The sequence below is a fragment of the Bartonella queenslandensis genome (genome assembly GCF_018155095.1).
In the GTDB taxonomy this organism is placed as follows: domain Bacteria; phylum Pseudomonadota; class Alphaproteobacteria; order Rhizobiales; family Rhizobiaceae; genus Bartonella; species Bartonella queenslandensis_B.
Map to the genome: position 1 here is coordinate 1 of NZ_NAAI01000004.1, position 115,343 is coordinate 115,343.

Consider the following 115,343-nt stretch of genomic DNA (forward strand, 5'->3'; position numbering starts at 1 on the left):
ACGACCCGTAACAACCGTTCCACGACCTGAAATCGAAAAAACATCTTCGATCGGCATCAAAAATGGCTGATCAACAGGACGCTCAGGTGTGGGAATATAATTATCAACCTCACTCATTAAAAGACGAACCGCATCTTCTCCAATGCTTTTATCCTTGTCCTCAAGAGCAGCTAATGCAGAACCCTTAACAATTGGAACATCATCACCTGGAAAATCATATTTGGATAAAAGTTCCCGAACCTCAAGCTCCACAAGATCCAAAAGTTCTGTATCATCAACCTGATCAACTTTATTAAGAAAAACGACAATCGCAGGAACACCAACCTGGCGGGCAAGCAAAATATGCTCACGTGTTTGAGGCATGGGACCATCAGCCGCTGAAACAACCAGAATAGCACCATCCATCTGCGCCGCTCCAGTGATCATGTTTTTCACATAATCGGCGTGTCCTGGGCAGTCAACGTGGGCATAGTGACGTTTTTCCGTTTCATACTCAACGTGAGCCGTGGAAATGGTAATACCACGTGCGCGCTCTTCCGGTGCTGCATCAATTTGATCATATGCTTTAAACTCACCAAAAAATTTCGTAATTGCTGCTGTCAACGAAGTCTTCCCATGATCAACGTGACCAATCGTACCTATATTAACATGCGGTTTTGTACGTTCAAATTTGCTCTTCGCCATTTGAGCTCTCCATTTTCCGTCCAAGCCAAGGACTAAGTTAAAAGTTAATTTACCAACCTGAAATTACGCGTATTTCTTTTGAATCTCCAAAGCAACAGCCGAAGGAACAGGCTCATAGTGATCAAACTGCATTGTATACTGCGCACGCCCTTGACTCATAGAGCGAAGGGTATTTACATAACCAAACATATTCGCCAATGGAACCATTGCATTGACAACCGTTGCAATACCACGCGCCTCAGTTCCTGAAATCTGTCCTCGACGAGAATTAAGGTCACCAATAACATCACCAACATAATCATCTGGCGTAACAACTTCCACCTTCATGATCGGTTCAAGAAGCTGTGCACCAGCTTTTTTTGCTCCATCACGAAAAGCTGCACGAGCAGCAATTTCAAAAGCTAACACAGAAGAATCGACATCATGATAACCACCATCAATGAGCGTTGCTTTTACACCAAGCATAGGAAATCCTGCAAGAGGCCCTGACCCCATAACACTTTCAATCCCCTTTTGGACACCTGGAATATATTCTTTAGGAACAGCACCACCAACAATCTTCGACTCAAAAATAAAATCATCACCTTCGTGAGGCTCAAAAACAATTTTTACACGAGCAAATTGACCAGCACCACCCGATTGTTTCTTGTGGGTGTAATCAATTTCCGCCGTTTTAGTAATTGACTCACGATAAGCAACCTGAGGCTGCCCAACATTTGCCTCAACCTTAAATTCACGCCGCATACGATCAACAATAATATCAAGATGAAGCTCGCCCATTCCCGCTATAATAGTCTGACCCGATTCCTCATCCGACTTAACACGAAATGAAGGATCTTCCGCTGCCAAACGATTAAGAGCAATACCCATTTTTTCCTGATCTGCTTTTGTTTTCGGTTCAATTGCAATCTCAATAACAGGTTCTGGAAATTCCATACGCTCCAAAATAACAGGCTTTAAAGGATCACAAAGCGTGTCACCTGTTGTTGTCTCCTTAAGACCAGCAAGCGCTACAATATCACCAGCAAAGGCTTCTTCAATATCCTCACGAGAATTTGAATGCATTTGAAGCATCCGCCCTAAACGCTCCTTCTTCTTCTTCACCGTATTCTCAAGAGAAATACCTTTATGAACTTTACCGGAGTAAATACGACAGAAAGTCAACGAACCAACAAAAGGATCATTCATAATTTTAAAAGCAAGCATAGACAACGGAGCATCATCAGAAGATTCGCGTGTCGTCTCAGCTTCAGTCTTCACATCAACACCCTTAATCGCCGGAATATCAACCGGAGAAGGAAGATAAGAAACGACAGCATCCAAAAGCGGCTGCACACCCTTGTTTTTAAAAGCCGTACCACAAAGAACAGGATGAAACTGAACCTCTACGGTTCCCTTACGAATGAGAGAAACAAGCTGCTCGTTGGTTGGCATAACACCTTCCAAATAAGCCTCCATAGCAGACTCATCAACTTCCACAGCCATCTCAATGAGTTTCTCGCGATACTCCTCAGCCTTTTCTTTTAAATCAGAAGGAATTTCACTTATTACCGCTGAGGCACCAATAGAACCATCCCATTTTAAAGCCTTCATCTCAACAAGATCAACAACACCTTCAAAATCGTTTTCAGCACCAATTGGCAACTGCAAAACAAGCGCTTTAGCCCCCAAACGAGAACCAACCATTTCCACACTACGATAGAAATCAGCACCTATTTTATCCATCTTATTAACAAAAACCATGCGAGGGACACGGTATTTCTCAGCCTGCCGCCAAACAGTTTCTGTCTGAGGCTCAACACCAGCATTAGCATCTAACAACGCTATAGCCCCATCAAGAACGCGCAAAGAGCGTTCAACCTCAATTGTAAAATCAACGTGCCCTGGTGTATCAATAATATTGAATCGACGCTTCCGACCGTCACGCCCTTCCCAAAAAGTTGTTGTTGCAGCAGATGTAATCGTAATACCGCGCTCTTGCTCCTGTTCCATCCAATCCATCGTAGAAGCACCATCATGCGTCTCACCGATTTTATGATTCTTACCCGTATAGAACAGAATACGTTCAGTCATCGTAGTCTTACCGGCATCAATATGCGCCATAATACCGAAATTACGATAATCTTCAATTTTATATTCGCGAGCCATTATATTTGCCTTAGTTTAAAACTTCTACCAGCGATAATGCGAGAATGCACGGTTAGCCTCAGCCATACGATGAACATCCTCACGCTTCTTCACGGCAGAACCGCGATTATTAGCTGCATCCATCAATTCACCAGATAGACGCTCAATCATTGTTGTCTCATTCCGCCCACGTGCCGCCGAAATCAACCAACGAATAGCAAGAGCCTGACGACGATCAGGACGAACATCAATCGGAACTTGATAAGTAGCACCACCAACACGACGTGAACGAACCTCAATATGAGGAGCAACATTCTCTAAAGCCCGATGAAAGAGATCCACTGGATCTGTTTTTACTTTTTTCTCAACAGAATCAAGCGCACCATAAACAATACGCTCTGCAACTGACTTTTTACCATCAAACATAATGGCATTCATAAATTTTGTAATGACCAAATCACCAAACTTAGGATCTGGATTAATTTCACGCTTTTCTGCTCTATGACGACGGGACATCGGCTTTGTCTCTCAATATTATTTTGGACGCTTTGCGCCATATTTTGAACGACGCTGTTTACGATTTTTGACACCTTGTGTATCAAGCAAACCACGAATAATGTGATAACGAACCCCCGGCAAATCTTTCACACGACCGCCACGGATCATCACAACAGAGTGCTCTTGAAGATTATGTCCCTCTCCAGGAATATAACCAATCACTTCAAATCCATTCGTCAAGCGAATTTTAGCAACTTTACGAAGAGCAGAATTAGGCTTCTTCGGCGTTGTTGTATAAACACGTGTACAAACACCACGCTTCTGTGGATTCGACTGCAAAGCAGGAACCTTATTACGTTTAACTGGCGCTACACGCGGCTTGCGAATCAACTGGTTTACGGTAGGCATGCAACCTTCCTCTTTTCAATCTATATTCGTCTCACCCAATTGGGCTTTTTCTATTTTTATCTCATCCACTCCAATAAAACTGGCATAGATGACTGACTCTAAACGCAAAATCGGGCACACCTGCAAAAAAACAGTTTACCCGACCACAAGCAGAGAAGGCAATAGCCTTTTGCACTAGCATTTGCTTTTAATCTTTTTAACACCCGTTTGAATGATCCTCTGGTATCATATCCAAAACAACTGATCACTTCCACATCGGTTATATTTGTGTCTAATAGCGAGAACACAGACATTCGTCAAGAACTAATACAGCAGAAAGTTTTCAAAAATCAAAATAAATTAAATTTAAAAACTTTAAATTTGCTTTTATCGGGACTCTTGATAAATCAATCAACCACTGTAATATCATCCTATAAACAAAAAAAGCAACGATGTGACTACAGTAAAACATTAATGCAGCAAATTAAATTGCATATTTGATATCTAATGATGAACACTATGAAAATAGCAACGTGGAATATTGCCGGAATAAAAGCACGACATGAAACATTATGTCAATGGCTACAGCAAAGTCAGCCAGATATAGTCTGTCTACAGGAAATTAAAAGCATTGATGAAAGTTTTCCACGTGATGCAATTGAAAATCTAGGTTACCATATAGAAACACACGGACAAAAAAGTTTTAATGGCGTTGCAATTCTTTCTAAAAAAACACCAGATGAAGTGATCCGTCGATTACCAGGCAACGATAATGATGAACAAGCACGCTACATTGAAGCCGTTTATTCAACCAACAAAGGTGTTGTACGTATTGCATCTCTCTATTTGCCAAATGGAAACCCTATTGAGAGTGAAAAATATTCCTATAAGATAGAATGGATGGAAAGATTATATGCCCACACAAAGTCATTGCTTGCATATGAAGAGCCTCTTGTTCTAGCCGGCGATTACAATGTCATCCCTACCCCATTAGATGCAAAAAAACCTCAAGAATGGAATCAAGATGCCTTGTTTCTTCAAAAAACAAGAAAAGCATTCCAACGTATCCTTTATTTAGGTCTCTACGATGCTATCCGGAATGTCACCGATACACCCTCCTTCAGTTTTTGGGATTTCCAAGCTGGAGCATGGACTAAAAATAATGGGATTCGCATTGACCATTTACTCTTATCACCAGAAGCAGTTGATCACCTTATTTGCGCTCATAGTCAAACAGAAGTAAGGGGGTATCCAAAACCATCCGACCATGTTCCTGTTTGGATTCATCTTAATATCAATTAGGAAAGTATAACCCTCATCTTATAAGACAACAAAAAAATTCCACTTAGGAGAATAACTATGCTACACCGTACAAACAGTATATCTTAAGTAAGTAAAATAAAAAATAAATGAATGGAGGACATAAATGAAGAAATCATTGTTAATGTTTATTGCAGCAGCAGCCATCGGGCTCACAAGTGTCGCGTATGCTGAAAATGATACGCTTGAAAAAATAAGACAAACAGGAGAAATCACTTTAGGCGTCCGTGAATCATCTGGTTTAGCCTACGCCCTTGGTAATAATAAATATGTAGGTTTTCATACAGAAATGGCAGAACGTATCATTGATGATCTCTCAAAAAAGATTGGTAAACCGATTAAAATTCATTATCTTCCTATTACTTCTCAAAATAGAATTCCTCTCTTAAAAAACAAGACCTATGATTTTGAGTGCGGATCAACAACAAATGATATTGCCCGCAGTAAAGAAGCAGCATTTGCGTATACGACATACGTTGAAGAGGTTCGAATTGCTGTAAAGAAAAATTCTAATATTAAATCTCTTGATGATTTAAATGGCAAAACAGTTGCAACGACCACCGGTACAACATCTGTTCAACTTATTCGTAAAAATAAACGTGCAAAAAATATTCACTTTAAGGTCGTCAAAGGAAAAGATCACGGAGATAGTTTCTTATTACTCGAATCTGGTCGTGCCGATGCATTTGTTATGGATGCCTCAATTCTTGCTGGACATATTGCAAAATCAAAAAATCCATCTGATTATGTCATTCTTGACACCGTACTTTCAGTCGAACCCATCGCCTGCATGCTTAGATTACATGACAAAAACTTTGAACAAGCCATTAACGATAGTATCCTACGTCAGATTAAAGATGAATCACTTGAAAAGCTTTATAATAAATGGTTTATGAAACCGATTCCGCCTGCTAATACTGTTATGAACCTTCCCTTATCACAACAAACAAGATATGCTTGGGATCACCCAAACAATAAGCCACGGGAAAGCTACACAGAAAAAGATTTATAGAATTTGAAAAGGAGAACCACACTCTTTAAAAATTGAGTGTGGTTTATATTTTAGTTCACTTTTTAATAAATTCTGCCTATGTAGATGCACTTGATTTACTGTCATATTTATGAATGACTCATTTGAGGGAATATCAATTGATGGACTTTTCTTTTCTTTGTAGAGATGACCTTACTCAAACACTGGTGACAGGATGCCTGGGCACTCCCGGCGTAAGTCATACCTATTTAGACACACTTCTTGATGGCTTTAAAAATACGATTATATTGTCCATCACTTCACTTATATTAGCTATATTTTGTGGTGTTATTATAGGAACACTGCGCACTTTACCCAAAACGTTCATCATCAATTGTGTATTTCGCACCCTTGGTGCTATTTGGGTAGAAATTATGCGTAACATTCCCCTTCTTGTGCAGGTGTTTTTATGGTATTTTGTTGTTCCCAAGATTTATCCACCAGCAATGAAATTTTCCCCCATTCTCTTAATAACATGCGCGTTGGGATTCTTTACATCGGCACGTATCGCAGAACAGGTTCGTTCAGGTATTGAAGCGATTCCTTCAGGACAACGCTACGCTGCTATGGCAATGGGGTTTACAACTTATCAAAGTTATCGCTACATCATATTACCGCGCGCTATCCGTGCAATTATGCCGCCGCTTACTTCAGAAGCAATGGGCATTGTGAAAAATTCGTCTATAGCATTCGCCGTTTCAATAAATGAGCTTATGCAATTTCAATACCAAGCAATTGAAGAGATAAGCCATGTTTACGAAAACTATTTGCTTGTTACAATCCTTTATATTCTTATCGCCTTATTAGTATTCATTGTGATGACAGTCATTGAACAAATGCTCAAAATTCCTAATTTTCAAACAAAGGGAAATTGAATATGATAAATTTCATAAGCTCTCAGTTTGGACTTTATTTCCCTTTCAATTTTTCTGACTTTGATTTTTCCTTTTTTACCTTTGATGTATTTTGTTCTTACATTTTATCAGGTTTGCTCTTTAGCGTTTTTCTAACGCTTTTTGCAACAGTATTGGGATTTGTTTTCGGCACGCTTTTAGCAATGATGCGCCTTTCTTCCATAAAAATTCTTTCTTGGTTTGCAATCGTTTACATAACAGCTATGCGTTCAATACCACTTGTGATGGTTATCTTATGGTTTTTCGTGCTTCTACCTTTTTTAACAGGGACATCTATCGGTGCCAATAAATCAGCACTTATTACCTTTACCGCATTTGAAACGGCTTACTTTGCTGAAATTATGCGTGCTGGTATCAATTCAATTCCGCAAGGGCAAAAATATGCGGGGCAAGCTCTTGGGATGACATACTGGCAAAGTATGTATATTATCATTCTTCCTCAAGCCTTTAGAGATATGCTTCCAGTCTTTTTAACACAAGTTATTATCCTTTTTCAGGATACAACCCTTGTTTATGCAATCAGCGGTCATAGCCTTTTGAATGGATTTGATATTGCTGCTAATAATTTTGGTGTAAAACAAGAAGCTTATATCTTAGCGGCTATTTTCTATTTTATTATCTGTTTTACACTATCACAAATCGTTTTATATTTACAAAAAAAAGTATCTATTATTCGCTAACGGGGAAAAAAATGTCCACTCATATGATCGAAATAAAAAATGTTTCTAATTGGTATGGCGAAGTTCAAGTCCTTAAGAGTTGTACAACCAATATTAATAAAGGAGAAGTTGTTGTCATTTGTGGACCATCAGGATCTGGAAAGTCAACACTCATTAAAACTATTAACGCTCTCGTCCCTTTTCAAAAAGGTGAAATTTGGATTAATGGAATACCAGTTCATTCAAAACAAACGAATCTGCCTAAGTTGCGGAGTCAAGTGGGAATGGTATTTCAACACTTCGAGCTTTTTCCCCATTTATCTATCACCGAAAATTTGACAATTGCACAAATAAAAGTCCTAAAACGAAGCAAAAAAGAAGCACTTGAACGTGGTTTGTTGTATCTTGAACGCGTTGGACTCATTGAACATAAAGATAAATATCCTGGTCAACTTTCTGGAGGACAACAACAGCGTGTTGCTATTGCACGTGCCTTAACTATGGATCCACTTGTTATGCTTTTTGATGAACCAACCTCTGCTCTAGATCCTGAAATGGTAGGTGAAGTGCTCGATGTCATGATCAGTTTAGCAGAAGAAGGTATGACGATGATTTGTGTAACCCATGAAATGGGATTTGCACGAAAAGTCTCGGAGCGTATTATTTTCATAGATCAAGGAGCAATTCTTGAAGACTGTTCATCTAAAGAGTTCTTTTCTCATCCGCATGCGAGAACACCAAGAACGCAAGAATTTTTGTCTAAAATCCTAAGTCATTAGCCATTATATCATCGCAAAAAACTATCTCTACTGTAAATTTGAACACAAGAAAGTAGAGTTTAATAACAAATGAGAGAATGTAAAAAAATATTACAATCAGGTCGTTAAAAGTTCTTATTTTTTAGAATATCAGCAACCAGTGAAATTGCTGTACGTCTCTCGAATTCATTACAAATAGAAAAAGCCTGCTCTTGTAAAGGACGAATCCAATTTTTGTCTTTTACGTTAGCTTTTTCGTAGGCTGCAGTTAACATTGCCGTACCGCGAATGATTTTTCCTTCTTGAAGCAGTATATTTCCAAGCATCGCTTGGGCGGAAGGATTTCCTTTTTTTGCTGAAAGTTGAAACCATCGCGCTGCTTGTATAAGATTTTTCTCCCTTCCCTCTCCCTTTAAAAATATTTTTCCTAAATAATACTGAGCTTTAGGGTTTCCATAGTTCACCGCAGCCTGCATATAAAGACGAGCGGCATAAGAAGGATTCGGTTTCACAGGTGATTGAGGAATGCCTTTTTTTATATATCCAGCAAGATTAACCAATGCATCAGAAACAAAACTTTCATCCTCTGAGCCAAGATCAGCACCTTTTTTAATGATATATGCAAAAAAATGATAGGCCTTGTAATCATCTCTCGGGACACCATCACCCTCTGCATAGATACGTCCAAGCTTCCAATTTGCACCAATATTTCCCATATTAGCTGCACAACGTAACGCTGCAAGTGACTGATTTATCTGTCCATTTTTATAAGCAGTCATACCACGTTTCAAAAAATAAAACGAACCATCATTGGCTCCCTGCAAGCTATTGCCATCTACTGTATAAGCTATTGAAAAAAATCCCCCTAAGGTCACAACAATCGTAGCTTTTTTCCATATCTGAAATCTCTTGACCATTTTCCCCCCTCTCAATGTTAATTGTCCTATCTGTTACAAATTTCTTTGTAGATCTGTAAACTCTTATCTTTTGTAAGAAATAGCAGAGATTTTAAAGTAAAATTTTAAAAAGAAAAGACAAATAAATGAAAACGATCAAAACTGTTCAATAAAATTAAGCGCTCATTTTTATATGCAACAAATTGATTTTTAAATACAAATTTTCATCCTATATTTTGTAACATATTCTTTAACATTATAAGATTGTGTTATTTTTAAATTTATATGAATGAGTAAAAATCATTCAATAAAATAACCTGCGCATTGAACATAATTTTGAAAAAGGAGGAAATTTAGTTTTTCAGTAGATTCTAACTGCTAAATACTTCCTATATTTAATAGATAACATATTGATGTATAAGTATGAATATTTATTTTTCATTTACCCCCAATAGAGGAGAATTTCTTCCATCTCTCCTATTGAAGCAATTAAAATCACTTACGAATAAGCGATGAGCGGGGTTTTCGGGTGAGCTTAAAAGAGGATTTAAAACGCCTCTAATAAATATACTCAAATATAAGCAGTGATCACAACATTGGAGGCTAAAAAATATAACGACCTTACCCGCTTGCAGCTTTCTAAGCTCTACAAATAAGACTTCCCCTAAATATTCACCGCGATATATAACAAAAATACCACATATGAAAATTTTATATGCTTTATTGCCCTGAATGATAGTGTTTTACAGTAACAAGTCAACGTATTGATTTATAATGATAGTTTTCTGTTTTTCTGATTGAACGAAGCCCTCGAATATCGTAAAATTTCCTTATTTCAGACCTGTTCCACGTTGAATCAATCAAAACCATCCACTTTCACGTTACAAGCAGAGAGAACCCCGTGTGGAGTAAAGGCTGTGTAAGAAAGGACTAAAAATACCTATTATGAATTGCCTTAAATACCAATGTCCGCGCAATATTAGGTGCTGATAAAGTGTGTAATGGCGCTGACTCGTTACTTAACAAGTGTAAAGATGGGGAGACACAATGGATTGACCATTATACTAATTCATAAGCGCCAGCGCGAAATGAGAGTTGAGTGCCTTAAGAGCTGCCCCTTTAATGATGAAGATAAAAACGCTGGCTCACCCATGGAGGTTTCATAACCGTGTTGAAGAAAGACGAACAAAAGAAAAAATTTTCTTTTTTTAATCGATATCAACTGTAATGCTGTAAAATCAGCCATCGTAAAAATAAGAAGTTAGAATCAACCCAACCGCTCTAAAGCGATAGATATCTTTTTTTGCGCAGAACGCAGTTCTACAACCCTATTTTGTTCACTTTCAACAATTTCTGCTTTTGCATTTGCTATAAATTTCGGATTATTCAACTTAAGCGATATTTTTTCAATATCTTGTTCAATTTTACGGACCTCCTTCTTCAAACGAACACGTTCAGCTTCCAAATCAATTAACTGTCCCAATGGCAAACAAAAAACAGCCTCTCCTAAAATCATTTGTGCCGATATTTCTGGAACTTTATCAGAGAAATGAATGACTTCAATACGTGCTAACTTTTTAAGAAGTGCATCATAACGCTGTAGACGCTCTCGCGTTATTTTCCCTCCTTCGACAACGACAAGAGGCGCTCGTGTAGCTGCTGGAACATTCATTTCAAAACGTACAGACCGGATCCCTGTGACCACATCAATAAGCCAATTAATATCAGCAGCAGCCTCTTCATCTATCAACGTTTCTTCTGGCCATTTTGTCAATGCAAGCAAATCCTCACGCTTGATCTCTTGCGTTTCTGTAAGAGACCACAACTCTTCTGTCATGTGAGGCATAAAGGGATGAAGAAGTTTATAAACTTCATCTAAAACCCAAGCAGTACAAGCTTGAGCCTCACTTTTAGCATCTTCATTTTCACCCTGAAAAAGTGGTTTGAGAAGCTCCAAATACCAATCACAGAATGTATTCCAAATGAAACGATAAAGTGTGGCTGCAGACTCATTAAACTTATAATGCTCAATACCGGCCGTCACTGCTGAAATCGTTTTAGAGAGCTCTGTTAAAATCCAACGATTAAGTGCCAGCTTTGCTTTTCCTGGCTTAAAAGTCGGATCATGCTTCACACCATTCATCTGTGCAAAGCGAGTAGCATTCCACAATTTTGTAGCAAAATTACGATAACCAGCAATGCGAGAAGTATCAAGTTTTACATCACGACCTTGCGCTGCCATAATAGCCAAAGTAAAACGAAGAGCATCAGCGCTATATTGATCAATAAGCTCTAAGGGATCAATAATATTTCCCTTTGATTTTGACATCTTTGCACCCTTTTGATCTCGCACAAGAGCGTGCACATAGACCGTTGGGAAAGGAACTTCACCCATAAAATGAAGTCCCATCATCATCATACGAGCAACCCAGAAAAAAATAATATCAAATCCTGTCACGGATAAAGATGTTGGATAAAAAGTAGATAATTCAGTTGTTTTATCTGGCCATCCTAATGTTGAGAAAGGCCAAAGAGCTGATGAAAACCAAGTATCTAAGACATCCGGATCACGGATTAATTCAACCACCTCACCATAATGAGCAAAAGCCGAAGCTAAAGCCTCTTTTTCACTTTTTTCAACAAAAACTGTTCCGTCAGGACCATACCAAGCAGGAATCTGATGTCCCCACCATAATTGGCGAGAAATACACCAAGGCTGAATATTTTGCATCCAATTGAAGTAAGTCTTTTTCCAGTTATCAGGAACAAACTGCATTTTTCCTTGTTGAACAGCTTCTATCGCTGGCTTTGCTAATTCAGCAGCATGAACATACCACTGATCTGTCAAAAAAGGTTCAATAGGCACACCACTGCGATCACCATGAGGAACCATGTGAGCATGATCATCAACAGAAGCTAGATACCCTTGTTCTTCCATCAAAGAAATAATCTTCTGGCGCGCAACAAAACGATCCGCTTTATCAAGATTTTCTACTAACATTTTTAATTCATCTGATAAAACCAAACCATCAAAAAACGCTTCATTTTCACAGAGATAGATCTCGGCTTTTGAAGTAAAAATATTGATTAAGCGTAAACCATTACGCTGCCCTACTTCAAAATCATTAAAGTCATGGGCTGGTGTGATTTTTACAGCACCACTTCCAGCTTCAGGATCAGCATGCGTATCACCAACAATCAACAACCGACGACCAACAAGGGGTAAAAGAGCATTTTTACCTATAAGATGTTTATAACGTTCATCTTCAGGATTAACAGCAATTCCTGTATCTCCAAGCATTGTTTCTGGTCGTGTTGTCGCCACTGTTATAAAAGTTGTTGCATCATTTGGGTCAAAAATTTTACCCTCAAGTGGATACCTAAAGTGCCACAAATGTCCTTGAACTTCTTTTTGCTCAACTTCAAGATCCGAAATAGCCGTCAACAATTTAGGATCCCAATTGACGAGACGCTTATCTCTATATATCAATCCTTGTTTATAAAGCGTAACAAAGACTTCACGGACAGCCTGCGACAAGCCCTCATCCATTGTAAACCGCTCGCGCGACCAATCACATGAAACGCCAAGGCGACGCAACTGGTTCGCAATAATGCCTCCCGTTTCATGACGCCATTCCCAAATACGCTCAATAAACTTTTCTCTCCCCATTTCTTGACGTGTTGGCTCTTGGCGTTCTGCAAGTTGACGCTCTACAACCATTTGTGTAGCAATCCCAGCATGATCCATACCAGGCTGCCACAACACATTTTTGCCACGCATCCGCTGAAATCTAACCATTATATCTTGAATGGTCGTATTGAGCGCATGCCCCATATGAAGTGAGCCTGTAACATTAGGAGGTGGAAGCATGACACAAAAAGGTTCTGCACCACTTTTAGAACCCGCTCCCATTTTAAAAGCCCCACGAGTCTCCCATTTCTTTGCAATTCGTTGCTCTATGGAAGCAGCATCATAGTTTTTTTCTAACATTCTATCCATCCATAACGCCGCTGAAAAACACAATAACAATATATAACCAAAACACGATCAGAATCCCGCAAACCTCATCTACTCATTCGAGAGACCGCAAAACCTCAAATAAACTTCTCAAAAATGAAAAATATGAAAATAATTAAGATGATTTTTTAATCGCCTTCACAATCTCTTCACGTAAAATATCTTCCAGCAAACCAGGCAATTTAGACTGCAGCCATTCTGCTATAGCTGGACGCAACACATCCTTTGCAATCTTTTCTGCGGAAGCAACGCAATATGCAGACAACTCCACAGGACCAGTTCCTCCAGCTTCTGACTGTGATTTCCTGCTCTCATCTTCATATTCTCTCACTTTATAAACAGAATTCCGTTCTTCAGAAGAAAACTTCATCTTTTGCACATCCACACCAACTGTATCATTTTCTACCTGTGCATTCTCTTTTTCTTGCGCATTCCTTCCCCCTTGATTTTCAGTAGAAAGCCCAATACGATCAGCTAAAGCCTTCATAGCATCATCAACCGATAGGGTTGTATCATAAACACCTTCTGACGCAGCTTCTGAGCGATCTTCTGAAGCATTTACTGTGATATCTTCATTTAAAAAGTGATCAGGTTGGACTGCATTTTCTTCGATTATCTCACGAATAGATGTCAAAATCTCATCCATACTTGGCTCACGTAACACGCTTGAACTCTGTACCATACTTTACAACCTCTCAAAGACGCAACAACAAATAGAATCATATTTTCAGTGTATGCAAAAGAATCATAAGATCAACATGACTCTCATGATATTTTCAAATATGCTTGTTACAAAGAGGGCGCTACGCACAACTTTCTGTACTTAAAAAGAACATCACCACTTTGTTTTTCAACATATCCAACAACTGATTAACTAATTTTGAAAAAACTAAAATGATTTGAGATCAAAGAGCTACTTTTATGCATTATCGAATATATTGAATTGTTTTTAAGCCTAGATAATTTGCAGTCAATTTACCAATAGAAGATTGAACGCTATAGCTTGCCACAACAGCATTACGCTCTGCCATTGCAAGCGCAATTTGAGCATTAATCAACTGAGTACGAGAATTTAAAACATCTAATGTTGTTGCTTGCCCTACACGATTTTCTTGAACACGACCTTTAAGAGCGATTTCAGCAGCACGCACACTTTCACGATAAGCAAGAACAGACGCGCGTGCACCTTCCAACTGAAACCAAGCAGAAGTAAGTGCTTGTCTCGTATTACTATGTGCCAAATCGAGTTGAAGTTGTGCCTGTCCAAACTGTTCCTTCGACTGACGAATCTGCGCAGACGCACGCCCCCCTTCAAAGATTGGAACACTCACGGACAATCCGATTGATTTAGAAACGCCATCCTCTCCCGCACCACTGTAAATTCGGTTATAAGATGCTGTTGCAGAAAAATCAACTTTAGGGAGCAATGCTCCTTCTTTGGCCTTTACATTGTAACCACTCGCATTGACTAAATATTGAGCATAAAGGATTGCTGGATGCATCACAACACTCATTTGGTAAGCCGTATCAAGGTTGATGGGAAGATCTGTAGCAACGGGAGGGCGTTTTAACTTTTCAGGATCAGAGCCAATAACTTGACGATATGCTGCTTCTGCTGCTTTTACATCAGCACGAGCAAGACTCAGCTCTGAAACGGCCACGGAACGTGCAGCTTGAGCTTGAGCAAGGTCAACACGCCCTCCCTCACCCACATCAAATTTTGCTTTATTGGAACGAACTTGCTCTTCAAGAGCTGCTAAATTTTCTCTCCGAAGATCAGCAACACGACGTGCCTGATAGACATTAGCATAAGCCGTCACGGTCTCCAGAAACGTATTTTGTTCAGCATTACGAAGATACTCACGTTGCGCCTGCAGCTTAACTTGAGCTGAAGAAAATATATTTTGCGTGATAAAACCGTCAAACAATCTTTGATTTAATCTGATACCGATAGATCCAGAAGTGACATAAGGACCTGTAAAAGATTTACTCCGCCCATAACTCCCAATCCCTTCAACTTGTGGTAATAACCCTGATCGCGCAATGACAACGTCATCACTGGCTATACGAACAGCCGCCCGTTCACTATTTAACTTAGCATTGTGTTGATAAGCTTTAGAAAAAGCATCCATCAATGTTTCAGCACAAACAGCCCCTGATAAGAAAAGACTCAACACCAGCAAAAAGCACGCCTGAAACCTCTTGTTTATTTTAAACGCAACATACACAATAACAAACCCTAAATGAATAATAGAATTATCTTCTATTGATAAAACGAACAAACACTAAAATACAAAATCAGCTTTTTTTAAAAAACAAGAAAGAGGCTTTACAGCAAGATTAAAAGCACGACGTGCTGAAATGATTCCATCTTCTTTGATGTAGATTCGTGCTACAGCTGCATTTCCATACCCTTCAACGACAACAAGACGTCCACTATCCTTCATTTGATCAAAGATGCCTTGTGGAATAAAATCAACAGATCCCTCAATAAAAATCACATCATAAGGTCCCTCAACGGCATATCCCTCTTCTAATGGACCATGAATAACAACCACATTATCACATTGATTACGCTCTAAAGCGTCAAGAGCGTGTTCAAAAAGAGACTTATTACTTTCCAACGCAATCACAGACCCCGCAAGCTTTGAAAGCAAGGCAGCACAATAACCGCTATTCGCACCAATATCTAAAACAACATCTGATGATTTTACAGCAGCAAGCTGTAATAATTTTGCAAGAGATGCAGGCTTCATCAAATAGCGTGCAGAAACCTCATCTTGCACTGGAGATAAAACAATATCGGTATCAAGATAGCTTAGTGTTTTCATATCTTCCGATACAAAATCTTCACGAGATATCGTTAAAAAAGCTTCAAGCACTGATAAATCCGTTACATCGACTGTACGAATTTGATTGTCAACCATTTTGCGACGAAGCTCAGCAAAATCTGCAACCATAACGACTATTTTCTCCTAACCTACAAAAAACAAACAAAATAGCAACAATGAAGGACTAAGATCTCTTAAACTATGGGTGTTACAAACAATACGACAGTCAGCAACTCAATTCTAACAGTACAGTCTCTCACACAAAATCGTCTTTACAAGCGTTAGAGGGGAATAATTTCTTTTCTTACACCTCCCCTAAAAGCCGTTTTGTTTAAAATCGGCTGGAGGCCTCGCCCGGAATCGAACCGGGATACAAGGATTTGCAGTCCTCTGCGTAACCATTCCGCCACAAGGCCTCATCAACAAATATAAAGGTTTCAATAAGGGAAGGTAAAGCATCCGTCAAGGTGTAGAAACCTTCTCTTGCCTTTTTTCTTCTTATTATTATATTTTTTTTAAAAAAAGTAATTTTATCCTTTGCAAATCAGTATTGCTTTGCTATAGCCTCTTCAGCTAAGTTATTGAGCACCGTTCCCCGGTAGCTCAGCGGTAGAGCAACCGGCTGTTAACCGGTTGGTCGCTGGTTCGAATCCGGCCCGGGGAGCCACTTCTTTTTTTATTGAGCATAACTTATTAATTTTAAATATCTTTTTTAAGGTACGGGGTGTGTAGATAAAAGTACGGGAATAGGGTTTTCTAATATTCTTCTACAAAGCGCCTCTTTTTTTGCCAACTTTCTCAAGAAGGTCTTTTAATTCTGCTACATCTTGTTGTGAAAAATTCTCTAAGTTTCTAACGAACATGCCAATAATTTCACAACGAAATGGGTCTGAAGATTTGATTGTAAAACTCTTGCGACATGCATAGGCTTCTTTTCTTAAGAGAGAAGCCTTCTCTTGATCTAAACCGTACAGCTCTATAATCTTGTCTTCCATACCAATGGGTACGGATTTTTTGCCAATCTCAACTGAAGATAAAAATGCTACAGATATACCTAATTTATCAGCCATATCTAAGAGTCGTTCAAAATGATCGACGCGAATTTTGCGTAAAATTTTACCAAAAGATGTAAGCATCTAGAAAGTCCTGTTAGAAGAAGAAATATTTCCTCTGATTCTAACAAATCTTTTTCAAACTTTCCTCAATTATTGCTAATGCGAATCAGAATTTTTTTGAGAATTCACTATCAATTTCTTACTTAAATAAATCTGAATGCGTACCTGTCCTATCAAAATGGACTCGCTCTTCATCAACTATATAAATTAATAACCAATCTGCCTCTATATGAAGATCTCGACGAGGCTTCCAATTGCCTTGTAATGCGTGATCATTTAAAATAGCAGGCAATTGCTGCTTATGAATTAGAAGTTGCATAACTTCTGTAAGCTTTCGCATATCTTTCCCACGTTTTTTTGCCCGTTTTACATCTCTTTTAAACTTTCCTGAATAACTCACTGAACGCATAATTAGATGTCCAGTTGCTTCATCAAATCAGCAATATTTTTAGCATAAAAAACATCTTCATTTCTGTCGGTTTTATGAAAAGTTTCAAGCGTTTCCTTATTAGGTATTTTATTATTTTCAACGTAAATACGAATAAGATCACGTAAAATTTGAGATGCTGGACGGTGTTTTCTTTCAGCTATAGCCATAAATGCGTTTTTTAGATTTATATCTACTTTAGCTGCTATAAGTTCACTTTTTATACTCATAATATTTCCTCTTTAAAATTTTAATGATTATACATTGTATAACATAGTTAAACATAGTTTAACTTATAATTAATATCAATCTCTTTTTTACAGAAGAAATATCTAACTTTTCGTCATCCATTTTTTAAAGTGTGAGAAGCTATTCTCTAGCGCGTCTATAAAACGAAAGAAATCGATAACAAACATAAAGACAAAGAAGGCAATCCACTTCATGATGCGTGACATCATCTTTAAGCCTTGGTAGGTTTCTATCATCTCATGAAGAAGCCGTTGTTCTGTCTCTGAGAGTTCTTGTTTCTTCTTATTTCCCTTGCTACTCATTTTGCCAACCACATAAGCGTGCTCCCTGTTGATTATGTTTCAATATATCTCTTGCTAGGTTGGAACTGATGGTATTGACATCTTGCTTGTCTAAATAAATGGGCAACCAACCAACACAAGAAACTGTCCTATTTGCCCCGCATCCAACGAGACAAAGCAGAGCGCACACCAGCATCAGTTTTTTGATTAACTTCATTTTCCACCTCAAAACGGGTTGTTGCTGTCTTTAAAGCGCGCTCTGTTTGCTTTTGCTGCTCGCTTTTCTTGCCAAGATGAAAGGCTTTGGCTAATGCCATTAAAAAAACGGCTAAAGCCGCTAACAGAAGAGACAGATTTCTTTTGAACCCAAAAATCATAAGCGCTGTTCCCGAAAACGCTTGGCGACAATCACCAGACCTGTACAAGCGGCTAAAACCATAATCCCTGCTAAAGCCCACTGAATCGGTCCATTGCCGACCAATAATCCTCCAAATCCTGAACAAGACCCTATAATCGGCGCAAGTGCTTCTACCTTGAAAAGACCTCTCGCCTCTTTCGTTTCCACTCGTTGATAGTTTGAAGAAATATAAGACCCCTTTGCCCACAAACCAGCTTCTGCTGCTCGACGATTGGCTAAACCTTGAAGAGTCTTCCCACCAACCTTATTCCATTTCTGTAACTCTGTTGGAACCGCTTCATAATCCCCTTGATTAAGTTTTTTCAAAAGGCTCGACTTACAAAAGGCTGTTGTTCCTACATTATAACAAAACGACACCAATGCCGCGAATTGGCAATCTGTTAATGAAACCGTCACCGCCTCCTCGACGGTTTTCTCAAATTGCTTTAAGTCCTCACAAAGGATTTCTTCTGCTCGCTCTTTCGTAATACGCATACCTTTTTTGACAAGCCGGTTACCAGCATTGCTGGTGTGACCATAACCAATGGTCCAGATACATGCCGTATCTTTATACGCTTCTAAACGTAATCCTTCCCATTGTTTGATAAGCTCTAAACCTTCTTGGCATATCTTTCTCATTTCGTCCTCCATAAAAAAAGCCCCACATCAGTGGGGCTGAATAAAATGATCTTCTAACCAGTCTAGCGTTAATATGATAAATAAAGTGGATCACTACATCCACGGGCGCCTATTTTTTCATCTTCATCATAACGAGAATGCGCAAAATTCCGCGCAAATTCACCATTACTAGCATCACCAGACCAATCGCCTCCTCCCAACATAACATTTACGTCTACACGTAAACTGCTTACTTGTTCCCCTGTATGCCATTTAGTCACTGGATAACAACCAGACAAAAATTGCCACACATAACCGCAACCATCCTCACAACCAATATGCGAAATCATACGATGATTTTCTGTATCAACGTGTCCTCCAGACGTTTTGGGAGAAGGCGCTTGATTGCCTATAATACTGGTTCCAGAATTGATGCCATACATACAAGACACAAACTCATCACTCGTCAAAAATCTCTTATTAACAGACGAAAAATCCACGAGATGGTCAGAATAGCTACGATTGGTTGTAATCGGAACACCATAAGCAGACTTCGTATTTTCATCTGTCCCTGATTGAAGATAAATATCAACCCAAATATTATGCCACGGATTGTAAACCATTCCCTCTGGATCACTTCTGGGACGGTGATTTAAACTCCAAACAGAATCAGGGAGAATATCCCCCGCTTGATAACCCGATAACGGATGATCTTCAATCTCACCAACATCTGCACAAAGCGTATGAAAGCCACCGATTTTTTCAGAATTATGCTCTGTATAGCCATCAGGAGCCGTCGGATTTTGCGAAATCTCAAAGGATAGCTCATTCGTCTGATCTTTTAAGATGAGATATATATAATAATCCTTTCCTGCTTCAAAATCTTTGTCAAAAGTCATCCTTCCACGCCCTGGAACGCGGTAAAAGAGGTACCTACCCCCATTTTCACCACCATGATAAAAGCGAAAACATGCCCCGTCATTGATCACAAGACCTTTTCTATTTTCCGGATTAGCTTCCAGAATTTTGTGGGGCTGCGCAAAATGTACACTCTCTAAAAAATAAGTAGAAAGAGAATTTACACTACCTTGAAGAGAAGAAATACTATCACTGTTACTCTCTGCCTTCTCTTGCACTTGTGTCAATGCATTTTTCGCTTCTTCCGCAGCTGTCTTCGCAAGACTTGCCTCTTGTTTGGCTGCTTCTGATAAATTTTTAGAGCTAGAGGCGGTTTGGCTTGCTTGTTCACTCGTGGATTTTGCTTCAGTCGCAACTGTCTCTAAACTGTCCGCTTTAGATTTCGCATCATTAGCTTCTTTTAGCGCTTGCTCTACTTTCTCTGTTACACTATCTGCTGCACTTTTCGCAGATTCCGCCAAACCCTTCGCTTCTGAAGCTGTTTGCAAGGCTTGTTCCACTCCTGTTTGCGCCGATTCGGCAACTATCTTAACAGTTGCAACAGATGCCTTGACTTCAGCACAAGCATTCTTGGATTGTTCTGAAAGAGCTTTTGCCTCTTCTGACCTGCTTACCGCTGTCTCTGATTGTGATTTGGCATCTTTCGACGCTGTCAATGCATCAGCGGCTGTCTGTTTAGCTTCTTCTGCTGTCTGCTTGGCGTCTTTTAAATCCGTTAATGCTTTCTCTACTGCCGTTTGTACTTGAGACGTTGTTTTTGTAAGTTCTGTAATAGAAGATGTCGCCCGTTCCGATAAACCTTTTGCTTCTTCGGCAATATCCTTCGCATCAGCGGCTGTCTGTTTAGCTCCATCTGCCTTCATACTTGCTTGTGTCGCTACTGTCTTAACTTCATGACATGTTGCTACCGCTTTTGCGGCTACTTGCGTCGTCTCTGTTGCTGTTTGAGAGGCATCTCTCGCTGTTTGTTCTGCACGGGTTGCAATGGTCTTCGATTCATCAGCTAACCTCTTGGCTTCGGTCGAGATATTAACGGCATTCTCACTTACCTGCTTAACCTCTTCAAAACTTTGCAATGCCGTAGCCAATGAACCTTTCGTACTATTGATTTCTCCTGAGGCTATATCGACTGCTGCTTTTGTCTCTTCTGCCATTTGCTTGGCGGCTTCAGAGGCACTCTTGGCTTCTTCTGCTAAGCCCTTGGCTGTATCCGCTGTATCTTTCGCAAGACTAGCCGTTGTCGTAGCTGCTGTAACCGCTTCACCCGTTTTCGTCACCTCTGTAAGCGCTTGCTCCGACACCCTCTTCGATTCTTCGGCAACCTGTTGCGCACCATTCGCACGCACCATGGCTTTTTCCGACTCTTGTCTTGCATTAACAACCTGTTCTAACGGCGCAAAGGTTTCATACGAATACAAAGAGGCCGTCCCTAAAATCTTCGGAACAACAACACTACTTTGCGAAGTGCCTTCTCTAATTTCCTCTTGTGTTGCTACCGGTATCAAATACTCATGACTATGATCAGGTATCTTCATCTGCTTTCTTCCTCCATTAACTTAAAATGAACACTCTTTCAAGTCTTCAAACTCTTCGCTTAAGACTTCTAAGCGCTTCTCTAAATCTTTTAACGAACCATCAAGCTCGGCTTTCAAAGCTGTTTTCAGTAAATCAAAAACACCATGAAGCGGCGCGTGAACAAAATGATCCCCCGAATACAAAACAACCCGTACTTGAGACGGGTCGCTAAGCTCTGATATGGCAAACGGTTTTAATGACATTTCAACTCCTCATGTCTTGATCCCATAAACGATACTCACATTAACGGGGCGCGTCTCAACGCCACCAACACTCTCTCCCATGAGATGATGCTCATGATGCGCTCGGTCATAGATGCCCTCTTTGATCGGCGTCGAATAATATAAAAAGCTTGCAAAAGGACTCCTGATAAACCAAGGCAAACGAGGCGGTTTATCTTTTTCTGTGAACCAAAAGGGAGCCTCTACCTGTGGACTTCCTGCTATCCGTTCAAATTCTTGATGACACCTTTCCCAAGCATCCCCGTCTAAGCCTAAACACTCTTCATCTATAAATCTTTTTCGCCTTCTCAAGGGCGCTTCAGTAGAAGAAACATCCCGTCTTTTTCGAGAAGAATGATCATTTGGAAATGCTGGACCGATAAAATGTTCATGTGCTTTCAAAGAGCAGCCTTGTTGACTTGCAAAAGAACGCCAAGGGTCTAAATTGCGTTCATAATCCATACCCCTTAAAAACATCCCTCGAAAATCAGGAACATTAAACGTCGTAGCACCATCCCCTTCACCCCACGTCGTTCCTATCGCATCAAACAAGGCTCTATACGTTCTTCGCGAATAAGCACGCCCATCACACAACAACCAACCATCCGGCAAGCGTTCCATGGCAAAAGGACCGATTAAACCAGACGGTAAACGTTTTAAGAAAGAAACTTTTCCCCTTGTGGGATTGAGTATTTGCCAACCGGTTATATCTTCATCGTAAATAACTCTATAAAGACAGCCATCTTGGATTTCGCCTCCCGTTAAAGCTAATAAACCAGTATCTGTTGCCTTATAAACGGGCTTGCCGGTTAAATTATTCAAAGCAATCGTGGTTGCCCCTACATTCTTACCCTTTGCTTTAAAACAAAGCGATATCCCATTCTTATACGCTAAAAATTGAGAGGGACTTTGAAGACGTATCGCACTCGTCTTTTGTTTATCATCAACAGTAACAATGCCTTCAATCACACCACCCGTATCCAATAAATACTCACGCACACGCTGCATCATAAAACGCGCACTGTTATTAACTGTGTTCGGATGTTGTCCTTCTGACCAATTAATCAGATTATCCGCACCACCATTCTCGGAGGCGCTTAAAGACCAATCATAAATCGTCGACATCTTGAACCTCACGTCTTGATCGCAAACACAACACTCATATTAATCGGACGTGTCTCACTGACACCGGAACTTGCCAACGCAACATCACGCATATGAAGGTGTGTATGAGGAAAAGCTAGCGAATGACGAACCCGTATATCCTCTGCTCTCACCCCCAAACGTTCGGCTAGCTTTAACCTTTGCTGGTCATTAAGTGTATAACCCCAGATGATCGTCATATCACCATACCAACTATCTTCCTCATTTTCATCATTAAAAATCGTAACGGTGTGACCCCCATGTTCATGCTTTCTCATGCTATCAGTCTGGAAAGTCCCCAAATAACGAAAACGGTCTATATCGCGGTCATCATCAACGCCACGCAAAAAAACACCACGCAAATCGGGAACATTAAAATGGGTAACACTATCACTGCCCCCCCACCTGATCCATATCGCTTTGTAAAGAGCACTATACTCACTGCGCAAATAAGCCTTACCATCACACAACAACCAGCCCTCCGGCAAAACTTGCATCCCAAAAATCCCTATCGTCCCTGTTGGATAAACGGGGATAATCGGCTCTGGTGGTAAAGAAACCGGCGTGGGATTTAAGACATGCCAAGCATCTGCCCTATAGACCAAGTGATAAATGCAACCCTTTTGAAATTCCCCTCCCGATAAAGGACTGATGCCTAATTCCGTCGCCTTGTAAACGGGCTTGGCGGATAAATCATTCAAAGCAATCGTGGTCGCCCCTACATTCTTGCTCTTCGCTTTAAAACAAAGCGATATCCCATTCTTATATTTCAAAAAACGCGATTGGCTTTGAAGTCTTATCAACGTTGTCTGCTGTTCAGCATCAACCGTAAACGTGCTTTCAATCACACCACTCGTATCCGATAAATACTCACGCACACGCTGCATCATCCCACGCGCACTATTATTCAAACTACTAGGGCGCTGTCCATCTGACCAATTAATCAAATCATCACAATACGCATTCTCAGAGGCTCTCAAAGACCAATCATAAATCGTTGACATCTTAAACCTCATGTCTTAATCGCAAACAAGACAGAAACATTCACGGGGCGCGTCTCTCCTTCCCCAGTGCTTTCCAAAATAACTTCTTGATTCTCATCAAAAGTATAGGGGGTTGAAACGTGACTCTTTAAATTCTCATGCTCTATACCCATAAAATTTGCTAGAGCCCCCCCTCCAAACAAGCCTAGACGATAACCCAATACCTCCGTCGTATTCCCATCCCAAAAGTTTTCGTTGCTGGTAAAATGCGGTATCGAAAGAGTTTGACCTTCATGTTGGTGAGACTGGATTAAATCTGTCTGAATACTTCCAAATCGACGATTGGGGTCTCGATGACTGCCACCATCAACACCCCGTAAAAACATCCCTCGTAAATCGGGTACATTAAATGTCGTAACGCCATCTCCTTCTCCCCAAACCGTTCCTATCGTCTCAAATAAATCACCATAATCACGACGCAAATAAGCCTTCCCATCGCAGATTAACCAATCTTTGGGAACATCACGCATACCAAACGTGCCTATAAATCCAGTAGGATAAAGACTGCTTTCTTCTTCTGAAGGGAGTGGTGTAGGATTAACAAGATGCCAACTATCTCCACTAAACACCAATGTATAAATACACCCTTCTTGGATTTCTCCTCCAATTAAAGGACTAACTCCTAATTCTGTTGCTTTATAAACCGGCTTGGTGGCTAAATCATTCAAGACAATCGTTGTCGCCCCAACATTCCTGCCCGTCGCCATAAAGCGCAAAACAATCCCATTCTTATACTCTAAAAATTGCGATTGGCTTTGAAGACGTATCGTGCTTGTTTGTTGAACATGATCATTGGTAACAACACCTTCAAGCGCACCACCCGTATCCGATAAGTATTCCTTTACGCGTTGCATCATCACACGGGCGCTCTTGTTTACACTGCTAGGATGCTGCCCTTCTGACCAATCAATCAAATCATCCGCGCGCGTATTATCCGCCGCTCTAAGCGACCAATCATAAATCGTCGACATCTCTCATCAATCCTAATTCCGGTAAAATGGTCCGTAAAATGCCCGCATGAAGGGCGTCATCAAAGGATTATCATCGACATCACTCTCTTCTTCTTCCGAAGACTCTTCTTGTGATGCTAATTGTGATGCTAATAATGCCCTTAAAACTTCGAGTAAGTTGTCTCTCTGTCTAAAGCCGCCTTGCACAATAGGGCTTGCTCGATAAGGCTGCCCCCCATACATCTGTAACACACGGTTGGTAAAATCACGTGCACGCATGTTATTATTCCCACCATTCAAACCAACCGCATTGCTGCCAACAATTTGTGCTGCATTGGCATGGGGATTTTGTAAAAGACGCGCGGCTCCACCTGCCCCTTGTTGGTGTGCTAAATACAATTCCGCATCAGTCGGCGCTCTTCCCAACACACGGCTTAAATGATTACGATTATCAAGGGTCAACCGCCCCATAGCATCTGCCGCTTGCATGGGGTCAAAACGGTCTTGCAAACCATATTGTTTGGCGGTGCTGTCTATAAATTGATACAACCCACCCGCAGAAGAACGGGGATTCCTTGCATTGGGATTGCCGCCACTTTCCACTTGCGCAACACGGTACAAATAGCTTTCTGGCAAGCCATAACGCGCCGCTGCTTGACGGATCGCTTGATCAACTGAAGGACTAGAACGGGTCATTTCGCATACTCTATTGAAGCACTAGGACCTAATCCTTTTGCTATAGCTCTAGAAATAAGCTTCAAACCCCCATCTGTTAACACCCCTCTGTGATGCCATTTTAAAGCACTTTGAATCAAGTTGGCAATTTCATTGCGCTCCATTCCTTTAATACCAAAAGTTGCTAACTTCGCTATTCCGCGCTCTAGCTCTTGTCTTGCCCGTAGCGCCTCTGGGGCATTCGGGTGGAAAAATATATTTCGTGCTAATTTTAAAGATTCAGTAGGCCAATGCCACATATTTGAAAAATTAAGTCCATCAAAAAGAGAAAATTCAGGAGTGCCTTCAAATTTGCTAAAACCTTCCTTTGCTGCATCAGAATAGAACTTTTCTTGATCTACTGCCTTTTTAAAAGTAGAGAACCGTTCAGGTCCTATGGTCCTTTCAAGATTCTCAGACGCAAGATTTTGTTTTAAAAGTTTAGAAAATTCATTAATAGGGTCATCATTTTTGGTGAGTAAATCATGTAATGCATCTCTCATACCCATCTTATAGGTATTGTTTTTATCTGTCCAATTGCCTTTAGAAAGATTTTCCTTAACTGCATCCCTCTCAACACTCTTTTCAAATTTCGTGCCAAGAGCTTGCCTACCTTTCTCAAAACTATCTGCAAAGTTTTTGAATTTTTCTGCACTACCGCGTGCTGCTTTATAAGTAGGAGAGATTTCATCCATTATTTTTACTAAATCTTGTTTGAGGATTTCGTATCCTAAAACCTTTTGATTATCACGAGATTTCTTACTTTTCTCTATCAAATCATCAAGAGACTTCTTGGTTTGATCTAATAACTCTATCGTAGGTTTATAGTTTATACTGCTAAACCTTCTATCATAAAATCGTCTAGGATTTATACTCAGGGGATGTTCTTCTAAAGTCTTAACAGCTTCTTTGAGAGCTCTTTGAAATCCTTTATTCTCGAAAAGTTTATCAAGAACTGGGTAATGTTCTTGTCCTATTGTAGTTTGCCTTGCTTGTTCATAGAGATGATCATGCGCTTCTTTCCCTTGCCGTTTAAGTGTTCTACTTAAAGTATCTCTATGCTGGTATGGCGCAATTGTCTGCTCCATCACATCATCAAGACGTTGAACAGAACCACCTAATCTTTTCTCATGCGCTTGTTTTAAGATATTATAGACATCTTCATTGGTTTTAGATGAATTCCACAAAGCCTGTCGTAGTTTTTCATTAATGTCTGTCAAAAATACCTTATGAGGTTCTGAGCTAAGGCGTTCAATGATGCTTTCCGTTTTATTATCGTAAAGATGTTTAGCAACTTCTCTCAAAGCTTTATTGGAAACCTCTTTACGAGATGGATTAAAAACTCTCCTTATAATGGGAGTATCCTTTACAAGATTTCCTGCACCACGAACTACCTTAGAAATTCCCATACCTCCTAAAGCAGCAGCCGGCGTCAAAACAGCGCCACCCGCAGCACCAGCTAACGCCGAATGTACCGTATCATTGTACCCCTCTCCTGCACCAGAACCATGCAAAGCACCAGAACCCGCCCCTACAAGTGCTCCCCTACCCAAACTTCCTAAAGTTGATCCTGCTCGCAAAAAATTTAATGCGGGGATACCAAAAGATGCTAATGTTGGTAAAATCGAACCAGCAATATAAGCACCAGAAGACAACCATGGGTGTTTTTCTTGCAACGCTTTTTGATAAGCACGTTCTTTGGCTACTCTTCTATTATAAATCTCTTCTGCTTTCTTATCCCCACGCCAATAATCTGTGAAACCTGCTTCATTCGCTGCTTGCATCTCATCACTGTACCCCGCCGTGAGACCAGACATGAACTTGCTCCAAAGCGCGCGCAATTCGGTCCAGTCTTTGCCTTCAAGTGGAGAATAATCTGTTGTAGATTTTGAATTAAATGAAGCCTTATCATCAGCAGCAAGAGGGGAATAAGGAATATAACTCGTTGTTTTTTTGCCTTGATTAGCACGCCCCTTCTTCACTGAAGAAGTGCCACTATTATTATCGGATACATCATCAACAATACGAGAATAAGGTACATATGCCATTTTAATCCCCTTTAACTCTTATCTTCCCATCTTCACCAACAAAGCGTGTTCCAGAAGGCAATTCATCTTCCTGTTCTTTGCTGGTAACAAGCGGCAAATCACTACGTTTTTGCTGTGGAGATGTAGAATGCGATTGGGATGTGACTTTATCAACTTTCTCTGCTGTCAATTCAATTTTACCATTTTGTAGCAACGACAATACATCTGTTTTCATCTTACCCAAAATATGATGAATTTTTTTCAATCTATACATCAGCTCTTTATGACCCAGTTTGTAATCTATCTCTCCTAAATAGCTCTTTAATATATCAAGCTCTCTTTCTGTGAGATTTCCAAAACCAGAAGCACCATTGCGTGAATACCGTCTCATGGTTTCTAATCTATCGATACCTATACGATTTTTAATCGAATCAAGGAGAGATTTCATATCACGGTGTTTAGGAACTTTGAAAAAAGCTAACCAATCTGCCAAATTGCCTGTAGACCAATCACCGTTCTCGTTCACATAATCCATAAAACGTTCGATATCCTCGAGCATATTACCGCTAATAGCTTCACTATTTTTAAGCTCTATCATTTCTCGTTGGCGGTCCAGTTCTTCTTTAGACCTAGCATCATAACCACCGTTCACTTTTTGTAATAGAAAAGCATTCAACGCATCTTTATTCCCAGCCATAAACCGCGCTTCTTCTTCACTATAGCCTTTGGACTTTAGATACTCGACGGTTTGATTAACCTGTCCTCTTTGTTTATCGCCTTCATTAAGACGCTTCACACCACTTGCAAGCGCATCCCATCCTGAACCGCCGGATGGTGCTGCCGACATACCTGCGAAAAGATCTTGAAGCTTTTTATAAAAATCCGACTCGACAAACTTTTCAAAACCAGTTCGAGTATCTACTGGAGAAGTTTGTGACTGTGATGTTGAAGATGCCTCTTCTATAGGCGTAAGTTGTTTAATCTCCTGTGCATTAGGGAGTGGTGGATGATTACCTACACCAAGTGGTATTTGCGCTTCTGCTTCAGGAACCGTATAGGGCTCTTTCTTCTCATGATAAATTCCATCAGGAATAATAGACCCTACGTTAAGAGAAGAAAGAGTACCTGTACTAAACGGTTGGTCAATAGAAATTGCACTAGGAACAACGGGACCTTGATGCTGCTGTATTACTTTCTGCAACATATTCATTTTTTCAAATGGTCTCTCACCAAGCTTCGGAATAACCCTTTCGAATGCCTTTCGACCATAGATCTCTTTACGCTTTTCGCGCTCTCTTGCCTCCATCATTTCACGCTCTTCGCGTTCTCTTTCTTGCAAAAATATAGACCATGTCCTTTTATTACGTTTTACTGTAGGTGGGAGATGTGCACTATGTTGTATTAAACCATCTGCTCCTATTCTAGACATTCTAACTAAAGGATGTTCACCTTGATCAGGAGGAATAAAAAAACGCGAAATGTTATTTAACCAAGAACCTTTTTCCATTTCTTTCTTTCCTATACACCAAATTTTTTATCTAAAAATTTTCCAAAAGGTTTAGAAATATCAGGGATACCCATAAAACTTGTCGCTAGATTTGCTACTGCCGCAAAATTCTTCCAAGGGTCGTTACCATGCATCATCGAAGCTGTACTATTATTCGTTGTCGTGCCGTAATTTCTTGCAAAACCATGACCGGCGTTCATAAGCATATTCAACCTATTCCACCCGCTATTGTCTTGTTCCAGCCAACGTTCACGATTGGCATCAACAACTCTCTGATTGTGGGCATCAAGTACACCTCCCCCCTGTATGGCATTGGAATAGGCATTCCCATAACCTTGTAAGAAGTTATTGGAGGCTCCCAATTGATTTTGATTGGCTTGGTCTATCATGGCATTGGCTTGCATCATATTCTGAACATCTTGATTATATTGGTTCGCTGTCGCACTTGTCGACAAAGCACCAAGTTCATTTGCCAATACCCCTGTATGTGCACCGGAGCCATAACGACCTGCACCGGCAAAAGAGCTGTTAATCGTATCTCTTACACGGTCTAAGCTATTTTGTAAGGCGGCATTAAAAGCGGGATTCTGTCCAACCATAGCACCCGAAGCCATGCTTCCAAGATTATTGGCTGCCGACGTTGGATTGTAGACCGTATTCATCAAAGAACGGTTTTGATAATGCTGAGGTATGCTGCCAAGACCACCAATTCCATAGCGCGTTTGATCACTTAATGGGGCTACACGAGGACCGCCATAAACATTACCACCCGCCCCTATATTATACAGATTATACGCATCCCTGCCACCACGCTTAAATACATCTGCCATCCAAGAAGGAGGAGCACTTGTCTGCACCTGCTTCTGTTCTGTCGTTGAGGGTGTTTGGCTCCCCATGTCACAATTCCTTCCTATAATAAAGCATCGTTATGCCATAACCTTGTTTGTTTAATGCACGTTTCCAACCCAAACGCCCTAAAATCTCTATCTCAAAAGCGCCATTTTCACGCGCCCAATCCTCTGCAACCTGCAAATTGTCAACTTGATCAAGAACACCCTTCCCACTACATTCACAAATCAGTGCGCGCTTCTTTCCTAAAACTGTCTGTTGTATCTGGGTTGTAACAGCTGCTAAAAAGCGCTCGTCATCATCCAAAACAAGCCATAACTGTTTTTTCCCCGTGCAAATGGCTTCAATAAGATCTTGCAACGTGATTTCATGTTTAAAACGTTCCACATATGCTCTAAAGGATGCAATGATGTCTTCCAGATAAGGCGCTATACGCTCCATATCCCAAGACGTGGTCAAATAGACTTTTGCCATTACCCTCTGCCTAAAGGACGTAAATCAACATCAAACCCCGTAATTGCCGTCCAAGGTTCATTTTTAGGAATGCGTAATTTAAAGCGGTGATAACGATTGCGCGAACGTCCGTGATAAGCACCCGTAGCATAGGAACATTCTCTCTCCTTGTGCCATGTGATCGGCGTCTGATGATTGCGAAGACGACGTTCTCCGATACTTAAAAGACCTTGCGTCGTATCAACTTCGGCAAACATTTTTGTGATAAAGTTAAAACTTCCATCCGGTGCCCCCATCTCTTGCGAAACAACCGTTGCCTCCATCGGTGCGCCCGTAAACATAACAAGACAATTGTTTTCATCAAAAGCACCAAGCATGGGTGCGCCACTTTGCCAACGGGGGCTGTCTAAAGAAGCAGGCAAGGACTCAAGATTGATCGAGATCTCATCTAACTGTTCTAAAGTATAACCTGTCGTAAATACGGGAAACAATGTGAAAGGCTTTCCCTGTATCGTCGACCATTTCTGCAAGCCCCAATCATAAACAAAGGTCGTTTGCTCGTTATTACCTCTCTTTAAAGACCAGTAAATCCGATTATCAACGGGGTCTATCACTCCTTGCATATTATCAAGAGCAAATTTATCAAAGGTTTTAAAAACCGTTCTATCAACTTTCTCAAAGCCTATTGGCAAAAGTTGACCATCAGCACTCATCTGATAAAAGCCACCATCACCAGCAAAAAAAGCATCACTGCCTCGACAAGCTATAGAAGCTGCACTGCGCGCTCCGCGCTTATCTTGGATCTTTTGAAAAGCAAATACAATTTTAGAACCCGGAACAAAAGTTCCTGCATAAATCGCAGAACGCATAAAAATGAGTGGATTGCTCGATTCCGTTGCCCCTTGAACGTATTCTCCATCTGGAAAATCTTGAAAATCACAATCTTTCTGCTTAACTGTCCAATGGGTTGCATCTTCCAAACCAGACCAATGAATGCGATTGGGATGATCTGTCAATTGCATCAAACAAACAAAAGGTCCCCAAACCTTCACCAATCCGGCTTTCGGTGGATTGCCTCCTAATTCTTCAAATCGTTCGGAACTATGGGTATGAAAGACTTGCGGTTTATCATTTTTATTGACCGCAATAACTCTCTGACCAAACAAGGCAAATGACCATTGATTATCCTCATTTGCCTGATAGGTCACACCGCTTTGGCTTATGTCTTTCCAACCCTGCGTTTGACTATCATAACTATAAAGCTTTTTGGCTCCTCCTACGATAATCTTAACCCCATTACCACTTCGAAACGCTATACACCCCAAAGGCTTTTCTCCCAAAGGAGCCGATACTACCATTGCGCTAGGCATAGGAATATAGCCTCCATCTGCCGGTAAAACATTCACAAGTGTATCCGTAAAGCTGCCATTGACGACCGAAACATCGGGGCGATAATCAGCGATTGGAAAATAAACCATTTTAGAAATCCGTTGGAATTATGCGTGTGACGTTATGACGTTTGGACGTCTCTGCACGCAATTCATGCAACTGCTCGGTAAAGTCATTATAAGCTGCCGTTGCACAATCGGGTTCTTTAAGGATATTCTTGTACAACTCATATTTTGCACGCGCCTTAATCAGATCAAACGCGTGCACAAACCATAGATGCTCTTCATCAACACGCTCTATCTCTGATAAACGCTGTGGAGAGAGAATGAGTTGAATCTGATAGGCTCTGTCCGGTGTGGGATAAAGATGCAATTTCCTATCAAAATAACTGTAACAAACCGGTGTTCCTTGCTGCCCTGATGACAACGAAGCCTCTAGAGCAAAAGGACTTCTCCGTTCTAGTTCAAGCTTATGATGTTGATCGGACTTAAGATAAACGCTTTTGATTTTGACAGCTGTTTCAATAGGGCGGGTATCGCTTGCATCATAAATCCCCTGCCCCGCCCGTGTTTGAAACGTAACATCACGGCTTTCGTTAAAGTAAAAACTTTCCCTCTCACAAAAACGAATAGCAGCAAAAATACTTTCTTGGATTTGTGCTACATACTCGTCCGTAATGTCATCAATCTCATCTTGGATAACAGACACCATGTGTGAAAGCGTTTTTCTATGACGATAAACATTTTGACTAGCCGGTATTGGTCCGCCTGTCCTAACCCGAATATAATGACGCGTCATCAGACTTCTCTTAACAATTTGTCACGAATTCAACGACGATACTTGCTTGACCAGCTTGGACTGTTTTATCGGCTTTGGCATAAAGCGTGACCTCTTTATCAGAGGGAACAAACTCCTTCTGATTAGAAATTGTCGCTGCTTTAATACCCGCTTGTTTGATCTCTAACTCACCAAATTCAGTCCCACCAGCAGTGCTGCCTATTTTGACCTTCGTGTCCGAAAACGCTGTCTTAATAAAAGCCTTGATTGAAGTAATCAAAGCACCTCGAGGCAAAGTGCCTATCTTCATCACCTTTTCTTTATCTTGGTAGCTAAAATTAAGACGCAAAAAGCTTACCTGCTGCGTATGAAGGTTTCTCCCCTGTAAGGGTTCTGGTAAATAATCTGCCATATCTTGTCCCCTTAATGATTTGCCACAAATTGCACGACCACAACACACTCACCAGCATCTGTGCTTTTATCGCGTGTTGCATAAAGGGTCATTTCTTTATCCTCTGGCGCAAAAACCTTTTGGTCTGTTGGGGTAAAATCTTGCGTATTTTGGGCTTTGATATCTTTTTCCCCAAACTCATTGCCCCCATAGGTACTGCCAATCTTCAATTTTGCTTCGGAAAACGCTGTCTTCACAAACGCTTTTATCGACGTGATCAAAGCGCCACGGGGCAATATTCCTATTTTTCGTGTAAGACGCTTCTCTTTATGCGAGATGTTCAAGCGAAAAAAACTCACTTGTTGCGTAACCAAGTTTCTCCCTTGTAGGGGCTGTGGTAATCCTTCTGCCATGTTTTATTTCCTTTCCCGAATTTAAGAAGGCTTTTCACCGGTATAAGTTGAAACAACAACTGTTCCAAAATCTTGCGCATGTTGTCCTCTTCCAGGCATTTGGAAACGGGTTTTCTTCATTCCTAGGATTGTTTTCGCTGCAACCCCATAGACCCGTTGATAATCATCAAGCTCTTCAACCAACTTATAGCGCGTATCTTGATTTTCTGCTCCAAAGGCAAGCATCGCACTTTGTGCACCAAGTAAAACAGCACGACGTACATTTTCTTCAACGGTGCCATCAGATTTTACACCATGCGTCACATGTTCTGATTCACGTAAAATCACACCGTTATACATGCCTAGTGAACCATCAAAGATCGGATTCTTCGCACGCGAACCTGAATAAGCAGCCTTTTGTATATCAAGCCACTGACCTGTATCTGTATTGGTACGCAATTGCATAACTTGTATGGGATGAAGATACATGACGTAAACATTGGAACCACCAACACGTACGGGTCTGATTTTGGGGTTAGCCAACTTGGCAACTTTAACAGCTTCATCAATCAGCTTAAGACTAAAACCGTGTTTTGCCAGCTCTTTTACTTCTTCATCTTTCGTTTTGGCTTCTGGTCGTACAATGCGCTTACTACTTGGTGCCAATGGTGTATTAAAACCATAATACAATTCATCTAGTTCAATCTCACGCCCTTCAAATTTCATTGTAGGAGCTGTATACCCACACACTTGCGTGAAAAACATCAAACTTAAACGGTCGGCGTACCAATCAACCAATGACTTGTGTGCTTCATCGCGTAAACTAAACAAAATACGTTGTTGATCAATTGTCCCTTTGTTCTTCGTCGAAACCGCATGATTAAGTTCATTGATATATAATTTGTCATGAAGAAACTGAAGCGCTTCTTCATTACCTTTAAGCGTTTCACCCTCGCTTACACCGCGCCCCATAATCTGTGCACGTAAGCTAAATGTAACACAATCACCACCTTCTTTCCTAAGTTCATTTTTGACTTGAATGATACTATTAGAGCCTTCTCCCATTAACGGTTCAATATCAAGCGCTTTAGACGCTTCATAATTTAATTTCTTTGACCAAGCTTTCACCGCTTGAGCATCATTAATAGGTATACGTGTTGTTGCCATTTATTTTGCCTTTCTTTGCTATAAAAAAACCGGCTTAAAGCCGGCAAAAAAACCCGCATCAAAGGCGGATTACGTTATGCGCCTAGACTATAATCAGCCATCGCGCCCCATTAACTTATCAAAAATGATTTGATTTTTAGGATTGCTATACCATTCTCCAAATTCTTTATCAGACATATTGCCAATAGCTTCTAAAGTCATTGGTCCAGTACTCCCCCCTCCACCAGATGCCGTTAAAGTCCTCGCAGAATTCTGACGGCTTTGAAGCGCCGCAACTTGATTATTCGCTTGCACTGCTTGGTTCTGATAGCCAAGATTTTGTGCTATCCTATAAAGCTCTTCTGCTGGATTAACCCCTTTTTGTGCGCAGGTCGCTACAATTGTACGCAGTTCATCCCCTATAATCGCATCTATCGTGCTCTTTTGTGCATAATCCGGATAAACAGAGGACCATGCATTCAACTGCTTTGCACGCTCTTCATAAAGAAAATTTGCTGCCGCATCAAAATCACTGTACTTCTTCTTCGCAGTTTCAGCAGAACTTTCTAAAAACTGGTTCAAATGTCCATTAAATTCTTGGTATTCAATGGCTTGTCTTTGTTCTTCTTGCTGTGCACGAATATACGCATCTTGCTTTTGAATCTTATCTAACATCCACGTTAATGCGAGAATTGGGTCCTCACGTAAGTCTGGGGGCGCACTTTCTCCTTCAACTTTCGGCGTTTGGGATTGTGCTTCGTAGAACCTTTTAAGCGCTTCACGCGCCTCATTAGCTTTTTGCTCCACACGCTGTTGCTGCTCTATACTAGGAACGATTTCTGAAGGCTTTTCAATGGGCTCTGCAACCGGTTCTGGAGGTATCGCATCATGGCTCTCAACTGTCTCGACCTCATGATCAACATCAAAAGAACTCTCATCTTCATCAAAAACTGGTGCACCAACCCTATAATCTTCATTCATAGCTTCGTTCATTTCTGCATTCATTCTCTAACCTCTCTCAAATGCTTCTTCCTCTGTACGTTGCCGCTCTTTCACGCATGATTTGATTTTGCGCTCGTTCATTAAGAATACGCTCCCGTTCAAGCTCATGGCGTTGCTTCATCAATTCCGCTTCCAATTTTGCTCTCTCTTGACGCATGAACAGATCAAGCTGCTTGCCTTGTAAATCCATCTGTTGCATCTGACTTTTAGCAGCAATATCCTGCTGCTTTTCTTGCAACTTCATCTCTTGTTCTGGATTCATTTGCTGTTGTTGGGCTTGTTGTGCCATTTGCTGCTGTTGCATCTTCTCGCTTACACGATTAAGCAGAGACGCAGGCAAGGGTGAGTAACGAAGCAAATCAAGCATGATATCCGGTGTAACCGCATTTTGAAGCAACGGTAACAGCTGCGTGATAATGCCAAAGGTCCGCTCTTTTTCGTTCGGGCTGGTGGGCGCATCATCCACCACAATATCATAATCAACACTCATCACCGCTTCACGGGTCAACGGAATATATTGCGCATTCTCCTCACCCGATATCCGGACCAAGCGACCATCTGACAGATAATTCTGTATCAAGTGCAAAATAATCTTGCCCTGCCTTTTGCGATACAAACGCAAGCCATCAAACAGACAAGCAAGCAGATTAAGACTGGATTGACGCCGTTGTGCCTCTAAAATCCCTGCTTGTGAAACTTCTCTCGTTCCAATAAACTCGGGCGATAAACCCGTAACTTGATTAATTGCTTCTTTCGCTTCATTAAACAGTTGAAAAAAACCGGTTGGAAATTGCGCTACGGGTTTGGGCTGTATTTTACCCCCTGCCAAAGCGCCATTTTTCAAAACCGTAATACTATCTACCCTGCTCCAACTCTTTACAGCTTCTCTCTCATCTTCAAATGCACCCCTCTCTGCCATTATCCCGCCCTTGGATTGGCTATTGAGAATATGCATAACTTGACTGAAATATTTATTTGCCCACCGTTGTGGGTCTTTTGTCGGTCTTACAACCCCATAAAATTGCCGTTCTATCTTATCAAAATACCCCGTGATACACTCCCAACCCAATTGACCCGCTGGAACCAAAGGTTGATCAGGGCATTCAAGCAATTTTCTGCCTAAAAAGGCGCGTTTTACAACCTTTTTATTGAAAGCCGCCCCTTGGATATCGGGCATCATGCATTGGAGCTGCTTAAACTCCTCTTCGCTGTAATCACGAAGTTCTCCCGTTTCTAAATCGGGCGCCTTATAATACCGCTCGCTTTCAAACCAACGGCATTCCACTAGTGTGACCATCCGTCGACCGTTTTCAACATCAATGCCCTTCTCATCATTATAAGCTTCAAGATCATTATGATGAACCCCTTCATAAGCAGCCCCATCACGCGCCCAATCCGCACTGAGTTCACTCCAATGGGCTTTGGGAAACATTTGCTTGGCTACGTCTAATGGCTTACGGTCGACATACCACATGCGTTGCGCATCCGTTAAATTCGGTTGCACTGCCGCGCTATCCCAAACCATCTTCAAGGGGTCTAAACGCGTAATGACCGGTTCACCATCAAGGCTGTTCTCATAATCAAGCCGTGTATCAGTCCACCCCATGCCACAGATGACAGCATCTTGGAAAGCATCAGAATCTGCATATTCCGCATGTGCCATATCGCGAAACCATTCCGCGGCTCCCGTAAGCAATTCACTTGGCAACGCCTTGCCTATCTGACGAGGGATAAATTGCACTTCGCGCTTATTATTGCGTTCTGAACCCACAACCGCATTAACCAGTGGTGCAATGCGATTAAAAGTCATAACGGGGCGGCGTTGCTCTTTTAAAGCCGCTAAATCTTGATCATTCCACTGATCACCATTGTAAAATTGAAAATCCTCCCTTGCATGCTCACGCCATTTGTTCACATGTTCAACATCTTCTTTGTACCAATGGACAAGCTTACGAAACAAGCCTTCTGTTGACAGATCTGAGATGTTGCTCTCTTGCTCTAAATGCTCTTCATCATGCATCATTCTGCCATCCATGACGTACTTTCATAAGTTTCTCTACCGCTATAAGCTGGTCTCTTCTGTCGCTGCATCGGCTGTTCATAGCCCACACACATTAACCCAAAGGCATCTGCCCCATGACTGGACCAATCATGTTCTGCTCCCAAACCAATATTACGCTTCTCATCCCATTTCTCATGATACCAATTCAGTGCCTTGCGCCCCGCTACGGTCGTCTCTTCATTGAACCAAACTGAAGGCAAAATCCGTCGCACTGCCTCGATACGCATTTTGACAGCACCAGCCCCTTGATTAGGGATGACTTGCGTTTCAAAACCCGCATCATTCAAAGCGCTCTCAAAACTCACATTGTGCACGCGGTCTCTTGTTGCACCATCATGGGGGAGAACCATTAATGCCTTCTCATAGCCATTGTGACGCAACCAACCGATATGTTCTGATAACGGCTGCCCCTGTGCTTCGTAATAATCAAGCACTCTGATCTCTCTGCCTACAAATTGCGCTATCCATATCGCTGTTGCATCTGCCTTGGCTCCTGTGCCCCCAATATCCCAAAATGCCCGTATCTGCATTAAAGGATCACGCGCAACACGCCCTATTCGCCCCTCTTGCTCGGCTGCCAACATTTCCTTTTGATAGTAAGCACCCTGAACCGCTGTAAGATAAGCCCCTTCCCAGATATGCTTATAGGTTTCTGGACGATTTCTAAGGTCATCAAGCCGCGCTTCATTCAAGATCTTGGGAAACTTCGGATTGTCTGACCAATTAATCTCCACACGCTTAATGGATTCATTGTCTGAAAAGCGAAACCGCCTTTCAACCGGTGCATTGTCTCGCAAAGGGTTCCATGTGACCCATAACTCTGCACGCCATCCCTCTCCCTCTTCACGCAACGTTGGAATGAGTGTCTGCCAAGCGGTTTCAGTCACGGGCTCTGCCTCATCAACCCAACAAAGCAAAATACGCCCCATGGATTTGATACTTGCAATATTACGGTCCAGTCCAGAAAACTGAAAAGCTATACGACCATCATTTGACTTAATCGAAGCCTCTCCAACCTTGTAATATTCGCTTAAAAAGTCATGGGCTTCAATCGCCCGCTTAATCTCCTCCAATGAACTTTCTGCTAGCGAATTTTGAAACTGACGTGCACAAAGAATAGTCCCCGATATCCCTTGCATACCAAATTGATAGCCTTTTAAAGCAGCCATCAAGGCAAATGATCTTGTTTTACCAGAGCCTCGTCCACCCCAAGCCGCACGTACCAAAGCATCCCCTGCAAAAAGTGGAATAAGTTTTGGTACAATCTTAATCTGTCTTGTCGTCATTCATTGTTAAAGGAGCAATTTCTACACGCCCTATGATCTTAATTGCCCCCCCATCTTCACCCGTCACTTGCAAAGGCAAGATCTTACCAAGCAACGCTAAATAAGCCGCGGGGCATCTTATTGCCTGCTTTTCGAGATAAGAGATTAACCCCTCTTTCCCATACTTATTGCCTGCCAATTCAGCGGCTTTAAGAATTGCTTCTTTCAAAAGACGTGTATTCTTATTGGGTACACCTTTGACACGCCCCATTCCTGCCTTAGGGGGTTTATATTTTTTCTTTGTTTGAGAAACCTGTTCTGTATTTTGTGATGTCATAAAATACACCCTCCAGATAATAAAAAACCCCGCAAATGCGGGGATTTTTGACTGTACATTTCCCTCTCTAGACACAATACGCCTAAGTACAGCAACGTCATTAAATACGATTTGCTACACTTTGTCAACATAAAAATAACACATATTGATAATTTCAAAGGAGATCAGTTATAAAAAGCTCGCAAAAAATAACTTTTGCTTTAGCCTTTATATATATTTTTTCTATGTCCAACAGCTAAAACTAACACAACAAGTTCCTTATCATAAAGATCGCAAAGTATTCTGTAATCTCCTACACGATATCTCCATAAACCCGATAATTGCCCTTTTAAGGGCTTACCTATTGCACGTACATCTTCAAGAGGGGCAACGTGTTGATCTAAAAAATCAACAATCCTCCGTGCTTCTTTTTTATCGCATTTTTTTAAAAAACTAAGAGCTTTTCTTTCATATCTAATCGTCCAAGCCAAGCTCTTTCCTCACCTCTTCAGAGCTATAAAAAGTAGCTTCTCCTCTTCGAACACGCTCTCTTACTTGTGAAGCTAAATAATAATCCTCAGCTTCCTCGATTCCACGTTCAATAATCTCACGTAAATAAAAAGACTTTGTACGACCTGTCTTAGTTGCTAAATTATTCAAACGTGTTTCAAGTTCGCTAGGCAATCGAATAGATATCGTCATAACGCAATCCTCATCTTTGTATTCACTGTAATACAAAGATAACGTCTTGTCCAGAAAAAGGTTTCACGTCATTCTGCAAAAGCACATAAAACAATTACCATTTACTTTTTTGATCAAAATAGTTCTGAAGCGCATTAAGAGCAATGCGCAATGAATTCACAAGATATGGTAGCATTTGATCTTCTATAACGAGATGATTTATCGCGGCATAAAGATTATACTGTCTATAGCGCTGTTGCGCTTCTTTTAGTGCCTCTTGCATGTTGATAAACTGCTCTGTTGCGAATGCTACCCACTTATCTCTTGCCTTATCATCAGATGATGACGGCATTTCGTCATAAATCGCATTAGGCAAGCCTTTTGCACATAGATAATCGTTTCTTATCTGTAAGTACTGTTGCGCGGCGTCATATTGCTCTTGTGTAAGCACACCTTGCAAACAAAGCCGCCCTATGTAAGACCCAGAAAGTGGATTTTTTGCCTCGTATAGGGTTAAACCGAAGCGTTTTGCACGCATTTCTATTGCCAATTGATCAACGGCTTCACGGGGTGCTTTTGCACGTGATATACGACCATTGGCTTCTCTTATTTGCCCTATGATTTTAGGGCGTCCCCTCTTGTTTCTTTTCACAACACCGCCTTCTATTTAAAAAGGAACATCATCATTCATAACGGTATGGGGTGTATCAAGAGGTCTATAAATGCTTCTGTCATAAGCAGATGATGACTGCTCTTGATTATCATCATTTTTGGCATCTAAGAGCTTTAAGTCGCCTTTGTACGGAGGCAATATGACTTCTGTTGTATATCGTTCAATACCGTTTTTATCTTGCCATTTACGGGTTTGTAAGCGCCCCTCGATATAAACTTTGCTACCCTTCTTAAGATACTGAAGCGCTATTTTTGCCAAATGCGGATTAAAGACCACAATGGAATGCCATTCAGTTTTGTCTACTTTCTTATTGGTTGCCTTGTCTGTGTAGCTTTCAGACGTTGCCATACGAAAATTGACTATTTCTACACCAGACGGCATTTTTTTACTTTCAGGATTTGCACCTAAATGACCAATTAACATCACTTTATTAAGCATTTGCTTTGCTATCCTTTTTATGGGAAATGGTACTTAGAAACGGAAATAACTGGTACATAACAATAATATAACACATTATGCTATATTATTACAAGCAAAAATAGTTTTAATAAACTGAATCTAAAGAATTAATCCTGTTTTTATTTTACTTATTTGCTTGTGTTTTGATACGTAATGTGCAATAAAAGAGGTGTTCGTAAACTTACGAATAACGATAACAGAAACACATCGCAAAACAGAAGCCGCGTTCATAAAGAGCGCGGCTTTATCATATGAACAATCATCATCAAATATTTGAAATAAACTTGTGTTTATACACAAAATATGTATTTTAGTAGTGAAAAGATTTTTTTAAACGCTTTTGTGTTTAATTTTCAATTCTATTTTGTTTGATTCATTAGTTATAAAAGCCGTATCAATTCATTTTGATGCGGTTTTTATGTATTAATGCTTGTGTTTTTACACGTTTTGTGTGATATGTGTTTAGTGTAAAATGTATATACTTCCTAAAATAAAAGCCGCGTCTTTAAAGGGCACGGCTTTCTTTATTCTATCTTTTAGACGCCACAGCCGCTTTAATCAATTCCTCTACAGTCTTTATCTATCTACAAAAGGATATTAAACCTGTAGAAATCTCTTTTCTTCCTGTAACCCATGCCCCCAAAATAAGTTGCGTATCTCCAAAAACACGCGCCCTGCCACCAATAATTGACTTTCCATAAGCACGTGCATTGCCATAAACCTTTGCAAACCCATTAACACACGCCTCATCACAAATTATTGCATTTTCAAAAACCTTCGCATGCCCCCAAACCATAGCAGCATTATAAACCTTAGCATCATCCCCAACCCAGCAATTACCCTCGTGACAAAGGTTGTATTCACTTTCAATAAAGCCCCCTAAAGCTCCTTTTTTAACACCCCCAAAACTTCTTAAAGCTTTAATGCGATAAAGTATTCTAACACTACCATAGAGATGGTCTTTAACTTCTGTAGTTTCATTAGTAAGTTCATATTTTTTGGATACATTTTTAGTGGTCATAGGTAGCTCCCTAAGTTCATATTTGAGTAAATTTTAATGAAATGTCTAAAGGAGGGGGCGCCCCCGCACCGCCGCTGCTGTTTTACGCTGCTTTTTCTAAAGTATTATTCGAGTTATATATGACTTTATTGCCACTATAAACCTCGCCTTCCTTACGAACAAAATCGCACTCTCTTAATTTTGCTTTTCCTGAAACTTTACCATAAATTTTTGAATAGCCTGAAATTTTTGCATTACCATCAATAATTCCGTGAATTTCAGCATGCCCTTCAATAACAGCATTCCCATAAACTTGCGCATTTTTATAAAGTTTTGAAAAGCCTAGAATCTTTGCATTGCCATAAATTTTTACATCAGAATAAATACAAGCATATCCTGAAAGTTTAGCATTGCCAAAAATATGGGTATCATTAAAAACCCAAGCATTATAATGAACATGAGCATTCCCATAAATTCTTGCACGTGGATAAATACGTGCAAAGCCATAGACCTCTGCATTGCCGTAAACAAAGCCACCCACAACAGCCTTGCCGTAAACACGAGCGTTACCATAAATACAAGCTTCTACATTAACATGAGCATACCCACTTACAACGGCATTATCGTAAACCCGCGCATTGCTATAAACCTTGGCTTTACCTCCAACCCAGCAATTGCCATGATGTGATAAATTGTATTCACTACCTATATACCCCCCAAGGTCACCTTTTTTCACATCACCAAAATCTCTTAAGGCTCTAATTCTATGAAGTGTATTAAAGCCAACCTCGATTGTTTCACCTGTAAATTCGTATTTTTTTGCAAACTCTCTATTTTTAAAAGAGCCATTATCATCTGTAATAAAAAAACAAGTTTCTTGATTTGTAACTGTAGCTTTCATGCTAATTATTCCTGTTTGTAATTTTTCCATTGACACCCTATAAGGGTGCCGGGCGCTGAAAAACACGGCAAACAGTCCGTCGTCACACTTTTCTCATAAAGAGTATTGTATGATGTGACCACACCCGACATAATCGTTATATGCCAATGATAGCACAAAAGAAAGTCAGTATTTTAAGAAATGGGAAAAACCTTTTCGTGGTCTATCCGCTGTTTGTTAAGTGTTTTTCAAGCACTTGCCAACCTTAATAAACGACCTTTTCTTTAAAGTCAATACGTATTTTTTATTTTTTTCACTTTTTTTCATTTTGATAATTACCTAATTGAATATCAAGCGCTTTTTCTAGCTCGCGATCCATCTCTTCACAAGACAAGGGATAACCCCATTCCCCATCATTCGTAATCTCACAAATCAACTGATCTTTCTCTGCACGTTTTTTGATTTTCGCATTCACCTCATCTATTAAAGGTTCATAACTCAATACGCTTTTTGGTAAATCACCCCCATATATCCATGCTTTCACTTGCGCTTTGGTACTATAATCAACTTTGTTAGGCATCTCATGATCATGATACTGCCCACCGTCAAATTCCTCGTATTCTCTCATACCATCTTCATATTCATAGAGATTGTAAAAATACTCAGCCACCCCTAATCCCCATGGTGCATATCCAACCGCCGTTGCAATAAATTTTTTTTGCTGTCTTGATTTACGTTTTTTTAAAAACATTTGATTTAATATCCCCTTGCTTAAATCCATAACTTTACCGATGGGTTTATTTGCCTCATATTGGACCGTGCAGTAGCGTTTTTAATTTCAATGTGGTTTTTATCATAAAAATCTAAAATCGCTCTGTACGGTACTTTTTTAGCTGTTTAAACCCATATCTATTCTCAAAACTATCAGCTCTTTTCACTAGTTTGCTGTTTTTTCAAATGCAACTAAATACGATTTCATTATGTTGCAAATGAACTGATAGGCTCTATATTTCTGATATATTTTGCCAAGCTCTCTGTTAGTGGTTTACAGCATGTGATTGTATATCTTTCTTTCATTTCTAATTCTGCGTGTCTCTTAGCTACCAATCCATATTTCGGGTGTGTAATCCAATTATCCCAAGCGCTTTGCCAATCGCGTTCATGAGCATTTCGATATGGGTTGGCTTTTGAAAAGCGTATAAATTTTTTAAACTCTGATAACGCTTCATCATGCGTTAATCCTAGATCAATTGCGTATTGAAAATCGGGGTTGAAATCTTCTAACATGCTTTCAACTTCTTGTTTTTCTCTCATTTTCTTGTCTTTCTCAAAAAAGTTTGCTTGCTCTGGAAAATAAGCAGGCATTATCTTGTCAACGATTTCTGAAAGTTGTTTGCCAACCTTTTTACCTTTTCGTGAAGGCAATTTCTCAATCATTGCTTCGTTACTTTGCCATCGATTATTAGCTTCGTTTGAAATGTTGTTATTTTGCTCGTGAATGATTAGTTGTTTAGTTTCTATCGTTTTGATTTCTTCTGATTGAACATCATCACACTCGATTGGCTCGTCAACCAAATCGTTTGTTTCTAAATTTTCAAATTCAATTTCTCTTTTTGATAAAATAATATTTTTATTTTTTTTGTTATTGTTAATGTTATTGTTAATGGCATCATTAAGCATTGCTTGTGCATTGCTTGTAGCATGTTTAGCATCATCATCACTGTTATCTTTATTTTTATCCCATCTTGCCTTCGCTGCCTTTTGTGCTCTTTCTGAAAACTTGCTTAAATTTTCATTTGAGTTATTGAGTTCCTCTTCAACTTGTAAACTCCACAAACGACCATCTTCTGAAAAAATAATGTGTCCAGTTTCTAATAAAAGATCTAATGCTTTCTGAAATCTTTTAACTGAGCAACCAGCCAATAAAGACAATACTCGAAAATTATTCTTAAGCGGTTCTCCAGTGCGAAGCATTTGAAATCGCAACTTCACATATATAAAACCTTCAAAAGCGGGCAAATGCGCAAGATCAAGAAGCCACTTGTCTGCAAAAAGCCTCGTCCATGGCAACTTAGTTGACATGTATTGCCTCCTCTCTTTTCTTACTCCACCTCATATGCGCTGCTTTTGAAGCTCTTTCTGAAAATTTACTGATGCTATAATCAAAAGCTAATGACCTATGCCATAAGTTCCCATTCTCTAAACGCGTGATGTAACCCATGCTTATTAAAGTCTCTAATGTCTTTTGAAACGTTCTTACTGAACACCCACACCAACTTGATAAATAAGACCCATTATTGATAAGAGGCGCTTTCTTATCATTCATAAGCAACACAAGGGTTGTATAAACTGCCTTCTCTGTTGCTTTTAAACCCATAAGCTCTTTTAAAAACTGATCTGAATTAAACTTTACACACTCTACTTTGTTACTGGGCATCGCTATAAGATCTCCCTCTCTTTAATTAAATGTAAAATTGCTAAAGCATCCGCTTCATTATCATCACAAGGCGCGTGTCCTTTTGCACGCATCGCCTTAATCATTTCTTCTTTTGACGCATTCCCCTTGCCCGTCGTCGCTTTCTTAATCGTACAAACCGGTATCCCCTCATACGGTATCTCATGATCTTCACACCACGCCGTTAACGTTGCTAACAAACCACCGTAAACATGTGCCGCATCAGTTCCAATATGACGCCTCACTTCTTCAAAATACACCGCGTCAATGCCACCTGCTGTATGCTTTATCCCATTAAGCCATCTTTTAAAGCGTAAATAACGCATCCCACCGCCTTCAAAGCGACGGGGTTGGAAACTCATCGTACCACTGAATATATGACCATTTCCCCCTCGTATCGCCCACCCCATCTTCGTACCTAGATCAAAACAAAGAATCGTGTTAATCACCGCACCACTCCATACAAAACGTGTTTTATAGGATTGTTTTTTCCTAAAAGCGGGTAAAGAAAGATGTTGAAGCGTGCAAACGTATATAAATACGGGAGTATATTCCTTACATTAATTGGAATAGTGATTATGTTCCTTAATTGGAAGGTATGCTTAAATTGGATAGAACAACACCCTACCCTTTTTTCTGCACTTTCTTCGGTTGGTGCTTTATTATCCGCAATTTTTTCTTTTCGTTCTATTAAACAGACATTGAATTTAAGAAATGAAGATCGAATAGAAGCTGCAAAATTGAGAAGAGAAGATCGAATAGAAGCTGCAAAGTTTAGAAGAGAAGACCGAGAAAAATTTGAAACAGAATTAGCCAATGCCGTGGACATAGCTAAATCAACTAAACAACAAGCAATATCAATGGAAAAGCTTGCCACAGTTCTGGAAAAACAATTAGAAATTTTAGAAGAAAAAAAGCTCCGTGTTATCCCACAAAATTCATGGATGTGTGATAATCCAAATGGTATTGGTCTATTAATTAATATATCTCTAAACATTACAAATCCTACAAAACAAACAATTAAAATTAACTCCATCAGTATAAATGATAACAGTCCTTTTATCTTTATATCTGCATGCTATCGTGAACTTGTCTATTTCCCACACTCGCTAGGAACACTACGTCACATCCATCCAAAACAGGCAAAATACTTATGCTTACAAAGACCTAAAGTCACACCTCCAATATATGGAAATATTGATCCATTTAGCCTTAAACCTTCTTGCACATTAGTATTAATTCTTACTGTTTTTCCCAAGGACAAAAACACAAAAATTCCTCTAATATTTACTATGGAACACACTGCCATAGATCCCTTAAATCCATCAGAAAAAGTGAATTTTTGCCCCGAGTATTTTTATGATTTTAAACCAGAGTCAAAATTATTACAGGCATTTAATTCATCCCTCTATGGTTTTCCCAGGTAAGAAATAACGCTGCTGTTCTTCAGGACTTTTTTTAGCAAGCTCTTCCCATGTCATTGGCTTTCGTCCTAATAAATTGCCTAATAAATTTTGTGCTCTTGGCCAGTAATAGCATTGTGCAAGTGTAACGGTATTTTGTGGTATAAACCATTCTTCAAAGGCTCTAACAACTTTAATTGCTTGAATCTTTGTCTGCTCATCCCTCATTAATTGTTGCAATAATTCCTGCGATCTATCTTCTTGTTCATCTGTAATGGGATTTAGTTCTATAAACTCTCTTACAAGCGCACAAACAACTTTAGAGGCTTGAAGATTTTCATAAATATTTTCATATGACGTCAAACATTCTTGCTCTTTAAAGTTCTGCTGTAAACGTTCTTGCACTTCTCCTTGTAATTCTTGCAATTCTTTAATTTTTTTATCATTTTCTGCTAATTGTCCCTCCATCAATGTTCGTTGGGACTCTATTAACTCATCTCTTAATTCTATCTCTTTTGCCAGTTTAGAAGCTTTGAAATAATAGTAGAAAGCCAAAGTTATTGCTAAAATCACTGCAACATTATCTAATATCGTTGTATCTTCCATCTCTCTCCTCACTTACTTTTCTTCTTATTTTTATGAGAATTTTCTTTTACAGATTCACCACGCTGCTTAAGCTCGTCTTTAAGCCTCTCAATTTGTTCATCACGGGATTGAACTTCTGCTATGAGTTTATCTATAGTTGCATTTTTTCGTTGTAATGTTTTTCTGTACTCTTCTATATTTTGTTTAAGTTCTTTAATTTCCTCTTCATATTTTTCTACATTCTCATCATATCCACTAATGATCTCTCTAATTTCTTCGCGTTCTTTTTCTAAAGCCCTAGCTGCAAATTCTTCATCTTCAATCTCCTTTTTAAGCGCCTTAACCTTTTCGCTATAATTCAAAGCACAAAGCAACGACATCCCACTAAAAAGCAAAGAACCAAGCGTCACACATACAACTATCAATACCACTTCACTTAATCCCATTTTGATCTCCTTAAGGCTGCAAAGTCTCGCCGGTGTGATCAACAACGCGGCTCTTGCAAATTTTCGACAATGGGGGGCGTTGCTCTTGCATTAATGACTGCAAACGCTCGGGATAAAAAAAATCTTCGGGGCGCAAATCTATCTCATGATCACGCGCATAGGTTAATAATTTTTGTTGGTGCTTTGCTGGTATAAAATCATGCCATCTAGAAACAGATGACACATCTCTTTGCACTATAGCTGCTACAGTTTTTAAGCCACCTAAATATTTTATAATTAATCTCGCAGGCATATGTAATCTCCATAACAGTGCAATAAATAATTGCACTTTTTACATATGTCAACAAAAAATGCACCTTTCACATTTTTTGCATTTTACGTATTTTTAGGGATAATATTTAGATTATGAGTAGCAATATTGAAAAAAGTATCCAACAATGGCTAGAAAAAAAATTATATGAGCGCGGACACGGCGCCCAAATAGAGCTAGCTGCCTACTTGGGAACCCATCAATCTACTATAAGCAGAATGATTAATCCTTACAAAAATGGAAAATCAAGAAGCATAAGTATTGGGGAATTAGTTAAAATAGCGGAGTTTTTTAACGAGCCCCCCCCAAATTTCTTCAATGATGTTGATCAAGAATTTATGAATTTTTATCGTGATCTTTCTGAAGAAAACAAGAAGTCTGTGATTTCATATATTGAGTTTTTAAGGCAATCAAAAGATAAGTAATAGTTTCTTTTTCTTTCTGAGAAAACCCTTTTAAAAGATTAAAATCTTGTTCCGCTATTTGCATTTTGTATCTCCATAAATTGTGGATAGTGCATTTTAAAAAAAAACATACCTAACATAAATATGCACTTTTTACATTTTTATGTTGACACTTGCACTTTTTACATATATTCACTCCATATCTTAGAAAATAACTTTTGCCAATAGGCTGTATGGAGGCGTTTATGGAAAAACCAGTGCTTATAAATTCTGATGAAATTTTACTAGTTTCCTGCGATGATGATCAAAACATTGCAGAGTCTGGACCGCTTGATGCGAGCCAAATTCTAAGCATTGTTGATGGGGTAGATGATGTTATACAAATCTTTCGTATAAATCCTTCTGAAAAGAGTTGTGAAGACATTTCTGAAGAGATTGCAGAAGCATATGTAGAAAAAAATATCGAACATCTCGATGAGAATAGTAATGTTCATGACTTTGTTCGCGAAAGTGTTTCTTACAATGACCTTTTAGATGATTTAGCAAAAGAAAAATATAATGATGAGGTCTATGGTACCTATGAAGAACAGAACCGTTATCCTTGAGATGTGCTTTAAAAACTATGAAGGGCGTTTTTAAGAGCGCCCCCTCTTTCCTCTTATTAAATATCGGACGGAGTAAACTTATGGATAATCCTATTGCTATTACAAATAACACGGTTAACGGAGAAGACGTTCAAACAGTCAATGCTCGTGATTTGCACGCATTCTTAGAAGCAAAACGAGACTTTTCCAATTGGATTAAGGACCGTATTAGCAGATACAATTTTATAGAAGGACAAGACTTTGTAAAAACACAAGATTTGCGGTCACCAAATTTGGCGAGCGCAAAATCTAGATCTGTTATTGCAATTAATTATCATCTCACCTTGGAAATGGCAAAAGAACTTTCCATGGTAGAGCGTAATGAAAAAGGAAAACAAGCTCGTTTATACTTTATCGAGTGCGAGCGGCGTGCAAAGCAGGCACTAACACTACAACAAATCGACTATTCAAGTCCAAAAGCTATGATGGGCTTTTTGAATTACCTACAAAGTCAAATAGATCAACAAGATACTATCATTGAATATTTAAAACCAAAAGCAATGGCTTTGGAAAGCTTGCAACGCGCTGATGGGCTCTTCGGTCTTACTGAAGCTGCTAAAATTCTCGAAATTCAACCAAAACAGTTCATTCAGTTCCTACAGAAAAAAGGATGGGTGTATCGACGCACTTTCGGGGCTCCTTTGTTACCTTATCAAGATAAAATCCAAAAAGGACTTATGGATTGTCCTACACACACCATTCAAACAACAGAAGGTACAGAAAAGGTCGTACCAGCTGCTAAAATTACAACAAAAGGCATGGGGCTGCTGTCTCAAGAATTTAAACGACAAAACATGCATTAAAGGCAATAAACCATGGAAAAGAAGTACGAACTTACTGATGAGAAAGCTGAGTTTAAAGGGGTAACTCTTCACCGTATCCGAGCTTTAAGAGACTTTGGAGTTATTAAAAAAGGTAATTTAGGCGGCTTTATAGAACATGAAAACAACCTATCGCATCATGGTAATTGCTGGGTAGGTGGTAATGCATTCGTCTTATCTTGTGCTTGCGTTTACGATAATGCTCAAGTTTATGATGATGCTGAAGTTTATGGTAGTGCACGAATTAAACATAATGCACATGTTTACGGTTTTGCCGAAATTTATGGAATGGCAACGGTTTCCGGTAATGCACGTATTTATGGTGACGCAAAAATTTATCGTGATGCGGATATTGATGGCGATAATATCATGTCCACTGGAGAAAAAGCATGGTGAAAAAATACGAACTGACTGATGAGACAATCGAAGTTAATAGACATACTCTACACCGCATACGTGCCTTAAAAGATTTTGGATATGTCAAAAAAGGTGACCTTGGCGGTTTTATTGAAAAGGAAGGCAATCTTAGTCATGGGGGCGATTGTTGGGTTGGAGATTATGCTAGGGTTTATGATAATGCTCGTGTTTATCAAAATGCACATATTTCCGGTTATGCCTATGTTTATGGTGATGCGCGGGTTTATGGGAATGCACAAGTTTCTGGTGAAGCATACGTTTACAATTATGCGGAAATTTACGGTGATGCATTAGTTTACGGTGACACTAAAGTTTTTGATCATGCACATGTTTATGGCAATTCTCATGTTTATGATGAAGCATGCATTTACGATAGGGCAAGCGTTTATGGAAATGCAAAAGTTGGTGGTAATACACACATTTACGGAAATGTAAAAATTTATGGTAATGCGGATTTACTTTGTGAAGATTGGATTGGCGGCAATAGCAGAATATCCACTGGAGCAAACTAATGAAAAAAAAATACGAACTGACTGATGAGACAATCGAAGTTGATAGACATACTCTACACCGCATACGTGCATTAAAAGACTTTGGTGATGTAAAAGAAGGTGATCTTGGAGGTTTCATAGAAAAAGAAAGCAACCTATCCCATGATGGTAATTGTTGGGTTGGTGGTGAGGCAAAAATTTATGGTTATGCCAAGATTTTTGGTGATGCCAAGGTTTATGGAAATGCTCGTGCTGGTGGTTTTGCAAGAGTTTATGATAAAGCCAATGTTTTTGGTGAAGCTTATATTGATGGCATTTCTGATATTTACGAAAACGCATGCGTTTTTGGTAGTGCATCTGTTACCGGAGAAGCCAATATTTTTGGTAATGCGCAGATCTTTGGACATGCTCGTGTTTTTGCCAGTGCACAAATCTACGGAAATGCAAGCGTTTATGATACGGCATTTATCAGTGGAAAAGCTAAAATTTATGGAAACGCTAAAATTTATGACTCCCCACTTATTTCTATCAGAGCAAAAGTTGGGGGAGATGCCGTCATATGTGGTGATGCATTTATTCAAGGAAACACAGAAATCATCAATGATGAAATTGTTTCAACCGGTGAGAGGAAATAAGCCATGGAAAAGAAGTACGAACTGACTGATGAAACAACTTGGATATACGGAAATAAGTTAACTTATCGCATTCGTGCATTGAGAGATTTTGGAGATGTAAAGGCTGGTGATTTAGGTGGTTTTGTAGAGCACGAAAGAAACCTCTCGCATAATGGAAATTGTTGGGTTCGTGGTTTGTCCGCTGTTTATGATGATGCTGTAGTTTGTGATAATGCGATAATTGATGTTGCATCGCAAGTTAGTAAAAATGCCAAGGTTTTTGGTAATTCGCAGGTTACCAATGGTGCTAAAGTTTCTGATAATGCACGTATCTACGACAACGCATGTGTTTCCGGTACAGTGATTTATGAAAATGCGCAGATTTATGGAAATGCAAAAGCTTGCTGCGGTGCATCTATCTACGGAAATACAAAAATTTACGACAAGGTATTGGTCTGTGGTTATGTAAATGTTTATGGAGACTTTGAACTTTCTGGACTAGCCATGATTGGCGATAACCGCAAACCTTCAACAGAGGATTACAATCCTTTCTAACAACCAAACCAAACAACTTTTAACACAAGCGTGATTCACGCCACGGGGGAATTGCGCGCAAATCAAGGAAACAATAATGACAAATTCTCCTTTAACAACAATGGCTAGCAAATATGGATTTTCTCATGATCAATTCCGTAAAACAATTATCAAAACTTGTATCAATCATAACTTCTCTGATGAAGAATTCGCTGCTTTTATATCGGTGGCAAATACTTATGGGCTTAACCCATTAACAAAAGAAATCTATGCGCTCCCTAAAAGAGGTGGCGGCATTATCCCTGTTGTCTCTATTGATGGCTGGATTAAGATCATTAAATCTAATCCTCAATTTGATGGTATGACCTTTCAAGATCAACTCGATAAAAACGGTAATATCATTGCCATTAAATGCGCTATTCGTCTCAAAGGTATTCAAGACCCTATCGAAGTCACCGAATATTTAAATGAATGCAAACAAAAAAGTGACACTTGGCAAAAATACCCCGCTCGTATGTTACGTCATAAAGCAACTATACAATGCGCTCGCTATGCTTTTGGCTTTTCTGGCATTTATGAAGAAGATGAAGCAGCGCGTATTAATGAAGCAAGCCGGAATACACAAGTACAATTTGTTTCTCATGCCATGCTCGAACAAATCAAACTGTTAATTAAAGAAACACAAACCAATGAAAATATTCTTCTCTCTTACGCAAATATCGAAAACCTAACAGATCTGTCTTGTGAAAAAGCACAAGAGATTTTAGAGCTATTGGAAAAAAAGCAAAATATTCAAAAAGAAAGAGCTCTACAATCTCACCCGCAACAAGAGCAAATAGACGCGCCTATACAAGATGCCGAATATATTCATATCCAAGATATCGAATATGCACCCACTCAACAACAAACGGCGGTGTGAGATGGAACAAAGAACAGCACAATGGTTTCAAGCACGGTTAGGCAAAGTCACCGCTTCAAACGTTTATAACGTCATTAGTAAAACAGCAAAGGGAACTCCTACAAGCAAATATGAAGATTACAAAATCAAACTTATGACAGAGCGTTTAACGGGTGAAATAAGCCAATCTTATCCAACGCCGGCTATGCAATGGGGCATTGAACATGAAGAAGATGCTCTAAAAGAATATGCATTCATTTATGATACAGAAATCACTCAATGTGGTTTTATCCAACACCCCACAATCAAAATGGCGGGGGCTAGCCCTGATGGGCTTATTGATGAAAACGGTTTAATCGAAATCAAATGTCCACAATCAATCAACCATTTACGCTTTTGTATAGATGATGAAATTAAACCAGAATATCATGCGCAAATGCAATTCCAAATGGCTTGTACAGAGCGAAAATGGTGTGATTTTATCAGTTATGACCCGCGTTTTGTGGGGGATTCATCTCACTTGCGTATGAAAATCAAACGCATCTACCGTGATGACAAACAAATTGAACAGATTAATCAAGCCGTCGAAGCTTTTTTAGCAGAAATAGAACAAGAGATACAAAGAATCTCAATAAAAGCCGCTTGAAACTATGGGGGTGCTTATCCTCACCAATGCCTCCTAGCACCCCCACCCTTTCCTAACAATTTTAATCAATTCATGATTTACCTTGCGTTTCAATGTAGGGAGAAGAGATATGGCACCTCGTAAAGCTATCATAACGCAAGCAGACATTGCACGCGCTTTAAGAGAAGCAAAAAAGCAAGGCTGCGAACTCATAGAAATCAAACCTACCGGTGAACTGCTTATCTATCTTAAAGCAGATATTCCAAGACTAAATTCCGTTAGCCACCCAGACACACTTTTAGATTTGTCAAAGAATGAATATTACGAAATCGCACTCTCTAAGATGTAAAATTGATCATGCCTAAACCACGCCCCCCTCATCTTCTCAAAGAAATCACACGCCATGGCAAAATCATATGGTATGTACGTATTGGTCATGGAAAACGTATTCGAATACGCGGAACCTATGGAACGCAAGAGTTTGTTGATAACTACAAAAGCGCACTTGCCGAATTACAAGGCATAATCCCTCCAAAACCGAAAACCGGAAAACTGATTGAAGGGTCATTTGCATGGCTGCTTAAACAATATTTTAATAGCGTCAATTGGCATAGCCTTGCTAAAGCTACGAAAAGACAAAAAGAACTCATTCTTATGAAGGTATGCGATAGCATAGGAAATATTCCATACAAAGCAATTGAAAAAAAACATATTATAGCCGGTGTTGAACGGCGTAAAGAAACACCATCAGCTGCTCAAAATTTTTTGAAAGCTCTTAATGGGCTTTTTAATTGGGCAATTGACCAAGGACTTTTGGAAAATAATCCAACAATAGGAGTAAAAAGACCAGCTCTTAGCAATAAAGATGGATTCGCTGTTTGGACGGAAGATGATGTTGAGAAATATTACCAACGCTGGTCACATGGTACCCATGAACGTGTTTGGATTGATGTTCTTTTGTATACGGGCTTACGCCGTGGTGATGCCGTTCGCATTGGTTGGAAAGATGTTAATGATAATATCATTCATCTGAAAACAGAAAAGAGCCAATTTAAAACAGATGTTTTTCTACCCATTTTGCCTGAATTAGCAGAAACCCTTAAAATTGGTCCTATTGGAAATGAAACATTCATTTGCGGGAAAAATGGAAATAAGCTCGTAAAAGAAAGTTTTGGCAACCTGTTTCGTGAAGCATGTAATACAGCAGGTATTAAAAAATCAGCCCATGGATTGAGAAAATTAGCAGCAACACGCGCAGCTAACTCTGGTGCAACAGTTTCACAATTGAAAGCAATTTTTGGCTGGACAGAAGATAAAATGGCATCTCTTTATACAAAGAGCGCAGATCGTAAAAGATTAGCTCTTGAAGCTATAAAAAAGCTCCAAAAAAGTTAGGGATAGAAGCAAAAAAAACTTAAAAAAAACAATACCTACAATATTCCCTTATATTTTGTTAATATGTTGATTTTATTAAAATCAATTAGAACGGCCCGGGGAGCCACTTATTTTACTCCATTCAGAAAATTCTTTTTATTCACTTTTAAACGTGGGAGACTCCCAATAAAAGTGAGGGAATAGAGTTTCGCAATCAAAGTAGAAATACAATATCTTACGAGATGTTTTTTGTAATGAATACAAAAAACAATTATTTTATTTTTAAGAGAAAACTATTGCACAAGTTTTTTCTTACTGATTAATTCTAAAATAATTACTTTTTTCCAATTACCACCTCTCTATCAGAGAGCATTGTAATTTTTGGCACGGTATAGTTCACGATTTCGTTTATCAAAGAGGAATATCACATACCATCCGTAATAAAAAAGCTTTCGTATAACTTTTGTTTTCCAACCCCAAAATAAGTTTTACTCAATAAAACAATTAAAATTATCTATATTATCCGCCATACACCCGATAATTCTCCCTGAAGTCAGAAATTCCCACCCCAAAAGTTTGTAAAAAGTTCAGCTTCTTATTTAACGAGTTCTTCCTACTAATCAATTCATAAACTTTAAAAACAATCCTTTGCCTTGAATATTCATCACACTGTCATAAAAACATAAGCACATAAAGTTTTACAGGCGTTATATCAGCCCCTAAATAAGAGTGTTTTTACAATGTAAACATGATAACAATCTAAGTTGATAACAATCTAAATTATTGAGAATGTTGTGAAAGACTTCAACCAATCATAGGCGTTTTCTCCATTGTTTTTTATCTATTGTGTTTTTATCCATTGTATTGTGAATCTACACACATATTTTGAGTTTAGAGACATCTCTAAAATCTCCCAAACCCTTTTCACAACGGCTCCCGTAAATGGTATAAAATAAAATCCATGGATGAATACCATCTTTGTCCCACAATAAAAGCTATACCATCATACTATTTTCTAACACTCAATGTTAGAAATATTTCTTTTCTTTACAAGAGGTTAAGAGAAGAATTTTATTGATTTCTTAAATTTTATCCAAACGACAATCTCGTTCGTAACATGCACATGAAAAGTTTTAATGAATCAATATAAACAGATTCAAAATGAGAAAATTTTGCAATATAGATGGACATGTTTAATATATAAAACAATCATTTATCATTAGATAATCAAATTTTTAAATTAAAAGTTACCACTAAAGATAAAACACATCTTTTATATAAACAAAATTTATCTTTATTCATATTTTTTAAAATGGAAATAAGGCCAATAAATAATTGCCTCTACAATAAAACTTTTTTTTCAAAAAAAATTTAAATCAATCCAAACGTTCAAAGGTTTTCATTAAAAAAAATGAAAACCTTTGAAGGCCTCTCTTGTTTTGACAAGAAGGTTGTATATTTCTTTTTAGTTGAGGAAAAATCGATAAAAGTAAAAAAACGCCTAGGACATGATCTCTTTTCAAGATTTTATTAAGCGGCTTTCTTGACTGACTTGCGAAAACGAAAAGACTTTGCACGTTTTGCAGCTACTTTTGCTTTTTTATGCCTCTCATTTGGAGATAAAGAATTCTTCCGCTGTGATCGTGCAGCATCATCTTTTCGATCTAAAAAACATTTCTGACGTTTAGATTTTTTTAAACGGCGTTTTTTATTGTTTTCTTTTTCTCCACTTTCTAGCACAATGGGCTTTTCTGGAAATGCTGCAAATTGTTCTGGAACAGATTCAGACACCAATTGCATACGAAGCAAACGCTCTACAGCACGCAACCGTACCCTTTCTATCGTTTCATCAAAAAGCGTAAGTGCTTCACCAGATGCTCCATTGCGTCCTGTACGACCAATACGATGGATATAACTTTCAGCTTCATCTGGTAAGTCGTAATTAATAACATGGCTTATCCCTGGTATATCAATACCACGTGCAACAATATCTGTTGCAACAAGAATCTGTACCGATCTTTCACGAAAAGCTTTTAAAGCAGATTGGCGAGAAGCTTGTGATTTATTCCCATGAATTGTTGCAACTAAATAGCCTATCTTTACTAAATGACGAGTGACAGCATCAGCCCCATGTTTGGTTCGAGTAAAAACAATAACCGAATCAAAAGCTGGATTTGTCAAAAGTTTACTTAAAACATTCTTTTTTTCACTGGTAGGAACACAATATAATTTCTGGGTAATCTCTACAGCCGGAGTACCTTGAGGGACAACTTCAATCTTAACCGGATCATCGAGTAAACACTTTGCGAGCGCAGCAATTTCTTTCGGCATTGTCGCAGAAAAAAGGGCTGTCTGACGCTCTTGAGGCAAAAGCTTTGCAATTTGCTTAACATCATGAATAAACCCCATATCCAACATACGGTCTGCTTCATCCAAAATCAAAAAACGAGTTTGAGAAAGATCGACACACTTTTCACGAACAAGATCTCTTAAACGCCCTGGGGTCGCTATCAAAACATCCACACCTGCTTCCATACGTTTAATTTGTTTTAAACGTGATACCCCCCCAAAAATAAGACACGTCGAAAGATGTGCACCTTTCGCCACAGTACGAATCGCTTCATCAATCTGAACAGCGAGCTCACGCGTTGGAGCGAGAATCAAGGCGCGTGCAGTTTTAGGACAACGTTTATCACCCAAAACCAAAATCTGACTTAAAATAGGTAAGGAAAAAGCCAAGGTTTTTCCAGAACCTGTCTGTGCAACCCCTAAAATATCGTGTCCTTTCAACATCACTGGAATAGCTTGTTCTTGTATAGGCTTAGGTTTACTCATCCCAGCAGTGTGTAAATTTTTAATCAAAAGAGTAGGCAAACCTAACTTTTTAAAAACATCTTCTTTTTTTATAGGCAAAATAAAATCTTTCCTCAGCTGAACAACTTTCACGAAGCAACCAGCTGAACTCTCCACTCAAGAATCCGCGCAAGATAAATCCTTGACATCTTAAACAAAGCAACGCTTGAAAAGCGACCTGCGCAACTCATGAATACCTTGGAATCAAGGTAAAGGCATATAACTCCACTTTAAAAAAGCCAAAAAAACAGCCTAATACCTCCATTATCATTATCCTTGGATTATGATAAAAAATCAAGAGCTTTATAAAATACATTTATCGCGACAAAAAATATTGAAACATTTATTTCTTGATAATCGTCTCCATCGGTAAATGGACCTTGATAAAATCAGGATAAATCTCGAGAAAAATTGGATTTTGTAAAGTTTTTTGTCCCCCATAAATTAAATACCATTGGGTTTTATCAAAAATGGCCAAAGTTTTATATTGAATAATGCGATCCTTAAGCTCAAGAACCGTTGGAATTAAAGCATATAAAGTACCGTTGTCCGTCTGAAGATACTCTATATTTTCTTTATCTAAATAATAAGCCCCAGAAGGCAAATTCTCAAATTGCCTATGCAACTGTTGAAGAAAATCATCACGCAAAGCATCCTCTGTTTTATTCAATCGACGTGCCATCTCTTTATAAAGCCGCTCAGGCATATAATGCGCTATAAGCGAAAAATCCCCGCTTTTTATAGTATTATTAACATCAACAACTATTTTTGACAGTTCAATTTTTTGCATTGTTGTGGGCTGAGATGCTAAACTTTGTTGATGAACAATCAAAAAGAAAAAGAGACTCAGCACAAAATAAAAAATAGATCTCATTTTTATACTTCTTGTTTTAGTAAAATTTCAATTTTTCAAATAACAAAATCAAATAACGTCTGATCATCGGTAATATCACGATAGCGCCAACCTAACGCTTGAAACTTTTCCTCTAATAGACGAAAATTATTGTATTTTTTTGTTTCAATTGCAACCAATACAGAACCAAAGTTTCTCGCTGATTTTTTAAGATATTCAAAACGCACAATATCATCATCCGGTGATAATGTGGAAAGAAAATGACGCAATGCACCAGGATGTTGCGGAAAACTAAAAATAAAATATTTTCTCAAGCCTTGGAAACGTAAAGAACGCTCTTTAATCTCTGGCAAACGTTCAAAATCAAAATTACCTCCTGAAATAACGAGAAGAATTTTTTTACCCCTTAAATCTTTAGGTGGAATACTGTTAAGCGCATCAATCGATAAAGCACCAGCCGGTTCAAGGACCACTCCCTCAACATTAAGCATTTCAACCATTGTAGAACAAACACGATTCTCAGGAACTGTAATGACAGAATCGGGGGAAAATTGCTTAAGAATTGTATAGTTTAGTGCACCAATTTCAGCCACGGCAGCCCCATCTACAAAAGTATCAATATTTTCCAGTTTGACCCGTTTTCCACTCTCCAAACAAGCAAGCAAGCTTGCAGCTCTTTGGGGCTCAACAAAACGAATCTGTGTATTCCAGCCATATTCACGTAAAAACTGACTTATCCCACTTGCCAAACCACCTCCCCCTACCGGCACAATTATTAAATCCGGCTCACTTTCTCCATTGAGTTTTTTCCATTGCAAAGCAGCTTCGCAGAGCACCGTTGCCTGCCCCGTAATAATGCGAATGTCATCAAAAGGAGGCGCCATCACACCACCGCTCTCCACGACAAAAGATTGCGCAGCTTCATAGCATTGATCAAATGTTTCACCAACCAAACGAATATCAATAAACTCTTTACCAAAAATACGTGTCTTCTCAATTTTCTGTTGTGGCGTTGTCGTGGGCATAAAAATTACGCCTTTACGTTTAAAATAACGACAAACAAAAGAAACCCCTTGCGCGTGATTCCCCGCTGAAGCGCACACAAATGCAGAATCTGACTCTATACTGCTCAACATTTCTGAAACAAAATTGAAAGCACCACGAATCTTATAAGACCGCACTGGTGTTAAATCCTCACGCTTCAAATAAATTTCTGCATCATACTTTTGACTAAGAAAATCATTTCGCTGAAGGGGTGTTTCAGCAAACACGTGATGCAATCCCACCATAGCTTTTGTAACGTCTTGAATAAATTTACTCATAACACTAATCATTTCATACTTTATTTATATTATACAGGCTTCTTCTAACGATAAAAAAAATATTGTCAGTCAAAATTTCATTAAAAAAAATGAATTTTTTTTCTTTTGTCATTAATTCTTGATTCAATAAAAGATATAGCTTATGAGAGAACTCTCATTGCGGACGTGATGAAAACGGTAAACATAGCAGACTTAAAATCTGCCGGTCGAAGACCTTGCGGGTTCAAGTCCCGCCGTCCGCACCATTATGTGCATTTTTTTGTTTTCTAATCATTTAGAACAACAATCTTTAGACAATGCTATAAATATTATCAAATGAAACGGTAATAATGCGAAAGGTGGATCACCTCCTCTTTGCATACGAATATTTCAGCCAATACTTTATGAAATCAAAAAAATTCATTCTTAATTATTTCAGAATCTAAACAATTCTTCCTTACCTCCTTCTCATCACTCAAAGTCAAAGACTTTTTCTTCACCATAAAGTAGAATTTACAATGCATAAAATTTCAAAAGATAAAGGTCCTATCAAAGACAGGACCTCTTCAAAATTAAGTTTATTCATTTCCACAAAAACTAAAATTTGTAAGCTATTCCTGCACGAAAATCATTCGTCTTATATTTAACTTCAATCTCGTCTTTAAATTTCTTTTTACCAAAATCCGAGTAACGATATTCCGCACGTACAATAAGATTATCTGTCATCGCGAAATCAACACCACCCCCAAGAGTATAACCAATCATCGTTTTTGTAGCATCCGATGTCTTATTAAAAGACTCAGATCCTGTAATGACAGTAGACAAAACATCTTGAAATTGTCCATAAGCGATACCAGCAGCAATATAAGGCATCACACGATGGGCAGAAAATCCAACACGCATCCGTGTGGCACCAGTCCATTTTTGTTTAAAAGTATGATTAAAAGTCAAACTATCCTTTTCTTCTGGAGTCTCTGTATCAGAGCGAGAAAAGCTAGAACTATGCCCTCCGACAAACTGTACCCTTTTGCGACTTTTTTTCTCTTGACCATTTTCTTCTGTATCAGTTCCAGCACCATTCTCTTCAGTATCAGTTCCTTCAGGATTCGAACCACCAGCACTTGATTCAGCAGAATGAAACTTTGTTTTTGTATCCTTTTTTTCCGTTAAAAGGATATCCGTATCAATCCCCACAATAAAATTATTACCGAGATCAAAATTAACACCCGCATAAAATCCACCAATGAAGCCAGAAAGTTCAGGCTTATATTGTTTCTCGACGGGTACCCATGGTTTACTTTTACTCTCCTCATCAGGATAGAGAGGAATATCAACATCACGCGTTATTGCAGAAATTTTACTTGAAAAGCCACCAATTTGACCTCCAAAATAAAAACCTGACCAAGAAAAAGGTAAAGAAGTAACAACTTCTGAAGCAACATGTATTGGCTCTTGCGGAGCCACCACATCTGCAGCCTGTAGTATAGAAGGTGAAATTAAAGAAAAAACAGATGCTATTATAAATTTTGTATTCATAAAATTATACCCCATTGCTAAATTTAAATATAATTAAAAATCACATTTAGAAAAACAAAGTTTTATAAAATTTATACATAAAAACCGCATGTACTCCTTATATAGTTACATTTAATAAATATACCATACTAATAAATATACAACTACTAAATATATCATTACATCAAAATTGAAATTTGGCAAATAAATTTTAATAAATTTAAAAATATTAGAATATAATACTTCAAAATAAAATAAATATAATAAATTATCTATTATGTTTAAAAAAAATAAAAGTATAAAAACATTTTGTATTAATGTTTAAATGAAAAAATACAAAATAAAATATTCTATACTTATTTTAATGAGATAAATTATTAAAATAATGAAGTAAAATTTTAAAATTTATAAAAATAATGTCATTATTTGCTATAAAATCGATCTTTACTAAAATCATTATAAATATAACTTAATATTCTTATATTAAAAATCCATACCATAGATTATCTCTATATATAAAATAATAGATATTTATAATAAAATCATCCATTTTTTCCTACAATTTTTAAAGGATGAGCTTATTAACACGTGCAATATCATTATTATTCTAATAACTTATCTTCAAACAAAAGACCTCAATCATTTTATTTAAAAATTGCTTTCCCTCTACTAATTTCTATATTATCATCTACTTTTATTACAAAACGATCTTTATTAGGAAAAGTGATAAAGCATCCCTTCATACAAATTGTTATCGTTTGATACGTATTTAAAGAAAATCTTAAAGGTATACTGCCTTCGATAATGATGATGGACTGCATCTTTAAATCAGTATTCTTCACTGTTGCAGCAAAAGATGTTATGGCAAAAATATTCAACAGAATAACTGTAATAAAAGCATAAATATATCTCAACATTCTAAGATTCCTTCCTCCATAAAACGCCTATATAAGACAAATCGAAGGGTATTGGTTACATGAGAAGATGCAGTAATATTAGGCACATAAATAGCCAAATTAAAGGAAAAGCTCTTACGATCAAATGCCGTAAAACTCACCTGTGGGACAGGATTTTTTAAAACGCCTTCTGTTGAAGAAGCGATCTCTAACAAAATTTCAACAATATGCTCTGGGGTAACTTTAGATGATACAGTAACTGGGATATCAATCCGTCCTATTTTATTGCGTCGTGTCCAATTACTAACGTTATTATTAATAAGGCTTGAATTGGGAATAATAATCGTTTTACGTTGAATGGTCTCAAGTTCTGTTGCACGCACACTAATACGCTTAACAACCCCCCCTACTGATCCGGATTCTATATAGTCCCCTATTTTAAATGGTCTTCCAACTAAAATAATAAGTCCAGAGACAAAATTTTGAACAATATTCTGTAAACCAAAACCAATACCAAGTGAAAGTCCTCCAGCAATAAGAGCAAAATTTCTAAGATCCAAACCTGCCATTGATAATCCGATCAAAGCAGACACAACAACGCCTCCATAACTTACTACTGTTTTGATAGAATTACGGATACCAGAATCAAATTCTCCATGAGCCAACACCACATGATCTAACCAACCAATAAATCGGCGAATAAGGAACCAACAGACACCAAAAGAAATAATTCCTGTTACAAGAGAAATCAAAGAAAGAGTCATATTTCCGATCTGAAAACCGGTCACCGATTGCCACAAAACTGCTTTTAAATCAGAATAGGAAAATCCAAACTGTACAGCAATTGGCATTGCACAAAATATAACAACAAACAAATTGAGAAAAACGCTTATAACAACTCCTAATTGATTCATCGTTTTTTCTTCTAAATGAAACCTCTGCATCAAAAAATGACCAACTGTTGTTTTCATAAATTGGCCTTTAGTTCCAAGTGCTTGAGCGCTTTGTATTCCTAAATACATGAGAACTAAGAATGCCCCACCAATCATAATTTGCTGCGTAATAAAACGCGCAAGACCAACATAGCCTAAAAAATTCAACACAAAGAGTAATAATCCCAAACCAATAAGAGGAATGCGTATATAAAATGGCCAAAAATACGGTTCTTTTTTTTCTCCTTGCAAATTCCTACGTCTAAACCGCAAAGGGATAAATGATATTATAAACAGCAATATCGCGACAAGAAAAACAGCAATAAAACTTTTAGCAATTGTCAAAGATAAAGGCGCTGAAATGATTTGATAAATACGATCAAGAACAACATCAAAAGCCAAAATTCCCCCTAAAGAAGTGAGTAAAAACACCAATTGAGAAGCAGACGATGGTGTAATATTGAGAAGACGCACATGCGGCCTATTCGATGATAAAAGAACAACCGCTAAGCGATTGATTAAAAAAACGAAAATAATTTGATACCCAATCATATCAAAAACTGTTGTAAGCTTACCTGGATCTAAGTGAAAACTACGAAATAAAAACAACACAAGATAAACGCAAAGAACACAGATAAGCGAAGGTAAAAGAACTGAAACAAAGGCGATCAATAAGCGTTGTAAATAGGATATTTCCTCATTAGACTTCGTAAAGTGGCAATACACATGCACCAGAATTTTATGAGAAAAATACGAAAGCCCCAAAGTAATAAAAAGTGGAATCAAAAAGCAAAGAAAAAGCTGTAATGATTTGAAATAAAAGATAAAATTGTACCAAGAACTCAACAACAAAAGAAAATCTAATGAAGCCTCTTTTGTTTTCTGGCCAAGATGTTTAATCATCGGGATTGAAAACTCAAGCCTATCGGTCAGTTTGCGTTTAAAAAGTTCACGAGATTGAGAAATAGAAAGTTCAGCTATTCTATTTGTCGCCAAAAAAATTTCTTCAAACTGAAGCATTATACTATTAATTTTAGCTTTTTGCTCTATCAAATAAGAGTATTTCTTCTCTGAATTTTTCAGTTTTTTTACGTCATGTTGGAGCTCGGTTAATTGATCAATAAGTATATTAATCTCATTAAGAGGAGAACGCAAAGCAAATGCTGCCTCCATAGTACGCTCACTGATATCTTGTGCACGTAAGCGCATTTCTTTCAAAGCACGCTCATCTTCTAATTTTTTGTCAAAATCTCTTTTTAAAGCTTCAGTACTTTCTTCAAGATCCTTAATAATAATCTGTTGTTGATGAATAATTTCATCAATTGAATAAGAAGCAACTGTTTGTTCGACAATTGTATTTTGCGTCCCCCCACTTCCCCAAGCACCAGAATTAAAAACAAAGATAATCCCCCAAAGAAGGAAAAGTTTGTGGATATTTTTTCTACAAAATGAATACATATCTACCTTAGACGCACAAAAAGGATTTTATCCCCCTTTTTTTTAAATATGGTATAAGATAGATATTTTCAACTTTTATAGAATAATCTTATAAAAGCTTTCCCTTATTCTATAATACTGATAATAAGAGAAAAAGAAATAGTAAGCATGTAAGCTAAACTCAATAAGATTAAAGAAGGCACTCTGGCATGTTTTTTTTGCACCTCTATTGCAAAAAAGAAAATTTTCTTCCTTTGACGACTTGGATTTTTCTATCCAGTTTGGGTGTATTTTTGACGAACAACCTAGGAACGCGTGCTTTTTTAATCAAACAATCACACACCAGTAATATCATTAAAACGAATAGATTTGATTTACAAAATCAGTGTAATCAGTTGAATGTTACGAGAACTGAAAACAAAAAACTTGTAACACCCCATACAGAATCTATTTTTATGAGGACCTTTCAAAAAATCCTAGCATTGTATCCCTTTTTAATAAAGGTTCCAGCTATTTCCCCACACCTTCGTGACTTTCGAACACAATATTTTTTAAATAATTTTTCAAATAAACGTGCTCCTCCAAATCAACGCGTTTCTCTTTTAACTTGAATTATAAAACGATCATCCTATTTTACTTGTGCTTTTAACTTTAATAACTGTTAGATTGCCTATTAGCGGAATATATCATGCGTACACCTGGTTGGTTGACTACCCTTTATTGTTTTATCTTATTAAGCAGCATTTACATTGCTTTACCCAATTTATTTTCACACGAACAGGTTAAAAATTCAAGCTTCTTACCTAACACGCGTGTAGCGCTTGGTCTTGATCTTCAAGGAGGCTCTTCTCTCCTGCTTGAAGTTGATAGTAAAACGTTAAAACGCGATCAATTACACATCGTTTTAAACAATGTACGAAATACACTGCGTGAAAAACAAATCCGTACCTCAAGTGTTCGTATCGTTGAAGATAGCGTTGTTGCCCTTATTTCTGATGCATCAGAACTTGAAAAAGCAAGCGCTGCTTTAAATACATTAATAACGCCCATACACAGTAGCTTTGGGACGACAGAACATAACATCACAATTAGTGCTCAAAATGAAACACTCCGCGTCACATTAACGCAAGCAGGTATTAAAGATCGTATAAGCAATGCTATTGAACAAAGCTTAGAAATCATCCGTCGCCGTATCGATCAAGTTGGTGTTTCAGAACCCGCCATCCAAAAGGTCGGAAATGATCGTATTATGGTCCAATTGCCTGGCTTACAAGATCCCAAACAACTGCGCAATCTTTTAGGAACAACTGCTAAGATGAGTTTTCATCTTGTTCCTTCTAATGTGGATCCCAATAATCCCCCTATAGGTGTTTCTATTCTTCCTGGATATACGGATGAAACACAACATTATGCAATTTATGATCAAATTGCTTTAGATGGAAATGTCCTGAAAGATGCCCGTGCAGGTTTTGACCCGCAAATGCCAGGACGTTCTATTATTTCATTTACGCTAGATGCTGCTGGGGCAAAAATATTTGCCGATATCACACGACAAAATATTAACCGTCCTTTTGCCATTGTTCTGGATAATAAAGTTTTAACCGCTCCTACCATCAATAGTGTCATTCCCAATGGACAAGGTCAAATTACAGGAAATTTTGACCCCAAAGAAGCCTCAACTCTGGCTGCTCTGCTCCGTGCTGGTTCCCTTCCCGCACCACTCACTGTCATTGAAGAGAGAACGGTAGGTCCAAATCTTGGAGCTGATGCCATCCAAATGGGACTTTACACCGGCATAATTGGCTTTATTCTTGTTGCAATTTTTATTTTTCTTCTCTACCGCATTTGGGGGCTCATTGCCAATATAGCACTTGCTCTCCACACAATCTTAACATTTGCTGCCCTCAGTCTCCTCGGTGCTACACTGACCTTGCCTGGTATTGCTGGTATTATCTTAGGCATCGGTATTGCTGTTGATGCCAATATTCTCATCAACGAACGTATCCGTGAAGAAAGTCGAAAAGGTGTGAGTGCTTTTGCGGCTCTAGATCGTGGATTTAAACAGGCTTTTGCAACTATTGTTGATGCAAATGTTACGGCCATTATAGCCACTATTTTACTATTTTGGTTTGGTACCGGTCCTGTTCGTGGTTTCGCTGTAACAATGTTGCTTGGTATTATCATCTCCATGTTCACAAATATCACCATTGTCCGTATCATTATGATTTGGATTGTTCGTAAATGGAAAATTAAGAAATTACATATTCACTCTGCTTTTAACATTATTCCACAAAACACGACTTTTCACTTTATGAAAGCGCGCTTCATTGGTATTAGCGTCTCAATCGTTTTATCAATTGCTTCAGTTGTTCTCTTTTTTAAGCCTGGCTTGAATTTCGGCATTGATTTCATTGGCGGTAGCCAAATGAGTATTACCACGAAAAGGCCAGCAGACCTAGCAACTCTGCGTTCCAAGCTTTCCACTCTTAATATTGGTGAAGTTACCCTGCAAAATATTGATAACGAAAACACTGTACTCATTCGCATGCAGAAACAAAGTGGGAGCGAAGCACAACAAACTATCGCCATTGATAAGGTCAAAACAGCTGTACAAAATATCTATCCTGATACGACATTTGATCAAATAGAAGTTGTTGGTCCCAAAATTTCAGGCGAGCTTGCTACCGCTGCGTTTACAGCTGTTATTCTTGCGGCTATTGCCATGTCTCTCTATATATGGTTACGCTTTGAATGGTTCTTTGCCATTGGAGCGATTGTCACGCTCATTCTAGATACCACAAAAATGATTGGCTTTTTTGCTTTATTTCAATTTGATTTTAATTTAACCGCCATCGCTGCACTCTTAACAATTGTTGGATATTCTATAAATGATAAAGTTGTTGTCTATGATAGGATGCGCGAAAATATGCGTCTTTATAAAAAAATGCCGTTGCGCGAACTGATTGATTTGTCAATTAATCAGGTTCTTGTCCGTTGTTTTTTTACATCAGCCACAACAATTCTTGCCATGCTCCCCATGGCGATATGGGGTGGAAGTGCTGTTCATAATTTTGCATTGCCTATGGTCTTTGGGATTATTATTGCGACATCATCCTCTATCTTTATCGCTGCGCCTATTTTACTCCTACTGGGAAACTGGTGGCGTGAACGAAATAATCGTGCAAATACTAAAGTAAAGTGAAATGAAAGTGCCCTTTAATGTATATGATATCTTTTCATAAAAATATTGTCATTTTCATTTCTTCACTCTTTGATTAAGAATAGTAAATAATCCATGCTCCATGACACTCCTCTAATTACAACGATTGTTGCCGGTTTATGTTTAGCATTTCTTTTAGGAATGATTGCTAGCCGTTTACGTATTTCACCCCTTGTAGGCTATTTGTTAGCTGGTGTTATTGTGGGACCCAATACAGGTGGATTTAAAATAGATTCCATTATTATCAATCAACTTGCTGAAATTGGTATTATTTTGCTCATGTTTGGGGTTGGGTTACACTTTTCGTTAAAAGACCTTTTATCTGTCAAAGCGATTGCTATCCCCGCTGCTATTGCCCAAATGGCATTTTCTACTTTTCTAGGCTTGTGCCTTGGTCTGATTATGGGATGGGGCTTCAGCGGGAGTTTGATCTTCGGTCTTGCTTTATCTATAGCAAGTACTGTTATCCTGCTCCGTGCTTTGCAAGAGCGCCATCTTATTGAAACAGAAAAAGGACGCATTGCCGTTGGATGGTTGATTATTGAGGATTTAGCAATGGTCCTTATACTTGTCCTCATACCTTCCTTGGCAAGTGCCCTCAGCAATACCAAAAAGGAAGCATTGGATCCTCTTGTTCAATGGTTGGATTTAAGTATTTGGGGTATTTTTGGTCTTACCATCCTGAAAGTAATTCTATTTATCGCACTGATGCTCATCATTGGACGACGCGTTATCCCGTGGCTTCTAAAAATGAGTGCACAATCGGGATCACGTGAATTATTCCGTCTTAGCGTCTTTGCTATCGCCTTAGGCGTAGCTTTCGGAGCCGCTCATTTATTTGGTGTTTCTCTTTCTCTTGGTGCTTTTTTTGCCGGTATGGTCATGAGCGAATCGGAATTAAGTCACCGTGCCGCTGAAGAATCTTTACCTCTGCGTGATGCCTTTTCTGTTCTCTTTTTTGTTTCTGTAGGCATGTTATTTGACCCAGAAAAACTCTTGACTCATTTTTTCCCTCTCTTAGCAACTATATTCATCATCGTAATTGGCAAATCTGCTGTTGCTTTTTTCATCGTTAAAGCTTTTCGCTATTCTAATGCAACAGCTTTGACGATTGCCGCAAGTCTTGCCCAAATTGGAGAATTTTCCTTTATCCTTGCCGGTTTAAGTCTAAGCTTAGGACTTTTAAACAATGACGCTCATGATTTAATTCTTGGAGGAGCAATTTTTTCTATTTTGCTTAATCCTCTTGTTTTCATTGCCTGTAATAAAATTAAAAAACGTCTAGAAAAATTTTCAACCTCTTCACAAAATACCCAAACAATTATTGATATCGATCCACAAGATCCAGACCAAGATTTTTTACCAATGACCTTAAAAAGCAACCATATCGTCATTATTGGCTATAGTGGTATCGGTAAGTGTGTTGCATTATCTTTAATAAATAGAGATAAACCTATCGTAATTGTAGAAGAATCAAAACGCCTCTCTGATAAAGCAATTTCAGATGGCTTTGAGGTTATTTGCGGCAATATCATTCAACAAGAAATAATGAACGCAGCCAATATAAATAATGCACATAAAGTTGTTATTACAATGCGAAGTACCATTGAAGTAGGAGAATGCATCGTGAATATACGTGATATGAAGAAGGATATCCAGATAATCACACATGCATTATCCGATACAGAAACATCTTATCTCATTGATTTAGGTGCTGATGTTGTAGTAACGGATGATGAAGAAATTGCCAATGGCATTATAGAGCATATAACAGAACAACGATCTGTAAAGAATATACTCAATGATGAAAATTTACAGAAAACATAAAATGGATAAAGACGCGTGAAAATAAAGCAATTTATATGGCCCTTAATTGGTATCTTAGCAATGCTGATATCTATTCGGATTCTTTATATAAAGCTCTCTGCCATTTCGTTCGGAGACGTATTGGAACGTTTGAGCGATTTAAATGCACAGCACTGGTTATTAGCCTGTTTATGTTCTCTCCTTGCTTATGCTGCTCTTGCTGGATATGATCGAATTGCCTTACAACATCTAGGTCATAAAATTTCTTGGATTTTTATCGCTATATGTTCATTTACAACTTATGCTCTTTCGCACAATATCGGCGCTTCCGTTTTTTCTGGTGCCGTTGTGCGTTATCGCGCTTATAGAATGAAAGGATTAAATGGAACAGAAATCGCAATACTGGTAGGTTTTTGCTCTTTTACTTTTGTAATTGGCACAATCTTACTGTTGGGAATCGTTTTGGTTTTGCAACCTGAACTTATCACTCTCATTCATGAAGGACTTCCTGAATGGCTAGGAATGACAGTTGGAGTAATTTTACTAAGCTGTATAGCACTTTACACATTTGGGAGCTGGCTTCAATTGAAACCCTTACGCTTGGGCAAGAAAATTCAGCTTTCCTATCCGCGGCTAAAAATTGTTATTCAACAGCTCCTCATTAGCCCCCTAGAGCTTTTAGGAGCAGCAGGAATTATATATGCTGTTCTCCCCTACAATGCAGATATTCATTTTATTTCTGTTCTTGGTGTTTTCCTAGCATCTTTTACGTTAACCCTTCTCTCCAATGCTCCAGCAGGAGGAGTAGGCGTTCTTGAAGCGCTCTTCATAACAGGTATGCCCGATGTAAATCCAACCGATGTTATCGCAGCACTTATTGTCTTTAGAATACTTTATTTGATCATACCACTTATCATTTCATTATTTGTGGTCGCCATTTTTGAAACGCAACAATATTGGAAAAGAGCCCCCAAAACACCACCTAAATAGATAAAAGGCTATCCGCTGCTTCTTTTTTTGTGTGCCTATAAATAATATAATCATTCAGTAACGAAGGTGCATATGTAAAATAATGCAATTATTATTTTTATTGATTTTTTTTACCTTCAAACTTGCAATGTTCCCTTTATAAGAAGCTTACCCTGAGAAAAACATAGAAATATTTGTCTATCTTCCTGAAAAAAGTCTCTCATAAACTTAAAAACAGCTATCCGTATAGAAAATAATCGTTTCTATAACATTCAACATATTGATTTATAAAGATAATTTATCATTATTCAACTTGAATGAGTACCTTAAACCCCATAAGATTCTCTCATTTCAAATTTCTCTATAATAAATCCAATAAAAACCATTCGCTTGTACGTTATAAGCGGGCAAAGCCGTATGGAATGAAACTGTGTAAGAAATGACTAAAAATGCCTTTTCTGAAGAGTCTCAAATACCAAGAGCTATCGGTATAACACCCACGAGCTGGCATAGTGTGTGGCGTGTTGGATTGCCCTACTCCTCAATTTCACTGAGCCTCTTATATCTTAAAAATTTTTACACAATCAATAAATTATTTAGTGTACAAAATAAATGGTGGGTGATGAGGGGATCGAACCCACGACCCGCTGATTAAGAGTCAGCTGCTCTACCGACTGAGCTAATCACCCATAAGCTTCCCAAGAGATGAGAATAAGCGTTTCTATAACGCCCCTAAGTTTAGATGTCTAGATATTTTGTTGTTTTTTAATAGCCTCATCGTCTGTAGAATTTAAAATATGATATTCACCACTTGATCTTATATAAAAATAGACCCATTATAAGAAGCTCTATAAATAAATATTCTGATTGTCATACATAATCTATAGTTGGAGGATTATCGAGCATAATGCCCGAGAAAAATTTAGAGGAACCTTCTTGTCGTTGTCAGCGGAATGGGGCATCGTTTTATTTTATCAATAATCATATGCGTTTAAGCAATATTTTTCTGTTTTTTTCTTTGAATGTAAGTTTTTTACATCCAAAGTTCATGATCTTATGCACGAATTAAAGCCCATGAATTTTTTTTGTCAATCGCGCGCTTTTAAGCTTTTAAAAGGTGAGACATGATAGAATGGATCACTGATCCCCATGCGTGGTTTGGTTTGATCACGTTGGTTTTTCTCGAAATTGTTTTAGGAATAGATAACCTTATCTTTATTGCAATCTTAGCTGAAAAATTGCCACTGCATTTGCGTGACCGTGCACGCTTGATAGGTCTTACATTAGCATTAATCATGCGGCTTTTCCTTCTTACAGTTATTGGGTGGGTTATGAGACTCGATACGGTCATTTTTTCACTTTCATCTTTTATCTTTAGTTGGCATAGTTTTATTTTAATTGGTGGTGGCGCCTTTTTGCTAGCAAAAGGCACATTAGAATTGCATGAAAGATTAGAAGGAGTATCGCATGAAAGAAAAACAGGCGCTGCTTATGCTGTTTTTTGGCAAGTGATTGTTCAAGTCGTGGTGCTGGATGCCGTTTTTTCACTTGATAGTATTATTACCGCAACAGGTATGATTGCAAAAGAGCAAGCAGCCGTTATGTATATCGCAGTTATTGCTGCCATGGGAGTGATGATGTGTGGCTCTGGCTCTCTCATGCGTTTTATTAATCGTCATCCCACTATTGTCATCCTTTGTCTTGGATTTTTGATGATGATTGGTTTTACGCTTATTGTTGAAGGGTTTGGGTTTCACATTCCAAAAGGGTATTTGTATGCAGCTATTGGTTTTTCTGTTCTCATCGAAGCTTTTAATCAAATTGGACGTCGTAACCGTGAAAAGATGATTACAACGAATGATCTGCGCAGTAGAACCGCTGATGCTGTTTTAAGACTTTTGGGAGGGGGAAGTAAAGATAGTCATCTTGCTGAAACCGTAGATGTTATTGCTGAACAAGCCGCAGCTTCTGAGTTGTTTAGACCAGAAGAAAAGGAAATGATTCGTGGTGTTCTTGATTTAGCTGATCGTCCCGTTCGCTCTATCATGTCACCTCGAAATGAGATTGAGTGGTTAGATTTAAATGCTGATGAAAATGAAATGCGCGAAGAATTACAAAAGGTTAAGCATAGCCGCTTAATTCTTGCGCGTGAAAAAGTGGATGAATTTGTTGGCGTTGCGTTGACAAAAGATCTTCTTTTGAATTTGGCTGAGGGAAAAAAGATTAATTGGAAAAAAGCAATGCGAGAACCCCTTGTTGTTCATGAAAACACAAGTGTTTTACGATTAATGGAGCAATTACGTCATTCTTCGATTCAGCTTGCAATCATTGTTGATGAACACGGATCTTTTGAAGGGATTGCAACACCAACCGATATTCTTGAAGCTATTGCAGGGGACTTTCCTGATGATGATGAAGAGCTCATGATTGCAGAACAACTTGAAAATGGCAGCCTTCTTGTCGAGGGATATGCTGACATCCGCCGTTTAAGTGGTTATCTTGGGCGTAATCTTGTTGATGAAGCAGATCGTTATACGACTCTAGCAGGCTTTATGCTTTGGCAGTTTGGTCATTTGCCAAATGAAGGAGAAAGTTTTGAAACGGATGGTTTACGCTTTAAAGTTATCGAAATGGAACGCAGAAACATATCTAAAATCCTTATTTCTCCACTTGTGTTACCAGAAAAAGTTAATTTTTCTGATACGTAAAGTGAATAAAGTATTCTCTTTATAGTTAGAAAGTGAAAAGAATAGGAAGTTAATAACTTAATTGTATTGTCATATTTTTGCATTTTTAAAGCATGAAATAATGAATATACAAAAATTAAGTTATCAACGAATTTTTAGGACAAAAAAATTTTCATTGATGATTGGAAAAGAACACGAAAAGAGAAAATGTACAAAATTATTTATCATTTTTTTATTCAAAGACTCCGTCACTTTCGCATCAAGAAAGCTTCTTTCAAACATCACAAGCCGCTTATTCAATTGCCATCACTGATGATGTTCACTTAACTGATGAAAACAGATTTGAGCTATACCTTAAGATTGTTTTGGAAGGAAATTTAGAGAGTATACTGCTCAATGAATTGGAAATGTATTATTCAGCATTTGTAATTTCATCAATAAATGATGAAAAAGGCTTTAGAGTTTTAATGGTTATCGATTTAGAGAAAAACTACGATGAAAATCGCTATAACCGATAGAATCACTAAAATGAGTACGTTTAAAAAACTCCAGATGATCTGAGCATTCAATTTTATTTCTTCAACTCTTTAAATGAAGATAACTTTCCTGATAAACTCTGGAAGAAATTGATGTCTTATTGATCTGGCAATGTAAAAATAACAGAGAAAACAGTCAAGAAATTGCGTCCCAAAAAATTGCGTCAATGTAAAATAGCAGGATGATTTGCTATCGGTTATGAGTAAGTAGATTACGAAGAGCTAAAAAAGAACGGTATTGAATTTGCTAACACCCCTTCTTATTGTATAGGTGAAGGTGAATGTCTCGCTAAATCACTCAGCTTTAAACTTTTCAAAGATATGAATACACGTCTAGGATAATCTGATATGATATCACTACACTCTCCTATTCCCAACAAAACATATGGAAATGACTCATTCAAAACGCCTCAAAAAGAGTAGACAAAAACTATTTTTGTGAACACAGCAAAGAAAAAATTCTCAGTGATTTTAATTACTTAGAAAAGCATTTAAGAGAAAATGCTCAGTTTCTAGGCATTCCTTGACGTTCTCCCCGTAGAACCACCAATAGCCGACTTCTCATTAAAGCTTAAAGAGACAATGCTAACTGCTTATCATCAAAATTGATCATTAACTCACATAATGCATATTTTTTACAAATCTCACATATCGATATAAGAAAAAATATTGTTTCCATAGGGATATCTTTTCTATATAAAAGGAAAAAAACTTGGTGGTTTCCTATGATTAATAATATTTACTGCGTTGGGCTCAATTATGTGGAACATGTTCATGAACTTGGCAACGTTGTTGAAGATGAACCCGTTATATTTAGTAAACCGAACAGTTCACTTGTAATAGGAAACCAAATTAATCTTCCTGATTTTTCCAAAGAAATCCATTTTGAAACTGAAATTGTGCTCAGAGTCTCAAAGGATACTTTTATGGTCAATGAGAGTGAAGCTAAAGAATGTTATGACGCTGTAGCAATAGGTCTTGATCTAACCGCGAGAGATTTGCAAACAAAATTAAAAGAAAAAAAGCTTCCTTGGCTTTTGTCTAAGGGATTTAAAGGAGCCGCATACGTCTCTGACTTCATAACCAAAGAAAAAATAAACGATCCAATAACTTTTGAAATGAAGTTGAATGGTGAAATGAGGCAAGTTGGCAATACAAAAAATATGATTTTTAGCTTTGAGAAAATAATATCATTTTTAAGTCATTACATTCAGCTAAGGCGTGGTGATATCATATATACAGGCACTCCACAGGGCGTAGGAAAACTCTCTAAATTTGACAAAATAGAATTATATCTTGAAGATCAATTAATCTCAGAGCTAAAAGTAAAATGAGACATCAAATACTGACCTTTTTCATTGTTTTAGTTATATCACTTTATTTTTTAGCCATATCCCCTACTCCAGACATGGCTCTTATCATCAATAATGCTATGAGGCTGGGAAAAGAAGGTATTTCCTAATGTTTTAGGATTGCGTACAGCAACATATACGCATGGAGCATTTTCCATATCGGATGTATCAGCACTCATTCTCAACAACAAAACGCTCTTTTTTTGGTAAAACTCATGGGAAGCTCCTATTCATTATCTATGGATATATGGGCTTTAAATTGATTAAATCTGGAATACACTTAAATTCAAAAGAAAAAATGTCGGTAAACAAAGCCTTTCACCAGCTATATGGATGTTTTTTTGACACCAATACTAAATCCAAAAGTATCAATATTTTACATAGAATCCTTTCCAAAATTCTGAGCTTCTGACGATAGTATAAAAAAAGGCTTTGAACTTGTAACGATACATTCCTTCAACATCCTTGCACAGTTTACTTTAATAACCATTTTTATATCATTCGCAAGCGCCACTTTAAAAAATAAAAGGATGCATTAATAGTATAACAGGAACAGTTTTATCGCTATTTTCTTTTTTCATTTTCTTTGGATAACTGAATGATTCTACTTTTTTATCATAGTCTTAAGAATTTGAGTGTAAGCAATATAAATTTATAGCAACCTTTTATCGAGTGTTATGAATATACAAATGAAATTCTTATTCACCACTTTAGAAGAAAGAAGCGAGAATATTCTTCTTTTCCTTTTTGAAAAAAAAGAACTCCTTTTCACTTAATAATAGCATCATAAAAACAAATTAAAGTGATTTTAGAAATCATTTAAATTTGCTATCATTAAAGTCTCTTCCCTACATTTAAGATGCCAACTCTTTAATACTACTTGAGAAAAAGTTAAAACTCTCTCTTATGAAGAACAATATACTGATTATAAATGATAAATTTTATAAAGTCATAAAAACGTCTCATAACTTTCTGAAATAAGTTTAAAAGGCACTCTATCAAAATCTCTTCATCAGCCATTTATTTGTTATCAAAATAACAAATAAACTCCCTCTTCAAATATCTGTCAGGTTATTTAAGAGAAAAACATTCTCTTTTTTCGAAACCATATTCTTTTGTTTATCCACACACCATCATAAAAAATGTTTTTTTCCTTTACACCTCATTTATATCATGCTTCGATACGAAATAATGCCTTTTTTAGTGTCATTTAATCTCAAAATAATTAAAGGGAACCCCTAAAAAATGAACGGTAAACAAAATTTAAAAGATGATCCTCAGAAGAAACTACAACGTGGCCTAGATAACCGTCACGTACAACTTATAGCCCTTGGTGGAGCTATTGGAACAGGACTCTTCATGGGATCAGGAAAAACAATTAGTGTAGCCGGCCCTTCCATTATACTTGTTTATGCTATTATTGGATGTGCTCTCTATTTTGTCATGCGTGCTATGGGAGAATTATTGCTTTCTAATTCACAATATCGATCTCTTATTGATTTTTCAACCGATATGCTAGGACCGGGAATCGCTTTTTTTGTTGGCTGGAACTATTGGTTAAGCTGGGTTGTGACTGGAGCTGCAGATATTATTGCTATCATTAACTATATGCATTTCTGGTGGCCAACACTTAATCCATGGATTGTTGTTTTTTCTTGCATTGGTTTCTTTTTAATCCTTAATCTCCTTGCCGTAAAGTTTTTCGGTGAACTTGAATTCTGGTTTGGTCTTATCAAAGTCGTAGCGATTTTAGCATTAGTTATTGTTGGATTTTATATGATCACTACAGGCTTTACCTCTCCAAATGGTACTGTCGCTTCTCTCAGTCACGTATGGAATGGTGGAGATATATTTCCCCGAGGAATTACAGGTTTTTTTGCCGGATTTCAAATTGCCATTTTTTCTTTTGTTGGGATAGAAATTGCTGGAACAACAGCTGCTGAAGTCAAAGAACCGAAAAAAGTTCTCCCTAAAGCAATTAATGCAATACCGGTGCGTATTGTCCTCTTTTACATCTTTTCTCTTGCTGTGATTATGTCAGTGACACCTTGGGATCAAATTGTTCCAGATAAAAGCCCCTTTGTCTCCATGTTTTGGCTTGCTGGCATTCCAATCGCTGCTGGTTTGGTTAATTTTGTTGTTCTCACTTCCGCAGCCTCTTCAGCAAACAGTGGTATTTTTTCCACCAGCCGTATGATATACGGTCTTGCAACACAAAAAGGCGCTCCTCCAATTTTAGGGAAGCTTTCCAGATACCATGTGCCAGCTAATGCTTTGTTTTTTTCCTGCCTATGTATTTTAGTAGGATATACGATTGCATCATCATCTCCAAGCATCATAAGTGCTTTTACAATTGTGACAAGTATTTCAGCTATTGCATTTTTATTCGTATGGTCCGTCATTTTGATTAGCTATATTGTGTATCGTCGCAATCACCCTCATCTACATGCTGAATCCGTCTACAAAATGCCGGGAGGTATCATTGTGTGCGGGATTGTGTTAGTATTCTTTGCTTTCATGCTCTATTTGTTGACGTTAGAACATGATACCCTAATAGCTTTAAAATACAGTATAGTCTGGTTTATCTTCTTAGGCATAATGTATTTTATGTTTATAAGAAAAAAAATTGCTCCAAAGAACAAATAAAATTTATACGAAATTTCTCAAAAAAGGGGTGACTAAAGTTACCCTTTTTCTCCTTAACCTCCTCCTTATACCTCAAAAAGAAGAGGATTCCTCCCAGCGCCGGTTTGTAAACAGTCTCACTTGTTCAGGGAGATGCTGCTAACCACTGATATGGTTCACCTACATAAGGCTCTATAGACAAACCCTGCCCTGAATATGCACTCCCACCGCTCATTCTAAAAATACCACGAGTGTAGATTTTATATGCCTTATCACTGCTCTACAACGGTGTTTGTACGACATAACAGGATAAGACACGAGCTATTCTGTAAAGAATTTTCTATAAAATTCACTTACATTGTTTACGAATAAAATATTTAGATTTTACCTAAAATACCCTCCTCCAAATTTTTTATGCAACTTTCTTTTAAGATTAAAAATACATCTTTAGATGGAAGATATCCTAACAGTCATCTACAATAAAAGAGTCTCTATGAAATATTTTTTATTTTTAAAAGAAATGATAATCATTATTATTCAATATAATAATTACTATTATTATAAATAATAAATTAAAATATAAATAAGAATAAACAATTTATTATTTAATAAATAGTTAAATATATTTCTTTAAAAGAAAATATACTAATAAATAAAATATATTAAAAACTTTAATATAAATAAATATATGTTCTTAGTATAATATATAAAAATATATTTATGTATTATATTTATTTGTTAATAATAATTATAATATATTTTTATGCAAACTATGTATAGATATCAAAAAATTAAAATTTTATACTAAAATTTATATGACTTTAAATTTCAATGAAATAATTATAACATTAATTAATAAAATTTTTTCTTTATTTTGATAATATAATAGAAAAAAATTCCTTTACTCATTAAGCGTATCATGTTCCGATAGAAATGATTACCTTTTTTGGGGTAATTTTTATCTTAAAACAACTAAAGGGAACTTCCCCAAAATGAACAAACAAAATTTAGAAAAAAAATCTAAGAAGAAATTGCAACGTGGACTACATAATCGTCATATACAACTTATAGCCCTTGGTGGAGCGATTGGAACAGGTCTCTTTATGGGATCGGGAAAAACAATCAGTGTAGCAGGCCCCTCAATCCTCCTCGTTTATGCAATTATTGGATGTGCTTTATACTTTGTCATGCGCGCTATGGGAGAATTGTTACTTTCTAATACACAATACCGATCTTTTATTGACTTCTCGACCGATCTTCTAGGACCATGTGCTGGTTTTTTTATCGGCTGGACATATTGGTTGTGTTGGATCGTCACTGGAACTGCTGAAATTATCGCTATTGTCACTTATGCACAGTTTTGGTGGCCTGAACTCAATCCATGGATTCCTGTTATCATTAGTCTTATGTCCTTTTTAATCCTTAACCTCGTCGCTGTAAAACTCTTTGGCGAACTTGAGTTCTGGTTTGGTTTTATCAAAATCGTAGCAATTTTAGTCTTAATTGTTGTGGGATTTTATATGATATTCACCGATTTTGTCTCTCCAAACGGTACAGTTGCTTCTCTTAGCAATATATGGAATGGTGGAAATCTTTTTCCACGAGGGATTACAGGCTTCTTTGCTGGATTTCAAATTGTTATTTTTGCTTTTGTTGGCATTGAGCTGGCAGGAACAGCGGCAGCTGAAGTAAAAGATCCTCAAAAATCCCTGCCACAAGCTGTCAATTCAATACCAGTTCGCATTATATTCTTTTATATTTTCTCTCTTCTCGTAATCATGTCTGTAACGCCTTGGGATCAAATCAATCCAGAAAAAAGCCCTTTTGTAACAATGTATGCACTTATTGGTATTCCAACTGCGGCTGGTTTGATGAACTTTGTTGTCCTCACAGCAGCCGCCTCTTCAGCAAATAGTGGAATTTTTTCTACCAGCCGGATGGTCTATGGGTTAGCAACCCAAAAAGGAGCTCCTAAATTTTTAGGAAAACTTTCTCGTAATCACGTTCCAGCCAACGCATTATTCTTTTCATGTTTATGCATCTTATTAGCTTATACGGTTGTATCGTTATCTCAAACCCTCATAGCAGCTTTTACAATTGTTACAACAATTGCCGCAACATTGTTTATATTTGTATGGTCTATCATTTTGATCAGCTATATCGTCTATCGCCGCAGTCGTCCTCTCCAGCATAGTGTCTCTCCTTATAAAATGCCAGGAGGTGTTATGATGTGTTGGATGCTTCTCGTTTTCTTTACATTCATTATTTATCTATTATCATTAGAAGAAGATACTGCCATAGCTTTAAAATACACACCAGCATGGTTTATATTTTTAGGTATTGTATATTTTCTTTTTGGAAGAAAGAATTACGCAAAAACTTAAAAAATACCCCCTAAAAAATAAAGCCCCTAAGAAATGAATCCTATGGGTAAAAAACATATAAAAAGGGTAACTCAAGTTACCCTTTTTTGATAATTGTCTATACAATTAACGTGACAAAATATCTCTGTAGATATTTCAATTACGCTCTTTATCAACCAAAGCGTTCGATTTTATCCAAGGCATCATAGAACGAAGTTTTTTACCCACCTCTTCAATAGGATGATTATCGTTTAAACGCCGCATACTTTTAAAATGAGCCGCACCAGCCTTATATTCTTGAATCCAATTCGATGTAAATTTACCCGTTTGAATATCTTTCAATATACGTTTCATTTCTGCTCTGGTTTCATCCGTAATCACACGTGGACCCGACATATATTCGCCCCATTCAGCTGTATTAGAAATCGAATAATTCATATTTGCGATACCCCCTTCATACATGAGATCAACGATCAGTTTAACTTCATGTAAACACTCGAAATAAGCCATTTCTGGTGCATAACCTGCTTGTGTTAGTGTTTCATAACCTGCCCGAATGAGTTCAACAAGACCACCACACAGAACCGCTTGTTCACCAAAAAGATCAGTTTCACACTCTTCTTTAAATGTTGTTTCAATCACCCCAGCACGTCCACCACCAAGTCCACATGCATAAGATAATGCTACACTATGAGCATGCCCTGAAGCATCTTGTGCCACCGCTATTAAACAAGGAACACCACACCCCCGTTGGTATTCATGACGAACTGTATGCCCTGGACCTTTAGGAGCAATCATCACAACATCAACGGTTTTTTTAGGTTCAATCAAGCCAAAATGAATGCTCAAACCATGAGCAAAAGCAATGGCTGCCCCATCACGTAAATGGTCATGAATATGCTCTTTATAAATATCAGCTTGCAATTCATCTGGTGTTGCCATCATGATGAGATCTGCCCATTTTGCTGCTTCAGCAACACTCACCACTTCAAAACCATCGGCCGTAGCCTTTTTAACTGTTTCCGACCCTGAGCGCAAAGCAATTTGCACGTTTTCGACACCGGAATCTTTCAAATTTAAAGCATGCGCACGCCCTTGAGAACCATAACCAACAATGGCCACTTTTTTCCCTTTAATGAGATTAATATCCGCATCACGATCATAATAAACACGCATAAAAACACTTCCTTCTTTTTCTATTTAAACTAGATTTCAGATAATTTTATGAAACTAAGAAACATTATCTTCAGTGCATCACATACTCATAAAGACAAAAAAATACCGCTTATAAAAATATTGTATAGAAAAACCTGTGGTTCCCAGACATTCCCAAAACATATACGGATCCCCAAATAAATTCCAACCGCTGTCCTACAAAAATGGTACTTACACAAAATAATATTTCTAAAGAAAATATACCTGCTAAGATTCTATTTTTCTATCGTACAACAAAACATTATATCCCAAAAATTAAGATACAACATACAATTTATACGGTTTCTAACATGAACCAAATCAATATGGATAGCAAGAAAATTTAGAAAATAACAAGTATTGTTTTAATACAATCTTCAAAAGCATATACAATAATATCTTTAGAATAATGGAGAGGACGCTTTTACTTTTTACATTCTTTAATATCCACGCCTCTCACGAAAAACAGAATGCCCCATACCGCCATTGTGTTATTTATTTACAGGAGACTCTTATAAAAAACCTTTAATGCGCTCGAGCCTTTTTCAAGAAGCCCCTATAATAGTCTAAGATTTATTGCGCACCACCCTCGTTACTTCATAAAGCGATAAGACGATATCATCGTTTTATTTTTTTTCTCTCAATGTCCAACAGCTCTTATTGCATTAAGCCTATTCATAAAAAGAAAATTTTAAAACTTCCTCATAATGGATGGCATGAATAAAAAAACATCTCATACACTCAAAAACAAAAGACAGAAAGTAACCAATAAACAGAACAACAATAGAATATTTATAATGTACGCTAATAATGCTATTTATCTAAATATATAGTATGTTTTAAGATAAATTGGCAAAGCTTTATAAAAATTTTTCTTCCAATTCTTATAGAGAGAAAAATTACGATAATAACCGGATAAAACGCTGAACAGTCTCATGCATTCCATACTCCAATGCATCAGCAATAAGCCCATGGCCAATAGAAACTTCATCAAGCCAAGGAATATTTTTGACCAGAGCAGGAAGATTCATAATTGTCAGATCATGCCCTGCATTCATACCTAACTGCAACTCTTTCGCTCTTTTTGCAGCTAAAACAAGTTTATTGAGCTCTTGATCTTGTGTTGTTTTGTCCTGAAATGCAGCACCATAAGGTCCAGTGTAAAATTCCACACGATCAGCTCCTATTGCTTTAGCAATATCAAGACCATCAATAGTAGGATTAGCAAAAAGTGATACACGAATCTTTCTTTTTTTTAAATGCTGAATAATAGGCGCTAAAAATTCTGCATTATGAGCAAAATCCCAACCATGATCAGACGTTGACTGATCTGGATCATCAGGAACAAGAGTAATCTGATCGGCATAGTTTTTAGCAATATCCAAAAATTGATCACTTGGATAACCTTCAATATTAAACTCAGCAGGAGGAAAAGTGTTCTTTATTAAACCGTATATATCCGGCAAATCCGCAAAACGAATATGCCTTTCATCAGGACGTGGATGAACCGTCAAACCCACTGCTCCAGCGGCAAGCGCTATATGCCCAATATGCTTGATACTTGGCCACGGAAGATTACGTCGATTGCGCAAAACAGCAACAGCATTAAGATTAACAGAAAGTTTTACCGCCATGCCCATTTCCATTTTCTACAGTGTATAACAAGATAGAAAAAAGGCATTTTCCATCTGAAGCTCAGATGATACATATGTTTTCCCTATCGAACAATCGTTAAATGCTCTGCTGCGCGGGTAATACCCGTATAAAGCCAGCGTGCATACATATCACGAAATGCAAAACTTTCATCAAACAAAACGACATTATTCCATTGAGAACCTTGCGCTTTATGAACCGTCAATGCATACCCATAATCAAAATCATCATATCGCTTTTTTAATTGCCATGAAATTTCCTGATCGGGTTTTTCAAACGCTGCTTTTAAAAGTTTAATCTTTGCTACCCCACGCTCACTTTCTTCTGGTTTTACAAGAAGATTAATGCTTGGTTTAACTGTCTCCTTCTGTGAAGTCATCACTTTCCATAAAGAGCCATTTAACAGACCTTTGGGAGGATCATTTCGCAAACACACAAGCTTATCTCCTGCCTGCGGATAATCTGCTGTAAATCCCTTTAATATACGTAAACGTTGATTATAAAGGTGGCGTGTACGATTAATCCCTACCAAGACCTGATCAGCATCCAAAACCAATTGTTGATTGACCTCTTTACGTGTAACAACGCGCGCTTCTCCATAGTCACCATAAGCGATATCGCGTCCTTCACGTACATCCATAGCAAGACGTATAATCGGATTATCTCGCGCTTGCCGATGAATTTCTGAGAGAAGAAAATCTGGTTCCCCATTCGAAAAAAAACCTCCACCTGATATAGGAGGCAATTGACCTGGATCACCAAGAACAAGAATTGGCGTCCGAAAGCTCATTAAATCACGTGCCAATTGTTCATCAACCATCGAACATTCATCAACAATAATGAGTTTAGCTTGTGCCGCAGCACTTCTTCGATTTAATGTAAATGTTGGAGCAATAGACTTTTTCCCCGTAATTTCATCAGAAACTTCCTCTTCTCCACGCGGACAATAAATCAATGAATGAATCGTACAAGCATTGCTTGCACCTTTAGAACGTAAAACCTGCGCCGCCTTCCCTGTAAAAGCAGCAAATTGAACAGAACCATCAACTGTTTCTGCAAAATAGCGCGCAAGCGTCGTCTTACCTGTCCCCGCATAGCCAAAAAGGCGAAAAAGAGGAGAACGCCCTTCCCTCAACCACGCGGCAACAGCCTTCAATGCATTATCCTGTTCCGACGAAAATTGCATGATTTATCAAAATAAGATTCGCATAAAAAGAGCAAGCATTAAAAATATGATCAAAAAAACTGTCGTTAAGAACTTTTCATACATAAGCTATCTAACGACTTTCGTAGCACAGTTATCAATTATTTACCTATTGCTCCTTTAAGATATTGGAACAATCTCAATTTATCTATACATCGATCTTCTTGGGAGCACCTTATATGTATCAAATATCATTTTTTACAACAATAATACCAACAGTGTAATATGCATATCTTAAATTTAAACTAATACCTCTATACGCTTTTCCTAATATACGCTTTTCCTAACCAAAATTTAGAATGAGAAAAAGAGCTTTGTAATTGCAAAACCCTCCCTAGAAAAAATGTCCTTAACAGGATAAGAATAATGTAATTTTATGGAGATACTATTTTACACAATTAATCAGCTTTCTTACATATAAAAGTAAAGTACATCCACTATGGAGAAATAATAATTAAATATATCAAAAAATTTTTGGCAGAAATAGAAATAGCTCTTAACAAAAAGACTTAATCCTATGATGACACACCTATAAAGTTCCTATCTCCCTCTTATCATGATGTTAATAAATTTACTCTTCATGCTACACATAAGTTACATTTCAACGAATAAAGAGAGACATCACGCTTATATGAAGCACGTTTTATCTCGCACAAATATATCGCTTTTTCTGTTTCGACAATAAAATCTGGTTCACAAATATGGTCTTCTTTGTAGTCTATTATAAGAAAACTGGGACATGATTTCAGTCCAGCGTAGCACTTCAGATTCGTCCTCCAGAATATGAAAAAAGCGCAATTCTCCATCTCCTGAGTCAAACTTTTTCTTTTTGCCGCAATGTGTTAAAGTTTATAAAACGAACTGATTAATACTATTCTTATTGCTAGAAATAACCATGAAATCAAGGGGGATAATTTGTTAATAGACTTAGCGTTATATCAAAATATCAGCGATGAGATTGCTTTTTTGTTGTTTTAGAAATGAAATAATGAGCTCAAATATTGATGAATGAAACGGGAGGCTTAAATTGAAAATATTAATTCCAGATGACTATCAAAAAGCCACCCTAACATTACAGTCTATTACAAAATTAATGAAATCGCATGAAGTGCTGGTTATCAATAATTTAACTACAGAATGTGATTTAGAAGATAAGCTCAAAGAGATCGATATTCTTATCCTAATCAGAAAACAGACAATAGTTGAAAAAATCTTCTCCTGAAACTGCCAAATTTAAAATTAATCTGCCAAACAGTCCCTATAGGTTCACATATTGATATAGAAGCTTGTAGAGACTTAGGAATTGAAATATTAGACGGTGGTGGAGATCCAACTTCTGCTGCTGAATTTGTGTGGTTCTTAATGATGTCTGCGCGTAGAAAACTCTGTAAATCTGTATCTGATATGAAAAAAGGGCGATAGAAAAAATAATAAGTTTGGAAAATTCAATTTATTTTGCACTGGATATTTATGACAGCGAGCCAGTATATGAGAGCAAAATATTGCAATAAGATAGAGTTCTTTGCACACCGCATCTTGGCTATGTGACTAGAGAAAGCTTTGAAAATTACATTGAAAAAGCTTGCCAAAATATAGAGTCCTTTATGAAGAGCGCTTAATGCGGGCTGAGCGAATGTTTGTAAAATTTATCTTATAGCACGACATAATAGCTTATTTCTTTAAATTAAGCATATGCCTTAACTTTCATATTAATAATAATCCGTATTGACAGACTTTTATGTCATCAGCATAAAATACCTAATTGATTGTCGCAATCATTATTAAAAAAGGCTATTTTATTAGGGTACACTTTAACTGGAGGGGGACATAGTGAGCAATAATAAATTTATAGAAAAAAATTATTATAAATGGATTATATTGCTTGTTGCCACTATCGCTCAAACATCAGCCTGCTTCTTTGTTCAAGGGATTGGTCCTTTAGCTGAATTTTTTAAGAAGGATTTCTCGCTTAATGACTCTCAGATAGGTTTATTGTCTTCAGCAGCGCAATTCCTACCGATTATTGGGTTACTTGTAGCTGGCGAATTACTAGACAAATTTAACGAGCGCTATATTGTTGGTATTGGCGCGGTTGGCGTTTCTGTCACTCTTTTGTTGGGCGCACTCGCAGATAACTATATTTCCCTTTTGGTTTGTTTGCTCATTGTAGGGGGATTTTACAGTTCTGCTCAACCCGGTGGCGCTAAATCTGTTTCTTCATGGTTTCCACAATCGCAACGTGGATTTGCAATGGGAATAAGGCAGGCAGGACTACCATTAGGTGGGGCATTAGCTGGGATAGTTCTTCCTGCTAGTGCGCTTTTCTATGGCATACAAGGTGCGTTTTTGGTCGGTGCCATAGTTTCTTTTTTAGGTGGCTGTCTATTTATTATTTTTTATCACTCACCAGCAAAAGTTATAGCTATCGTTCCAGAAAATAAGGCAAGAGTTTCGTTCTATGCAAATGTAAGATCTCGTCTTGCAATGTTGGCTGCACCGCATATGAAGAATATTATTTTTTCAGGCGTTTCACTTGTGATCGCTCAATATGTTTTAACCATTTTTATAACGATTTATTTTTATAAAGTCTATCACCTGTCTTTAGATAAAAGTGCTTATTTATTTTTTGTTTCACAGGCTTCTGGTGCCTTAGGAAGAATTATTTTAGCAGCGTGGAGTGATCATTGTAGAAAAGGACGATTTTTTCCTGTCTTGTTTTGCATGATTGCAGTCGTTTTTGGATTTTTAATATTAATTTTGGGCATGAGTGGATCCATAATTTATTTAACTATTTTATCTGCTTGGTTAGGTTTTTTTGGAATGGGATGGTATGGTCCTTGGGTTGCTTATATTGTAGACTCTTCGCCGAAAGAAAGCGTTGGCTTTTCTCTGGGTTTAGCAATGTCTGTAAATCAAATCGCAATTATGACTGCTCCACCATTATTTGGATTAATCCAAGATTTTACAGAAACTTATTTACTCACATGGCTGATTTTAATTTTAATCATTGTTTTTTCACTTTTCTTAATAAAAAGGTAGGGAAATATAATTGGGGAGGAAATTATAATGATTAATGAAAATACTTTTGAGTTGAGCAATATCGAAAGAGACAAACTTTGGGAAGCTTTAGTCCATGTTATTTATGATCTATACGGTGGTATTGAATATTCAGTTGAGCTAAAAAAATAACATTTTCGCTACAACCACATAGAATATTGACAATTCTTATGAAGTAAAAGGGGGCTATTACCCCTAATATTTAATCTTTGAGAACCTTCCAATTGATAGACAAATTAATACGTCACCTAATTCTTATAATTTAGATGTGTCTTGTAAAAGTGGCTATATTAGAGAAAATTTAATTATGATGTTTTTTTATTGATCGGAGAGCATTATTTAATGAAGTTTGAAAGCAAGCATATAGTAAATAACCAAATATCCTTTAGAGGATAATAGAAAAAGATTATACAGGATTAGGATCTGAAATTGAGTTAGATTTTCATATAGACAATGCTGCACTAAAATTTATAACGGGTTTTAATTTATCTCCTAAAGGAATACTTTTATCAGGTGTTCGCAATGATATTGATGGCCCGTTAACGAGAATATCTGATGCACGTCTAGCATTAAAACTTTTAAGTGAGGAGGATTTGAGGAGCTTAAGGGATAATTTATCTATAATGAATGTTCCCTATAGATGGAGAAAAAATTGGGTAACTTCTACAAGTAAAGTGCCCCTCGTTCAAAGAGACGGTGAATTCCCAGATATCAGCGCTGTTTTTTATCCAGGCATGTTAGAGCCACAGTCAAAAAAAGCCAAGGAAGCTTTAGATCATTTTTATGAAGCTCTTAAGGCTGTATCTTTTGGAATTGATGGACAACCAGAAAGATTATTATACATTGATAACAGAATAGCTCTACACTTTAGAGATCAATTTTTTGGATCATTTGATCATTATAAAAATCCAATGCGGTGGATTCAAAGAGTGTTTGTTTCTGCAGATTTATGGAATCATAGATATGTAGAACAAATAAAAGAAAGAGTATTTGATTTTCAATGTTAATGTCCAGATAATGATATGATGTTGAGTATTATTCTGGTTTATATATTGGCTACACATCGCATATGTATATAGATTTCTCCCGCATAATCCGATGAGGTTACGACCTGATTATAGGCTATGGTAGGCAATTGATTTTCTATGGCTGCATTTGATCTTTGTTATTTTTGCCCTTCCTTTCAAGCTGCTAGGGGGATTCCCCTATCAAGCCCTTAAAAGAGCGATTTGGAGTCATTTCATAATGCGAAGGCAAAACATAGTGACAAACTTTTCTATTGTTTTCATAAGCGCGACTGTTTGCATGGTTGCACCCTTTCAAGCACGGTGGCTTTTTTCTTGCACGATGGAATCTTTCACATATGAGACAACATAATTAAATTTATAATAGATAGTTCAATGGATTATCTAAAAAATGCAATGAAATAGCTATTAATGTGAACATAAGAATTGAAAAAAAACATCACGTACAAATAAATTCAAACATAATTGGACACACGACTTATAACATTTTTTAGATGAACAGATAATAATACACCCCATGTCTTTAAACAAAGAATGAAAATTATAAAATGAGCTCTAAGGATAATAGGAACTTTCCACAAAGAAGAGACAGAGATGAAGACTATAAAAGATTTCATCATCACCATCCTTCACCATTTTTCTAATACATTTTATACAAGAATTTTTCCCTCAGAAGAAATGGCATTTGCAATAGCTTCTTCGTTTGCCTCATCAGGTAATAGCATCTCATTATGGGCACATCCCGATGGAATCATAGGAAAACAGTTTTCCAAATGATAAACACGACAATCAAAAAGAACAGGCTTATCACAGTCAATCATCTGCTGAATTTTATCATCAAGTTCATCGGGTTTTGAACAATGAATTCCCACAGCTCCATAAGCTTGTGCCAATTTCACAAAGTCAGGCATAGATTCCGTATAAGAATGAGAAAGACGATTACCATGCAGTAATTGCTGCCACTGACGAACCATCCCCATATACTGATTATTTAAAATAAAAATTTTTACAGGTGTGTCATGCTGAATAGCAGTTGCAAGTTCTTGAATATTCATCTGAATGGAGGCATCACCAGAAATACATACAACCAGCGCATCAGGATGTGCTATTTGAACACCTATAGCCGCTGGAAGACCATACCCCATCGTTCCAAGACCACCAGAAGTCATCCAATGTTTTGGTTCATCAAAGTGATAATACTGTGCTGCCCACATCTGATGCTGTCCAACATCCGTTGTGATATAAGCACGCGCATCTTTGGTCAGTGTATAAAGCCGTTCAAGAGCATATTGTGGCATGATAACATCTTTTTTTTCCGTATAGGCCAATGAATTGCGTGATCTCCAGTGATTAATTTGTGTCCACCACGTTTTACGACTTTCTTTATTAAACTTTGATTGATGCTTATGAAAATGTTGCATTATATCTGCCAAAACATGCGCCACATCACCAATAATTGGAACTTCTGCTTTTACAATTTTATTGATGGAAGAAGGATCAATATCAATATGAATAATACGCGCATGAGGCGCAAATGCATCAAGGCGCCCCGTGATACGATCATCAAATCGTGCTCCAACAGCTAACATGACATCACAATCATGCATAGCCATATTAGCCTCATAGGTTCCATGCATTCCAAGCATTCCAAGCCAATTTTTACCAGAAGCAGGATAAGCACCAAGTCCCATAAGTGTTGAGGTAATGGGAAAATCTCCCAACTGAACCAAATTCCGTAAAAGCTGTATAGCTTCCATCCCCGATGAAATGACACCACCACCAGAATAAATAATAGGACGTTTTGCCTCAACTAAAAGAGAAACGGCAGATTCAATAGCCTTAGTATTCCCTTTCAACGATGGAAAAGCATGTAAAGACTCCTGAACTTGAGGTGCTCTATAAAATCCTGAAGCAAATTGAACATCCTTGGGAATATCAATCAAAACCGGTCCTGGACGCCCTGATTGAGCAAGAGAAAAAGCTTCATGAATAATTTCTGCAAGATCATTGACATCTTTAACCAGCCAATTACCCTTCGTACAAGGCTTTGTAATTCCAACTGTATCAGCCTCTTGAAAAGCATTTGTTCCAATCACCGTTGTTGCCACCTGCCCAGAAAAACAAACAAGAGGTATGGAATCCATGAGAGCATCTTGCAAAGGTGTTACAGCATTCGTTGCCCCTGGACCAGAAGTCACAAGCATAACTCCCACCTTCCCTGTGCTGCGTGCATAGCCTTCAGCCGCATGCCCAGCAGCTTGTTCATGGCGCACCAAAATATGCCGGAGTGTATTTTGATGATAAAGAACATCAAAAATAGGCAAAACAGCCCCACCAGGATAACCAAAAATATGTTCAACGCCTTGATCTATAAGAGCCTGAACAACTATTTCAGCTCCCGACATTATTTTTCCATCTAAACTCTCTTGCTGTTTTGGATCATTTCTCATTTTTCCCACTCACCTATTTTGATAGGACAATAAAAAAGCCCCTAAAGGAGCCCATAAAAAAAGACCCCTAAGGAGTCTATTACACAACACATATTGTATGATCACCCCCCATTATTCCAAGGCATAAAATATATAAAAAAATTCCTTATAGAAGAATTTTTAATTCCATTGATACCATTCGTCAATAAAAAATTTATTCTTCACAAATTATCTTTTGCAAATTCTTCTATAAAGCTCTAGCTTTTTCATCAAGAAGTAAGCATCCATTCTTCATCAAATTGATGACGAAACCAAGTCATTTGTCTTTTTGCATATCTCCTCGTTTGCGTTTTTACCGCTTCAAGAGCATTTTCAAAGCTTCTATATCCATCCAAATAAGCCATAAATTCAGGTATACCAATCGCTTTCATCGCTGGCAACGAAGGAGAAAGCATAAGTTTCTTCATAGCCACCACCTCTTCTAAAGCACCTCTTTCAATCATAGAGTCCAAGCGTTTATGAATGCGTTCATAAAGCAAAGCACGGGGTTGCATGAGAAGAATTTTTTCAGCACAATTGGGTGCAATGAGGGGCGTTGTTTTTTGCTTTTGCCACCAACTAAGCTTCTCACCGGTTGCATCATAAACTTCCAAAGCACGGACAATACGCTGTCCATCTTGTGAAGAAATTTTTTCAGCAACAACAGCATCAATCTGTAACAACTGGCGATAAAGACTTTCAGCCCCCTCTTTATCAAGCAGCAAACGCCATTTCTGCCGTACAACATCTGGAATATGAGGAATTTCCGAAATTCCCTCCAAAAGAGCACGAAAATAAAGTCCTGTTCCACCAACAAAAATAACTGATTTCGACGTAAAATTAACCAGCAGCTTCTCAACATCACACAACCATTGTCCTACTGAATAATTCAAATTAGGACTCACATGACCATAAAGATAATGGGGAACAATTGCGGTATCAGCCTCTTTCGGCCGTGCCGTTAAAATATTTAAAACGTCATAAACCTGCATTGAATCAGCATTAATAATGAGAGCGCTTTTTTCTTGAGCCATTTGCAAAGCAAGCTCTGACTTCCCACTTGCCGTGGGCCCTGCTATCAATGTAATTGTTCTCTGTGTCATAAATAGCAATTCCTACCAATCAGCAACTTATTGCAACAGGCATGAGTGCCCGCAAATCTCCTGTATTTTTTCCATTATTATAAAGTAAAAACTTTAAACAAAAATATGAACAAGAATTCTCCTTAAGAGCCTCCCCCTCTTATGAAAATTATAAAAAAGAAACTTCATAACGATATCAAAGGGATTTCAAAGCATTTTTCGCTATCATAATTCAATAACAAATCACAGCCGTAATAATTCTGTCCGTTAACACATTAAAACATACTCAACATACTCTTTGTCATCATTTATGAAAATAATACTGAGCTTAACCAATAAAATAGTTTTATTTTTTCCTTCAAAAACAACATGGAATTCTGATTGATAAGTAAGAAGCTCAGAATTTTTTTACGCTCTCTTTTTTAGCACTATTTTTTCATTGATCACAAAGACCGATCTCAATATACCGATAACCATTTGATTATAATGTAATTTTTCTCCAAGAGTTTTTTTTCAAACTGAAGAGAAAAAACGTCCTCGACAACACACAAAAACAAAATATAATCACAAAGTGCTGAAAATCTCACTCATATAAAACATTATTTACAATAGTTGAGCATTTTGCATGTAAGCCCCCAATATCATAAGATTTATCCATTTCGTCGCCTCTCCCATAAGGCATCATATCAATAGCGTTCACCTGTGCAATCCAAAGATATCAAAACCACCTTAAGAAAGACGATAAATATCTCTCATATAACATTAACATTTCCAAGAAAAGGCTGTTGCAATATTGAAAACTGGCAAGTGCTATTCCCAATTTGTCCTTTTATTCAGTGCAAAAATAGAGCCATCCAATGAATTTTATGTTATATAATCCATATTCTTTGTCGTGAAATGGGCTTTAGAAATAATAAATTCTTACATAACTGAGCTATCTAAATACTCATATATTAAAGCGAATAATAAAAAACAAAAAACGCATTCTTCAAATATCAATCCATTAGACATCAATCCATAGGGATCGTTACAAACCGTAACTCTCCATCAGGGCGCGCTACGATAAATAGAGCATTTTTACGTCCAGCTTCACGTAATTTATGAAGACGTTTTTTAGCTTCATCAATTGTTGTAATAGCACTCTGATTGATATCAACAATCACTTCACCAATGCGAATACGCTTTTTATCCGCTGCGCTATTTTGTGCGACAGATGTCACGACGAGTCCTCGAAGTTTATCTGAAATTGAATAACGATGACGCAAATCTTCTGTCAGTTCAGATAATGTCATGCCCATCAATTGCATTGTCACACTTTTCGGCAGATCATTATTTTTTTGATCATCAACTTCTTCTTCTGTATCTTCATTGGCATCGGTCTCAATCAAACGTCCAAGCTTAACTTTAACTTTTTTTTCTTGCCCATTCCGTAAAATAGTAACATCCACAACTCTTCCTTCTGAACTCTCCGCGACTAAACGCGGCAAATCACGTGCATGCTTAATTTTGGAATTCCCAAAGGAAAGAATAACATCTCCAGTTTGCAACTGACTATTATCGACATTATTTACTTCCGTCTGTTCTATTTTACCAGCCACCAATGCTCCTACAGCACTGTCTAGTTTTAAACTTTTTGCAATATCCTCTGTCACCGGTTGAATACGAATAGCCAACCAACCACGTCTTATTTCTCCAAAATCACGCAATTGATTAATAACAGAAAGTGCCATATCCGATGGAATAGCAAACCCTATACCGATAGATCCTCCAGAAGGGGAAACAATTGCTGTATTAATACCAATAACTTCACCATTTCTATCAAATAACGGACCACCAGAATTGCCTCGATTAATCGCTGCATCTGTTTGAATAAAATTATCATAAGGACCAGCATTAAGATCACGGTTACGTGCAGAAATAATACCAACCGTCACACTTCCACCAAAACCATAAGGATTACCAATAGCCATAACCCAGTCACCAATACGTGCTTTTTCTGAGTTGCCAAAACGCACAGCTTTTAATTTTTTAGTTCCCGCCTCCACTTGCAGCAACGCTAAATCCGTTTTGCTATCCTTGCCAAGGAGCTTTGCCTTTAGTTTTGTACCATCCGTAAAATTAACTTCAATATCATCAGCATCAACAATAACATGATAGTTTGTAACAATAATCCCTTTTTGCGCATCAATCACAAAACCAGATCCCAAAGAACGCACCTTTTGAAACTGACTATCTTTTTGGCCATCTTTGGGTGTAAAGAAATCACTAAAATATTCCTCCAACAATGAATCTTTTGGAATAACAGGCACCGAAGTATTTTCATCCTGTTCAGTTCCTTCAACAGTCTGTGCCGTAGAAATATTTACAACCGTCTCCAAAAGCTCAGCGGCTAAATCAGGAATAGAAAGCAATCCCTTGCCTGTCTCTGCCCCCCAAGACAAACCCGTTGATCCTGATAGAAATAAAACCACACAAAAAATAACTCTTGTAATAAAAGATTTCAAAAACTCACTTTTACTCACGACACTACCATCCATGACATGCCTTTAACCAAAGCCGTAAAGAGCCTTACTCAATTTATTATGCAAAATCCGTATGGCTTAGCACTCTCTTACATTCACCATAAAAACAAGCAGCTACAGAACATAGTTCTTATACGGAATAGTATCCTCAATACATCAGTTTTACTATTCTCCACCGGACTTTGAATCAGTTTTGCTCAAACTAGGACTCATTGTTGATGAAAGTTTTTTCTTTGCTTGCGGGGAATTTCGAAAATAAAAAAAGAAATCCTCATTTGGCGAAATGACCATCGGCGTTTTCTCTAAATTCTTATACTGTTCCATCGCTAACCAAAAATCATAAAAAGATGGATTAGTTTCCCGTGCATTTAACAAAATGCGAATACTTTCAGCCTGTCCTTCACCGCGAGTAATTTCAGCATCACGCTTTGCAGCTGCCACGATTTCTTCATATTCACGGTTTGCTTCTGCCACAATACGATCTCTCTCTTGTTGACCTCGGGCCCGAATATTTTCAGCAGCAGCTTCCCGTTCAGCAGCCATTTGCCGATAAACATCTTCTGAAACAGCATCGGTTAAATCGGTTTTTCGAATACGCACATCAATAATAGTAATCCCCAGCGAACCTGCATCTATAGAAAATTGCCGTTGTACCTCAGCCATCATCGCGGCTCGTTCATCTGATAAGGCTGCTTTAAATTCTCGCTTACCATAAACAGCACGTAAAGCGTCAATAAACCGTGGTGCAAGATTTTCACGTGCAGCAATCTGTGGACGCCCAGAAGCAATACGCTGTAAAAACAATTTTGGATCCGTAATACGATAAATAAAGAACGCATCTACTTCATAATAAGCACCGCCACGAACTTGCACCGATTGCGTAGGAACATCGTAACGCAACAACCGATTATCCACCACAATCATCTTATCCACAAAAGGCATTTTAAAATAAATTCCAGGATTAGATTCTACCTTAACGATTTGTCCAAAACGCTTAATGGCGACTTGTTGACGAGGATAAACGATAAAAAATGACATCCATAAAATGATAAAAAAAATCATTATGGTACTAAAAACAAACAAAAAACGAGACTGCTGCATTATTTACGTCCTCCAGAAATATGAGAATCCAAGAGCGATACAGAACGTGCTGACGATGTTTTTGTTTTTTCTGATAAATTGTTACGCAGCAATTCGTTTAGAGGAAGATAAGGCACCGCTGGAGAATTAATTTGATCGAGAACCAATTTATTGGGTGAAGAGAAGAGACGCCCCATTGTCTCCATATAAAGACGATAACGTGCAGCCTCTGGTGAAATCGCTGCCTCACGGGCTATGGCCTGAAAACGTTCAGCACGACCTGTTGCCTCTTCAACCATTTGAGCTTTTTCACCTTTCGCGATTTCCCGTGTTCGTGAAGCTTCACCATTTGCTAAACCAATCTTCGTAAAACGTACACGATTTCCTTCTTCAATCATTCGTCCCCGTTCTTGCTCTGCCTGCTGAACAGAATTAAACGCCGCAGCAACTTTGGTAGGAGGAGCAGCTTCACTGATCGATACACGGCTTATTTCAACCCCTAGTTGATATTTATCTACTGTCAACTGGGTAATTTTTCTCACATCGTTAGCAACTTCCTCTTTTTTATCGCGTAAAACATCATCAACAGGTCTTGAACCAATGACCTCTCGCATTGCACTTTCAGCAACCTGACGAACAGTTCCTTCTTGATCATTCACATTGAATAAAAATCGTCCTGGATGTGAAATGCGATAATAAACAGAAAAGTTGACATTCACAATATTTTGATCACTCGACAGCATCAAACCTTCACTTTGTTGCCTCTGTCCAGTCTGTCCACCAATTGCAATTGTTTTTTCTGTTAAGGGCACTTTCATATAAGTCTCGATTGGCCAAAAGTGAAAATGCAAACCATCACCAATAATTCCTTCCTTAGGCACACCGAAACGCAATTCTACCGCTTGCTCATTTTGTTGAACAATATAAAGTGACTGATAAAGCAAAAAACACACAGCAAGCAAAAGAAACAAAACAAAAAATCCGCCTCGACTAAATTGTTTAAACTGATCCTGCCCTTTACGCAAAATATCATCAAGATTGGGACCATTATTGCTACCATTACTGCCACCAGAACCAAAAAAATTCTTAGCTGATGTTTTTTTGTCACCACTGTTCTTGTTTTTATCGCCACTCCACGGGCCACCACCATTTTGATTTGTCCAGGGCATTATCACCTCTTTAACTGACTACCATTCATTCAAATACAACCATTCACTTAAAGCTTATAGGGTCTCTCTTATCTCAATTACGCAACCGATAACCCTTTTCCACTTCATATTAAAAAAAATTATTTCCGCTTATAAACAACAAAACGTGTCGGATGACTATCTTTATCTCCTTTTGGAATATCTTGTGTTTGCACAATAGTCCACTTTTCTTTATCAAAAATAGGAAAAAAACTATCACCTTCTATAGAAGCTAAAACTTCTGTAAGGAATATTTTATCAGCAAGACTAAATCCTTGTTGAAAAATTTCACCCCCACCAATAATAAAAATTTCCTCTACATCATTTTGAGAAGCAACGCCTTTTGCAAGAGAACAAGCCTGCGATAAAGAGTGCGCAACAACAGCCCCTTCAGCACTGAAAGTACAATCGCGTGTAATGACGATATTTGTGCGTCTTGGTAAAGGTCTTCCAATAGAATCCCAAGTTTTTCGCCCCATAATAATGGGTTTACCCAATGTCAACGCTTTAAAGCGTTGCAAATCTGTCGATAAATGCCAAGGCATTGCACCTTTACGACCAATAACACCATTCTCTGCAACAGCAGCAATTAAACAAGTGGAAATCGTCATATGGCTACCGGTGCTTTAATATGGGGATGTGCTTCATAATTAAGCAATTCAAAATCCTCAAATTTAAAAGAAAAAAGATCTGTTACCGTTGGATTTATGCGCATACCAGGCAAAGCATTTGGTATACGAGACAATTGATATTTTGCCTGTTCAAAATGATTAGAATACAGATGCGCATCCCCCAGCGTATGAATAAAATCACCAACTTTAAGGCCACTGACTTGCGCAATCATCATCGTTAACAAGGCATAGGATGCAATATTAAATGGAACGCCTAAAAAAACATCTGCCGAACGCTGGTAAAGCTGACAAGATAATTTACCCTCAGCAATGTAAAACTGAAAAAGACAATGACACGGGGGCAAAGCCATTTCCTCTATGAACGCGGAATTCCAAGCTGATACAATCAAACGACGAGAATCTGGCGTTTTCTTAATCATCGTTAAAAGATTATCGATTTGATCGATATAATGCCCATCAGGAGCAGGCCAAGAACGCCACTGATACCCATAAACAGGACCAAGATCTCCCTTTTCATCAGCCCATTCGTCCCAAATAGATACACCATGCTCTTTCAACCATGCGATATTTGTATCGCCTTTAAGAAACCACAAAAGCTCATAAATAATTGAACGTAAGTGTAATTTCTTCGTCGTCAATAACGGGAATCCCGCTTGTAAATCAAAGCGCATTTGATAACCAAAAACAGATCGCGTTCCAACACCCGTTCGATCTGTCCGATCAATACCCTGATTTAAAACATGAGATAAAAGAGCAAGATATGATTTCATGAGGTTATTATGTCCGATTCTTTTTATTATAGAAAATAAAAACTGTAAAATCCGCACAAACATCATTTAAATCTTTTTCCGAAAACATCTTACACAAAAAATTATCATGATCTGACTAAATTTTTGATGCGAAAGATAAAATACTATAGACAGCTTCTAAGAAAATAACATAGAGGAATAATAAACAAAAATGAATGAACGTGAAATGAAGGGATCGACTATGGAAAAACAAGAAGCCTTAGCACCACATGATACAAGAAAGCGTGTTCTTTCGATCATATCGAGCGCATCAGGTAATCTGGTGGAATGGTATGATTTTTATGTTTATTCTTTTACATCTATTTATTTTGCCTCACAGTTTTTTCCTTCTGATGGTGATGTTGTTACTGAACTTTTAAAATCTTCCGTTGTCTTTTTTATCGGCTTTCTTATGCGTCCGATTGGTGGTTGGCTCTTTGGTTTTATTGCCGATCGTTATGGTCGTAAACGCTCGTTACTTATTTCTGTTTTTATGATGTGTGGCGGTTCTTTCCTTATTGCCCTCCTTCCTACTTATGAAACAATTGGAACGACAGCAGCCGTTTTACTCGTTTTACTTCGTATGATCCAAGGACTTTCCGTTGGTGGTGAATATGGTACAACAGCAACTTATATGAGTGAAGTTGCTCTTAAAAAACGTCGTGGTTTCTTTAGCTCTTTCCAATATGCCACGCTTATTGGTGGTCAGCTTCTTGCAAGTCTGGTTATGTTTATTCTCGCCCTCTATCTCACAGAAGATCAGTTAAAAGCATGGGGCTGGCGTATTCCTTTTGTGATTGGTGGATGTGGCGCGATTGTTGCAATTTATCTGCGTCGTTCTCTTCATGAAACAACCACAAAAGAAAGTCGTTCTCAAAAACATACAGGTAGTCTTAAAGAGCTGCTACGTAATCACGGAAAAGCGTTCCTTTTAGTAATTGGTTTTACAGCTGGTGGATCGCTTATATTTTATACCAGCACAACTTATATGCAAAAATATCTAATCACGACCAGCGGATTTGATAAACACACTGCTAATACAATAATGACAGCTGCACTGTTTGTGTTTATGTTACTCCAACCCATTTTTGGTTCTCTAGCAGACAAAATTGGCACAAAAGCTTCACTACTTATTTGGAGTACCCTTTCCATCATCTTCATCATTCCAGGTCTTAGAATTATAGGAAGCACCCATGACTCTTGGATTGCGCTCTTAATCGTTATTGGAATGTTGTGTATTTTGAGTTTTTATACATCCGTCTCTGGTATCGTAAAAGCAGAAATGTTTCCTGCTTCAGTACGCGCTATGGGAGTTGGACTCTCTTATGCTATTGCCAATGCGCTCTTCGGTGGTTCCGCTGAAGCTGTAGCACTCGAGTTTAAAAAGCATGGATATGAATCATACTTCCATTTTTATATAGCCGGCATGATGATCATAGCCTTCATCGCAATTTTCTTAATGCCAGATGCTCGTAAAAAAGGATATTTACAAGGAAACGATATCCATTAACTTTTGATGTTAACAAAAAAGCCCAGATTACTGGGCTTTTTTTATATCTGTTTTACAAAAGTTTAAAGCTTACAATTTTTTATTTTTATCCCTTCAAACACTTTAAAATTGTGTATCATCGTCTTTACGCTTAATAAAAATGCAAGCCGCTATCATTATACTCTTTGTTAGCGCTATACTATTTCCCTAGCCCTTATTACATGCTCTCTTGATACTTAAGATGGTTTATTAAGGAGATTTTACACACACCAGTCTTGCATATGTAATAGCCAATAGCACTGTTTTACGACACAATATCAAGTCGATAAACCAAAGAATATCACATCCTTACAAACACTCTCGTATAAAAATAATTTACCATGAAACAAAAAACTATATTTCCTTAAAAGATCGTCAAAAGTGCACAATTTACGCAATATACCATAAGCCCAACGCAGCATTGACCGCTCTAGAAAAAATCTTACAGTGAAATCTCTGAACTTTAAGTGTGGAAGCCCATTCTTTTACCATTTCAGATTTTTCTCCTCTACAAAAGGATATAGTTATAAAATAAAAAACTATTTAGTGATTACTAAGCTTAGAAATTAAGTCATACCCTTAATACAATTCAATTCAAATTTACTTTAATTATTAATACTATAAATAGAATATATATTAATATAAATATTACTTATGCTTTTTAAATGATAAAAAAATCTCTTAAAAAATCTAAAGTATAACAGGTGGTCTTAAAGTGTTTTCCTAAGAAATTATCATGATACAATTGCGTTTTTATGATATACACTGTCAATAGCTTTTACAAACAGAAAAGTTATTAATCTAAAAGGGGAACATTTCATGAATAACCAAGCAACTTTAGATCCACATGATACAAGGAAACGTATTTTTGCTATCATATCCAGTGCATCAGGAAATCTCGTAGAATGGTACGACTTTTATGCTTACTCCTTTGCGTCGGTTTATTTTGCATCACAATTTTTTCCTAAAGATGAAGATACTGTTATACAATTGTTAAAAACTGCCGGAATCTTTTTTATTGGCTTTCTTATGCGTCCAATTGGGGCATGGCTCTTTGGCTTCATTGCTGACCGCTATGGACGTAAACGCTCGATGCTTATTTCCGTTTTTATGATGTGTGGAGGTTCCTTTCTCATTGCCATACTTCCCACTTACAAAACCTTGGGAATAACAGCAGCATTTCTTCTCCTTTTAGTCCGTATGTTTCAAGGACTTTCCGTTGGCGGTGAGTATGGTACAGCAGCCACTTATATGAGTGAAGTTGCACCCAAAAATCGTCGTGGACTCTTTGCTTCTTTTCAATATGCAACAACGATCTCAGGTCAACTTCTTGCGAGTTTTATAATATTTATTTTAGCCATTTACCTTAACGAGGATCAGTTAAAAGCGTGGGGATGGCGTATTCCTTTTGTCATTGGTAGCTTTGGAGCAATCGTTTCAATTTATCTGCGAAGCCTGCTTCATGAAACAACAACCATCAAAAGCCGTTCTGAACAACACGCCGGTAGTCTTAAAGAACTTTTTTGCAATCATAAAAAAGCGTTCTTTTTGGTTGTTGGCTTTACAGCTGGTGGATCACTCACATTTTATACATACACCACTTATATGCAAAAATATCTGATTACAACCACTGGCTTTGATAAACAAACCGCAACAACGATAATGACTGCCGCTCTCTTTGTTTTTGTATTACTCCAACCGCTTTTAGGTTCTCTCGCCGATAAAATTGGAGCAAGAGCTTCACTCATTACTTGGAGTGTCTTATCCATTATCTGCACCATTCCTGTCCTTAAAATGATTGGAAATGCCCATAATTCATGGACAGCGCTCTTCATTATTATCGGAATACTCTGTGTTATGAGTTTTTATACGTCTATTGCTGGTATCATAAAAGCAGAATTATTCCCTGCTTCAATCCGTGCAATTGGCGTTGGACTTGCTTTTGCCATCGGTAATGCACTCTTTGGCGGTTCTGCTGAATATGTAGCGCTTGGATTAAAAAATATGGGACATGAATCTGTTTTCTTTTTTTACATTGTCGGTATGATGATCATTGCCCTCATCTCTATTCTCCTTATGCCCGATATAGATAAAGGAGGATATCTTGATAAAGACCAACTTCATTAAACTTATTTACTGGATGTAAAAAGCCCATAAAATTGGGCTTTTTTGTAATTATTTACCCCAAAACTTAATTTTGTATATTACAAAAACCCATTTTATTATCTTACTCTCCATAATGAAAAGTTATCGCACACTTTCTATGATCTTCAAAGATCATTTTCATAACATCTCGAATGATCATTGTCGTTTATCGTTTTATAGATCAAGTAAAAAAAACTCAATGCCGCAAGATTTTCTCATTTCTACCTTTTTTATATCATCCCCTCACAATGACACCTCTTGCAACACGTAAGAAGAATTAGTCTATGAGGAAAAATTATTTAATAAATTAATAAAATCGCGCATTGTAAATTGTTTAAAGTAAAAATTAAATTAATTTTTATAAATAATTTGCAATAGATAATTTATAATAAAATAAATATGGCTTGTTAATATAATAAATTTATTAACTATTATTAAAATAACTTTAATATTTATTTTATATATTATTAATATGTTATTTAAAATATTAATAAAACTATTTATACTATATAATAAATAGCTAAAATCTTAAAAATATTATTCTAAATATTTTCATAAAAAAATAACTATTATACACTTGAATTTTTCTGAAAATCGTAAAGAATTAAGTTTAGAAAATATGGATATAAATCCAAAAGGGGAACAATTCATGGAAAATGGAACAATTTCAGCATCACAGGATGCAAGAAAACGCGTTTTTGCTATTATAGCAAGCGCATCAGGAAATCTCGTAGAATGGTACGATTTTTACATTTACTCATTTGCATCAATTTATTTTGCATCACAATTTTTTCCTTCAAATGGTGATACGATTACGCCACTTTTGCAAACTGCAGGTGTATTTTTTATTGGCTTTCTTATGCGCCCTATTGGCGCTTGGTTTTTAGGATTTATTGCTGATCGTTATGGACGTAAACGCTCAATGCTTGTATCCATTTTTATGATGTGTGGGGGCTCTTTTTTCATTGCCATACTTCCCACCTATAAAACCTTAGGAATAGCATCAGCAATCCTTCTCCTTTTAGCTCGAATGATGCAAGGACTTTCAGCGGGGGGCGAATACGGTACAGCAGCCACTTATATGAGTGAAGTTGCTCTCAAAAAGCATCGTGGGCTTTTTGCTTCTTTTCAATCTGCCACGCTTATTACAGGTCAGCTTCTTGCCAGTTTCATTATATTTATTCTAGCATCTTATCTTTCTGAAGATCAGTTAAAAGCGTGGGGATGGCGTATTCCTTTTGTGATTGGTGGATTTGGAGCACTCATTGCGATTTATCTACGTCGTGCCCTCCACGAAACAACCACGAAAGAAAGCCGTTCTCAAAAACACTCTGGTAGTCTTAAGGAACTTCTCACCAAACATACAAAAGCCGTTGTCGTGATTGCCTGCTTTGCATCAGGAGGATCACTCACATTTTACACCTTTACGACTTATATGCAGAAATATCTGATCACAACGACCGGCTTTGATAAACATACCGCAACAACGATTATGACGGCTGTGCTCTTTATCTTTATCCTATTCCAACCTATAGCAGGTATCATTGCCGATAAAATTGGAACAAAAACTTTACTCATCATTTGGAGTATACTCTCTGCCATCTTTACCTTTCCTGGACTCTGGTTAATTGGTAACACCCATAGTATATGGATTGCTGTATGCGTCATTATTGGCTTGCTCTTCATTATGAGTATGTATACATCCATCTCTGGTGTGGTAAAATCAGCCATGTTTCCCTCTTCCATACGAGCATTAGGCGTTAGCATCTCTCATGCCATTGGGAACGCCTTATTTGGTGGTTCTGCTGAATACGTTGCGCTTGGACTAAAAAAGTATGGTTATGAATCACTCTTTTACTTTTACATAACCATCGTGATGATCATGGCTTTCATTGCGCTTCTCTTTGTCCCAAGTATGCGTAAAGGAGGACACCTCCAAGACGATGAAAAACATTAACGCACTCTCATAAATAAAAAAAGCCCGAGAAATTGGGCTTTTTTTATCATTATCGTAAATTTAATATTGTTTTAAATTTTATGAAGTGCATTGAGTTGCTTAGCGACTAAATAATAAAAAGTTATACGACTTTTTCGACGCTCTCCAGCCATCATCTGAGCAACTTTTGAAACCGCCATTTTAGCACTCTGCTCATCAGCTTCTAAAACATCTTGAACCCATTTTTCAACACGTTCTAACTCTTTTGGATCCGATGTCGCAACAAGCGCTGCATCCTGCTTTTTCATCACCAAAGCTAAACGATGGCTCAGTCGTTCAACGGCTGCTGCATCGGGATTTGAATCATATACTTTAATATCTGCTAGATTATTTGTCATTTTGCATCATCTCCTCTCCAAAAATGAGCGGCTATACTTTACAGCCGCTTCATATAGCTCCATAAATAATTAGAGGATTAAAAATATTAACAACCCCCCCTTTTCCTAGGGCTGATCTTCATCTATATTTAAAGGGCTGGTTTGCCAGCTATGGTAATAAATGGACGGTGAAATAAACCTATTGGACCCGGGGGCGGTACCCGGCGCCTCCACCAAAATATAAACAACCCAAATTATATTTTGGTGGGGGCGAAATAGGATCGACAAGGGTGTAAAGATCGCTCTTTTACTCGGCATTGTACCACCGTTATCGGGCTAAATGAGTAGTTGCAAATGACAACTATGCGGAAGCACGTCTCGCCGCCTAAGGTGGTGTGAATGTTTCAAACTGACTCTTAAACCGTCGCAGGTTTAAGCGGGGTTGGAAGGCACCTGGCAACAGAAGCCTTCACTTTTTAAAATGTTATTGATTGATCTTTCAGATATTATCAGACATTATTTTCTTGTTTTCTTTTTTTGATTCAATGAGGTACCTCGTAGACAAAATACTGCTCGTTTTTTAATACATTCTCTTAACTGGATATCAATACGACCCATTCTGCTACGTGAAATAAAAGGAATAAACTTCGATGATTAAAGATCAAATCCGTTACGATATTCTCGTTCAGGATGCGCTTCGTGGAGTTATCCGTAAAGTTTTATCGGAAGTTGCTAAAGCAGGACTTCCGGGGAACCATCATTTTTTTATAACTTTTTTTACAAATGCTCCAGGCGTTAAAATCTCTCCACGGCTAAAGAATCGCTATCCTGAACAAATGACGATTGTTTTACAACATCAGTTTAGAGATCTTAGTGTTTCAGAAACGGCTTTTGAAGTGACCCTCTCTTTCAGAGAAGTTACCGAAAAACTTGTGATTCCTTTTACTTCCATTCAAGTCTTTTACGATCCTGTAGCAGCATTTGAAGCTGCATTTGATCTCCCTTCAAAACTTCCCTCTGTAGAAAGTGAAGATTCAGAAAATACCCTATCTACGCCTATCGCTCTATCAGACAAACAAAAAAAAGAAAATACACCCACAAAAGAACAAAATCTCAGTACCAATAAAGAACCTTTAAATAACGATACAAAACAAAGTGCTGATGTTGTCTCTTTAGATTCTTTTCGGAAAAAATAATTTTTCTCATGACTGAACCGATAAATCTTCGCCAATTTCGAAAACAAAAAAAGCGTACAGAAAAAGCTCTTCATGCTGAAGAAAATCGCTATCGTTTTGGGCGAACAAAAACTGAAAAACTTTTCGAGCAACAAAAATCTTTCAAAACGCAAAAGTTTCTTGATCAAAATCGTTTACGAAACGACGAATAAAAGGGAAAAAATGGACGAAAATCATTCTATTGATTGGTCAAGAGTCACGCCACAAAAGATATCTGTCCGCGTTGATGGACACGCAACAAGTGTCTCTTTAGAACCACCATTTTTAGATATTCTCAAAGAGATAGCCCGCAAAAAAGGACAATCTTTAGCTTTTATTATCACTGATATTGATAGCCAAAGACCGCAAGAAGTCAATCTTTCGGCGTCGTTACGCGTTTACGCCCTTCAAAGTATTCTGACACAACGTCTTTAATACTTGCTTTTGTTTTAACATCTTTTGTTCAGTTAAACCTGTTGTGGCTTTTAAAAGAAAAGTTTTTTAAATCTAGAACTTTCATAAAAAAAAGATTACAAAAAAGGTATAATGAATAATTTTTCTGATGACATACCTTTCTTTGAAGAAGATGCCCCCCCAGCCCATGATGAGAAAAACTCTGGGGTTTCTTCCCCTATTCTAAAAGGAAAAAAATCATATAACACAAACTATTTAGAACAGCTCAATCCAGAACAGCAACAAGCTGTTATGAATACTGAGGGTCCCCTTTTAGTTCTTGCAGGTGCTGGTACTGGAAAAACACGCGTTTTAACAACCCGTATTTCTCACATTCTGCGCTCTGGACTTGCCTCACCTCAACAAATACTTGCTGTCACTTTCACCAACAAAGCAGCCAGTGAAATGAAAACACGTATTGGTGAACTCATTGGTGAAGTTGTTGAAGGAATGCCTTGGCTTGGAACTTTTCATTCCACTGGTGCTAAAATTTTACGCCGACACGCAGAGCTTGTTGATTTAAAAAGAAATTTTACAATTCTTGATAGCGATGATGTTCTTCGACTTTTAAAACAGCTTATTCAAGCTGAAGGATTAGATGATAAGCGTTGGCCCGCACGAAACCTTGCTATGATGATTGATTCTTGGAAAAATCAAGGACTTTCGCCAGACCATATCTCAAAAAGTGATGCGCATTCCTTTGGCAACGGCATGGGACGCGAACTTTATCGCAGCTATCAAAATCGCCTCAAAGATCTTAATGCTTGTGATTTTGGCGATCTTCTGCTTCATTCTATCTCTATCTTCCAACACAATCCAGATATTCTTCGCGAATACCACTCTCAATTTCGCTATATTCTTGTCGATGAATATCAAGATACGAATACAGCACAATATCTTTGGCTTCGCCTTTTGGCACAACATCCTCAAGGTCAAAATGTTAATCTTTGTTGTGTTGGCGATGATGATCAATCCATTTATGGATGGCGTGGTGCAAAAGTTGAGAATATATTACGATTTGAAAAAGATTTTCCTTCTGCCAAAACTATTCGTCTAGAACGCAATTATCGTTCAACATCCCATATTCTTAAAGCCGCCTCCCACCTCATTGCTCATAATGAAGAAAGGCTGGGGAAAATCCTTTTTTCTGCTCAAATAAAGAGTGAAGAAGAAAAAGTAAAAATTCATTCAGCATGGGATTCGGCAGAAGAAGCACGAGCAATCGGAGAAGAAATCGAACGTGCCCAACAAACCGGTCATGCATTAAATGATATGGCTATATTGGTACGCGCCTCATTTCAAATGCGTGAATTTGAAGATCGCTTTGTAACACTTGGCCTTAACTATCGCGTCATTGGTGGTCCGCGTTTTTATGAGCGAATGGAAATACGTGATGCCATGGCTTATTTACGCGTTGTTGTCCACCCCGCTGATGATTTAGCTTTTGAGCGTATTATCAATACACCTAAACGCGGCATAGGAGACGCAACCCTGCGTATTCTTTATAAGAGTGCGCGAGCACGTGCTGTTCCTCTCTTTTCCGCGGCCGCTGATATTATTGAAACAGATGAGCTCAAACCTAAAGCACGCAGTGCTTTACGAAGCCTTATTGAAAACTTCCATCGCTGGCAAAATATGCTGCAATGCACCCCCCACAGAGAGCTTGCTGAGATTATCCTTGATGATTCTGGTTATACAACCATGTGGTTAGAAGATCGCTCACCAGAAGCGCCCACGCGACTAGAGAATCTTAAAGAAATGATCCGTTCCATGGAACAATTTGAAAATATTCAAAGCTTTTTAGAACATGTTGCACTGGTTATGGAAACGGAAAATAACGAAAACATGGATGCAGTTAACATCATGACACTTCATTCCGCTAAAGGGCTTGAATTTGAAACAGTTTTTCTTCCAGGCTGGGAAGAAGGGCTCTTTCCCCATCAGCGCTCATTAGATGAAGGTGGACGTTCAGGACTAGAAGAAGAACGACGTCTTGCTTATGTGGGGCTTACAAGAGCAAAAAAATATCTGCATATATGGTTTGTATCCAACCGCAGAGTTCACGGCCTTTGGCAATCTGCTCTCCCCTCTCGTTTTCTAGATGAATTACCAGCAGAACATATAGAAATCATCGCCATGGAAACATCTTATGGCGGTTATGGAAAATCCTATTTTCAACATCATGATCCCTTTTATAATAACGATGCAACACCAAGACAAAAACCTGCACAAAAAAACAAAAATATTGAAGGAAAAGTTATCGCTCAATCAATCTCTCATGCACCGTCAGATTTTTCTATCAATGATCGAATTTTTCACATAAAATTTGGTTATGGCCATATTACAGCGATAGATGATCATAAATTGACAATCATGTTTGAAAAAGCTGGAGAAAAGCGCGTACTGGATAATTTCGTAGACAAAGCTTAACGAAAGAAAATCGTGGTCGCTTTTTTCAGGAGACTGTGTTGATTTTATTTTGAATGCCTATTTCCATTTGCGAACAAAAGCTTGAATGGATAAATTTTGCATATCAGGCAATGCGTTGTGAATTTTATCAAGTGGCCAATCCCACCAAGCCATATCTAAAAGATCTTCTATCACATTATCGGGAAAACGCATTCGCAATCGCTTAGCAGGAACTCCAACAACAATCGTATAAGGCATAACATCTTTCGTTATGACAGCATTTGCGCCAATGATTGCCCCATGTCCAACGATCACCCCAGGCATAATAACCGCGCCATGTCCAATCCATACATCATGCCCAATAATAACACGTTTTGCACAACGCCTTTCACGAAGAGAACGATCGAGTGCCATATAACGAAAATATTCGTTTGGACGATAGGTTATTTTATGCGTTGAAACGCGCTCCATAGGATGCTCCAACGCATTCATCCGTACATGAGAAGCAATAGAACAAAAACGCCCAATATCGCTATAAATAGCTTCACTATTACGTTCTAAATAAGAAAAATCTCCAACGGTTACATCCCGCAAAATCACCCGCTCATTAATTTCCACATAGCGCCCTAATTTACAACCATGCAGCCGTGCTGTCGTATGAATACGGGGATTACTTTCATGAAATCGCAGATTGTTCTCAATATTCATGCATCTTTTACCAATATTTCACTCACAGACATGGAAAGACATACCAACCAAACCAATAAAATCAACCGTGAAACAAACATTGCAAAAAAAAACAGCCAATGCTAGAGTTTTTTGACAAGTTTTAGAGAGACAAGCTATGAAAAATGTAATCCGTATTTTAGGGCTAACAGTTATATTTCTTACGGGGGTTTTTATTTATGATGCATTTATAAATAAACCGTTAGGTGATAACTTTACTCTCACTGATTCAAATGGAAAAACGATTACCGAAGCTGATGTCCGTAGTAAACCTTCAATTATTTTCTTCGGTTTTACAATGTGCCCTGAAATCTGTCCTACAACATTGATGAATCTTGATCGATGGCTTACAGCCCTTGGACCTGAAGCTGATAAACTAGGAAAATGGTTTGTAACTGTTGATCCTGAACGTGACACCCCTGAAGTGCTTCATGAATATCTCAGTAATTTTACCAATGAAATTATTGGCATTAGTGGAGATCCTGAAAAAGTTCATAAAATGGTCAATTCTTTCAACATCGTTGCTGAAAAAGTTCCTGGAAAAGATGGAAACTATACTTACGATCATACGGCAGCAATTTTTTTACTCAAAAAAGGTGGAAAATTAGCAGGTGTTATCCGTTATGAAACAGAAGAAAGTGATAGCGAATTAAAAGATGAAATCACTATTGAACGGCTAAAAAAGCTTATCTCAAACTAAAACAGCCGATCAAAAGAAAGAACAGCATGTCGCAACAAATTCGCCTCTATTATACGACTTTTAAAAATGAAGCAGAACGGCTCTATACCCTTATAGAAACAGCTTTTGACGAAGAAGGATATCCTTTGGCTCTTGTAGAGGTAGACGAACAAAATGCTGTCTATGAGCTTTCTTTGTATGTCGATCAAAACAATCAAGAGAAGACATTAAAGCATTTTGCTAGCGTTCTTTCTGTAGATTCTGATAAAATTAATCATGAAATTTTGCCCAATATTGACTGGGTACAAAAAAGCCTAGAAGGACTAAAACCTGTACATGCTGGTCCTTTTTTCCTTCATGGAAGTCATAACCGAGATACCATTCCTGCAAATGTTTTCCCTATTGAAATTGAAGCAAATCAAGCCTTTGGGACAGGACATCATGGAACAACAGCCGGTTGTTTGGAAATGATCGCCAAAGTATTGAAACACGAAAATCCACAAAATGCCCTTGATCTTGGAACAGGCAGTGGAGTCTTAGCCATTGGCATGGCAAAACTCAAACCTATTGCTATACTTGCATCGGATATCGACCCAATCGCTATCAAAGTTGCACAACACAATATCGCACTCAATGGTGTAGAGAAATATATTACAGCAATTACAGCAACAGGTTTTACCCATAATGAAATTACATCACGTGCCCCCTTTGATCTCATTGTTGCCAATATTCTTGCCAATCCTCTCATTGAACTTGCACCAGAAATGGTTCAAGTAATTCAAAAAGGTGGATCACTCATACTTTCCGGAATCCTTGAAGAACAACATGCTGATGTTCTAAAGGCTTATGTAAAACAAGGGTTGAGACACATTGAAACATACCACCGTCAAGGATGGGTTACAATACATCTAAAATAAATGAAAAGGACGTTGTTATGTATCAATCTTTTGAAGCAATAACAAACCCTACCTATGCCCTCGGGCGTATTTCCTCTCTTCGTAAAGAACTTGATCGCCTTGGACTCGATGGTTTTCTTGTTCCACGGTGCGATGAACATCAAGGAGAATATGTTCCCCCTCATGCTCAACGTCTTAGCTGGCTTACGGGGTTTACTGGATCAGCAGGGATCGCTCTTATTTTAAAAAATAAAGCCATTATCTTTACAGATGGACGCTATAAACTCCAAGTTCGCCAACAAACTGATCCTCATATTTTCGATTATGAAGATCTAATAACCTGTCCTCCTTCACAATGGCTTGAAACAAATGGAAAACAATTGTCTATTGGCTTTGATCCATGGCTCCACACGATCGCCGCTACAGATACATTGAGAAAATCCTTAGAGATAAAAGCAGGTGGAAAACTTGTTGCAGTTCAAGACAATCCCATTGATCTCATCTGGCACGATCAACCACCATCACCACAATCTGCCTTATCGATTCATTCTCTTCAATATGCAGGATGGGATAGCAATAAAAAGCTATCTTTAATTCGCAAAGACATACAACACGCCCATGCAGATGCTTTTATTTTTACAGATCCCTCTTCTATTGCATGGATATTTAATATACGTGGCAATGATGTTTCCAACACACCTTTTTCTCTTTGTTTTGCCCTAATCCCCATAGAAGAAACACCAGCCTTGTTCATTGATAGTAAAAAGCTTGGTGAAGAACAAAAACGATATCTGGAACGTTATGCAAAATTACATGAACCAGAGCAGTTTATTGCAAAGATCAAAGAATATATTCAAAAAGGCATGATTTTTGCCTTAGATCCACAGTTAACATGTGAAAAGTTACGCACTATAATTGAAGAGGATGGACAATCTTTCATCACACTTACCGACCCTGCTACTCTACCACGCGCTATTAAGAATGAGACAGAACTCAATGGCGCACGCAAGGCACATCTGTGCGATGGTATCGCTCTTACCCGTTTTTTTTCTTGGTTAGATAAACAAACACTAGGCACAATAAGCGAAATTTCTGCTGCTCAGAAATTAGAAGAATTTCGCATAAATACAGCAAAAGAAATGGGAAAAAAACTTAAAGATCTCTCTTTTGATACGATCTCAGCTACAGGAGCAAATGGTGCCATTGTCCATTACCGTGTAACGAATGAAACCAATAAACAACTCAAAGCTGGTGAACTTTACCTTGTTGATTCAGGTGGACAATACCGTGATGGCACAACAGATATCACACGTACGGTAGCCATTGGGAATATTGGAGAAGAAGAAAAACGTTGTTTTACTTTGGTTCTTAAAGGCATGATTGCCCTTTCAACCGCTTGTTTTCCAAAAGGAACACGCGGACAAGATATTGATGTTCTAGCACGCATTGCCTTATGGAAAGCTGGTTTTGATTATGCCCATGGCACGGGGCATGGGGTTGGATCTTATCTTTCTGTTCATGAAGGACCACAAAATATTTCCCGCAAAGGATGCCAAGAACTCATCCCCGGTATGATTCTTTCAAATGAACCAGGATATTATCGTGAAGGCGCTTTTGGTATCCGTCTTGAAAATTTGATGATTGTAAAGCCAGCACAAAAAATTGACGGTGGCGATATCGAAATGTTCTCGTTTGAAACACTCACACATTGCCCCATTGACCGACGATTAATCCTTCCAGAACTTTTGACACAAGAAGAACGACAATGGCTTAATGATTACCATGCGCATGTTTATCGAGTTAATGCACCTTACTTGAACGAAGAAGAAAAAAAGTGGACACAAGAAGCAACAATGCCCCTTTAAATAAAGCGACGTATAACTTTTACTCTTTTTACAAAAGACAGTACCTTCTCCTTTTAGAGAAAAAAATATATTTGCGTCAAGAAATAAAAAAAAATATTTTTACAAGATGCTTCAAATTTTTGCTGGTATAGCAAACGCGAACCTAAATAAAATAGAGGCAGAACATGCTTACACGTGATCATACTTATCTTGACGACTATAATTGGCTTATTATGGTATTTTATTCTTAATTTTTACCTTTTTAGTTTAAGCTCAAAATTTCTGCATATTGCCTTGCAATAATAATCTATATCTTTTTTAAATTTTTGAACCATTTCCAATAACAGTCCCCCCTTAATAACACGTATTAATATAATTAAAATAGAATCAACTTTGAAAGAAGCATTAAGTTATCAAAATTTAAAGAAAGCAGGATGATAGTTACATCATGTTAAAAGGCTTTACTTTATTTGCAATATTAAACAGTCTAATGTTATTTTCTGAGTGTATTTCCTAAAAAACAAAAGAAAGCGATTTCGTTTGGGCAAAAAATTTGGTTATAAACTCAACAGATCCAATGTTAAAGTACGCTCAAATGCTGTTTGATTATGAAATTTTATCATACCAAATACTAGCTTTAATAAATGAGATTTCCCGTACTGAAAAATTTGAAAGAGATAAAGGAAGTCAGGAAAAAAATTATGATGCTAGACGCATTAGGGAATACCCGAAATTTTGTAATGAAATTGGGCAAGTGTACCATATAATGATGCCCGATAAATATAGATAAAATCATGATACATATCCGAAATACGATCGTTATTTGTTATATATAATAATCAATCGTCTTTTATGGGCTAAACACACCAATAATGAACGGCTCAACGGTCATATCTCTTATTTTCTTTATAGGAAAATTTTCGTTATACACCATCATGAAGAACAACATTTTACAACACTAAAAATAATGATAAGATCCCTTAAAAGCTATATATTAACTTTTAATGTCAGGAAATTACACACGATAAAGCACGACAAATGCTCATAAATTATTGTTCTTGATTAAACATTATGCCCCTCAATCAACTGCATCCAAGCCTCTTCATCGATAACCTCAACACCTAATTCTTCTGCTTTAGACAATTTTGATCCCGCTCCAGGTCCTGCAACAAGAATATCTGTTTTTTTAGAAAGTGAACCCGACGTTTTGGCTCCTAATCGCTCTGCCAATGCTTTTGCTTCATCACGTGACATATGTGCTAAAGTTCCTGTAAAAACAATAATCTTCTCCGCTATTGGTGAAGAAGCCATCATGATAGTTTCCTCATCAAGAGGTGTTACTTCTTCAAGCAAAGCAGATAAAACTTCACGGTTATGCGCTTCTTGATAAAAATCAACAATTGCGCTTCCTACCTGTGGTCCAATTCCTTCAATATTGGTAAGTTCCATCCAAGCTTCATTGCCTTCTTTATTTTCCTGCTCACATGGCATAAGTGCTTCCATAGCCGCCGTTTCAAAATCTGTATAATTTTGATAAGCACGTGCAAGGCGTCGTGCATTCACCTCTCCAACATGACGAATCCCCAATGCAAACAAAAAACGGCTTAAAGGAATTTCACGACGTGCATTAATGGCATCATACAGTTTTCGAACTGAAACAGTACCAAAACCTTCCATATTTTCCAAACGTATCAAAGACTTTTCTTGGCGCCGTTCTAAAGTAAAAATATCGGCTGGTGTATGAATACAAAGTGCTTTATCTTGAGCATGGAAAAAAAACTCTACCTGTTTTTTACCCAAGCCCTCAATATCAAAGGCATTGCGTGCGACAAAATGACGAATCCGTTCAATTGCCTGAGCTGGACAAATAAGCCCCCCCGTACAGCGTCGCACTGCTTCTCCATCTTCACGAACAGCATGACTCCCACACGCGGGACACAGATGAGGAAAAACAAAAGCAGAAGCATCTTTAGGACGCTTTTCAGCAACAATATCAACAACTTGAGGAATCACATCACCCGCACGTTGTACAATCACGGTATCGCCTATACGGATATCACGCCCTTCACGAATGGGCTCTCCCTTATGACCAATTCCCTTAATATAATCCTCATTATGCAAACTGGCATTAGTCACCACCACCCCACCAACAGTAATAGGAGTAAGGCGTGCAACAGGGGTTAAAGCTCCCGTACGACCGACCTGAATGTCAATATCTTCCAAAAGCGCCATCGCTTTTTCTGCTGGAAATTTATGCGCTATTGCCCAACGCGGCGAACGAGAAACAAACCCCAAACGCTTTTGGAGCATCAAATCATTAACTTTATAAACAATACCATCAATATCATAGCTTAAAGAATAACGGCGTTCTTCTATATCACGATAATAGCAAATAATATCTTCTACTGTTTTAAAGACTTTTATTAATGGATTGATAACAAAGCCATACTCTTTTAGCTTTGTCATCATCTCTATTTGACTTTCTGCAAATATTTCACTCACTTCACCACAAGCATAAGCAAAAAATTGAAGTTTTCTGCTGGCGGTTATCCGTGAATCAAGCTGACGGAGCGAACCAGCCGCTGCATTTCGAGGATTGGCAAAGGTTAACTTTCCCTTCTCTTGTTGACTTATATTAAGAGTTTGGAAATCTTCCCGCCCCATATAAACTTCGCCGCGAACCTCGATTATCTCAGGAAAATCACCTTGCAAAACTTGTGGAATATCAGCAATTGTTCGAGCATTTGCCGTTACATTTTCACCAACTGTTCCATCCCCACGCGTTGCCGCACGCACAAGCAGTCCCTTTTCGTAGCGTAAAGACAAAGATAAACCA

At 37.9% G+C, this 115,343-nt stretch carries 106 protein-coding genes, 4 tRNA genes and 1 other RNA gene (1 of these 111 running past the window's edge); 42 read left to right on the top strand and 69 right to left on the bottom strand.

From position 1 onward, the window contains the following. The 4 genes from B5V81_RS03480 to rpsL all read right to left on the bottom strand — a co-directional run. The coding region (locus B5V81_RS03480; RefSeq protein ID WP_212112144.1) for a GTP-binding protein at nucleotides 1–684 on the bottom strand (684 nt) is incomplete at its 3' end. 63 nt (nucleotides 685–747) lie between these two features. Then, a complete protein-coding gene (fusA, locus tag B5V81_RS03485) occupies nucleotides 748–2,832 on the bottom strand; it encodes an elongation factor G (protein WP_212112145.1) in 2,085 nt (694 codons plus the stop codon). Nucleotides 2,833–2,856: 24 nt separating this feature from the next. Further along, nucleotides 2,857–3,327, bottom strand: coding sequence for a 30S ribosomal protein S7 (rpsG, locus tag B5V81_RS03490; protein WP_005773264.1), 471 nt, complete (start codon nucleotides 3,325–3,327; stop codon nucleotides 2,857–2,859). Between the two features lie 18 nt (nucleotides 3,328–3,345). Beyond that, complete coding sequence (gene rpsL, locus B5V81_RS03495) at nucleotides 3,346–3,717, bottom strand: 30S ribosomal protein S12 (protein ID WP_005773262.1); 372 nt, start codon at nucleotides 3,715–3,717, stop codon at nucleotides 3,346–3,348. Between the two features lie 498 nt (nucleotides 3,718–4,215). On the opposite strand from rpsL, the gene xth reads away from it, so the two are divergent. From xth to B5V81_RS03520, 5 genes are all read left to right on the top strand, one after another. Beyond that, a complete protein-coding gene (gene xth / locus B5V81_RS03500) occupies nucleotides 4,216–4,998 on the top strand; it encodes an exodeoxyribonuclease III (protein ID WP_212112146.1) in 783 nt (260 codons plus the stop codon). Between the two features lie 124 nt (nucleotides 4,999–5,122). After that, nucleotides 5,123–6,028 carry a transporter substrate-binding domain-containing protein gene (locus tag B5V81_RS03505; RefSeq protein ID WP_212112147.1) on the top strand — a complete coding sequence of 302 codons (906 nt, stop codon included), beginning with the start codon at nucleotides 5,123–5,125 and terminating at the stop codon, nucleotides 6,026–6,028. A gap of 140 nt (nucleotides 6,029–6,168) precedes the next feature. Further along, on the top strand, nucleotides 6,169–6,921 hold the full coding sequence (locus tag B5V81_RS03510; protein ID WP_212112148.1) for an amino acid ABC transporter permease: 753 nt from the start codon (nucleotides 6,169–6,171) through the stop codon (nucleotides 6,919–6,921). 2 nt (nucleotides 6,922–6,923) lie between these two features. Continuing rightward, complete coding sequence (locus B5V81_RS03515) at nucleotides 6,924–7,640, top strand: amino acid ABC transporter permease (RefSeq protein WP_212112149.1); 717 nt, start codon at nucleotides 6,924–6,926, stop codon at nucleotides 7,638–7,640. A gap of 11 nt (nucleotides 7,641–7,651) precedes the next feature. After that, complete coding sequence (locus B5V81_RS03520; RefSeq protein WP_212112150.1) at nucleotides 7,652–8,398, top strand: amino acid ABC transporter ATP-binding protein; 747 nt, start codon at nucleotides 7,652–7,654, stop codon at nucleotides 8,396–8,398. 104 nt (nucleotides 8,399–8,502) lie between these two features. On the opposite strand, the gene B5V81_RS03525 is transcribed toward B5V81_RS03520, so the two are convergent. The 6 genes from B5V81_RS03525 to B5V81_RS03550 all read right to left on the bottom strand — a co-directional run bounded on the left by B5V81_RS03525 (nucleotide 8,503) and on the right by B5V81_RS03550 (nucleotide 16,538). Next, nucleotides 8,503–9,294 (bottom strand): tetratricopeptide repeat protein, encoded by a 792-nt coding sequence (locus tag B5V81_RS03525; protein WP_212112151.1) that lies wholly within the window; start codon nucleotides 9,292–9,294, stop codon nucleotides 8,503–8,505. A gap of 1,246 nt (nucleotides 9,295–10,540) precedes the next feature. Then, the gene (locus tag B5V81_RS03530; protein ID WP_212112275.1) at nucleotides 10,541–13,264 is read right to left on the bottom strand and encodes a valine--tRNA ligase; all 2,724 of its coding nucleotides are present in this window, start codon (nucleotides 13,262–13,264) and stop codon (nucleotides 10,541–10,543) included. A gap of 142 nt (nucleotides 13,265–13,406) precedes the next feature. Further along, entirely contained in the window at nucleotides 13,407–13,973 is a 567-nt protein-coding gene (locus B5V81_RS03535; protein WP_212112152.1) for a DUF2497 domain-containing protein, read from the bottom strand. Between the two features lie 244 nt (nucleotides 13,974–14,217). After that, complete coding sequence (locus B5V81_RS03540; RefSeq protein WP_212112276.1) at nucleotides 14,218–15,543, bottom strand: TolC family outer membrane protein; 1,326 nt, start codon at nucleotides 15,541–15,543, stop codon at nucleotides 14,218–14,220. Between the two features lie 33 nt (nucleotides 15,544–15,576). Beyond that, nucleotides 15,577–16,251, bottom strand: coding sequence for a protein-L-isoaspartate O-methyltransferase family protein (locus B5V81_RS03545; protein WP_212112153.1), 675 nt, complete (start codon nucleotides 16,249–16,251; stop codon nucleotides 15,577–15,579). Nucleotides 16,252–16,464: 213 nt separating this feature from the next. Then, a tRNA-Cys gene (locus B5V81_RS03550) sits at nucleotides 16,465–16,538 on the bottom strand. A gap of 176 nt (nucleotides 16,539–16,714) precedes the next feature. On the opposite strand from B5V81_RS03550, the gene B5V81_RS03555 reads away from it, so the two are divergent. Further along, a tRNA-Asn gene (locus tag B5V81_RS03555) sits at nucleotides 16,715–16,789 on the top strand. Nucleotides 16,790–16,889: 100 nt separating this feature from the next. Here B5V81_RS03555 and B5V81_RS03560 read toward each other — a convergent pair. The 35 genes from B5V81_RS03560 to B5V81_RS03730 form a co-directional block, all read right to left on the bottom strand. After that, entirely contained in the window at nucleotides 16,890–17,258 is a 369-nt protein-coding gene (locus tag B5V81_RS03560) for a helix-turn-helix domain-containing protein (protein WP_212112154.1), read from the bottom strand. 118 nt (nucleotides 17,259–17,376) lie between these two features. Then, nucleotides 17,377–17,646 (bottom strand): type II toxin-antitoxin system RelE/ParE family toxin, encoded by a 270-nt coding sequence (locus B5V81_RS03565; RefSeq protein ID WP_005773399.1) that lies wholly within the window; start codon nucleotides 17,644–17,646, stop codon nucleotides 17,377–17,379. A gap of 2 nt (nucleotides 17,647–17,648) precedes the next feature. After that, nucleotides 17,649–17,894: a ribbon-helix-helix domain-containing protein gene (locus B5V81_RS03570; protein WP_120101653.1), complete on the bottom strand. Its 246-nt coding sequence runs from the start codon at nucleotides 17,892–17,894 to the stop codon at nucleotides 17,649–17,651. A 102-nt stretch (nucleotides 17,895–17,996) separates the two neighbouring features. After that, on the bottom strand, nucleotides 17,997–18,227 hold the full coding sequence (locus B5V81_RS03575) for a hypothetical protein (RefSeq protein ID WP_212112155.1): 231 nt from the start codon (nucleotides 18,225–18,227) through the stop codon (nucleotides 17,997–17,999). Nucleotides 18,228–18,343: 116 nt separating this feature from the next. After that, complete coding sequence (locus tag B5V81_RS03580; RefSeq protein ID WP_120100703.1) at nucleotides 18,344–18,571, bottom strand: hypothetical protein; 228 nt, start codon at nucleotides 18,569–18,571, stop codon at nucleotides 18,344–18,346. Next, entirely contained in the window at nucleotides 18,568–19,230 is a 663-nt protein-coding gene (gene bgtA, locus B5V81_RS03585; RefSeq protein ID WP_212112156.1) for a gene transfer agent endolysin BgtA, read from the bottom strand. The genes B5V81_RS03580 and bgtA overlap by 4 nt, the downstream gene beginning before the upstream one ends. A gap of 68 nt (nucleotides 19,231–19,298) precedes the next feature. Further along, on the bottom strand, nucleotides 19,299–21,662 hold the full coding sequence (locus B5V81_RS03590) for a phage major tropism determinant (protein ID WP_212112157.1): 2,364 nt from the start codon (nucleotides 21,660–21,662) through the stop codon (nucleotides 19,299–19,301). 21 nt (nucleotides 21,663–21,683) lie between these two features. After that, on the bottom strand, nucleotides 21,684–21,905 hold the full coding sequence (locus tag B5V81_RS03595; RefSeq protein ID WP_212112158.1) for a hypothetical protein: 222 nt from the start codon (nucleotides 21,903–21,905) through the stop codon (nucleotides 21,684–21,686). Nucleotides 21,906–21,914: 9 nt separating this feature from the next. After that, nucleotides 21,915–23,048, bottom strand: coding sequence for a gene transfer agent tail collar protein BgtC (gene bgtC / locus B5V81_RS03600; protein WP_212112159.1), 1,134 nt, complete (start codon nucleotides 23,046–23,048; stop codon nucleotides 21,915–21,917). 8 nt (nucleotides 23,049–23,056) lie between these two features. Next, complete coding sequence (gene bgtC, locus B5V81_RS03605; protein ID WP_212112160.1) at nucleotides 23,057–24,070, bottom strand: gene transfer agent tail collar protein BgtC; 1,014 nt, start codon at nucleotides 24,068–24,070, stop codon at nucleotides 23,057–23,059. An 8-nt stretch (nucleotides 24,071–24,078) separates the two neighbouring features. After that, on the bottom strand, nucleotides 24,079–25,080 hold the full coding sequence (gene bgtC, locus B5V81_RS03610; protein WP_212112161.1) for a gene transfer agent tail collar protein BgtC: 1,002 nt from the start codon (nucleotides 25,078–25,080) through the stop codon (nucleotides 24,079–24,081). A 12-nt stretch (nucleotides 25,081–25,092) separates the two neighbouring features. Beyond that, a complete protein-coding gene (locus tag B5V81_RS03615; RefSeq protein ID WP_212112162.1) occupies nucleotides 25,093–25,755 on the bottom strand; it encodes a transglycosylase SLT domain-containing protein in 663 nt (220 codons plus the stop codon). Next, on the bottom strand, nucleotides 25,752–27,821 hold the full coding sequence (locus tag B5V81_RS03620; protein WP_212112163.1) for a glycine zipper family protein: 2,070 nt from the start codon (nucleotides 27,819–27,821) through the stop codon (nucleotides 25,752–25,754). Before B5V81_RS03620 ends, B5V81_RS03615 begins: the two co-directional genes overlap by 4 nt. Nucleotide 27,822: 1 nt before the next feature. Next, the gene (locus tag B5V81_RS03625; protein ID WP_212112164.1) at nucleotides 27,823–29,307 is read right to left on the bottom strand and encodes a hypothetical protein; all 1,485 of its coding nucleotides are present in this window, start codon (nucleotides 29,305–29,307) and stop codon (nucleotides 27,823–27,825) included. 11 nt (nucleotides 29,308–29,318) lie between these two features. Further along, on the bottom strand, nucleotides 29,319–30,203 hold the full coding sequence (bgtD, locus tag B5V81_RS03630; protein WP_212112165.1) for a BaGTA-type gene transfer agent maturation protease BgtD: 885 nt from the start codon (nucleotides 30,201–30,203) through the stop codon (nucleotides 29,319–29,321). A gap of 1 nt (nucleotide 30,204) precedes the next feature. After that, a complete protein-coding gene (locus tag B5V81_RS03635; protein ID WP_212112166.1) occupies nucleotides 30,205–30,630 on the bottom strand; it encodes a hypothetical protein in 426 nt (141 codons plus the stop codon). After that, entirely contained in the window at nucleotides 30,630–32,087 is a 1,458-nt protein-coding gene (gene bgtE, locus B5V81_RS03640; protein ID WP_120100684.1) for a gene transfer agent protein BgtE, read from the bottom strand. Before bgtE ends, B5V81_RS03635 begins: the two co-directional genes overlap by 1 nt. Nucleotide 32,088: 1 nt before the next feature. After that, nucleotides 32,089–32,796, bottom strand: a complete 708-nt coding sequence (locus B5V81_RS03645) for a phage adaptor protein (protein ID WP_212112167.1) — start codon at nucleotides 32,794–32,796, stop codon at nucleotides 32,089–32,091. A gap of 10 nt (nucleotides 32,797–32,806) precedes the next feature. Beyond that, the gene (locus B5V81_RS03650; protein WP_212112168.1) at nucleotides 32,807–33,187 is read right to left on the bottom strand and encodes a hypothetical protein; all 381 of its coding nucleotides are present in this window, start codon (nucleotides 33,185–33,187) and stop codon (nucleotides 32,807–32,809) included. 11 nt (nucleotides 33,188–33,198) lie between these two features. After that, nucleotides 33,199–33,579, bottom strand: a complete 381-nt coding sequence (locus B5V81_RS03655) for a hypothetical protein (protein ID WP_212112169.1) — start codon at nucleotides 33,577–33,579, stop codon at nucleotides 33,199–33,201. 21 nt (nucleotides 33,580–33,600) lie between these two features. Beyond that, nucleotides 33,601–34,725 carry a BaGTA-type gene transfer agent major capsid protein gene (gene bgtG, locus B5V81_RS03660; protein WP_212112170.1) on the bottom strand — a complete coding sequence of 375 codons (1,125 nt, stop codon included), beginning with the start codon at nucleotides 34,723–34,725 and terminating at the stop codon, nucleotides 33,601–33,603. A 93-nt stretch (nucleotides 34,726–34,818) separates the two neighbouring features. Continuing rightward, nucleotides 34,819–35,709 (bottom strand): hypothetical protein, encoded by an 891-nt coding sequence (locus tag B5V81_RS03665; protein WP_212112171.1) that lies wholly within the window; start codon nucleotides 35,707–35,709, stop codon nucleotides 34,819–34,821. Between the two features lie 13 nt (nucleotides 35,710–35,722). Continuing rightward, nucleotides 35,723–37,741, bottom strand: coding sequence for a BaGTA-type gene transfer agent portal protein BgtI (gene bgtI / locus B5V81_RS03670; RefSeq protein WP_212112172.1), 2,019 nt, complete (start codon nucleotides 37,739–37,741; stop codon nucleotides 35,723–35,725). Then, nucleotides 37,726–39,054 (bottom strand): PBSX family phage terminase large subunit, encoded by a 1,329-nt coding sequence (locus B5V81_RS03675; protein ID WP_212112173.1) that lies wholly within the window; start codon nucleotides 39,052–39,054, stop codon nucleotides 37,726–37,728. The genes bgtI and B5V81_RS03675 overlap by 16 nt, the downstream gene beginning before the upstream one ends. Then, entirely contained in the window at nucleotides 39,035–39,370 is a 336-nt protein-coding gene (locus B5V81_RS03680; RefSeq protein ID WP_120100674.1) for a hypothetical protein, read from the bottom strand. Before B5V81_RS03680 ends, B5V81_RS03675 begins: the two co-directional genes overlap by 20 nt. Before the next feature lie 200 nt (nucleotides 39,371–39,570). Then, nucleotides 39,571–39,840: a type II toxin-antitoxin system RelE family toxin gene (locus B5V81_RS03685; RefSeq protein ID WP_120100673.1), complete on the bottom strand. Its 270-nt coding sequence runs from the start codon at nucleotides 39,838–39,840 to the stop codon at nucleotides 39,571–39,573. Continuing rightward, the gene (relB, locus tag B5V81_RS03690; protein WP_120100671.1) at nucleotides 39,824–40,051 is read right to left on the bottom strand and encodes a type II toxin-antitoxin system RelB family antitoxin; all 228 of its coding nucleotides are present in this window, start codon (nucleotides 40,049–40,051) and stop codon (nucleotides 39,824–39,826) included. Before relB ends, B5V81_RS03685 begins: the two co-directional genes overlap by 17 nt. Before the next feature lie 94 nt (nucleotides 40,052–40,145). Further along, nucleotides 40,146–40,652: a hypothetical protein gene (locus tag B5V81_RS03695; protein ID WP_212112277.1), complete on the bottom strand. Its 507-nt coding sequence runs from the start codon at nucleotides 40,650–40,652 to the stop codon at nucleotides 40,146–40,148. Between the two features lie 45 nt (nucleotides 40,653–40,697). After that, nucleotides 40,698–41,141 (bottom strand): single-stranded DNA-binding protein, encoded by a 444-nt coding sequence (gene ssb, locus B5V81_RS03700; protein WP_120100657.1) that lies wholly within the window; start codon nucleotides 41,139–41,141, stop codon nucleotides 40,698–40,700. Between the two features lie 601 nt (nucleotides 41,142–41,742). Further along, nucleotides 41,743–42,183 (bottom strand): hypothetical protein, encoded by a 441-nt coding sequence (locus B5V81_RS03705; RefSeq protein WP_212112174.1) that lies wholly within the window; start codon nucleotides 42,181–42,183, stop codon nucleotides 41,743–41,745. Between the two features lie 82 nt (nucleotides 42,184–42,265). After that, nucleotides 42,266–43,063 carry an LbetaH domain-containing protein gene (locus B5V81_RS03710; protein ID WP_244979361.1) on the bottom strand — a complete coding sequence of 266 codons (798 nt, stop codon included), beginning with the start codon at nucleotides 43,061–43,063 and terminating at the stop codon, nucleotides 42,266–42,268. A 292-nt stretch (nucleotides 43,064–43,355) separates the two neighbouring features. Continuing rightward, complete coding sequence (locus tag B5V81_RS03715; RefSeq protein WP_212112279.1) at nucleotides 43,356–43,793, bottom strand: hypothetical protein; 438 nt, start codon at nucleotides 43,791–43,793, stop codon at nucleotides 43,356–43,358. Between the two features lie 227 nt (nucleotides 43,794–44,020). Then, a complete protein-coding gene (locus tag B5V81_RS03720) occupies nucleotides 44,021–45,124 on the bottom strand; it encodes a DUF1376 domain-containing protein (RefSeq protein ID WP_212112175.1) in 1,104 nt (367 codons plus the stop codon). Continuing rightward, nucleotides 45,114–45,479 (bottom strand): DUF1376 domain-containing protein, encoded by a 366-nt coding sequence (locus B5V81_RS03725; RefSeq protein ID WP_120100649.1) that lies wholly within the window; start codon nucleotides 45,477–45,479, stop codon nucleotides 45,114–45,116. The genes B5V81_RS03720 and B5V81_RS03725 overlap by 11 nt, the downstream gene beginning before the upstream one ends. A 2-nt stretch (nucleotides 45,480–45,481) precedes the next feature. Continuing rightward, nucleotides 45,482–45,946: a crossover junction endodeoxyribonuclease RuvC gene (locus tag B5V81_RS03730; RefSeq protein WP_212112176.1), complete on the bottom strand. Its 465-nt coding sequence runs from the start codon at nucleotides 45,944–45,946 to the stop codon at nucleotides 45,482–45,484. A gap of 129 nt (nucleotides 45,947–46,075) precedes the next feature. Between B5V81_RS03730 and B5V81_RS03735 the strand changes: the two genes are divergently transcribed. Next, nucleotides 46,076–46,924, top strand: coding sequence for a hypothetical protein (locus B5V81_RS03735; protein WP_212112177.1), 849 nt, complete (start codon nucleotides 46,076–46,078; stop codon nucleotides 46,922–46,924). Here the strand turns inward: B5V81_RS03735 and B5V81_RS03740 are convergent. Genes B5V81_RS03740 through B5V81_RS03750 form a run of 3 tightly spaced genes read right to left on the bottom strand, consistent with a single transcriptional unit; the run spans nucleotide 46,898 to nucleotide 48,223 of the window. Next, a complete protein-coding gene (locus tag B5V81_RS03740) occupies nucleotides 46,898–47,506 on the bottom strand; it encodes a hypothetical protein (RefSeq protein WP_212112178.1) in 609 nt (202 codons plus the stop codon). The two genes, B5V81_RS03735 and B5V81_RS03740, sit on opposite strands and share 27 nt — an antisense overlap. Nucleotides 47,507–47,514: 8 nt before the next feature. Further along, complete coding sequence (locus B5V81_RS03745; RefSeq protein WP_212112179.1) at nucleotides 47,515–47,931, bottom strand: hypothetical protein; 417 nt, start codon at nucleotides 47,929–47,931, stop codon at nucleotides 47,515–47,517. A gap of 10 nt (nucleotides 47,932–47,941) precedes the next feature. Then, nucleotides 47,942–48,223, bottom strand: a complete 282-nt coding sequence (locus B5V81_RS03750; RefSeq protein WP_212112180.1) for a hypothetical protein — start codon at nucleotides 48,221–48,223, stop codon at nucleotides 47,942–47,944. A 113-nt stretch (nucleotides 48,224–48,336) separates the two neighbouring features. Between B5V81_RS03750 and B5V81_RS03755 the strand changes: the two genes are divergently transcribed. From B5V81_RS03755 to B5V81_RS03805, 11 genes are all read left to right on the top strand, one after another. Then, a complete protein-coding gene (locus tag B5V81_RS03755) occupies nucleotides 48,337–48,666 on the top strand; it encodes a helix-turn-helix domain-containing protein (RefSeq protein ID WP_212112181.1) in 330 nt (109 codons plus the stop codon). Nucleotides 48,667–48,890: 224 nt separating this feature from the next. Next, entirely contained in the window at nucleotides 48,891–49,250 is a 360-nt protein-coding gene (locus tag B5V81_RS03760) for a hypothetical protein (protein WP_212112182.1), read from the top strand. A gap of 80 nt (nucleotides 49,251–49,330) precedes the next feature. Beyond that, nucleotides 49,331–50,092: an antA/AntB antirepressor family protein gene (locus B5V81_RS03765; RefSeq protein ID WP_212112183.1), complete on the top strand. Its 762-nt coding sequence runs from the start codon at nucleotides 49,331–49,333 to the stop codon at nucleotides 50,090–50,092. Between the two features lie 12 nt (nucleotides 50,093–50,104). Next, nucleotides 50,105–50,506 (top strand): hypothetical protein, encoded by a 402-nt coding sequence (locus tag B5V81_RS03770; RefSeq protein WP_120100640.1) that lies wholly within the window; start codon nucleotides 50,105–50,107, stop codon nucleotides 50,504–50,506. After that, nucleotides 50,500–51,039, top strand: a complete 540-nt coding sequence (locus tag B5V81_RS03775) for a hypothetical protein (protein ID WP_212112184.1) — start codon at nucleotides 50,500–50,502, stop codon at nucleotides 51,037–51,039. The genes B5V81_RS03770 and B5V81_RS03775 overlap by 7 nt, the downstream gene beginning before the upstream one ends. Continuing rightward, nucleotides 51,039–51,653 carry a hypothetical protein gene (locus B5V81_RS03780; RefSeq protein WP_212112185.1) on the top strand — a complete coding sequence of 205 codons (615 nt, stop codon included), beginning with the start codon at nucleotides 51,039–51,041 and terminating at the stop codon, nucleotides 51,651–51,653. Before B5V81_RS03775 ends, B5V81_RS03780 begins: the two co-directional genes overlap by 1 nt. Nucleotides 51,654–51,656: 3 nt before the next feature. Beyond that, nucleotides 51,657–52,187, top strand: a complete 531-nt coding sequence (locus B5V81_RS03785) for a hypothetical protein (protein WP_212112186.1) — start codon at nucleotides 51,657–51,659, stop codon at nucleotides 52,185–52,187. A gap of 76 nt (nucleotides 52,188–52,263) precedes the next feature. Continuing rightward, nucleotides 52,264–53,085: a phage recombination protein Bet gene (gene bet / locus B5V81_RS03790; RefSeq protein WP_120100636.1), complete on the top strand. Its 822-nt coding sequence runs from the start codon at nucleotides 52,264–52,266 to the stop codon at nucleotides 53,083–53,085. A gap of 1 nt (nucleotide 53,086) precedes the next feature. Continuing rightward, the gene (locus B5V81_RS03795; protein ID WP_212112187.1) at nucleotides 53,087–53,710 is read left to right on the top strand and encodes a lambda exonuclease family protein; all 624 of its coding nucleotides are present in this window, start codon (nucleotides 53,087–53,089) and stop codon (nucleotides 53,708–53,710) included. Nucleotides 53,711–53,819: 109 nt separating this feature from the next. Further along, nucleotides 53,820–54,038, top strand: coding sequence for a hypothetical protein (locus tag B5V81_RS03800; protein WP_212112188.1), 219 nt, complete (start codon nucleotides 53,820–53,822; stop codon nucleotides 54,036–54,038). An 8-nt stretch (nucleotides 54,039–54,046) separates the two neighbouring features. After that, entirely contained in the window at nucleotides 54,047–55,084 is a 1,038-nt protein-coding gene (locus tag B5V81_RS03805) for a tyrosine-type recombinase/integrase (protein ID WP_212112189.1), read from the top strand. A 1,509-nt stretch (nucleotides 55,085–56,593) separates the two neighbouring features. Here B5V81_RS03805 and B5V81_RS03810 read toward each other — a convergent pair. The 3 genes from B5V81_RS03810 to ilvA form a co-directional block, all read right to left on the bottom strand. After that, nucleotides 56,594–57,976 (bottom strand): DEAD/DEAH box helicase, encoded by a 1,383-nt coding sequence (locus tag B5V81_RS03810; RefSeq protein ID WP_244979362.1) that lies wholly within the window; start codon nucleotides 57,974–57,976, stop codon nucleotides 56,594–56,596. 283 nt (nucleotides 57,977–58,259) lie between these two features. Then, nucleotides 58,260–58,790, bottom strand: a complete 531-nt coding sequence (locus B5V81_RS03815; protein ID WP_212112190.1) for a hypothetical protein — start codon at nucleotides 58,788–58,790, stop codon at nucleotides 58,260–58,262. Between the two features lie 35 nt (nucleotides 58,791–58,825). Next, a complete protein-coding gene (gene ilvA / locus B5V81_RS03820; protein ID WP_212112191.1) occupies nucleotides 58,826–60,103 on the bottom strand; it encodes a threonine ammonia-lyase IlvA in 1,278 nt (425 codons plus the stop codon). 147 nt (nucleotides 60,104–60,250) lie between these two features. Between ilvA and B5V81_RS03825 the strand changes: the two genes are divergently transcribed. Next, nucleotides 60,251–60,336 (top strand) — tRNA-Leu (locus B5V81_RS03825). 331 nt (nucleotides 60,337–60,667) lie between these two features. Here the strand turns inward: B5V81_RS03825 and B5V81_RS03830 are convergent. From B5V81_RS03830 to B5V81_RS03840, 3 genes are all read right to left on the bottom strand, one after another. Beyond that, nucleotides 60,668–61,606: an outer membrane protein gene (locus tag B5V81_RS03830; protein WP_212112192.1), complete on the bottom strand. Its 939-nt coding sequence runs from the start codon at nucleotides 61,604–61,606 to the stop codon at nucleotides 60,668–60,670. A gap of 623 nt (nucleotides 61,607–62,229) precedes the next feature. Further along, a complete protein-coding gene (locus tag B5V81_RS03835) occupies nucleotides 62,230–62,502 on the bottom strand; it encodes a hypothetical protein (protein ID WP_212112193.1) in 273 nt (90 codons plus the stop codon). Beyond that, nucleotides 62,496–64,871, bottom strand: coding sequence for a mechanosensitive ion channel domain-containing protein (locus tag B5V81_RS03840; protein WP_212112194.1), 2,376 nt, complete (start codon nucleotides 64,869–64,871; stop codon nucleotides 62,496–62,498). Before B5V81_RS03840 ends, B5V81_RS03835 begins: the two co-directional genes overlap by 7 nt. 188 nt (nucleotides 64,872–65,059) lie before the next feature. On the opposite strand from B5V81_RS03840, the gene B5V81_RS08770 reads away from it, so the two are divergent. The 4 genes from B5V81_RS08770 (at nucleotide 65,060) to B5V81_RS03855 (ending at nucleotide 70,866) form a co-directional block, all read left to right on the top strand. After that, nucleotides 65,060–65,461 carry a hypothetical protein gene (locus tag B5V81_RS08770; protein WP_244979363.1) on the top strand — a complete coding sequence of 134 codons (402 nt, stop codon included), beginning with the start codon at nucleotides 65,060–65,062 and terminating at the stop codon, nucleotides 65,459–65,461. Nucleotides 65,462–65,538: 77 nt separating this feature from the next. Beyond that, a complete protein-coding gene (secD, locus tag B5V81_RS03845) occupies nucleotides 65,539–68,052 on the top strand; it encodes a protein translocase subunit SecD (RefSeq protein ID WP_212112195.1) in 2,514 nt (837 codons plus the stop codon). Between the two features lie 93 nt (nucleotides 68,053–68,145). Then, nucleotides 68,146–69,897 carry a cation:proton antiporter domain-containing protein gene (locus tag B5V81_RS03850; protein ID WP_212112196.1) on the top strand — a complete coding sequence of 584 codons (1,752 nt, stop codon included), beginning with the start codon at nucleotides 68,146–68,148 and terminating at the stop codon, nucleotides 69,895–69,897. A gap of 15 nt (nucleotides 69,898–69,912) precedes the next feature. Then, nucleotides 69,913–70,866 carry a lysylphosphatidylglycerol synthase transmembrane domain-containing protein gene (locus B5V81_RS03855; RefSeq protein ID WP_212112197.1) on the top strand — a complete coding sequence of 318 codons (954 nt, stop codon included), beginning with the start codon at nucleotides 69,913–69,915 and terminating at the stop codon, nucleotides 70,864–70,866. A gap of 592 nt (nucleotides 70,867–71,458) precedes the next feature. Here the strand turns inward: B5V81_RS03855 and B5V81_RS03860 are convergent. Beyond that, nucleotides 71,459–71,534, bottom strand: a tRNA-Lys gene (locus B5V81_RS03860). A 435-nt stretch (nucleotides 71,535–71,969) separates the two neighbouring features. On the opposite strand from B5V81_RS03860, the gene B5V81_RS03865 reads away from it, so the two are divergent. The 3 genes from B5V81_RS03865 (at nucleotide 71,970) to B5V81_RS03875 (ending at nucleotide 75,402) form a co-directional block, all read left to right on the top strand. Beyond that, nucleotides 71,970–73,553, top strand: a complete 1,584-nt coding sequence (locus tag B5V81_RS03865; protein WP_212112198.1) for a TerC family protein — start codon at nucleotides 71,970–71,972, stop codon at nucleotides 73,551–73,553. 161 nt (nucleotides 73,554–73,714) lie between these two features. Beyond that, the gene (locus B5V81_RS03870) at nucleotides 73,715–74,050 is read left to right on the top strand and encodes a hypothetical protein (RefSeq protein WP_212112199.1); all 336 of its coding nucleotides are present in this window, start codon (nucleotides 73,715–73,717) and stop codon (nucleotides 74,048–74,050) included. Between the two features lie 743 nt (nucleotides 74,051–74,793). Then, on the top strand, nucleotides 74,794–75,402 hold the full coding sequence (locus B5V81_RS03875) for a fumarylacetoacetate hydrolase family protein (RefSeq protein WP_212112200.1): 609 nt from the start codon (nucleotides 74,794–74,796) through the stop codon (nucleotides 75,400–75,402). Nucleotides 75,403–75,452: 50 nt separating this feature from the next. Here B5V81_RS03875 and B5V81_RS03880 read toward each other — a convergent pair whose 3' ends face one another. Further along, entirely contained in the window at nucleotides 75,453–75,611 is a 159-nt protein-coding gene (locus B5V81_RS03880) for a hypothetical protein (protein ID WP_212112201.1), read from the bottom strand. A gap of 1,054 nt (nucleotides 75,612–76,665) precedes the next feature. Here B5V81_RS03880 and B5V81_RS03885 point away from each other — a divergent pair. Both B5V81_RS03885 and B5V81_RS03890 read left to right on the top strand, forming a co-directional pair. Next, entirely contained in the window at nucleotides 76,666–78,066 is a 1,401-nt protein-coding gene (locus B5V81_RS03885; RefSeq protein ID WP_212112202.1) for an amino acid permease, read from the top strand. Nucleotides 78,067–79,037: 971 nt separating this feature from the next. Further along, nucleotides 79,038–80,429, top strand: a complete 1,392-nt coding sequence (locus B5V81_RS03890) for an amino acid permease (RefSeq protein WP_212112203.1) — start codon at nucleotides 79,038–79,040, stop codon at nucleotides 80,427–80,429. Between the two features lie 135 nt (nucleotides 80,430–80,564). Here B5V81_RS03890 and ilvC read toward each other — a convergent pair whose 3' ends face one another. From ilvC to B5V81_RS03905, 3 genes are all read right to left on the bottom strand, one after another. Beyond that, nucleotides 80,565–81,584 (bottom strand): ketol-acid reductoisomerase, encoded by a 1,020-nt coding sequence (gene ilvC, locus B5V81_RS03895; protein ID WP_212112204.1) that lies wholly within the window; start codon nucleotides 81,582–81,584, stop codon nucleotides 80,565–80,567. Nucleotides 81,585–82,501: 917 nt separating this feature from the next. Beyond that, the gene (locus tag B5V81_RS03900) at nucleotides 82,502–83,236 is read right to left on the bottom strand and encodes a pyridoxine 5'-phosphate synthase (protein WP_212112205.1); all 735 of its coding nucleotides are present in this window, start codon (nucleotides 83,234–83,236) and stop codon (nucleotides 82,502–82,504) included. Nucleotides 83,237–83,319: 83 nt separating this feature from the next. Next, on the bottom strand, nucleotides 83,320–84,441 hold the full coding sequence (locus B5V81_RS03905; RefSeq protein WP_212112206.1) for an ATP-dependent DNA helicase: 1,122 nt from the start codon (nucleotides 84,439–84,441) through the stop codon (nucleotides 83,320–83,322). Between the two features lie 1,848 nt (nucleotides 84,442–86,289). Between B5V81_RS03905 and B5V81_RS03910 the strand changes: the two genes are divergently transcribed. The 3 genes from B5V81_RS03910 (at nucleotide 86,290) to B5V81_RS08775 (ending at nucleotide 88,523) form a co-directional block, all read left to right on the top strand. Further along, nucleotides 86,290–87,498, top strand: coding sequence for an MFS transporter (locus B5V81_RS03910; protein ID WP_212112207.1), 1,209 nt, complete (start codon nucleotides 86,290–86,292; stop codon nucleotides 87,496–87,498). A gap of 27 nt (nucleotides 87,499–87,525) precedes the next feature. Next, the gene (locus B5V81_RS09030) at nucleotides 87,526–87,648 is read left to right on the top strand and encodes a hypothetical protein (RefSeq protein ID WP_280527999.1); all 123 of its coding nucleotides are present in this window, start codon (nucleotides 87,526–87,528) and stop codon (nucleotides 87,646–87,648) included. A gap of 368 nt (nucleotides 87,649–88,016) precedes the next feature. After that, nucleotides 88,017–88,523 (top strand): TauD/TfdA family dioxygenase, encoded by a 507-nt coding sequence (locus B5V81_RS08775; RefSeq protein WP_342356081.1) that lies wholly within the window; start codon nucleotides 88,017–88,019, stop codon nucleotides 88,521–88,523. A gap of 668 nt (nucleotides 88,524–89,191) precedes the next feature. On the opposite strand, the gene B5V81_RS03920 is transcribed toward B5V81_RS08775, so the two are convergent. The 7 genes from B5V81_RS03920 to B5V81_RS03950 all read right to left on the bottom strand — a co-directional run bounded on the left by B5V81_RS03920 (nucleotide 89,192) and on the right by B5V81_RS03950 (nucleotide 98,282). After that, complete coding sequence (locus B5V81_RS03920) at nucleotides 89,192–90,991, bottom strand: acetolactate synthase 3 large subunit (RefSeq protein ID WP_212112208.1); 1,800 nt, start codon at nucleotides 90,989–90,991, stop codon at nucleotides 89,192–89,194. Between the two features lie 248 nt (nucleotides 90,992–91,239). Next, nucleotides 91,240–92,112, bottom strand: coding sequence for a tRNA (adenosine(37)-N6)-dimethylallyltransferase MiaA (miaA, locus tag B5V81_RS03925; protein WP_212112209.1), 873 nt, complete (start codon nucleotides 92,110–92,112; stop codon nucleotides 91,240–91,242). Nucleotides 92,113–93,101: 989 nt separating this feature from the next. Beyond that, nucleotides 93,102–94,628 carry a Do family serine endopeptidase gene (locus tag B5V81_RS03930; RefSeq protein ID WP_212112210.1) on the bottom strand — a complete coding sequence of 509 codons (1,527 nt, stop codon included), beginning with the start codon at nucleotides 94,626–94,628 and terminating at the stop codon, nucleotides 93,102–93,104. Nucleotides 94,629–94,778: 150 nt separating this feature from the next. Continuing rightward, entirely contained in the window at nucleotides 94,779–95,714 is a 936-nt protein-coding gene (hflC, locus tag B5V81_RS03935; protein ID WP_212112211.1) for a protease modulator HflC, read from the bottom strand. Then, the gene (gene hflK / locus B5V81_RS03940) at nucleotides 95,714–96,862 is read right to left on the bottom strand and encodes an FtsH protease activity modulator HflK (protein WP_212112212.1); all 1,149 of its coding nucleotides are present in this window, start codon (nucleotides 96,860–96,862) and stop codon (nucleotides 95,714–95,716) included. The genes hflC and hflK overlap by 1 nt, the downstream gene beginning before the upstream one ends. Nucleotides 96,863–96,981: 119 nt before the next feature. After that, nucleotides 96,982–97,491 carry a dihydrofolate reductase gene (locus B5V81_RS03945; RefSeq protein WP_212112213.1) on the bottom strand — a complete coding sequence of 170 codons (510 nt, stop codon included), beginning with the start codon at nucleotides 97,489–97,491 and terminating at the stop codon, nucleotides 96,982–96,984. Then, nucleotides 97,488–98,282 (bottom strand): thymidylate synthase, encoded by a 795-nt coding sequence (locus tag B5V81_RS03950; RefSeq protein WP_212112214.1) that lies wholly within the window; start codon nucleotides 98,280–98,282, stop codon nucleotides 97,488–97,490. Before B5V81_RS03950 ends, B5V81_RS03945 begins: the two co-directional genes overlap by 4 nt. A 220-nt stretch (nucleotides 98,283–98,502) precedes the next feature. Here B5V81_RS03950 and B5V81_RS03955 point away from each other — a divergent pair, with 220 nt between their 5' ends. The 3 genes from B5V81_RS03955 to B5V81_RS03965 all read left to right on the top strand — a co-directional run bounded on the left by B5V81_RS03955 (nucleotide 98,503) and on the right by B5V81_RS03965 (nucleotide 103,930). Then, on the top strand, nucleotides 98,503–99,810 hold the full coding sequence (locus B5V81_RS03955) for an MFS family transporter (protein ID WP_212112281.1): 1,308 nt from the start codon (nucleotides 98,503–98,505) through the stop codon (nucleotides 99,808–99,810). A gap of 837 nt (nucleotides 99,811–100,647) precedes the next feature. Further along, a complete protein-coding gene (locus tag B5V81_RS03960; RefSeq protein WP_212112215.1) occupies nucleotides 100,648–101,955 on the top strand; it encodes an MFS family transporter in 1,308 nt (435 codons plus the stop codon). Nucleotides 101,956–102,622: 667 nt separating this feature from the next. Further along, nucleotides 102,623–103,930 (top strand): MFS transporter, encoded by a 1,308-nt coding sequence (locus B5V81_RS03965; RefSeq protein WP_212112216.1) that lies wholly within the window; start codon nucleotides 102,623–102,625, stop codon nucleotides 103,928–103,930. Nucleotides 103,931–104,001: 71 nt separating this feature from the next. Here B5V81_RS03965 and B5V81_RS03970 read toward each other — a convergent pair whose 3' ends face one another. Beyond that, entirely contained in the window at nucleotides 104,002–104,307 is a 306-nt protein-coding gene (locus tag B5V81_RS03970) for a DUF2853 family protein (RefSeq protein ID WP_212112217.1), read from the bottom strand. Between the two features lie 96 nt (nucleotides 104,308–104,403). On the opposite strand from B5V81_RS03970, the gene ssrA reads away from it, so the two are divergent. From ssrA to B5V81_RS03995, 5 genes are all read left to right on the top strand, one after another. Beyond that, nucleotides 104,404–104,760: a transfer-messenger RNA gene (gene ssrA / locus B5V81_RS03975) on the top strand. A gap of 176 nt (nucleotides 104,761–104,936) precedes the next feature. Beyond that, nucleotides 104,937–105,482, top strand: a complete 546-nt coding sequence (locus B5V81_RS03980) for an SspB family protein (protein ID WP_212112218.1) — start codon at nucleotides 104,937–104,939, stop codon at nucleotides 105,480–105,482. 8 nt (nucleotides 105,483–105,490) lie between these two features. Further along, nucleotides 105,491–105,673: a DUF4169 family protein gene (locus tag B5V81_RS03985; protein ID WP_212112219.1), complete on the top strand. Its 183-nt coding sequence runs from the start codon at nucleotides 105,491–105,493 to the stop codon at nucleotides 105,671–105,673. A 10-nt stretch (nucleotides 105,674–105,683) separates the two neighbouring features. Then, entirely contained in the window at nucleotides 105,684–105,935 is a 252-nt protein-coding gene (locus B5V81_RS03990) for a ribbon-helix-helix domain-containing protein (protein WP_212112220.1), read from the top strand. A 111-nt stretch (nucleotides 105,936–106,046) separates the two neighbouring features. Continuing rightward, on the top strand, nucleotides 106,047–108,383 hold the full coding sequence (locus tag B5V81_RS03995; protein ID WP_212112221.1) for an ATP-dependent helicase: 2,337 nt from the start codon (nucleotides 106,047–106,049) through the stop codon (nucleotides 108,381–108,383). A gap of 57 nt (nucleotides 108,384–108,440) precedes the next feature. On the opposite strand, the gene B5V81_RS04000 is transcribed toward B5V81_RS03995, so the two are convergent. Next, the gene (locus tag B5V81_RS04000) at nucleotides 108,441–109,070 is read right to left on the bottom strand and encodes a DapH/DapD/GlmU-related protein (RefSeq protein WP_212112222.1); all 630 of its coding nucleotides are present in this window, start codon (nucleotides 109,068–109,070) and stop codon (nucleotides 108,441–108,443) included. 136 nt (nucleotides 109,071–109,206) lie between these two features. Here B5V81_RS04000 and B5V81_RS04005 point away from each other — a divergent pair, with 136 nt between their 5' ends. From B5V81_RS04005 to B5V81_RS04015, 3 genes are read left to right on the top strand one after another with little or no spacing between them, the layout of a single operon-like run. Next, nucleotides 109,207–109,788, top strand: coding sequence for an SCO family protein (locus B5V81_RS04005; protein WP_212112223.1), 582 nt, complete (start codon nucleotides 109,207–109,209; stop codon nucleotides 109,786–109,788). Nucleotides 109,789–109,814: 26 nt separating this feature from the next. Next, nucleotides 109,815–110,684 (top strand): 50S ribosomal protein L11 methyltransferase, encoded by an 870-nt coding sequence (locus B5V81_RS04010; protein ID WP_212112224.1) that lies wholly within the window; start codon nucleotides 109,815–109,817, stop codon nucleotides 110,682–110,684. Nucleotides 110,685–110,701: 17 nt separating this feature from the next. Then, on the top strand, nucleotides 110,702–112,528 hold the full coding sequence (locus B5V81_RS04015) for an aminopeptidase P family protein (protein WP_212112225.1): 1,827 nt from the start codon (nucleotides 110,702–110,704) through the stop codon (nucleotides 112,526–112,528). 1,041 nt (nucleotides 112,529–113,569) lie between these two features. Here B5V81_RS04015 and ligA read toward each other — a convergent pair. Then, nucleotides 113,570–115,343 carry the 3' portion of an NAD-dependent DNA ligase LigA gene (gene ligA, locus B5V81_RS04020; protein WP_212112282.1) on the bottom strand. It continues 386 nt past the right edge of the window, so the window shows 1,774 of its 2,160 coding nt (coding positions 387–2,160); its start codon lies beyond the right edge, outside the window; it ends in the stop codon at nucleotides 113,570–113,572.

Excerpts from the sequence above, each read along its gene's own strand:
- B5V81_RS03530 (WP_212112275.1), bottom strand. The coding sequence starts at position 13,264 with ATGTTAGAAAAAAACTATGATGCTGCTTCCATAGAGCAACGAATTGCA.
- hflC (WP_212112211.1), bottom strand. The coding sequence starts at position 95,714 with ATGCAGCAGTCTCGTTTTTTGTTTGTTTTTAGTACCATAATGATTTTT.
- B5V81_RS03615 (WP_212112162.1), bottom strand. The coding sequence starts at position 25,755 with ATGACCCGTTCTAGTCCTTCAGTTGATCAAGCGATCCGTCAAGCAGCG.
- B5V81_RS03835 (WP_212112193.1), bottom strand. The coding sequence starts at position 62,502 with ATGTTGAGATATATTTATGCTTTTATTACAGTTATTCTGTTGAATATT.
- B5V81_RS03675 (WP_212112173.1), bottom strand. The coding sequence starts at position 39,054 with ATGACGACAAGACAGATTAAGATTGTACCAAAACTTATTCCACTTTTT.
- fusA (WP_212112145.1), bottom strand. The coding sequence starts at position 2,832 with ATGGCTCGCGAATATAAAATTGAAGATTATCGTAATTTCGGTATTATG.
- B5V81_RS03625 (WP_212112164.1), bottom strand. The coding sequence starts at position 29,307 with ATGGAAAAAGGTTCTTGGTTAAATAACATTTCGCGTTTTTTTATTCCT.
- secD (WP_212112195.1), top strand. The coding sequence starts at position 65,539 with ATGCGTACACCTGGTTGGTTGACTACCCTTTATTGTTTTATCTTATTA.
- B5V81_RS09030 (WP_280527999.1), top strand. The coding sequence starts at position 87,526 with ATGATTAATGAAAATACTTTTGAGTTGAGCAATATCGAAAGAGACAAA.
- B5V81_RS03875 (WP_212112200.1), top strand. The coding sequence starts at position 74,794 with ATGATTAATAATATTTACTGCGTTGGGCTCAATTATGTGGAACATGTT.
- B5V81_RS03635 (WP_212112166.1), bottom strand. The coding sequence starts at position 30,630 with ATGGCAAAAGTCTATTTGACCACGTCTTGGGATATGGAGCGTATAGCG.
- B5V81_RS03775 (WP_212112184.1), top strand. The coding sequence starts at position 50,500 with ATGGTGAAAAAATACGAACTGACTGATGAGACAATCGAAGTTAATAGA.
- B5V81_RS03525 (WP_212112151.1), bottom strand. The coding sequence starts at position 9,294 with ATGGTCAAGAGATTTCAGATATGGAAAAAAGCTACGATTGTTGTGACC.
- B5V81_RS04010 (WP_212112224.1), top strand. The coding sequence starts at position 109,815 with ATGTCGCAACAAATTCGCCTCTATTATACGACTTTTAAAAATGAAGCA.
- B5V81_RS03970 (WP_212112217.1), bottom strand. The coding sequence starts at position 104,307 with ATGACAAATAATCTAGCAGATATTAAAGTATATGATTCAAATCCCGAT.
- B5V81_RS03710 (WP_244979361.1), bottom strand. The coding sequence starts at position 43,063 with ATGAAAGCTACAGTTACAAATCAAGAAACTTGTTTTTTTATTACAGAT.
- B5V81_RS03570 (WP_120101653.1), bottom strand. The coding sequence starts at position 17,894 with ATGAGTATAAAAAGTGAACTTATAGCAGCTAAAGTAGATATAAATCTA.
- B5V81_RS03945 (WP_212112213.1), bottom strand. The coding sequence starts at position 97,491 with ATGACGATTTCCACTTGTTTAATTGCTGCTGTTGCAGAGAATGGTGTT.
- xth (WP_212112146.1), top strand. The coding sequence starts at position 4,216 with ATGAAAATAGCAACGTGGAATATTGCCGGAATAAAAGCACGACATGAA.
- B5V81_RS03760 (WP_212112182.1), top strand. The coding sequence starts at position 48,891 with ATGGAAAAACCAGTGCTTATAAATTCTGATGAAATTTTACTAGTTTCC.
- B5V81_RS08770 (WP_244979363.1), top strand. The coding sequence starts at position 65,060 with ATGTTTTTTTTGCACCTCTATTGCAAAAAAGAAAATTTTCTTCCTTTG.
- B5V81_RS03755 (WP_212112181.1), top strand. The coding sequence starts at position 48,337 with ATGAGTAGCAATATTGAAAAAAGTATCCAACAATGGCTAGAAAAAAAA.
- miaA (WP_212112209.1), bottom strand. The coding sequence starts at position 92,112 with ATGACACAGAGAACAATTACATTGATAGCAGGGCCCACGGCAAGTGGG.
- B5V81_RS03510 (WP_212112148.1), top strand. The coding sequence starts at position 6,169 with ATGGACTTTTCTTTTCTTTGTAGAGATGACCTTACTCAAACACTGGTG.
- bgtC (WP_212112159.1), bottom strand. The coding sequence starts at position 23,048 with ATGTCGACGATTTATGATTGGTCTTTAAGCGCCTCCGAGAATGGTGGT.
- B5V81_RS03520 (WP_212112150.1), top strand. The coding sequence starts at position 7,652 with ATGTCCACTCATATGATCGAAATAAAAAATGTTTCTAATTGGTATGGC.
- B5V81_RS03655 (WP_212112169.1), bottom strand. The coding sequence starts at position 33,579 with ATGGCAGAAGGATTACCACAGCCCCTACAAGGGAGAAACTTGGTTACG.
- B5V81_RS03780 (WP_212112185.1), top strand. The coding sequence starts at position 51,039 with ATGAAAAAAAAATACGAACTGACTGATGAGACAATCGAAGTTGATAGA.
- B5V81_RS03765 (WP_212112183.1), top strand. The coding sequence starts at position 49,331 with ATGGATAATCCTATTGCTATTACAAATAACACGGTTAACGGAGAAGAC.
- bgtD (WP_212112165.1), bottom strand. The coding sequence starts at position 30,203 with ATGGGGAGCCAAACACCCTCAACGACAGAACAGAAGCAGGTGCAGACA.
- rpsG (WP_005773264.1), bottom strand. The coding sequence starts at position 3,327 with ATGTCCCGTCGTCATAGAGCAGAAAAGCGTGAAATTAATCCAGATCCT.
- B5V81_RS03725 (WP_120100649.1), bottom strand. The coding sequence starts at position 45,479 with ATGCCCAGTAACAAAGTAGAGTGTGTAAAGTTTAATTCAGATCAGTTT.
- B5V81_RS03770 (WP_120100640.1), top strand. The coding sequence starts at position 50,105 with ATGGAAAAGAAGTACGAACTTACTGATGAGAAAGCTGAGTTTAAAGGG.
- B5V81_RS03800 (WP_212112188.1), top strand. The coding sequence starts at position 53,820 with ATGGCACCTCGTAAAGCTATCATAACGCAAGCAGACATTGCACGCGCT.
- B5V81_RS03885 (WP_212112202.1), top strand. The coding sequence starts at position 76,666 with ATGAACGGTAAACAAAATTTAAAAGATGATCCTCAGAAGAAACTACAA.
- B5V81_RS03965 (WP_212112216.1), top strand. The coding sequence starts at position 102,623 with ATGGAAAATGGAACAATTTCAGCATCACAGGATGCAAGAAAACGCGTT.
- B5V81_RS03795 (WP_212112187.1), top strand. The coding sequence starts at position 53,087 with ATGGAACAAAGAACAGCACAATGGTTTCAAGCACGGTTAGGCAAAGTC.
- rpsL (WP_005773262.1), bottom strand. The coding sequence starts at position 3,717 with ATGCCTACCGTAAACCAGTTGATTCGCAAGCCGCGTGTAGCGCCAGTT.
- B5V81_RS03815 (WP_212112190.1), bottom strand. The coding sequence starts at position 58,790 with ATGAGATCTATTTTTTATTTTGTGCTGAGTCTCTTTTTCTTTTTGATT.
- B5V81_RS03920 (WP_212112208.1), bottom strand. The coding sequence starts at position 90,991 with ATGAGAAATGATCCAAAACAGCAAGAGAGTTTAGATGGAAAAATAATG.
- B5V81_RS03930 (WP_212112210.1), bottom strand. The coding sequence starts at position 94,628 with ATGGATGGTAGTGTCGTGAGTAAAAGTGAGTTTTTGAAATCTTTTATT.
- B5V81_RS03535 (WP_212112152.1), bottom strand. The coding sequence starts at position 13,973 with ATGGTACAGAGTTCAAGCGTGTTACGTGAGCCAAGTATGGATGAGATT.
- B5V81_RS03785 (WP_212112186.1), top strand. The coding sequence starts at position 51,657 with ATGGAAAAGAAGTACGAACTGACTGATGAAACAACTTGGATATACGGA.
- B5V81_RS04000 (WP_212112222.1), bottom strand. The coding sequence starts at position 109,070 with ATGAATATTGAGAACAATCTGCGATTTCATGAAAGTAATCCCCGTATT.
- bgtG (WP_212112170.1), bottom strand. The coding sequence starts at position 34,725 with ATGGCAACAACACGTATACCTATTAATGATGCTCAAGCGGTGAAAGCT.
- B5V81_RS03840 (WP_212112194.1), bottom strand. The coding sequence starts at position 64,871 with ATGTATTCATTTTGTAGAAAAAATATCCACAAACTTTTCCTTCTTTGG.
- B5V81_RS04015 (WP_212112225.1), top strand. The coding sequence starts at position 110,702 with ATGTATCAATCTTTTGAAGCAATAACAAACCCTACCTATGCCCTCGGG.
- B5V81_RS03715 (WP_212112279.1), bottom strand. The coding sequence starts at position 43,793 with ATGTTTTTAAAAAAACGTAAATCAAGACAGCAAAAAAAATTTATTGCA.
- B5V81_RS03705 (WP_212112174.1), bottom strand. The coding sequence starts at position 42,183 with ATGACCACTAAAAATGTATCCAAAAAATATGAACTTACTAATGAAACT.
- B5V81_RS04005 (WP_212112223.1), top strand. The coding sequence starts at position 109,207 with ATGAAAAATGTAATCCGTATTTTAGGGCTAACAGTTATATTTCTTACG.
- B5V81_RS03980 (WP_212112218.1), top strand. The coding sequence starts at position 104,937 with ATGATTAAAGATCAAATCCGTTACGATATTCTCGTTCAGGATGCGCTT.
- B5V81_RS03745 (WP_212112179.1), bottom strand. The coding sequence starts at position 47,931 with ATGGGATTAAGTGAAGTGGTATTGATAGTTGTATGTGTGACGCTTGGT.
- B5V81_RS03680 (WP_120100674.1), bottom strand. The coding sequence starts at position 39,370 with ATGACATCACAAAATACAGAACAGGTTTCTCAAACAAAGAAAAAATAT.
- B5V81_RS03850 (WP_212112196.1), top strand. The coding sequence starts at position 68,146 with ATGCTCCATGACACTCCTCTAATTACAACGATTGTTGCCGGTTTATGT.
- ilvC (WP_212112204.1), bottom strand. The coding sequence starts at position 81,584 with ATGCGTGTTTATTATGATCGTGATGCGGATATTAATCTCATTAAAGGG.
- B5V81_RS03830 (WP_212112192.1), bottom strand. The coding sequence starts at position 61,606 with ATGAATACAAAATTTATAATAGCATCTGTTTTTTCTTTAATTTCACCT.
- B5V81_RS03950 (WP_212112214.1), bottom strand. The coding sequence starts at position 98,282 with ATGAAATCATATCTTGCTCTTTTATCTCATGTTTTAAATCAGGGTATT.
- B5V81_RS03900 (WP_212112205.1), bottom strand. The coding sequence starts at position 83,236 with ATGGCGGTAAAACTTTCTGTTAATCTTAATGCTGTTGCTGTTTTGCGC.
- B5V81_RS03865 (WP_212112198.1), top strand. The coding sequence starts at position 71,970 with ATGATAGAATGGATCACTGATCCCCATGCGTGGTTTGGTTTGATCACG.
- B5V81_RS03735 (WP_212112177.1), top strand. The coding sequence starts at position 46,076 with ATGTTCCTTAATTGGAAGGTATGCTTAAATTGGATAGAACAACACCCT.
- B5V81_RS03985 (WP_212112219.1), top strand. The coding sequence starts at position 105,491 with ATGACTGAACCGATAAATCTTCGCCAATTTCGAAAACAAAAAAAGCGT.
- B5V81_RS03990 (WP_212112220.1), top strand. The coding sequence starts at position 105,684 with ATGGACGAAAATCATTCTATTGATTGGTCAAGAGTCACGCCACAAAAG.
- B5V81_RS03750 (WP_212112180.1), bottom strand. The coding sequence starts at position 48,223 with ATGCCTGCGAGATTAATTATAAAATATTTAGGTGGCTTAAAAACTGTA.
- bgtE (WP_120100684.1), bottom strand. The coding sequence starts at position 32,087 with ATGGTTTATTTTCCAATCGCTGATTATCGCCCCGATGTTTCGGTCGTC.
- B5V81_RS03665 (WP_212112171.1), bottom strand. The coding sequence starts at position 35,709 with ATGAATGCAGAAATGAACGAAGCTATGAATGAAGATTATAGGGTTGGT.
- B5V81_RS03805 (WP_212112189.1), top strand. The coding sequence starts at position 54,047 with ATGCCTAAACCACGCCCCCCTCATCTTCTCAAAGAAATCACACGCCAT.
- bgtI (WP_212112172.1), bottom strand. The coding sequence starts at position 37,741 with ATGGATGGCAGAATGATGCATGATGAAGAGCATTTAGAGCAAGAGAGC.
- B5V81_RS03995 (WP_212112221.1), top strand. The coding sequence starts at position 106,047 with ATGAATAATTTTTCTGATGACATACCTTTCTTTGAAGAAGATGCCCCC.
- B5V81_RS03565 (WP_005773399.1), bottom strand. The coding sequence starts at position 17,646 with ATGCGTTCAGTGAGTTATTCAGGAAAGTTTAAAAGAGATGTAAAACGG.
- B5V81_RS03890 (WP_212112203.1), top strand. The coding sequence starts at position 79,038 with ATGAACAAACAAAATTTAGAAAAAAAATCTAAGAAGAAATTGCAACGT.
- B5V81_RS03645 (WP_212112167.1), bottom strand. The coding sequence starts at position 32,796 with ATGACGCGTCATTATATTCGGGTTAGGACAGGCGGACCAATACCGGCT.
- B5V81_RS03620 (WP_212112163.1), bottom strand. The coding sequence starts at position 27,821 with ATGGCATATGTACCTTATTCTCGTATTGTTGATGATGTATCCGATAAT.
- B5V81_RS03590 (WP_212112157.1), bottom strand. The coding sequence starts at position 21,662 with ATGAAGATACCTGATCATAGTCATGAGTATTTGATACCGGTAGCAACA.
- B5V81_RS03650 (WP_212112168.1), bottom strand. The coding sequence starts at position 33,187 with ATGGCAGATTATTTACCAGAACCCTTACAGGGGAGAAACCTTCATACG.
- B5V81_RS03720 (WP_212112175.1), bottom strand. The coding sequence starts at position 45,124 with ATGTCAACTAAGTTGCCATGGACGAGGCTTTTTGCAGACAAGTGGCTT.
- B5V81_RS03740 (WP_212112178.1), bottom strand. The coding sequence starts at position 47,506 with ATGGAAGATACAACGATATTAGATAATGTTGCAGTGATTTTAGCAATA.
- ssb (WP_120100657.1), bottom strand. The coding sequence starts at position 41,141 with ATGCTTAATAAAGTGATGTTAATTGGTCATTTAGGTGCAAATCCTGAA.
- B5V81_RS03595 (WP_212112158.1), bottom strand. The coding sequence starts at position 21,905 with ATGTCATTAAAACCGTTTGCCATATCAGAGCTTAGCGACCCGTCTCAA.
- B5V81_RS03505 (WP_212112147.1), top strand. The coding sequence starts at position 5,123 with ATGAAGAAATCATTGTTAATGTTTATTGCAGCAGCAGCCATCGGGCTC.
- B5V81_RS03515 (WP_212112149.1), top strand. The coding sequence starts at position 6,924 with ATGATAAATTTCATAAGCTCTCAGTTTGGACTTTATTTCCCTTTCAAT.
- bgtC (WP_212112160.1), bottom strand. The coding sequence starts at position 24,070 with ATGTCAACGATTTATGATTGGTCTTTGAGAGCCTCTGAGAATGCGTAT.
- relB (WP_120100671.1), bottom strand. The coding sequence starts at position 40,051 with ATGACGATATCTATTCGATTGCCTAGCGAACTTGAAACACGTTTGAAT.
- bgtA (WP_212112156.1), bottom strand. The coding sequence starts at position 19,230 with ATGAGAAAGATATGCCAAGAAGGTTTAGAGCTTATCAAACAATGGGAA.
- B5V81_RS03545 (WP_212112153.1), bottom strand. The coding sequence starts at position 16,251 with ATGGTTGCAGATTTTGCTGAGCTTCGTCGCAAAATGGTTGACAATCAA.
- B5V81_RS03580 (WP_120100703.1), bottom strand. The coding sequence starts at position 18,571 with ATGATTTTTGGGTTCAAAAGAAATCTGTCTCTTCTGTTAGCGGCTTTA.
- B5V81_RS03960 (WP_212112215.1), top strand. The coding sequence starts at position 100,648 with ATGAATAACCAAGCAACTTTAGATCCACATGATACAAGGAAACGTATT.
- B5V81_RS03955 (WP_212112281.1), top strand. The coding sequence starts at position 98,503 with ATGGAAAAACAAGAAGCCTTAGCACCACATGATACAAGAAAGCGTGTT.
- B5V81_RS03560 (WP_212112154.1), bottom strand. The coding sequence starts at position 17,258 with ATGCTTACATCTTTTGGTAAAATTTTACGCAAAATTCGCGTCGATCAT.
- ilvA (WP_212112191.1), bottom strand. The coding sequence starts at position 60,103 with ATGATTAGTGTTATGAGTAAATTTATTCAAGACGTTACAAAAGCTATG.
- hflK (WP_212112212.1), bottom strand. The coding sequence starts at position 96,862 with ATGCCCTGGACAAATCAAAATGGTGGTGGCCCGTGGAGTGGCGATAAA.
- bgtC (WP_212112161.1), bottom strand. The coding sequence starts at position 25,080 with ATGTCGACGATTTATGATTGGTCGCTTAGAGCGGCGGATAATACGCGC.
- B5V81_RS03905 (WP_212112206.1), bottom strand. The coding sequence starts at position 84,441 with ATGCAATTTTCGTCGGAACAGGATAATGCATTGAAGGCTGTTGCCGCG.
- bet (WP_120100636.1), top strand. The coding sequence starts at position 52,264 with ATGACAAATTCTCCTTTAACAACAATGGCTAGCAAATATGGATTTTCT.